Origin of the sequence: Pseudomonas sp. SIMBA_068, assembly GCF_046534705.1 — a bacterium.
Classification (GTDB): Bacteria; Pseudomonadota; Gammaproteobacteria; order Pseudomonadales; family Pseudomonadaceae; genus Aquipseudomonas; species Aquipseudomonas putida.
Genome location: NZ_JAWRYI010000012.1, coordinates 56,674 through 167,674 on the forward strand (window position 1 = coordinate 56,674; position 111,001 = coordinate 167,674).

At 61.1% G+C, this 111,001-nt stretch carries 116 protein-coding genes and 4 pseudogenes (2 of these 120 running past the window's edge); 44 read left to right on the top strand and 76 right to left on the bottom strand.

Annotation, left to right across the window (positions count from 1 at the left end; all coding sequences use genetic code 11):
- Positions 1-116: the 3' portion of an SDR family oxidoreductase gene (locus SB756_RS23875; protein ID WP_338746672.1), read on the top strand. The gene continues 589 nt to the left of window position 1, outside the view; only the last 116 of its 705 coding nucleotides appear in the window; its start codon lies off the left edge, out of view; it ends in the stop codon at positions 114-116.
- Between the two features lie 69 nt (positions 117-185).
- Here the strand turns inward: SB756_RS23875 and SB756_RS23880 are convergent, their stop codons facing one another.
- A complete protein-coding gene (locus SB756_RS23880) occupies positions 186-902 on the bottom strand; it encodes a murein L,D-transpeptidase catalytic domain family protein (protein WP_410912117.1) in 717 nt (238 codons plus the stop codon).
- A gap of 85 nt (positions 903-987) precedes the next feature.
- A complete protein-coding gene (locus tag SB756_RS23885; protein ID WP_341798073.1) occupies positions 988-2,022 on the bottom strand; it encodes a L,D-transpeptidase in 1,035 nt (344 codons plus the stop codon).
- A 226-nt stretch (positions 2,023-2,248) separates the two neighbouring features.
- Between SB756_RS23885 and SB756_RS23890 the strand changes: the two genes are divergently transcribed.
- Positions 2,249-3,838 carry an NCS1 family nucleobase:cation symporter-1 gene (locus SB756_RS23890; RefSeq protein WP_410912119.1) on the top strand — a complete coding sequence of 530 codons (1,590 nt, stop codon included), beginning with the start codon at positions 2,249-2,251 and terminating at the stop codon, positions 3,836-3,838.
- A gap of 117 nt (positions 3,839-3,955) precedes the next feature.
- Here the strand turns inward: SB756_RS23890 and SB756_RS23895 are convergent, their stop codons facing one another.
- Complete coding sequence (locus SB756_RS23895) at positions 3,956-4,837, bottom strand: LysR family transcriptional regulator (protein ID WP_410912121.1); 882 nt, start codon at positions 4,835-4,837, stop codon at positions 3,956-3,958.
- Between the two features lie 109 nt (positions 4,838-4,946).
- On the opposite strand from SB756_RS23895, the gene SB756_RS23900 reads away from it, so the two are divergent.
- From SB756_RS23900 to SB756_RS23910, 3 genes and pseudogenes are all read left to right on the top strand, one after another.
- Entirely contained in the window at positions 4,947-5,339 is a 393-nt protein-coding gene (locus SB756_RS23900) for a tautomerase family protein (RefSeq protein ID WP_410912123.1), read from the top strand.
- A 75-nt stretch (positions 5,340-5,414) separates the two neighbouring features.
- Positions 5,415-5,905, top strand: a pseudogene (locus tag SB756_RS23905) (GNAT family N-acetyltransferase).
- A gap of 98 nt (positions 5,906-6,003) precedes the next feature.
- Positions 6,004-6,489 carry an AAA family ATPase gene (locus SB756_RS23910; protein ID WP_410912125.1) on the top strand — a complete coding sequence of 162 codons (486 nt, stop codon included), beginning with the start codon at positions 6,004-6,006 and terminating at the stop codon, positions 6,487-6,489.
- Between the two features lie 80 nt (positions 6,490-6,569).
- Here the strand turns inward: SB756_RS23910 and cynR are convergent, their stop codons facing one another.
- Positions 6,570-7,481 (bottom strand): transcriptional regulator CynR, encoded by a 912-nt coding sequence (cynR, locus tag SB756_RS23915; protein ID WP_410912127.1) that lies wholly within the window; start codon positions 7,479-7,481, stop codon positions 6,570-6,572.
- A 112-nt stretch (positions 7,482-7,593) separates the two neighbouring features.
- Between cynR and SB756_RS23920 the strand changes: the two genes are divergently transcribed.
- The 4 genes from SB756_RS23920 (at position 7,594) to SB756_RS23935 (ending at position 10,345) form a co-directional block, all read left to right on the top strand.
- On the top strand, positions 7,594-8,253 hold the full coding sequence (locus SB756_RS23920; RefSeq protein WP_410912129.1) for a carbonic anhydrase: 660 nt from the start codon (positions 7,594-7,596) through the stop codon (positions 8,251-8,253).
- Positions 8,254-8,279: 26 nt separating this feature from the next.
- Complete coding sequence (gene cynS / locus SB756_RS23925) at positions 8,280-8,750, top strand: cyanase (protein WP_174369959.1); 471 nt, start codon at positions 8,280-8,282, stop codon at positions 8,748-8,750.
- 66 nt (positions 8,751-8,816) lie between these two features.
- Positions 8,817-9,074 carry a DUF2790 domain-containing protein gene (locus tag SB756_RS23930; protein ID WP_061203827.1) on the top strand — a complete coding sequence of 86 codons (258 nt, stop codon included), beginning with the start codon at positions 8,817-8,819 and terminating at the stop codon, positions 9,072-9,074.
- 47 nt (positions 9,075-9,121) lie between these two features.
- Positions 9,122-10,345 carry an amidohydrolase family protein gene (locus tag SB756_RS23935; protein WP_410912131.1) on the top strand — a complete coding sequence of 408 codons (1,224 nt, stop codon included), beginning with the start codon at positions 9,122-9,124 and terminating at the stop codon, positions 10,343-10,345.
- A gap of 28 nt (positions 10,346-10,373) precedes the next feature.
- On the opposite strand, the pseudogene SB756_RS23940 reads toward SB756_RS23935, so the two are convergent.
- The 5 genes and pseudogenes from SB756_RS23940 to SB756_RS23960 all read right to left on the bottom strand — a co-directional run.
- A pseudogene (locus SB756_RS23940) lies at positions 10,374-11,168 on the bottom strand (tRNA-dihydrouridine synthase); the annotation flags it as partial.
- Positions 11,161-11,406, bottom strand: a pseudogene (locus SB756_RS23945) (MerR family transcriptional regulator); the annotation flags it as partial. The pseudogenes SB756_RS23945 and SB756_RS23940, both read right to left, overlap by 8 nt.
- Positions 11,407-11,500: 94 nt before the next feature.
- Positions 11,501-12,208, bottom strand: a complete 708-nt coding sequence (locus SB756_RS23950) for an anti-sigma factor domain-containing protein (RefSeq protein WP_410912133.1) — start codon at positions 12,206-12,208, stop codon at positions 11,501-11,503.
- Complete coding sequence (locus tag SB756_RS23955; protein ID WP_410912135.1) at positions 12,205-12,753, bottom strand: sigma-70 family RNA polymerase sigma factor; 549 nt, start codon at positions 12,751-12,753, stop codon at positions 12,205-12,207. The genes SB756_RS23950 and SB756_RS23955 overlap by 4 nt, the downstream gene beginning before the upstream one ends.
- A gap of 108 nt (positions 12,754-12,861) precedes the next feature.
- On the bottom strand, positions 12,862-13,389 hold the full coding sequence (locus SB756_RS23960; RefSeq protein WP_341798065.1) for a DUF3455 domain-containing protein: 528 nt from the start codon (positions 13,387-13,389) through the stop codon (positions 12,862-12,864).
- A gap of 217 nt (positions 13,390-13,606) precedes the next feature.
- Here SB756_RS23960 and SB756_RS23965 point away from each other — a divergent pair, with 217 nt between their 5' ends.
- Positions 13,607-14,023: a GFA family protein gene (locus SB756_RS23965; RefSeq protein ID WP_410912137.1), complete on the top strand. Its 417-nt coding sequence runs from the start codon at positions 13,607-13,609 to the stop codon at positions 14,021-14,023.
- Between the two features lie 129 nt (positions 14,024-14,152).
- Positions 14,153-15,022, top strand: a complete 870-nt coding sequence (locus tag SB756_RS23970) for a GyrI-like domain-containing protein (protein ID WP_341798063.1) — start codon at positions 14,153-14,155, stop codon at positions 15,020-15,022.
- Between the two features lie 180 nt (positions 15,023-15,202).
- Here the strand turns inward: SB756_RS23970 and SB756_RS23975 are convergent, their stop codons facing one another.
- A complete protein-coding gene (locus SB756_RS23975; protein WP_341798062.1) occupies positions 15,203-15,490 on the bottom strand; it encodes a DUF1778 domain-containing protein in 288 nt (95 codons plus the stop codon).
- A gap of 279 nt (positions 15,491-15,769) precedes the next feature.
- Between SB756_RS23975 and SB756_RS23980 the strand changes: the two are divergent.
- The 4 genes and pseudogenes from SB756_RS23980 to SB756_RS23995 form a co-directional block, all read left to right on the top strand.
- Positions 15,770-15,871 (top strand): annotated as a pseudogene (locus tag SB756_RS23980) (tRNA dihydrouridine(20/20a) synthase DusA); the annotation flags it as partial.
- A gap of 166 nt (positions 15,872-16,037) precedes the next feature.
- Entirely contained in the window at positions 16,038-17,102 is a 1,065-nt protein-coding gene (locus SB756_RS23985) for a (p)ppGpp synthetase (RefSeq protein WP_410912139.1), read from the top strand.
- Positions 17,103-17,789: 687 nt separating this feature from the next.
- Entirely contained in the window at positions 17,790-17,996 is a 207-nt protein-coding gene (locus SB756_RS23990) for a hypothetical protein (RefSeq protein ID WP_039613446.1), read from the top strand.
- A gap of 36 nt (positions 17,997-18,032) precedes the next feature.
- Positions 18,033-19,244, top strand: a complete 1,212-nt coding sequence (locus tag SB756_RS23995) for a hypothetical protein (protein WP_410912140.1) — start codon at positions 18,033-18,035, stop codon at positions 19,242-19,244.
- Between the two features lie 124 nt (positions 19,245-19,368).
- Here the strand turns inward: SB756_RS23995 and SB756_RS24000 are convergent, their stop codons facing one another.
- The 35 genes from SB756_RS24000 to SB756_RS24170 form a co-directional block, all read right to left on the bottom strand.
- A complete protein-coding gene (locus SB756_RS24000) occupies positions 19,369-20,163 on the bottom strand; it encodes a DNA adenine methylase (RefSeq protein WP_410912141.1) in 795 nt (264 codons plus the stop codon).
- A gap of 152 nt (positions 20,164-20,315) precedes the next feature.
- On the bottom strand, positions 20,316-20,870 hold the full coding sequence (locus SB756_RS24005) for a lysis protein (RefSeq protein ID WP_410912143.1): 555 nt from the start codon (positions 20,868-20,870) through the stop codon (positions 20,316-20,318).
- Positions 20,870-21,439, bottom strand: a complete 570-nt coding sequence (locus SB756_RS24010) for a glycoside hydrolase family 19 protein (protein WP_410912145.1) — start codon at positions 21,437-21,439, stop codon at positions 20,870-20,872. The genes SB756_RS24005 and SB756_RS24010 overlap by 1 nt, the downstream gene beginning before the upstream one ends.
- Positions 21,440-21,476: 37 nt before the next feature.
- Positions 21,477-22,523, bottom strand: coding sequence for a phage late control D family protein (locus tag SB756_RS24015; RefSeq protein WP_410912147.1), 1,047 nt, complete (start codon positions 22,521-22,523; stop codon positions 21,477-21,479).
- Positions 22,524-22,582: 59 nt separating this feature from the next.
- A complete protein-coding gene (locus SB756_RS24020; protein WP_232858798.1) occupies positions 22,583-22,789 on the bottom strand; it encodes a tail protein X in 207 nt (68 codons plus the stop codon).
- Positions 22,764-23,609 (bottom strand): phage tail protein, encoded by an 846-nt coding sequence (locus SB756_RS24025; protein ID WP_410912149.1) that lies wholly within the window; start codon positions 23,607-23,609, stop codon positions 22,764-22,766. Before SB756_RS24025 ends, SB756_RS24020 begins: the two co-directional genes overlap by 26 nt.
- A gap of 9 nt (positions 23,610-23,618) precedes the next feature.
- Positions 23,619-27,377, bottom strand: a complete 3,759-nt coding sequence (locus SB756_RS24030; protein ID WP_410912151.1) for a phage tail tape measure protein — start codon at positions 27,375-27,377, stop codon at positions 23,619-23,621.
- 131 nt (positions 27,378-27,508) lie between these two features.
- Positions 27,509-27,805 (bottom strand): phage tail assembly protein, encoded by a 297-nt coding sequence (locus SB756_RS24035; RefSeq protein WP_338799593.1) that lies wholly within the window; start codon positions 27,803-27,805, stop codon positions 27,509-27,511.
- A gap of 48 nt (positions 27,806-27,853) precedes the next feature.
- Complete coding sequence (locus SB756_RS24040; protein ID WP_070087228.1) at positions 27,854-28,363, bottom strand: phage major tail tube protein; 510 nt, start codon at positions 28,361-28,363, stop codon at positions 27,854-27,856.
- 12 nt (positions 28,364-28,375) lie between these two features.
- Positions 28,376-29,551, bottom strand: coding sequence for a phage tail sheath subtilisin-like domain-containing protein (locus tag SB756_RS24045; RefSeq protein WP_410912153.1), 1,176 nt, complete (start codon positions 29,549-29,551; stop codon positions 28,376-28,378).
- A gap of 93 nt (positions 29,552-29,644) precedes the next feature.
- Entirely contained in the window at positions 29,645-30,100 is a 456-nt protein-coding gene (locus SB756_RS24050; RefSeq protein WP_410912155.1) for a hypothetical protein, read from the bottom strand.
- Between the two features lie 10 nt (positions 30,101-30,110).
- Complete coding sequence (locus SB756_RS24055) at positions 30,111-30,845, bottom strand: hypothetical protein (RefSeq protein ID WP_410912157.1); 735 nt, start codon at positions 30,843-30,845, stop codon at positions 30,111-30,113.
- Between the two features lie 5 nt (positions 30,846-30,850).
- Positions 30,851-31,537 (bottom strand): phage tail protein, encoded by a 687-nt coding sequence (locus SB756_RS24060; RefSeq protein ID WP_410912159.1) that lies wholly within the window; start codon positions 31,535-31,537, stop codon positions 30,851-30,853.
- A complete protein-coding gene (locus SB756_RS24065; protein ID WP_410912161.1) occupies positions 31,534-32,256 on the bottom strand; it encodes a phage tail protein I in 723 nt (240 codons plus the stop codon). The genes SB756_RS24060 and SB756_RS24065 overlap by 4 nt, the downstream gene beginning before the upstream one ends.
- Entirely contained in the window at positions 32,253-33,233 is a 981-nt protein-coding gene (locus SB756_RS24070; protein ID WP_410912163.1) for a baseplate J/gp47 family protein, read from the bottom strand. Before SB756_RS24070 ends, SB756_RS24065 begins: the two co-directional genes overlap by 4 nt.
- Positions 33,230-33,556 (bottom strand): GPW/gp25 family protein, encoded by a 327-nt coding sequence (locus SB756_RS24075; protein ID WP_410912165.1) that lies wholly within the window; start codon positions 33,554-33,556, stop codon positions 33,230-33,232. Before SB756_RS24075 ends, SB756_RS24070 begins: the two co-directional genes overlap by 4 nt.
- A gap of 2 nt (positions 33,557-33,558) precedes the next feature.
- Positions 33,559-33,843 carry a hypothetical protein gene (locus tag SB756_RS24080; RefSeq protein WP_410912167.1) on the bottom strand — a complete coding sequence of 95 codons (285 nt, stop codon included), beginning with the start codon at positions 33,841-33,843 and terminating at the stop codon, positions 33,559-33,561.
- A 42-nt stretch (positions 33,844-33,885) separates the two neighbouring features.
- The gene (locus tag SB756_RS24085; RefSeq protein ID WP_410912169.1) at positions 33,886-34,488 is read right to left on the bottom strand and encodes a phage baseplate assembly protein V; all 603 of its coding nucleotides are present in this window, start codon (positions 34,486-34,488) and stop codon (positions 33,886-33,888) included.
- Positions 34,485-35,015, bottom strand: a complete 531-nt coding sequence (locus tag SB756_RS24090) for a hypothetical protein (protein WP_410912171.1) — start codon at positions 35,013-35,015, stop codon at positions 34,485-34,487. The genes SB756_RS24085 and SB756_RS24090 overlap by 4 nt, the downstream gene beginning before the upstream one ends.
- Positions 35,008-35,676: a hypothetical protein gene (locus SB756_RS24095; RefSeq protein WP_410912173.1), complete on the bottom strand. Its 669-nt coding sequence runs from the start codon at positions 35,674-35,676 to the stop codon at positions 35,008-35,010. The genes SB756_RS24090 and SB756_RS24095 overlap by 8 nt, the downstream gene beginning before the upstream one ends.
- On the bottom strand, positions 35,673-35,996 hold the full coding sequence (locus tag SB756_RS24100) for a hypothetical protein (RefSeq protein ID WP_410912175.1): 324 nt from the start codon (positions 35,994-35,996) through the stop codon (positions 35,673-35,675). The genes SB756_RS24095 and SB756_RS24100 overlap by 4 nt, the downstream gene beginning before the upstream one ends.
- 2 nt (positions 35,997-35,998) lie before the next feature.
- Positions 35,999-36,181 carry a hypothetical protein gene (locus tag SB756_RS24105; protein WP_410912177.1) on the bottom strand — a complete coding sequence of 61 codons (183 nt, stop codon included), beginning with the start codon at positions 36,179-36,181 and terminating at the stop codon, positions 35,999-36,001.
- A gap of 1 nt (position 36,182) precedes the next feature.
- Complete coding sequence (locus SB756_RS24110) at positions 36,183-37,211, bottom strand: major capsid protein (protein ID WP_110740346.1); 1,029 nt, start codon at positions 37,209-37,211, stop codon at positions 36,183-36,185.
- 11 nt (positions 37,212-37,222) lie between these two features.
- A complete protein-coding gene (locus SB756_RS24115) occupies positions 37,223-37,573 on the bottom strand; it encodes a head decoration protein (protein WP_410912179.1) in 351 nt (116 codons plus the stop codon).
- A gap of 14 nt (positions 37,574-37,587) precedes the next feature.
- Positions 37,588-38,808, bottom strand: coding sequence for a S49 family peptidase (locus SB756_RS24120; protein ID WP_410912181.1), 1,221 nt, complete (start codon positions 38,806-38,808; stop codon positions 37,588-37,590).
- A 2-nt stretch (positions 38,809-38,810) separates the two neighbouring features.
- Positions 38,811-40,418: a phage portal protein gene (locus SB756_RS24125; RefSeq protein WP_410912183.1), complete on the bottom strand. Its 1,608-nt coding sequence runs from the start codon at positions 40,416-40,418 to the stop codon at positions 38,811-38,813.
- A gap of 2 nt (positions 40,419-40,420) precedes the next feature.
- Positions 40,421-40,636 (bottom strand): hypothetical protein, encoded by a 216-nt coding sequence (locus SB756_RS24130; protein ID WP_410912185.1) that lies wholly within the window; start codon positions 40,634-40,636, stop codon positions 40,421-40,423.
- 12 nt (positions 40,637-40,648) lie between these two features.
- Complete coding sequence (locus SB756_RS24135; protein ID WP_391152075.1) at positions 40,649-42,535, bottom strand: phage terminase large subunit family protein; 1,887 nt, start codon at positions 42,533-42,535, stop codon at positions 40,649-40,651.
- A gap of 43 nt (positions 42,536-42,578) precedes the next feature.
- The gene (locus SB756_RS24140) at positions 42,579-43,100 is read right to left on the bottom strand and encodes a terminase small subunit (protein WP_110740341.1); all 522 of its coding nucleotides are present in this window, start codon (positions 43,098-43,100) and stop codon (positions 42,579-42,581) included.
- Between the two features lie 211 nt (positions 43,101-43,311).
- On the bottom strand, positions 43,312-43,659 hold the full coding sequence (locus SB756_RS24145) for a phage holin family protein (protein WP_410912187.1): 348 nt from the start codon (positions 43,657-43,659) through the stop codon (positions 43,312-43,314).
- Positions 43,660-44,169: 510 nt separating this feature from the next.
- Positions 44,170-44,532, bottom strand: a complete 363-nt coding sequence (locus SB756_RS24150) for a hypothetical protein (RefSeq protein WP_021782199.1) — start codon at positions 44,530-44,532, stop codon at positions 44,170-44,172.
- Positions 44,529-46,745 (bottom strand): VapE domain-containing protein, encoded by a 2,217-nt coding sequence (locus tag SB756_RS24155; protein ID WP_410912189.1) that lies wholly within the window; start codon positions 46,743-46,745, stop codon positions 44,529-44,531. The genes SB756_RS24150 and SB756_RS24155 overlap by 4 nt, the downstream gene beginning before the upstream one ends.
- Positions 46,735-46,953 (bottom strand): TraR/DksA C4-type zinc finger protein, encoded by a 219-nt coding sequence (locus tag SB756_RS24160; protein WP_410912191.1) that lies wholly within the window; start codon positions 46,951-46,953, stop codon positions 46,735-46,737. The genes SB756_RS24155 and SB756_RS24160 overlap by 11 nt, the downstream gene beginning before the upstream one ends.
- Positions 46,946-47,464, bottom strand: a complete 519-nt coding sequence (locus SB756_RS24165) for a phage regulatory CII family protein (RefSeq protein WP_410912193.1) — start codon at positions 47,462-47,464, stop codon at positions 46,946-46,948. Before SB756_RS24165 ends, SB756_RS24160 begins: the two co-directional genes overlap by 8 nt.
- A gap of 588 nt (positions 47,465-48,052) precedes the next feature.
- Complete coding sequence (locus SB756_RS24170) at positions 48,053-48,277, bottom strand: hypothetical protein (protein ID WP_367244237.1); 225 nt, start codon at positions 48,275-48,277, stop codon at positions 48,053-48,055.
- A 96-nt stretch (positions 48,278-48,373) separates the two neighbouring features.
- Between SB756_RS24170 and SB756_RS24175 the strand changes: the two genes are divergently transcribed.
- The gene (locus SB756_RS24175) at positions 48,374-49,021 is read left to right on the top strand and encodes a LexA family protein (RefSeq protein ID WP_410912195.1); all 648 of its coding nucleotides are present in this window, start codon (positions 48,374-48,376) and stop codon (positions 49,019-49,021) included.
- A 1-nt stretch (position 49,022) separates the two neighbouring features.
- Here SB756_RS24175 and SB756_RS24180 read toward each other — a convergent pair whose 3' ends face one another.
- The gene (locus tag SB756_RS24180; RefSeq protein WP_410912197.1) at positions 49,023-50,321 is read right to left on the bottom strand and encodes an SIR2 family protein; all 1,299 of its coding nucleotides are present in this window, start codon (positions 50,319-50,321) and stop codon (positions 49,023-49,025) included.
- A gap of 329 nt (positions 50,322-50,650) precedes the next feature.
- Between SB756_RS24180 and SB756_RS24185 the strand changes: the two genes are divergently transcribed.
- The 7 genes from SB756_RS24185 to SB756_RS24215 all read left to right on the top strand — a co-directional run bounded on the left by SB756_RS24185 (position 50,651) and on the right by SB756_RS24215 (position 53,645).
- Positions 50,651-50,962 carry a hypothetical protein gene (locus tag SB756_RS24185; protein WP_410912199.1) on the top strand — a complete coding sequence of 104 codons (312 nt, stop codon included), beginning with the start codon at positions 50,651-50,653 and terminating at the stop codon, positions 50,960-50,962.
- Positions 50,963-50,971: 9 nt separating this feature from the next.
- Complete coding sequence (locus SB756_RS24190; protein WP_410912201.1) at positions 50,972-51,256, top strand: phage antirepressor KilAC domain-containing protein; 285 nt, start codon at positions 50,972-50,974, stop codon at positions 51,254-51,256.
- A 158-nt stretch (positions 51,257-51,414) separates the two neighbouring features.
- Complete coding sequence (locus SB756_RS24195) at positions 51,415-51,732, top strand: pyocin activator PrtN family protein (RefSeq protein WP_410912263.1); 318 nt, start codon at positions 51,415-51,417, stop codon at positions 51,730-51,732.
- A gap of 52 nt (positions 51,733-51,784) precedes the next feature.
- The gene (locus SB756_RS24200) at positions 51,785-52,714 is read left to right on the top strand and encodes a hypothetical protein (protein WP_410912203.1); all 930 of its coding nucleotides are present in this window, start codon (positions 51,785-51,787) and stop codon (positions 52,712-52,714) included.
- Entirely contained in the window at positions 52,711-52,860 is a 150-nt protein-coding gene (locus SB756_RS24205) for a hypothetical protein (RefSeq protein ID WP_410912205.1), read from the top strand. The genes SB756_RS24200 and SB756_RS24205 overlap by 4 nt, the downstream gene beginning before the upstream one ends.
- A complete protein-coding gene (locus tag SB756_RS24210) occupies positions 52,857-53,117 on the top strand; it encodes a hypothetical protein (RefSeq protein WP_410912207.1) in 261 nt (86 codons plus the stop codon). Before SB756_RS24205 ends, SB756_RS24210 begins: the two co-directional genes overlap by 4 nt.
- 252 nt (positions 53,118-53,369) lie before the next feature.
- A complete protein-coding gene (locus tag SB756_RS24215) occupies positions 53,370-53,645 on the top strand; it encodes a pyocin activator PrtN family protein (RefSeq protein ID WP_410912209.1) in 276 nt (91 codons plus the stop codon).
- Positions 53,646-53,868: 223 nt separating this feature from the next.
- Here the strand turns inward: SB756_RS24215 and SB756_RS24220 are convergent, their stop codons facing one another.
- The 3 genes from SB756_RS24220 to SB756_RS24230 form a co-directional block, all read right to left on the bottom strand.
- On the bottom strand, positions 53,869-54,585 hold the full coding sequence (locus SB756_RS24220) for a hypothetical protein (protein ID WP_410912211.1): 717 nt from the start codon (positions 54,583-54,585) through the stop codon (positions 53,869-53,871).
- A 91-nt stretch (positions 54,586-54,676) separates the two neighbouring features.
- On the bottom strand, positions 54,677-55,372 hold the full coding sequence (locus tag SB756_RS24225) for a hypothetical protein (RefSeq protein WP_410912213.1): 696 nt from the start codon (positions 55,370-55,372) through the stop codon (positions 54,677-54,679).
- A gap of 113 nt (positions 55,373-55,485) precedes the next feature.
- Entirely contained in the window at positions 55,486-56,631 is a 1,146-nt protein-coding gene (locus tag SB756_RS24230) for a tyrosine-type recombinase/integrase (RefSeq protein ID WP_410912215.1), read from the bottom strand.
- A gap of 101 nt (positions 56,632-56,732) precedes the next feature.
- Here SB756_RS24230 and dusA point away from each other — a divergent pair, with 101 nt between their 5' ends.
- The 3 genes from dusA (at position 56,733) to SB756_RS24245 (ending at position 60,931) form a co-directional block, all read left to right on the top strand.
- The gene (gene dusA, locus SB756_RS24235) at positions 56,733-57,743 is read left to right on the top strand and encodes a tRNA dihydrouridine(20/20a) synthase DusA (protein WP_410912217.1); all 1,011 of its coding nucleotides are present in this window, start codon (positions 56,733-56,735) and stop codon (positions 57,741-57,743) included.
- A gap of 203 nt (positions 57,744-57,946) precedes the next feature.
- Positions 57,947-58,873: a transaldolase gene (tal, locus tag SB756_RS24240; protein ID WP_410912219.1), complete on the top strand. Its 927-nt coding sequence runs from the start codon at positions 57,947-57,949 to the stop codon at positions 58,871-58,873.
- A gap of 219 nt (positions 58,874-59,092) precedes the next feature.
- Positions 59,093-60,931, top strand: a complete 1,839-nt coding sequence (locus tag SB756_RS24245) for an alkaline phosphatase D family protein (protein WP_410912221.1) — start codon at positions 59,093-59,095, stop codon at positions 60,929-60,931.
- A gap of 130 nt (positions 60,932-61,061) precedes the next feature.
- On the opposite strand, the gene rssC is transcribed toward SB756_RS24245, so the two are convergent.
- Complete coding sequence (gene rssC / locus SB756_RS24250) at positions 61,062-61,544, bottom strand: anti-sigma factor antagonist RssC (protein WP_016500715.1); 483 nt, start codon at positions 61,542-61,544, stop codon at positions 61,062-61,064.
- Positions 61,541-62,722, bottom strand: coding sequence for a two-component system response regulator RssB (rssB, locus tag SB756_RS24255; protein WP_016500716.1), 1,182 nt, complete (start codon positions 62,720-62,722; stop codon positions 61,541-61,543). Before rssB ends, rssC begins: the two co-directional genes overlap by 4 nt.
- A gap of 271 nt (positions 62,723-62,993) precedes the next feature.
- On the opposite strand from rssB, the gene SB756_RS24260 reads away from it, so the two are divergent.
- The gene (locus SB756_RS24260; RefSeq protein ID WP_016500717.1) at positions 62,994-63,293 is read left to right on the top strand and encodes a PilZ domain-containing protein; all 300 of its coding nucleotides are present in this window, start codon (positions 62,994-62,996) and stop codon (positions 63,291-63,293) included.
- 31 nt (positions 63,294-63,324) lie between these two features.
- On the opposite strand, the gene SB756_RS24265 is transcribed toward SB756_RS24260, so the two are convergent.
- Positions 63,325-64,032: a VacJ family lipoprotein gene (locus SB756_RS24265; protein WP_019471258.1), complete on the bottom strand. Its 708-nt coding sequence runs from the start codon at positions 64,030-64,032 to the stop codon at positions 63,325-63,327.
- A 201-nt stretch (positions 64,033-64,233) separates the two neighbouring features.
- On the opposite strand from SB756_RS24265, the gene SB756_RS24270 reads away from it, so the two are divergent.
- Entirely contained in the window at positions 64,234-64,800 is a 567-nt protein-coding gene (locus SB756_RS24270; protein ID WP_410912224.1) for a phosphonoacetaldehyde phosphonohydrolase-related protein, read from the top strand.
- A 122-nt stretch (positions 64,801-64,922) separates the two neighbouring features.
- On the top strand, positions 64,923-65,186 hold the full coding sequence (locus SB756_RS24275; protein WP_174369904.1) for a DUF4404 family protein: 264 nt from the start codon (positions 64,923-64,925) through the stop codon (positions 65,184-65,186).
- 143 nt (positions 65,187-65,329) lie between these two features.
- Here the strand turns inward: SB756_RS24275 and queF are convergent, their stop codons facing one another.
- The gene (queF, locus tag SB756_RS24280) at positions 65,330-66,160 is read right to left on the bottom strand and encodes an NADPH-dependent 7-cyano-7-deazaguanine reductase QueF (RefSeq protein WP_341798055.1); all 831 of its coding nucleotides are present in this window, start codon (positions 66,158-66,160) and stop codon (positions 65,330-65,332) included.
- 68 nt (positions 66,161-66,228) lie between these two features.
- Entirely contained in the window at positions 66,229-66,735 is a 507-nt protein-coding gene (locus tag SB756_RS24285; RefSeq protein ID WP_410912227.1) for a plastocyanin/azurin family copper-binding protein, read from the bottom strand.
- 182 nt (positions 66,736-66,917) lie between these two features.
- Here SB756_RS24285 and cinR point away from each other — a divergent pair, with 182 nt between their 5' ends.
- Positions 66,918-67,598: a two-component system response regulator CinR gene (cinR, locus tag SB756_RS24290; protein ID WP_016485658.1), complete on the top strand. Its 681-nt coding sequence runs from the start codon at positions 66,918-66,920 to the stop codon at positions 67,596-67,598.
- Positions 67,595-68,947, top strand: coding sequence for a heavy metal sensor histidine kinase (locus SB756_RS24295; RefSeq protein WP_410912229.1), 1,353 nt, complete (start codon positions 67,595-67,597; stop codon positions 68,945-68,947). Before cinR ends, SB756_RS24295 begins: the two co-directional genes overlap by 4 nt.
- Positions 68,948-69,068: 121 nt before the next feature.
- Here SB756_RS24295 and SB756_RS24300 read toward each other — a convergent pair whose 3' ends face one another.
- The 3 genes from SB756_RS24300 to SB756_RS24310 all read right to left on the bottom strand — a co-directional run bounded on the left by SB756_RS24300 (position 69,069) and on the right by SB756_RS24310 (position 72,313).
- Complete coding sequence (locus SB756_RS24300; protein ID WP_410912231.1) at positions 69,069-70,310, bottom strand: lipoprotein-releasing ABC transporter permease subunit; 1,242 nt, start codon at positions 70,308-70,310, stop codon at positions 69,069-69,071.
- Between the two features lie 61 nt (positions 70,311-70,371).
- A complete protein-coding gene (lolD, locus tag SB756_RS24305) occupies positions 70,372-71,055 on the bottom strand; it encodes a lipoprotein-releasing ABC transporter ATP-binding protein LolD (protein ID WP_177313761.1) in 684 nt (227 codons plus the stop codon).
- 7 nt (positions 71,056-71,062) lie between these two features.
- The gene (locus SB756_RS24310) at positions 71,063-72,313 is read right to left on the bottom strand and encodes a lipoprotein-releasing ABC transporter permease subunit (RefSeq protein ID WP_410912233.1); all 1,251 of its coding nucleotides are present in this window, start codon (positions 72,311-72,313) and stop codon (positions 71,063-71,065) included.
- A 201-nt stretch (positions 72,314-72,514) separates the two neighbouring features.
- Between SB756_RS24310 and SB756_RS24315 the strand changes: the two genes are divergently transcribed.
- On the top strand, positions 72,515-72,991 hold the full coding sequence (locus SB756_RS24315) for a PilZ domain-containing protein (RefSeq protein ID WP_016500729.1): 477 nt from the start codon (positions 72,515-72,517) through the stop codon (positions 72,989-72,991).
- A 31-nt stretch (positions 72,992-73,022) separates the two neighbouring features.
- Positions 73,023-73,739, top strand: coding sequence for a glycerophosphodiester phosphodiesterase (locus tag SB756_RS24320; RefSeq protein ID WP_016500730.1), 717 nt, complete (start codon positions 73,023-73,025; stop codon positions 73,737-73,739).
- A 48-nt stretch (positions 73,740-73,787) separates the two neighbouring features.
- On the opposite strand, the gene sthA is transcribed toward SB756_RS24320, so the two are convergent.
- The 3 genes from sthA to SB756_RS24335 form a co-directional block, all read right to left on the bottom strand.
- A complete protein-coding gene (gene sthA / locus SB756_RS24325; protein ID WP_258911806.1) occupies positions 73,788-75,182 on the bottom strand; it encodes a Si-specific NAD(P)(+) transhydrogenase in 1,395 nt (464 codons plus the stop codon).
- Between the two features lie 203 nt (positions 75,183-75,385).
- Positions 75,386-76,384 (bottom strand): FAD:protein FMN transferase, encoded by a 999-nt coding sequence (locus SB756_RS24330; RefSeq protein ID WP_410912236.1) that lies wholly within the window; start codon positions 76,382-76,384, stop codon positions 75,386-75,388.
- Between the two features lie 156 nt (positions 76,385-76,540).
- Entirely contained in the window at positions 76,541-78,004 is a 1,464-nt protein-coding gene (locus tag SB756_RS24335; protein WP_041167813.1) for a glyceraldehyde-3-phosphate dehydrogenase, read from the bottom strand.
- 167 nt (positions 78,005-78,171) lie between these two features.
- On the opposite strand from SB756_RS24335, the gene mfd reads away from it, so the two are divergent.
- Genes mfd through SB756_RS24350 form a run of 3 tightly spaced genes read left to right on the top strand, consistent with a single transcriptional unit; the run spans position 78,172 to position 85,519 of the window.
- Positions 78,172-81,621, top strand: coding sequence for a transcription-repair coupling factor (gene mfd / locus SB756_RS24340; RefSeq protein ID WP_341798051.1), 3,450 nt, complete (start codon positions 78,172-78,174; stop codon positions 81,619-81,621).
- 9 nt (positions 81,622-81,630) lie between these two features.
- Entirely contained in the window at positions 81,631-82,203 is a 573-nt protein-coding gene (locus tag SB756_RS24345) for a CsiV family protein (protein WP_341798050.1), read from the top strand.
- Between the two features lies 1 nt (position 82,204).
- Positions 82,205-85,519 (top strand): DEAD/DEAH box helicase, encoded by a 3,315-nt coding sequence (locus SB756_RS24350; protein WP_341798049.1) that lies wholly within the window; start codon positions 82,205-82,207, stop codon positions 85,517-85,519.
- Positions 85,520-85,583: 64 nt separating this feature from the next.
- On the opposite strand, the gene nagZ is transcribed toward SB756_RS24350, so the two are convergent.
- The 3 genes from nagZ to SB756_RS24365 are packed head-to-tail and all read right to left on the bottom strand — an operon-like array spanning position 85,584 to position 87,877.
- On the bottom strand, positions 85,584-86,582 hold the full coding sequence (nagZ, locus tag SB756_RS24355) for a beta-N-acetylhexosaminidase (protein WP_172439606.1): 999 nt from the start codon (positions 86,580-86,582) through the stop codon (positions 85,584-85,586).
- 22 nt (positions 86,583-86,604) lie between these two features.
- Complete coding sequence (locus SB756_RS24360; protein ID WP_341798048.1) at positions 86,605-87,129, bottom strand: L,D-transpeptidase; 525 nt, start codon at positions 87,127-87,129, stop codon at positions 86,605-86,607.
- 40 nt (positions 87,130-87,169) lie between these two features.
- Positions 87,170-87,877 (bottom strand): TetR/AcrR family transcriptional regulator, encoded by a 708-nt coding sequence (locus tag SB756_RS24365; protein WP_410912239.1) that lies wholly within the window; start codon positions 87,875-87,877, stop codon positions 87,170-87,172.
- A 216-nt stretch (positions 87,878-88,093) separates the two neighbouring features.
- Here SB756_RS24365 and lexA point away from each other — a divergent pair, with 216 nt between their 5' ends.
- On the top strand, positions 88,094-88,702 hold the full coding sequence (gene lexA, locus SB756_RS24370) for a transcriptional repressor LexA (RefSeq protein WP_016500740.1): 609 nt from the start codon (positions 88,094-88,096) through the stop codon (positions 88,700-88,702).
- Positions 88,703-88,715: 13 nt separating this feature from the next.
- Positions 88,716-89,192: an SOS-induced cell division inhibitor SulA gene (sulA, locus tag SB756_RS24375; RefSeq protein WP_410912241.1), complete on the top strand. Its 477-nt coding sequence runs from the start codon at positions 88,716-88,718 to the stop codon at positions 89,190-89,192.
- A gap of 50 nt (positions 89,193-89,242) precedes the next feature.
- Here sulA and SB756_RS24380 read toward each other — a convergent pair whose 3' ends face one another.
- The 7 genes from SB756_RS24380 to SB756_RS24410 form a co-directional block, all read right to left on the bottom strand.
- Positions 89,243-89,476, bottom strand: a complete 234-nt coding sequence (locus SB756_RS24380) for a hypothetical protein (protein WP_004376430.1) — start codon at positions 89,474-89,476, stop codon at positions 89,243-89,245.
- A 50-nt stretch (positions 89,477-89,526) separates the two neighbouring features.
- Complete coding sequence (locus SB756_RS24385; protein WP_341798047.1) at positions 89,527-90,042, bottom strand: DUF6586 family protein; 516 nt, start codon at positions 90,040-90,042, stop codon at positions 89,527-89,529.
- A 172-nt stretch (positions 90,043-90,214) separates the two neighbouring features.
- Entirely contained in the window at positions 90,215-92,824 is a 2,610-nt protein-coding gene (gene topA / locus SB756_RS24390; RefSeq protein ID WP_016500743.1) for a type I DNA topoisomerase, read from the bottom strand.
- 100 nt (positions 92,825-92,924) lie between these two features.
- Positions 92,925-93,176: a DUF1653 domain-containing protein gene (locus tag SB756_RS24395; RefSeq protein WP_016485639.1), complete on the bottom strand. Its 252-nt coding sequence runs from the start codon at positions 93,174-93,176 to the stop codon at positions 92,925-92,927.
- Between the two features lie 76 nt (positions 93,177-93,252).
- On the bottom strand, positions 93,253-94,428 hold the full coding sequence (gene fadA / locus SB756_RS24400; RefSeq protein ID WP_016500745.1) for an acetyl-CoA C-acyltransferase FadA: 1,176 nt from the start codon (positions 94,426-94,428) through the stop codon (positions 93,253-93,255).
- 31 nt (positions 94,429-94,459) lie between these two features.
- Entirely contained in the window at positions 94,460-96,607 is a 2,148-nt protein-coding gene (gene fadB / locus SB756_RS24405) for a fatty acid oxidation complex subunit alpha FadB (protein WP_410912245.1), read from the bottom strand.
- A 621-nt stretch (positions 96,608-97,228) separates the two neighbouring features.
- Positions 97,229-97,666 carry a hypothetical protein gene (locus SB756_RS24410; RefSeq protein ID WP_016500747.1) on the bottom strand — a complete coding sequence of 146 codons (438 nt, stop codon included), beginning with the start codon at positions 97,664-97,666 and terminating at the stop codon, positions 97,229-97,231.
- Between the two features lie 110 nt (positions 97,667-97,776).
- Here SB756_RS24410 and SB756_RS24415 point away from each other — a divergent pair, with 110 nt between their 5' ends.
- Positions 97,777-98,217 carry a universal stress protein gene (locus SB756_RS24415; protein ID WP_016500748.1) on the top strand — a complete coding sequence of 147 codons (441 nt, stop codon included), beginning with the start codon at positions 97,777-97,779 and terminating at the stop codon, positions 98,215-98,217.
- Between the two features lie 125 nt (positions 98,218-98,342).
- Here SB756_RS24415 and SB756_RS24420 read toward each other — a convergent pair whose 3' ends face one another.
- On the bottom strand, positions 98,343-100,271 hold the full coding sequence (locus SB756_RS24420; protein ID WP_410912247.1) for an ATP-binding cassette domain-containing protein: 1,929 nt from the start codon (positions 100,269-100,271) through the stop codon (positions 98,343-98,345).
- 221 nt (positions 100,272-100,492) lie between these two features.
- On the opposite strand from SB756_RS24420, the gene SB756_RS24425 reads away from it, so the two are divergent.
- The gene (locus SB756_RS24425) at positions 100,493-102,418 is read left to right on the top strand and encodes a transglycosylase SLT domain-containing protein (RefSeq protein WP_341798046.1); all 1,926 of its coding nucleotides are present in this window, start codon (positions 100,493-100,495) and stop codon (positions 102,416-102,418) included.
- Positions 102,419-102,465: 47 nt separating this feature from the next.
- On the opposite strand, the gene SB756_RS24430 is transcribed toward SB756_RS24425, so the two are convergent.
- Together SB756_RS24430 and SB756_RS24435 are read right to left on the bottom strand one after the other, a co-directional pair.
- Positions 102,466-103,269, bottom strand: a complete 804-nt coding sequence (locus SB756_RS24430) for an MOSC domain-containing protein (protein WP_410912249.1) — start codon at positions 103,267-103,269, stop codon at positions 102,466-102,468.
- 55 nt (positions 103,270-103,324) lie between these two features.
- Complete coding sequence (locus SB756_RS24435; RefSeq protein ID WP_341798044.1) at positions 103,325-104,260, bottom strand: chemotaxis protein CheV; 936 nt, start codon at positions 104,258-104,260, stop codon at positions 103,325-103,327.
- Positions 104,261-104,610: 350 nt separating this feature from the next.
- Between SB756_RS24435 and SB756_RS24440 the strand changes: the two genes are divergently transcribed.
- From SB756_RS24440 to SB756_RS24450, 3 genes are all read left to right on the top strand, one after another.
- Positions 104,611-105,120, top strand: coding sequence for a histidine kinase (locus SB756_RS24440; RefSeq protein WP_341798043.1), 510 nt, complete (start codon positions 104,611-104,613; stop codon positions 105,118-105,120).
- 365 nt (positions 105,121-105,485) lie between these two features.
- Positions 105,486-106,382, top strand: coding sequence for a sensor histidine kinase (locus SB756_RS24445; RefSeq protein ID WP_341798042.1), 897 nt, complete (start codon positions 105,486-105,488; stop codon positions 106,380-106,382).
- Positions 106,372-107,031, top strand: coding sequence for a response regulator transcription factor (locus SB756_RS24450; RefSeq protein WP_341798041.1), 660 nt, complete (start codon positions 106,372-106,374; stop codon positions 107,029-107,031). Before SB756_RS24445 ends, SB756_RS24450 begins: the two co-directional genes overlap by 11 nt.
- On the opposite strand, the gene yegS is transcribed toward SB756_RS24450, so the two are convergent.
- Entirely contained in the window at positions 107,015-107,902 is an 888-nt protein-coding gene (yegS, locus tag SB756_RS24455) for a lipid kinase YegS (RefSeq protein WP_341798040.1), read from the bottom strand. The two genes, SB756_RS24450 and yegS, sit on opposite strands and share 17 nt — an antisense overlap.
- A gap of 309 nt (positions 107,903-108,211) precedes the next feature.
- Here yegS and SB756_RS24460 point away from each other — a divergent pair, with 309 nt between their 5' ends.
- The gene (locus SB756_RS24460; protein WP_341798039.1) at positions 108,212-109,459 is read left to right on the top strand and encodes a glycosyltransferase family 4 protein; all 1,248 of its coding nucleotides are present in this window, start codon (positions 108,212-108,214) and stop codon (positions 109,457-109,459) included.
- On the opposite strand, the gene glp is transcribed toward SB756_RS24460, so the two are convergent.
- Entirely contained in the window at positions 109,448-110,674 is a 1,227-nt protein-coding gene (glp, locus tag SB756_RS24465) for a gephyrin-like molybdotransferase Glp (protein WP_016500758.1), read from the bottom strand. The genes SB756_RS24460 and glp overlap by 12 nt on opposite strands.
- Positions 110,658-111,001, bottom strand: the 3' portion of a protein-coding gene (gene moaB, locus SB756_RS24470; protein WP_341798037.1) for a molybdenum cofactor biosynthesis protein B. It continues 196 nt past the right edge of the window; only the last 344 of its 540 coding nucleotides appear in the window; the start codon falls outside the window, past its right edge; its stop codon occupies positions 110,658-110,660. Before moaB ends, glp begins: the two co-directional genes overlap by 17 nt.

Here is a 111,001-nt window from a genome sequence, read left to right on the forward strand (position 1 = left end):
GCTATGGCACCAGCGAGGAAATCGCCGCCACCATCGCGTTTCTCGCCAGCGAGGGCGCTGCCTATATCACCGGGCAAAACATCAAGGTCGACGGCGGCCTGACACGCAGCGTGTGATTGCCTGTGGCCGTGGTGTGCGCTGCTGCGGTCCTGCGAGGGGCCGCGCAAGCCAGGGAATGAGACAAGTTACTTGCTGGCAACCGATTGATTAACGAGCGGACAGCTCTGGGCGTTAAGAAAACGCGATTTCTTCAGCCAGTCTTGCTGGGGATAATAGGCAAACACGTAGCTGCCGCGCTGCAGCGTCTCGATCAGCTTGCCGGCAATTGCCGGCCGAACCGCAGGGCAGCCCTGGCTGCGCCCCAGGCGCCCGAGGCCGGGCACGACCTTGGGGTCGGCATACGCAGCGGCATGCATCACGATCGCCCGCGACATGCTGTTATCGTTAAACCCCGGCTCCAGCCCCTGCAGGCGCAGCGAGCGGCCGTGCTTGCCGCTGTAGGTCTGACCGGTTTCATACAGGCCGATGGAGGACTGGTAGCTGTTCGGCGCGTTGGAGAACGTGGTCGGCACATCAGCGCCGCTGTTCTTGCCATGGGCGACCCACTCCTCGAACAACAGCTTCCTGGCGCGCAGGTCGAACACCCACAGGCGCTTGTCACGCGAAGCCTTGGAGTAATCGATCACCGTCAGCAACTTGTCCGCGTCGCTGTGACTGGCGCACGCGTAGGCGGTGAGTGCCAGAGCCAGGGTCGAAAGGCTGGCGTTAGGCGCCAACTGCTGCAGCTCGGCAGCGCTAGGCAGGGGTTGCGCGTAGGCAGCGTGCCAGGCGCTGAGGAAAAACAGGCCAATACTGGCCGCTGAGAACCGGAAGGCTCCCCGCAATGGTTCGAACATCGACATGGAATACCCTGTTGAAAACCTGTCTTTTCTTGCCTTGTTTGCAGCCAAAAGCGGCTACTTTGCTTGATTACCTCAGGAAAGCCGATCACTTCTTGACCAATGGTTTAGATTCTTCACTGCCTTCGGTGGTGATCACCGTGAATTTTCCTTCGGTGCGGGTTTCCCGGGTGGACGCCCAGTCGGTGATCACCAGCATCGTGCCGACGTCCATCGCCGTGCGTAAATGACGGCGAAACTCCGGGTTGATGTTCAGTTGCCCCAGTTGTTCATAGGGGGTATTCCCGTACTCCGGGTTGCTCAGGCCCACCACCGACCACCGTAAGGGTAGCGCGCCATCGAGTGCCAGGGCGGATGGTTTTTGCAGCAGGGAATACACCGCCATGCCACTGCGATGCTGGCTGCCTTCAGGCGAAAGTGCTGGCGCCGAGCCGACCAACTGGCCACCGCGATACACGTAGGCACGCAAGTCGGCGCGGCTGATCAGGATCGACAGGGGCCCTGCCGTGGGGTCTGGGTCGTTCCAGAATTGCTGGTTGCTCAGTATCAGCGGGCCTTGGGCCTTGCCATCGCTGACCGTGGGCGCCAGCACGCCGGGGTGGTAGACCTCCACCGGGGCACTGCTGGTATCGGAAACGATGACGGTGGTCGAACTGAAACCGGTGACTTCGTACAGCTTCTTGGCAAAGTCCATCGGCAGGCGCACGCAACCATGCGAGGCGGGGTACCCCGGTAGATGGCCTGCGTGCAGGGCAATGCCGTCCCACGTCAGGCGCTCCATGTAGGGCATCGGTGCGCTGTTGTAGAGGCTGGACTTATGCTCGACCTTCTTCTGCAGAATGCTGAATACCCCGGTGGGGGTTTCCCGCCCTGCCTTGCCGCTGCTCACGGTGCTGACACCAATGGCAATGCCATTGCGATAAACGTAGGCACGTTGCTCGGTAAGGCTGACCACGACGGTCACCGGCCCCACCGGCGAGACCTGCGGGTACCAGAGAAACTGGCCAGGCTTGAGGCTTTCAAGCTGGCTCCTGAGTGCAGCCGGTGTGGGCACCTGCAGTGGAGCCGCTTCGACCAAGGCAGCGGTGAGTAACAGACCCAGCCCGAGCGTTACATGCAACATCCTATTGCCCCCATAGAACCCTGCCGCCAGCTTAGTCGGAACATGACCCGCAAAGCCACACGTTCAACGCACCGGCCCAGGCTGTCGGAATACCACGCGACCAGACCGGGAGCTGGTGGTAACAACTGTGCACAGTAAATGTGCACAAAATTCCCACTCAAAAGCGCAGCGCACGCCATGGAACTTGCCGGATGAAGGCGCTGAAACCCTAGATCTGGCCATACGCATGGGTTGGTATGATTCTTGTCTGTATACAAATCCAAAAATAAAAGTACACAACCATCACGGAGTTCCGATGGCGTCGATTTCACGTTCCGATGTTGACCAGCTCGATGCTCTCCCCGCCGATACGGCTGGGCCCAGCCCGCTGGCGTTGAGCCCGCGCCTGTATAGTGCCGACCTTGCACCGACTCGCGCGGCAAATCGCACCTGGGGGCGCTACAGCCTGTTTGCGCTGTGGACCAACGATGTGCATAACATCGCCAACTATTCCTTCGCCATCGGCCTCTTCGCCCTGGGCATGAGCGGCGCGCAGATCCTCTGCGCCTTCGCGCTCGGCGCGCTGGTGATCTACGGCCTGATGAACCTGTCCGGCTACATGGGCCAGAAGACCGGCCTGCCCTACCCTGTCCTGTGCCGGATCAGCTTCGGCATTCATGGGGCGCAGATCCCGGCGCTGATCCGCGCCGTGATCGCCATTGCCTGGTTCGGCATCCAGACCTACCTCGCCTCGGTTGTCTTGCGCGTGCTGCTGACCGCCATCGCTCCAGACCTCAAGGCCTATGACCAGAACTCGATCCTCGGCCTGTCGACGCTGGGCTGGCTCACCTTCCTCGGCATCTGGTGCGTACAGGTGGCGATCTTCGCCTACGGCATGGAGATGGTGCGCCGCTTCGAGTCCATCACCGGGCCGATCATTCTGGTAGCTTTCGCTTGCCTGGCGGGCTGGATGTACTGGCGCAGCGGCCTGTCGATCGCCTGGTCGAGCGGCAACGCGCCAACCGGCTCCACAATGTGGCTGAAGGTGCTCGGCGCCGCTGCGTTGTGGGTCTCGCTGTACGGCACCATGATTCTCAACTTCTGCGACTTTACCCGTAACTGCCCGGACCGGCGCACCATCAGCGTGGGCAACTTCTGGGGCCTGCCGGTGAACATGCTCGGCTTCGCGCTGATCGCCGTGGTGCTCGCCGGTGCGCAGTTCAGCATCGACGGCAAGCTGGTGCAGGGCCCGACCGAAATCGTCGCCGCCATCCCCGACACCGCCGGCCTGGTGCTGGCCTGCCTGGCCTTCCTGATCGTTACCGTGGCGGTGAACATCATGGCCAACTTCGTCGCCCCGGCCTACGTGCTCGCCAACCTGGCGCCGAACCTGCTGAACTTCCGCCGCGCAGGCTTGCTCAGCGCCGCGATCGCGGTGGTAATCCTGCCCTGGCACTTGTACAACAGCCCGTCCGTGATCGTGTATTTCCTTGGCGGCCTGGGCGCCCTGCTCGGCCCGCTGTACGGCATCATCGTCACCGACTATTACCTGATACGGCGCTGCCGGGTGAACCTGCCGCAGCTGTACAGCGAAAGCCCGGAGGCCGCCTACCACTACAGCGGCGGGTTCAACCTGCGCGCCGTCGCGGCGTTCATACCCGCTGCGCTGATCGCCATCGTGCTGGCGCTGGTGCCGGCGTTCGAGACGCTGTCGCAGTTCTCCTGGTTCTTCGGGGCGGGTTTGGGCGGATTGATTCATTACGCCATTGCCAATCGAAGCGCCAGGTACCTGGAAGTGTCCGGCGAAAGCATTGCGGTAGATAGCGCGCAGCACTGACCGGGATTGAAAGCAGCCATGTGTGGCTGCTTTCGACCCATTGCAGACGTTCTGCTATGACCGCTTCCTGCCAGTAGCTGAACCTCACCGCACTAGTTGAAACGCGGCCTATTCACTTCAGAGATTTGTATCCCAACCGCGAAATTTGCTGGCAAGCATTTCCCGCACAGCACCAACCAGCTCAGGTTCCCCAGCACGCTCAGGTAAAAGGCTGAACTCAACTTCGGGCAATATTGGCAGAGGAAGGACCGGCCTGAAAACCTCTGCTCCCGGCGGCACCGCCGAAGCATTCAGGCAAGCGACTCCCAGTCCTGCCATCAGCGCTGATTGCAGCCCTGCTACGCCGGACGCGGAATGCGCAATGACATAAGGCACCTTGTGTGCGTCCAGCATCTCTCGGGCCAGGCGCTGAAGGCCGCATCCCTGGGGCAGTACCAGCAGTGGCAACGAACTCTCTCCTTCGTTCGGCGCTTCAAACCCAGGAGCCGATAGCCAATGCAACGCTTCTCGACGTAACGGGATACCCTCGGGCAGGCTACGGCCGTCTAGTATGCGCATCGAGAGGCCTATGTCGAAGTCAAACGGATCAGACCGGCTCTCTATTTCCATGCTCTTCTGCACCGAGACGTGCACTCTAAGACGCGGATAACTAAGGCGTAGTTGTTTCAACAGCTCGGTAATCGAGCCAGGCAGAAAGTAGTCGGTGATTGCCAGTCTCAACTCGCCCGCAAATGTCACTCCGCGTACGTCTTCAAGCGCGCGATCACTCAAGGCCAGCAGCTCCCGGGCATGTACCAGTAATCGCTTGCCTGCCGGTGTGGGCCAAACGCCCGTTTTGCCTCGTTCCAGCAGCGTAACTCCGGCGAACGCTTCGAGCTTGCGCAATTGCTCGCTTAACGCCGATTGCGAGCGGCACAGATGCGGTGCGGCCTGCGATAGGCTGCCAAGCTCCACGACGACAGTGAAGGAACGCAAGAGATCAAGATCGAAGGGACGCATATTCATCCTGCGGTTTTACTGATAGATAGATGCATATCTTCCGGCTTTTCATCATCACCGCAACCTCCTAGTCTGCGCGGGCCACCCATTTCCAGCAGAGGAGTCAATCATGCCTGGTATTACACTCAAGATTTCTGGCGAGCCGGACAGTGAGCTGATCCGCAGTATCGTCCCCAAACTTACCGCCCTCACCTGTGAAGTACTGGATAAGCGACCGGAGCAGACCATGGTGATGTTGCAGTTTCTGCCCCATGAGCATTGGTTCATCGATAGTCGATCACTAGCAGAACAAGGCCGTAACTCGTTCCGTCTGGAAGTCACCATCACCGATGAAACCAATACCAAGGCGCAGAAGGCACGCTTCCAACACGATGCGTTCGAACTACTGGCACAAGAAATAGGAAATGTACATCCGCACTCCAACATCCATGTGATCGACTGCCGAGCCAGCGCTTACGGATACGGCGGTTTGAGTCAGGAGTACACGCTTCACCATCCATGATGGTGATTGCAAATACGCCTCGTGATGCCATAGTCTGCCTCATTATGAATCGCTGCTACGGACGTTGGATAAACGATGATCGAACTACAAGGATGTGTAGAAATTTGCGGTCTGGAGTGCCGGCGTGTTGGGCCCTTTGACATAGAAATGATCTGCTCACATCGCCAGGAGATGTTTCTTGAGGCGGGTGGAAATCCTGAAGAACTACAGATCATGACTCAGCACTTTCGCCCATGGTTGTAGAAGCGGCTCGGTGACGGCAGGTATTACGGATTCAAACTCCTGGATGGCGATCAACCGTCGCAACCATTGCCTTGATGAGTATTGAATGGCCTCCCCATCCATCGCACCCAACCCTGGATAAGCGTGGGTATGTGTTGAATGTGTTCGTCGAGCCGGCCTATCGCCGCCGAGGTTTAGCTTCGGCATTAATGCAAGCTGCTGACGCCGAGTTCGCTCGCCGAGGAATCACTTTCGCTGTCCTGCATGCCACCCAGACGGGTAAACCGGTCTATGAGCAGAGCGGTTGGACTGGAACGTCGGAAATGGCCAAATCCATCATCTGATAGTGACCTCTTTCGAACGAGAGCGGACGTGTGAATGCTCGGTGATTGCTTCGGTGCTTTTCAATGAGCATCATCGGGGTTCGACAAGGAGAGTCTCTATGCCCAAGCCAGTGCTGCATCTCATCTCAGGAAAAATTGCATCCGGTAAGTCAACGCTAGCCAAAAGCTTGGCAGTTGAAGTATCGACGGTTCTGCTGAGTGAGGATCATTGGCTCTCACGGCTATACCCTGAACAGATTAAGTCAGTAAACGACTATGTGCGTCTTGCGCACCAGATTCGGCAGGTGCTGGGCCCGCTCGTCATCGATCTTCTTCGGGCTGGAGTGACTGTCGTTTTGGATTTACCTGCAAATACTCCTCAAGATCGACTATGGCTGCGCAACCTGGCTGACGCAGCCGAGGTTTCACATTGCGTCCACTACATCGAGGTGGACGATGACACCTGTCGAGAAAGGTTGCATCTTCGCAACCACCGTGGTGAGCATGAGTTTGCGGCGACTGACGCGGAGTTCGATCTGATCACTAGCTACTTTCGAGCGCCACATGAGGATGAAGGGCTTCAGATTAAAATTCACCGACAATGACGATCTCTAATGCGGACTTGGGCCGCTAGCGGCCCACATCGGATGGCCTCTATGGGTCGATAGCAGTCAATCGCGCCCTTCTACATCAACCGGGCGGAGCAGCCGGGCGCCTCAAGTTGCTTGGCCACTTTCATCGCCAGTTCGACAAAGGCTCTCGCTGCAGCCGTTTGGTAACCCCCTCTTCGTTGCATCAGAACAGCAGTGCGCTGCAAGCGCTGCTGGTCAAGCTCGATAGCGACCAGCTGCTCGTGAGCCTGGGCGATGGTGGCCGGCAACAAGGTCGAGAGCGTGGTCCTGCTGACCACTTCGATAAGCGCACTGATGGTATTGGCTTCCACTTGTACGTGAGGGCGAATGTTGTGCTGGCGGCAGTAGCTGTCGATCTGCTCACGCGTGGCAAATTCGGCGCTCAAGAGTATCAACGATTCTGAGTTCAACGCCTCCAGGCCAATACTGGCCGTCGTGGCGAGGGGATGCTGCTTGCCTACCACCAGCGCGAGGGTTTCGACCAAGAGCGCTTGGGCCTCCAGGTCCAGATGATGGCCGTTGTCGAACGCTATGCCCACATCAACCTCGTCGGCCAACAACAATTCTTCCATCGCCTCTTGGGCGATCTCTCGCACCACCAGCGTGATGTTCGGGTAGCGGCCATGGAACGCTTCAACCAGCGGGCCAACGAGATAGCTGGTGAATGTCGGTGTTACCCCCACCCTAAGTGACCCGCGGCTCAGATCGCCGAGGTCATCAATGGCTCGCTTTGCCTCCTGCAGTTCTTGCGCGGCCCGCTTGGCATAGCGCAGATACACCTCGCCGGCATCCGTCAGCCGCGTGGTGCGGCCGGAGCGATCGAACAACGTTGTGCCGAGGCTCTCTTCCAGCTGCCGGACCTGCTGCGACAAGGCCGGTTGAGAGACATGCAAGGCCGCTGCAGCGCGCGTGAAACTGCGATGGTTTGCCACTGCGATGAAGTACTGGATGTGTCGGGCAAGCATGGACGCACCTATAAGATTATCTGATCTACCAGATCATAAATCAGACTTTTACCTTATTGAAAGGCCTGCGTAACCTTTGCTTCAACACATCGCGTCATTCAAGGAGTCAACCATGAAAGACATCATCGACGGGTTTCTGAAGTTCCAGAAAGAGGCCTACCCCGAGCGCGTCAAACTGTTCAAGGACCTGGCCAGCCAGCAGAGCCCACGTGCTTTGTTCATCTCATGTTCCGACAGCCGCCTGGTGCCGGAGCTGGTCACCCAGCGTGAACCCGGAGACCTGTTCGTCATCCGCAATGCAGGCAACATCGTGCCGTCCTACGGACCCGAGCCTGGAGGCGTATCGGCCTCGGTGGAATACGCCGTGGCGGCCCTGCAGGTTTCCGACATCGTCATCTGCGGCCACTCCGATTGCGGTGCCATGACGGCCATCGCCACCTGCAAATGCCTGGACCACATGCCCGCAGTGGCCGGCTGGCTGCGCTACGCCGAATCCGCACGAGTGGTAAACGAAGCCCGCAACCATTTCGGCCCGCAGGCCAAGGTCGAGGCCATGGTGCGCGAAAACGTGATCGCCCAGCTTGCCAACATCCAGACCCACCCCTCGGTGCGCCTGGCCCTGGAAGAAGGCCGCGTGACATTGCATGGCTGGATCTACGACATCGAAAGCGGGCTGATCGAGGCCTTCGATGGCGGTACAGGCACATTCGTATCCCTCGCCCACAACCCCGAAGTACACGCCGTTTCCCATCAACCCAAGCGTGTTGCCTAAGTATTTTTCAACCAAGGAGAAACACCATGATCCAATCGCAAATCAGCCAGAACGCCCGCCTTGCCCTGAGCGAAGTCATCCTTCTGGCCAAAGCCCGCAAAGACCTGTCGTTCTCCCAGATCACCGAAGGCACCGGCTTGTCCGAAGCGTTCGTCACCGCAGCACTGCTGGGCCAGCACCCGTTGCCGGCGAGCGCCGCCCAGGTGGTGGGTGACAAGCTCGGCCTCGACGCGGACGGCATTGCACTGCTGCAGACCGTGCCACTGCGCGGCAGCATTCAAAATGGCGTCCCGACCGACCCGACCATCTACCGCTTTTACGAGATGTTGCAGGTGTACGGCACCACCTTGAAGGCGCTGGTTCATGAAAAGTTCGGCGACGGCATCATCAGTGCCATCAATTTCAAGCTGGACATCCAGAAAGTCGAAGACCCCGAGGGTGGCTCGCGCGCGGTGATCACCCTGGATGGCAAATACCTGCCCACCAAACCGTTCTGATCTGGCCGCAACACATGGGCTCGGCCGCAATGTTGCGGCCGAGCCCCAACCTGAAGGTGATCAAAAATGAAAGCGTTGTTCGCATTGATACTAGGCGGGCTGTGCAACGTGGCGATGGCGACCGACGTCGAGCATCAGGTCGAGCAGGCACCGGTTGAACAATACAGCTACTCCCGGCACCTCGATATCGCTCGCGTCATTTCCATGAGCCAGGTACCTGATGTCTGCGAGGTGGTACCCGCTCGCATGACGTACGAAGACTCCCAAGGCAATGAGCATGTGCTTGAGTACCGCGTGATGGGCAATGGCTGCTCGAATAACTGAGCCCGGCCTTCGCAGCGCGGCAGCACTCTATATGAGGACTGAAGTTGATGGACCTTATCTTTCGCAATGTACGCATTGACGACGCCCAGCCACTGGTAGACGTGGCCGTGCAAGCAGGCAAAATCGCCGAGATCGCGCAACACATCGCCACCATCGCAGCGCACGAAATCCAAGGCGACGGCAAAGTGCTTGTTGCCGGGTTTGTCGAAGGCCACCTGCACCTGGAAAAAGCCAACGTGATGCACCGCAAGGCCAACCGTTCCGGCACCTTGAAGGAAGCGATCGCCGTCACCGCCGAACTGAAGCCCACACTGACCCGTGAGGATATCCGCGAACGTTCGATCCAGGTGCTGCGCGCACTGGTTCAGGCCGGTACCACGCATGTACGTGCCCATGCCGAGTTCGACCCCGCCCAAGGCTTCACCGGGCTCGAAGTGGTGCTGGAGTTGCGCGAGCAGTTCCGAGAGGTGATCGACATCCAGGTCGTGGCCTTTCCGCAAGAAGGCATTCTCAAGCTGCCTGGCATGCAGGCCATGATGGCCCAGGCAATGGAGATGGGCGCCGATGTGGTGGGCGGCATTCCCTACAACGACGTGTCGCCGCTGGAGCACATTGATTTCGTCTTTGACTTGGCCAAGCGCTACGGCAAAGACATCGACTTGCACCAGGACTTCGCCGATGACGCCGAGCACATGACCATCGAGTACGTGGCACGTCGAACCATTGCCGAAGGCTACCAGGGACGGGTCTGCGTTGGGCATTTGACCAGCCTGGCCGCCGCCTCGCCAGCGCGACAGGCACAGGTGATTGCGTTGCTACGTGAGGCCGACATCAGCGTGATGTGCCTGCCCGCCACCGACCTGCACCTGGGGGCTCGGGGTGACAGTCACAATGTCAGACGCACCCTGACACCGGTGCGTGCACTGCGCGACGGCGGTGTCACGGTTTGCCTGGCCACCAACAACATCCGCAACGCATTCACACCGTATGGCACTGGCGACCTGCTGCACATTGCGCAACTGGCCATTCCCGCGTGCCACTTGGGCGGCGCGGATGATCAGGCCACCGTGTTGTCGATGCTCACGACAAACCCTGCCAAAGCCTTGGGCTTGAAACGCCACGGTTTGGCGGTGGGCAATGATGCCGACCTGGTGATGGTGGATTGCCGGGCTGTGGCCGATGTCATTCTCGACCTGCCGACACGGCTGATGGTACTCAAGCGCGGCAGGGTGGTGGCAACCGCTGAGCACCGCAGGTCAGTCGCATTCTGAGGTCATCGGGGAGTGTTCCAGGGCATGCTCACCCTACGTCTCCCAGCCCATTATGCGAAGCCTTTTCTATCCATCTCCGATACTGGCGAGTACGAACGGCCATGGAGAGCTGTTGCAAGATCAGCGCGCGTACTGGTGAAACACTCGGGTCGGGCTTTTTAGCTCGGCTGAGTTTGCGCAATTGGTACTTCACTACTGCCATGTTCGCCAAGGCTGCCAGGGCCTTGTTTTTCCAGGTGATCGGCGGCAATTGCGGGGCAGTGTCCTTGCCCTGCAGCCAGTCACGAGGCAAATGCGGGTCGATGGCCAACGCGGTTCCGATGCCCACCATGTCCACACCACGCTGCACGACGCTTTCGGCTACCGGGCGGCGACGTATACCGCCGGTGACCATCACCGGCATCCTGGCGACGGTCTGGATATCACGGGCGAACTCGACGAAATATGCTTCGCGAGCCAGGGTACGGCCATCGCGCGCTTCACCTTGCATGGCCGGTACTTCGTAGCTGCCTCCCGACAACTCCACCATATCCACGCCCAGGTCGTTGAGCCACCCAACTACCCTTTTCGCGTCATCGGCGGTGAAGCCTCCGCGCTGGAAGTCAGCCGAGTTGAGCTTGACCGCCACTGCAAAATCCGCAGAAACCACAGCCCTGACCGCCTTGACGATTTCGAGCAACAGGCGTGCCCTGTTTTCCAGAGCCCCGCCCCACTCGTCCGTCCTCTGGTTGGTCAACGGCGACAGGAACTGGCTCAGTAAATAGCCATGGGCAGCGTGGATTTCCACGCCAGTGAACCCTGCGCGCTCGCCGAGGGCCGCTGAACAACTCATCGTGCTGCCAGCCGCTGGCATTCATCGGCATCAGTTGGCGGATTTCGTCCAATGAAAAACCCGCCGCCTGCGCCCCGGTGATGATCTGCAGAACCCACTGGGTATCAGGCGCGTAGTCACTGTAGCCATTCGCTTTGCGCTCGACAGAGCTGATCAAGCCGCTTGCCTCGTAGAAGCGGATGCGTGACGGCGCCAATCCGCTGATCTTCGCCAGTTCACCTATTCTCATAGCCCACCCTGAAAATGCTATCGACCCTGAGTTGACTTTAAAGCTGGAGTCATCGGTCAGCCAAGCGAATCAGTATTGCCTGGGCCCGCCTACGTCATATTACTTTCACTGCGCGGCCGATGAACTTGACCGGGCCTGTTGGAGCACCAGTAGGAGAGCCCCCCGCTTTCTCAAGGGTCAGCTCGAACAACTGGTTCGGCTCAAGCGCAGGCAAGCGCCTCAGCGGCACGCGGTACTGTTCGCCCGGTTTGACCAACCCCAGCGAAACAGGTGCGCGCCACTGCTCGCCCTTGGTCCAGAACTGCAAAGTCATGCCTTCGGGCACATCGTCCACGCCAAGCGGGATCAGTTCGATCATGCTCGCATCGTTGGCCTGCACTACCCACCCCGGAGCCTGGCCCGACGGCGCTACGAGCACCACCATGTAGGTGGTCACAGGCGGCGCCTTGGTCAACAGCGCAAAGGCCAGAAGCAAGCTCGCTGCAAGCCCCGCAGCGCTCAAGCCCTGCCAGAGTCCAAGCCGCTGCCACCAGCCAGCGCGTGGATGCCTGGGCGGGTAAGCCTCTTCAAGGCTGCGCTCGATCCGGCCCCACAAGCGGTGGCTTGGCGTGATGGGTTCAACCTGCGTGGTCAGTTCGAGCAGTCGCGCCTCCCAGGCATCAACCGCGGCTCGTACGGCCGGCTCCGTTTTCAAACGGTCCTGCATGGCAGCACGCTGCTCGCCACTCAAGGTACCCAGCACATACTCGGCTGCCAGGTCGTCCAGGTCCTCGGCGCTGTCATCACCTGGGGTACGCTTCATGTCATGCACTCCCGCAGGGCCTTCAGGCTTCGCTTGATCCATGCCTTCACGGTGCCCAACGGCGCACCCAGCAGGGCTGCGATTTCGGCATTGCTGCAACCGTCCACATACGCATGCAGGATGCAACGCTGGGGAGAGGGTTGCAGTTGCTCAAGGCAGCGATAGATTTTCGCCGAACCTGACCACAGTTGCAGGTCGTCCAGCTCCGGGGCCAAGGTTACAGCCGCGATCATGCCAGGCTCGCCCAGGTCGGTTTCCCAGCGGCCGTCACGCACGAAGTTCAGCGCCAGGTGACGGGTGATGCTGTACACCCAGCCTCGGGCTGAACCGCGCGATGGGTCATAGCTGGCAGCACGTGTCCAGATACGCACAAAGGCATCGTGAACGATGTCCTCCGCGCTCGCCTGATCGCGCACGATGCGCCGTGCGACGCCCAGCAAACGTGCCCCCTCATGCTCATAGAGCGCCTGCAAGGCGTGGCGGTCTCCTTGGGCACAAGCGGCAAGACAGCCCTCGAAATCAAATGGAACAACGGGCGAATTCAAAATGGAGCGTTCCTTCATCATGAAACCTGGACGGTGCCCTGGCTTAGCGGCCTGGGGCACGTCCAGCAGCGTAGATGATCAATCGCTGGTGTGCCGCTCAAGCCCTCGTCACTTGGCGGACCAGAACACGTAGTCCGCCTGGTACTTGACCATCTGCTGCGCGCCTTTGCTCTGCGCCGTACAGTCCACAGAAGGCGCTACGCCACCGCGCGTCGCCAGGCGCTGGATGTAGCTGACCCCTTGCATCGCGCCCTTGCCCTCGGCAGGGTTGGCCTTGACCAGTTGATACGGGATATCGCCTTTGGCCGCCGGGGCGACGGCAAGCTGGGTGCCGGTCACTTTCGAACCGTCCTTGGCCTGCCAGGTGGCCGGAGGACCAAAATAGTCACCTACAGGTTTGCCGCTGCGATCATTGAGCACCGCCTTGGGGCCGACGAAGATCCACTCCGTCTGGCCTGGCGCATTTGCCTTGTCGCGGCATTCGTAGGTGATCTCACCGACACCGACGGTTTCCAGCATGATGGCGTGGCCATCGGGAACCTTGACCGCCTCCGGGACGCCCGACTGGGCATGGGCGGGTGCAGATGCCAGTACAAGGCAGGCGGCGAGCAGGGAGAAAGCGGGCTTGATGATCATGGGGCGAACTCCGTGGGGGTCATGGGTCAGGCAATCACCGACTGCCTGATAAGAACTACCCATCGGGGTGCCGTTCTGGATGCACCGGCTCAACAATAATTTTGCATGCTCGTTATCGATACCGTGCTGACAGCGAAGCAGGTGTACAGGCGTGCCACGGTCGACTGATCACGCCGGGGCGGTTACGCTGGCGTTTTCCACCTGCACGGAAGCGCCAGTGAAAGAGGCATACCAAGGAAGCTGCTTGTGCGCAGCGGTCAGTTACCTGCTGCTTACCACGCCAAAAGCTGTGAGCCACTGCCATTGCAGCCAGTGCCGCAAAGGCCACGGGGCAGCATTCGCTTCATACGGCAGCGTTCCGCGCAGCATGCTGCGCATCCTTCGTGGCGCCACCAGTATCAAGACCTATGCGTCTTCGCCGACGGTGGTGCGGGAATTTTGCGTAGAGTGCGGCTCGACCTTGTTCTGGTCACGCTCTGAAGGTGAGTTTGCCGACTGGGTTTCGATAGCACTGGGCACGCTTGATACACCGTTCCTGCCCAAGAAGCAGAAACATCTGCACGTCGACTCTGCTGCCCCTTGGTGCTTTCCGCTCATCCCGTCTGATTGCAAGAACAGATCAGTTGACCTCTGAGCTCAATGCAACGGCGCTGCCATCCACGGTAGCGTCAGGATAATCCGCAACAGAGCAATCACGGCTAGGCACCTCGATGCCTGAACAACGGATGCTAGCGCTCACCGCACCTTCCGGAGACTTCGCTCGTTGACTGACTCACAGCACAGCCCTGCCTATGCAAAACGGTTCGAAGCCGTGCTTGCCTACATCGACAGCCACCTCGAAGGTGACCTGTCGGTGAATGCCCTGAGCCGCATCGCCAACTTTTCGGCGTTTCACTTTCACCGGCAGTTCACGGCATACATGGGCGTTCCGGTTTCACGGTATGTGCAACTGATGAGGCTTCGACGTGCGGCGCACCAGCTGGTCGCCTCGCCCGCAACACCCGTTCTGGACGCCGCATTCGGCGCCGGCTTCGAAAGCCCCGAAGCCTTTTCCAGAGCGTTCAAGCGTGCGTTCGGCATGGCGCCGAGCGTGTTCGCCAAGGCGCCGAATTGGCAGGCATGGAGTGCGGTATTCGTTGTTCCACGCCTTTGCAGGAGTATCACCATGCAGATCCGTATAGTCGAGTTCGCCGAAACCCGCGTGGCCGCGCTCGAACACCGAGGGCCGCCCAGCCTGGTCGGTGAAAGCGTTGCGCGTTTTCGCCAATGGCGCATAAACAGCGGCCAGTCGCCGGTGGCCAGCAGCCGCACCTTCGGCATCCCCTACGACAACCCCGACACCACCCCTCCCCACGCCTTTCGCTTCGCCGTTTGTGGGGAGATGGACGAGGCTGTGCAGCCCAATGAATTCGGTGTGCATGAACGGGTTATACCGGCGAGCCGTTGTGCCGTGATTCGGCATAGCGGCTCGCCTGACTACATTGGCGAAACCATCTACCCGCTGTACCGGGACTGGTTGCCGTCGAGCAATGAAGAACTGCGCGACCATCCGTTGTTCTTCCATTATTTGAGCGTGTATCCGGAAACGCCGCTGGAGCAGTGGGAAACGGATATCTATGTACCGCTGAAGTAGGCCAAGGTTCGCCTTGGCGGCAGGCCACGGCCTGCTCGCTTGCTGCGCCCCTAGCGCTAGGACAACATCATGGTCAGCGGCGAAAAATCGGGACAGCGAGCAAAACCGGCCTTGCGGGCATAGAAATCGCCAAGCGGTTAATCAAGCGGATGAACCAGAATCGCCGACGAAGGGGCTTGCTCAGCTCCACGGGGCGGGTTTCGACATGACCTTCTCTAGGCACTTGTTATCCTTTAACGCGTTCTGCACCAGTGCCTGCTCAAAGCGGTCGAAGGCTTCGTCGCTGAGAAGATAAACCTGACGGTCCATGATCACCTCTTCTGCTCGCCGGCAGGCAGCATCCAGGATGAAGCTGGTTCTGTCCGTTTCCAGCAGCTCTACCGCCGCATCGATCAGGCTGCGTCTCTTGGTATCCACTCGCATGTTGATCGGTACGGGCTTATCACCCTCGTTGATTTGAGCCGACATGACTATTTCTCATAGCTGTGGAGCGATCTCCACACAGCGACGGTACCGGCACGTCTAGCTAACGTCTACACGCGTGGATCAATTTGACTTACAAGCGCATGTTGGCCGTAGAGCGAGCGGTCGACCTGTTACCAGACGGATACCAAGCTGTCTTGGTAAACTAGCCAACACCCAGGGCAAGCGCAGATCCTTTTTGTTGCCAGCATTTGCTAAGCCGCCCCCAGCAATTTGCTGCTACGCCCCAAAATCCAGCATCCGGTACCGAAAACGTTGAACGATATGACCGCTAATACAGGCTCTAACCCAACAACCACGCGCCCTGAGCCGTCACGCCGCTTCAGCGTTGCACCTATGATGGATTGGGCGCACTCTACTTGCAGGGCCTGAATTTCGGGGCATCCAGGAGGTAACCTAACGACCCGTACCAAATTTGTACCACCCCCCTTGGAAATGGCGGGACTATCTCACCAAGTACCCAATTCCATGCTCGTTGCCGAAGCGGCGTCATGCTGATAACGTCAGGCTGATCGGACACGAGGATATCAGCATGACAAAAGAGGCGGTTTACCCTGGAGGCTCCAAGTCTCGAGTCAACAAGGCTGGGAATTGTGTTCGGGACAAAAGTGCTACCAAGGAAGACCTCGATATCATCGAAACTTGGCGAGCAGCTCATCGTGGTGTCTTGAACACATTTCAGGCAATCTTGCGCACCAGAACTAAACACACGGATATAACCGTGGCGCAAAGGCACAAGCGAAAAAACACCATCTTCAATAAGCTGAGACGCTTCCCGAGCATGAATCTCGCCAGAATGGATGATGTTGCGGGCTGCCGTTTAATCTTCAAGAGCGTCGAAGAACTTAATTCTTTCAGAGAAGGATTTCACAAAGCTCGATTCAAGCACAAACGTAGAAACAACGAAGAAAAATACAACTACCTTCTCTTCCCGAAAAACACAGGCTACCGAGGTATTCATGACGTTTATGAATATGATGTCAACTCAATAGCCGGCCAGAATCTTGCTGGGCTTTATATTGAAATCCAGTATAGAACCTTGGTGCAGCATGCTTGGGCTACCGCTGTCGAGGTAATTGGCTTTATTACAGAGAGCCAGCCCAAATTTCAAGAAGGCGATAAGCGTTACGAGCATGCCATGGCCCTCGCTAGCGAAATGCTGGCACGCGCGCATGAAGGACTAAAAGGCCCCTTTCCAGACCTCACCGACAGAGAAATTCTGGAAGAGTTTCTTAAAGTTGATCATGAGCTCTCACTCCTGCAAACCCTCAGGGGCCTTAACCAAGTTAAAAGTCAAATATCAGATAAACGCAATACAATCTTGATATTTTCTGAAACCGGCGAATTGGAAGTAAAAAGCTATCGAGATGCTCCTGACGCTCTGCGAGCATTATTTGATTTAGAAAAACAAATGCCTGACAAGGATATTGTACTCGTCCGTGCAGATTCCAGCGAAGAGGTTCGCCTTGCATTCAGAAACTACTTCTCGGACGCACGTGAGTTTATCCGACTAATTGATGAAGCTTGCGAACGATTAAGCAATCATACATCCACTGAAGACTTTACCCACATAGTCGAATTCGTTAATTCTATTTAATTCAACACCCCGCTCAGGCTACGCAATGCACATCCTGATTGTGCTTAAGCATGAATAAGAAAAGGCGCCCACGCCCCAATAAATAGGGACTTGGGCGCTTTTTTTTACCTGAGTATCAGTGGTTAGATGGGCATGATTTGGCATGGAACGGCGTACGGCTTGCCCCATTTTTGCCCCACGGATTTTCCTGCCCTACGGGCACCGAGCTAGCCACTGATCGTGGTTGACAGGAGGGGCGTCTTCACGGGCTATGATCCTCAAGCTGGCGAAAGGAGTTTGTCGATGAAACGTGACCGCGCAATGGAAGGGCTATGTGCCTTGGTACTGGCAAATAACCCCCAACTCACATCAGCCGGGCTCGACAAACTCACTGACCTTCAGGTCCCGGAACGGGTCAGGAACGCTTTCATAGTGGACGATCAAGGCAGACCAGGTAATAACTGGGGGGTAGTCCAGATGCGGGCGCGACTTGATCGCCTCATCTAGAAATACCGCTCTAAGTCTCACCTGCACTGATCCATCCCCCCACCAAGGATAGGGATTTGAACCCGCCCGACGCTCTCAATAGGCCGCCGCAGGCCAGCATGACCGGCTACTATGGCATTGGCAGATGGCCCGTTTAGGCCTGAAACGCCCTAGAATTTGCCCTAAATTTGCCCTAAGAATTCTCGAATCTGGAGCACGCTCATGGATGAACAAGCCTCGACCACAGCCGACACCTTTGAGCTGTTGTTTCTGAACCAGGTCGCCATTAGAGCAGCGCTGGAGGAGCTTTCGCTGTGGGTGAGCCATCGCGGCTCAGTCAACATTCATGAAAACGTGATGGCCGCCCTAACGACCCTCGACATCCATGCTGAGGCGATATCATCTGGAATAGCACGCCTCCGGAAGTAACAGACCGCACCTGTAAATGACTCACGCGAGCCCCTAATGAAATCAAAATGGATTAAAGGCACACCAGCCGAACTGATAGCCGAAACCATGCAACTATTGTCCATCAATTCTGACGGAAGGGTTGGCTATCAGATAGCTGCAGAGTTTTTCTTCGATGGTCTTTTCGGCTTAATCGAACACCATCACTTGCTCGATAACAACACTGCATTCAGACTTTTCAGGCAGTCCATCCTAAACGTGTACGCCGCAAAAAAATCAAACGAGCACAATCGAATTCTCACCGAATTCGATAAACTATGCCACACCCAATTAAACGACAAGCAATTCACACTTGTCACTACAATTCAACTGAAAAACATCTATACCTTCCCGCAGTTTCACACAAACGAATGCCGAATAAAAATCACAAACAGCCTTCCAAAGAAATACTTAAAAAGTAGGACTCGAGCTCTTCAAGAACAGCAAGAAACAATAGAAGACCATACAGACCTGGCCTACGCCATCATATTCACCAACGCTAAGAGCCCAGAGTCCGCTGTCGCGAAAGCCAACGATGCACTAGCCATACTATCTGGACTCATGCAGTTGGGCTTTAAAAAAAACATTAACTTTTTCGCTATAAGCAACGAGGGAAAATACCCTTCGAAATTAGCCATAGACCAAGGAAAACTTCAGACATTGCACCTCAGGTCAGGCAGCTGCCATCAGGAGGCCATATGGATAAATACAGACTACGAACCAAGACAACCGACAAGCTTAAAGAATTATAAAAACACCATTTCCCACACACAAAAAAGATTTAGACAAATCGCAAGACTTACTTTCAGCGACCACGTAGAGAAAGCTCTTCTCAACTACAGCAACGCGTTAGCTTCAAAAGATACCGAACTTCGCTTTTTAAAGCTATGGGTTGCCATCGAGCAGCTTCTGGCAACAGATGACACTGAAACCCTAATTAGAAGACTGTCGTTCTTTTATCGAGAAACACATCTGCAAAGATCTATACTGCGCTCATTACGCCTCGCTAGAAACCACCATATCCATGGAGGAAAACGCCCCACAAACATCGAACTGAAATTATTTCAACTATGTCGATTCTTTGAACACGCACTTCAGTTCTTCATCAGCAACCCATTTCGATACAAAACAGCAGAGGACGCAATCGCTTTTATCTCACTAAACACCGAAGCAGAAAATATTCAGAGCCAAATTAAAAAACTCAAATCCGTTTTAAAATTCGTCAGCTAGAGAAAAATTGGTTCTGGAAAAAGGAGCCTCCCATGAATTATTGGATATCTACCCAACAAGGTCGCCAGCGACCGACTGGCCAACTTGGCTGGCGACGCGCGCTGTAAACGATCCTAAAACGGGCTCAGAACAAGCCGCCTAGTGATGCCGGCTCCCAATTCGTGATCACCAGCTCAGCGGTCACTTCAGCCTTGCCCTGCCGCTGGTTCGTGTTGCTGTAACGGATATCCAGGTACTGGAAATGGAAACCCTCAAACGCTCGGCGGATATCCGGGTGGTCGTTAATGCTGACCATCACCCTACCCTTGCAACGGCGCATAAAGTCGGCCATGCACTCGTACTCCTCGAAGGAGAAGTCTACGCCGTAGCCGGCTGTCTGCCAGTAAGGTGGATCCATGTAGAAGAACGTATGCGCCCGGTCGTACCGTTCAGCACAGTCGAGCCAGGAAAGATTCTCGACGTAGGTACCAGCGAGGCGCTGCCACGCAGCGGAAAGATTCTCCTCGATACGCAACAGATTGATAGCCGGTCCCGTGGTGGCGGTGCCGAATGTCTGGCCAGTGACCTTCCCACCGAAAGCGTGCTGCTGCAGGTAGAAGAACCGGGCAGCACGCTGGATGTCGGTTAGCGTCTCCGGCCGTGTCATTTTCTGCCACTCGAAGATCTGTCGGGAACTGAGCGCCCATTTGAACTGGCGCACGAACTCCTCCAGATGGTTTTGCACAACGCGGTAGAGGGTGACCAGGTCACCGTTTAGATCATTCAGCACCTCCACCGGGGCGGGCTGGGGACGCATGAAGAACAACGCGGCACCGCCGGCGAAGACTTCCACATAGCATTCATGTGGGGGAAAGAGTGGGATCAAGCGGTCGGCCAGGCGGCGTTTGCCACCCATCCAGGGAATGATTGGAGAGGTCATAGGTATGCAAGTCTTTACTGTATGGATAAACAGGTGTTAGGCTCGCCGCGCTTTGTGCACAAGGCAGAGGCTGCGGCTGGACTTGCAGGAAGGGTCTGCGGGTTCGGTGGGCCGGGCTGGATGTTGACGCATCCTCCCGGCTCGCCTCTTTACTATTTGGAGACTTCGCGGACGTAGGCCTGACAGGCCTTCAGTGCGATCAGCCCCCGGTCGCCGTAGTCGGTGATGGCGACAATTCGTTGAGCATGCGCTCGGTCAAGTTGGGCGCGTACGGCGCCATGTACCAGGCTTCCGGTGCCGGTGGTTTCTCGCACCCCACCGTCACAACCCGGGGCGGCAAAGGCTCCGGCGTCGACAAGGACTGACAACCGCAGATCAGCGGTAGCAAGCCTGTCACGCAGGCGAGCTTGAGTTTTTTGAGCATCGTTCATCTCCTGCCAATGTGTTTTGCCCTGCTCCTGCAGGCGCGCTTCCAGTGCCTGTCGCTGAGCCTTCTGCTCCGCCAACTGATCCAAGGCAGCAGCTGCAGCTTCTTCACGCTCGCGACCATAGGCTCGATCTTTATCAGCCAATTGCCGAATGTAATCAGCCGACTGATCAGCAAGCTGCCGACCGTACTCGCTGGCCTGCCACACCCAGGCAGCTCGGCCACCGACATAGAGCCCGAGCGCAGCAGCTAACAAGGCGATACGCCAATTCAGCAACATTACTGCAGCACCTCAAGCGCTCGCTTGTAGAGAGCCTGGCGATCTTTCAAGCCATTCAGGCCACCATTAATGCGGCGAGTGATCGACTCGAAAACCGAGTCATCGGCGCTAGCCACTTTGTCAGCGAGGGTGTTAAGGCCCGCGCGCTGCCAATACCAGCCGGCCGACAGCGACGCATAGACCGGCTGCTCGAGCAGGTCCGGGGTATTGAGCAATCGACTGTCACCGAACAATGCCTCACTGCAGGCTTCGTAGTTGTCGCGCCCAGTGATCTGAATGAGCCCACGGCCACGGTACCGCTGGCCATCACCATCTGCCTGCGGCGTGTTGCCGAGGCGCTCCGCCAAGCGACCGGTGTCGTACTTGGCCAGGTAGGCGTCGTTACCGAGCTCACGCACATACAGCAGCTGGCCAGACTCATGACCGACCTGGGCAAGGAACGCCGCCATACGCCTGGGCGTGATGATCGAGTACTTGCCCATTGTCGCGTTGAGACCAGGAACAAAAACGCCGGCTTTGCGGCCGGCGTTGGGGAGGATCTGTTGCAACTGTTGAACTGAGATAGCCATGGGTTTCTCCAGTGAGGGCCGAAAGTGGCCGAGGGGATTAGAGCTGCTCAACCTTGAGCGGCTTGGTGTCGTCTTTCTTCTTCTTGCCCGAGGCCTTCGCCTTGCCCTTCTTGCCGCCGTTGCACTCCATCGTCGTGGTCCACCCGGACTGGGTAAACGTCTGCTCGACGCTGTCCACCAGATACTCGCCATCCAGGCCGACCTTGAAGCCCTGGGCGTTGATCGTGCATTCCGCGAACAGGTCAGTACGCCCTGCCATTTCCAGGCGCACACTGGCGGTGCTGCGGTTGAACGCTGCCAGGCGCGCCTTGGCGGCCTGCTCGGCGGCGGTCTTGTTGGGGTAGATATGCCGGTCGGTATGGACCGGGGGCAGGCCGCTGGGCGCCTCGCCGTTGTACAGCTGGACCACCTGCAGGACACCGGTTTTCTGGTCTTGGTGCTGGGTCTTCACAGCCTTTTGCGTGCTGCGATCCCCGAGGCGGAATTGATACCGCTCTACATCGGTCTTGTTGATGGGCACGACCTGCAGCGCCTTGCCGCTGGTGCTTTTTCCGTCCTGCCGGGGCATGACCAGCAGCCGCCCCTCGGCCACCTTGGCGGTGCTGTCGTACTGCCTGGCCAGGCGCGTGACAAAGTTAAAGTCCGACTCGTTGCGCTGGTCGACGCGCTCGACCTTGGTAGTGACCGGACACACCGGCTCCCAGCCGTTGCGCTTGGCCACCTCGTTGACGATCTGCGACAGCGGCACGTTTTCCCAGCTGCCGCTGCGCACGGTCTTGCCGCTGCCGCGCATGTCGCTGGCCTTGCCGCGAATGGTCAGGGTGTCCGGCGGGCCGGACAGCTGCACCTCATCGACCGTAAAGGCGCCCATGCGCTTGAGGGGCTTGCCCTCATAGCCCAGCAGCACCTCCACCCGGCCGCCACGGCCAGGCAGTGCAACAGCCTGGTCGCGGTCGTCAATGCGCAGTTCGAACTCGTCCGACTCCATGCCGGGCTTATCCGATATGCGCAGCAGCAACAGGCGGTCATTGATCAGCGGGGTTATGTCCTTGTTATCCGCGATAATTCGATACGTCGGTTTCATGCTTGCTCCAGGAACAAAAAAACCCGCACGGGGCGGGGCTCGTTACGCGTAACGCGGGGTCAGTCGAACAGCTGCAGCAGCTCGACCGCCGGCGCCGACAGGTCGGGTAACTGGATCAGCAGGCCAGCGCGGTACGGCTGCGCCTCCCTGGCCAGGTCCGGGTTGGCCTCCAGCACCGCCTCGACGGTGCCGTTGAGGTTGCCGTAATGGTGCTGGCAGATCACATCCAGCAGATCCCCGTCAGACGTTCTGCAGGTCGTTGCCATAGCTCACAAACTCCAGGGTAAAGCCTTGTTTTCGGGGGATGCCGCCGGCCAGCAGGTGGCTTTGTTCCTCGTCCACGCTCACCAGGCACCAGTCGCCCAGCACCTCGCCATAGCCCGTGACCAGCTTCAACGCCTGCAGGTTGCGACCGATGCTGCGCAGCACGCCCAGCTGCTTAATGCCACCCTTGTGGTGCGGGAAAATCGCGCCCTTGAGCGTGATTTTTTCCTCACCCAGGCCGACCGCCTGCTGCGCCACACTGCGGCGCAGGCGCTCCTGGCCAGCCCAGCGGAACGACGCCTGCCGGCGCAATTCGTCAAAGGCTGCGGTGTCCAGGTTGAAGTAATACGGCTGCTTTTTCGGGTCATGCGGCTGGATGATCAGCAGGTGCGGGAACGGCGCGACCGCCTCGGGCAGCGGCGTGGACGAACCCAGCAGCCCGCCCGTGGGCAGGATGTTGGCCAGTGACGGGCTCACCAGCCCCGCCACCCGCCCGGCCTCGGCCGTGACCTTGGCCGCCATCGTCTTGAACGTGCCCAGGCGCTCCTGCACCTGGGCAGCGCCAGTGACGGCTCGGCTATAGGTCGACGCCACTTGCCCCACCTGGGACTGCGCCACGTTGATACTGCGCACGATCCGGCCCAGCTTGGCCCCGGCCTCGCCACCCACGAACGGGATGTTTTCCAGCTCCGACGCGGCGCCGGTGATGCTGCCAATGGCGCCATTGAGCGGGGACAGCATGCCGTCTACGCCCTTGCGCCCCGCCTCCCCAGCTGCAACCAGCCCGGACAGGGATGATTCCAGCTGCTCCATGTAGGGCATAACCCCTCCTTAAACGTGTGGTTGGTCGTACAGCTGGACCGATTGAATACGCGCCTGCACTTCACGCGCCCATTCATCGAACTTACGACGCAATGGCGCCTCAATTTCGCGCACCACCTGGTCGGGCTCCTTGACCTCCCCATACACCGTGACGGGCATATGCGGCGCGAAGGTAAACGTCATTTCAACCTTCGGCGGCGGTGGCTTGACCGTAACCGCCTTGGCCGGACTGGCCGGTTCGGGCAGTCGGGGTGCCGGCGCTTTCGCCTTGGCCGCCATGTCGCGCACCACGTCGCCCAACCCATCCAGCCGGGGTGCCGGCTGGGGGGCTGTTTGAGCGGGTACGCCCTGGGCGGCCTTGGGCGCAGGCGTGACCAGCACCAGGGGCGCCACCGGTGCCGCCCTGGCCATTGGCTCGCGCGGTGCCGGCATGCTGGGCTTGGGCTGGCTGCGCACTGCACCGCCCAATGCGGGCGCCGCCGGCGCCGGCAGTGGCGAGGCGACCGGATCCCGGTTGTCGACCACCACAGGTGCTGTCGGCGTTGTCTTGGGCGCGGGCGCGGTCACACGCACTGCAGGCGCGGACACCGGCTCAACAGGCTTGGCCTGGCCACCATCGCCCAGGGCAGGCGCCGCCAACGCCGGCGATGGCACGGCGACCGGATCCCGGTTGTCGATCACCACAGGCGCGGTCGGCGTTGCCTTCGGTGCTGTCACACGCACTGCAGGCGCGGACGCAGGTGGGACCACCACCGGCGCGGACGCCGGCGCAACAGGCTTGGCCAGGATGCGCATGGCATCGCCCAGGGCGGGAGCAACCGGCACCGGCGATGGCGCGACAACCGGACCCCGGCTGTCGACCAACACAGGCGCTGTCGGCGTAGCCTTGGGCGCGGTCACGCGCACTGCAGGCGCTGCTGCAGGTGGCACCACCACAGGCGCTGTCGGCGTTGCCGTGGGTGCTGTCACGCGTACTACAGGCGCGGCCGCAGGTGGCACCACCACCGGCGCGGCCGCCGGCGCAACAGGCTTGGCCTGCCCACGCACGGCATCGCCCAAGGCAGGCGCGGCCGGCGCCGGCGATGGCAGGGCGACCGAGTCCCGGTTGTCGACCACCACTGGCGCTGCAGGCGTTGCCTCGGGCGCTGTCACGCGTACTGCAGGCGCTGCAGGTGGCACCACTACCGGCGCGGTCGCCGCCTCAACAGGCTTGGCCTGGGCACGCACGACATCACCCAAAGCGGGTGCCGCCGGCGCTGGCGATGGCACGACGACCGGATCCCGGTTGTCGACCACCACAGGGGCTGCCGGCGTTGCATTGGGCGCTGCCACGCGTACTGCAGGTGGCGCTGCAGGTGGAACCACCACCGGCGTAGCCGCCGGCGAAACAGATTTGGGGTGATCACGCTCCGCAGCATCTAACACGGGGGCAACCTGCCTGCCCTCCCCTTCGAGCGTCTCATCACCAAACCAGCGCTTGCCCAGCCAACCACCGAACGACTCGCCACCCATGCCGCCCAACACAGCACCAACAGCGCCGCCAACAGCGGTACCGATGACAGGTACAACCGAACCGATTGCAGCACCTGCAGCTGCTCCCGCAAGTGTTCCTGCCAGGCTGCCAGCGGCTCCGCCGTAGCCTTCGGCCCTTTCGTCCTTGGTCGTTGCATTGAGCGCCACATCGATCGCCGCTGCGCCCGCATCCACGACATTGCCGCCAGGCAATCGCCTTGCAAGACGTGCAACTCCTCGAACGGAGCGAGCGACTTTTCCCAGCTCGTTGGTTTCAGCCAACACGGTCGCGGCCACCGGAAGAGTCGATGATCTAGCGGCAGGTACCGGAGGCAGGTCGGCCTTTACAGCAGGCCGAGCTGGCTCGCCTTTCTTCGCTCGACGGCGTTCACGACGATGACTTCTGCGACTACCCCTAGCTGGCCCGGCAGGGCCGCTATCGCCGACAGCGCCACCGATCCTGCTAAAAGCACCGGCATTAACCACAAACACGCGCTGCGGATCGTTACCCCCCACTACCGGATCATTGGCGGGCTCGGCACCTGTCGAGCGAGGGGCAAACACCTTGCCTAATACATCCAGACCAGCGTCAACCACCTTGCTGCCGGTTTTGGGCAAGTCAGCAGCCACATTGTCTTCACTACCGGCACGCCCCAGCCGGCGGCCGCGCGCGATGTTGAGCACACCACGCCCGATTTTGAACGCACTGGACGCCGTCTTGAACGCCAAAATGGCCGCCACAACGCCGCCAATGCCCATCACTACCGCCGGGAACCCGTCCGACAGTTTCGTGATGCCTTGGGCAACAGCGGTCAGCCCCTTGGCCGCCATGTCGGTGGCCGGGCGGATGGCATCGCCAATGCTGCGCATGGCGTCGTCGGCCGCCTGGACCGTCTCTGCCCATTGCTGGGCCGAGGTTTCACGGCGCTCCGCCAGGTTCTTGTCGAGGATGCCCGAGGCTTTTTGAGAGTCGGCCTTTAGTTCCTCATACAGCCCCCGGTTTTGCCCGTAGGCGGTCAGCGCCGCCTTGACCTGCATGTCAGCGAAAATATCGCCGGTGCGCAGGGTTTTCTCCAGAGCCTCCAGCGCGGCCCTGGCTTTCTCCGGGTCGACTTCCTTATCGATGTTGGCCTTGGCCGCCTCGATCTTTTTGGCCTTAGCCGGATCGGTCGCCTCGACGTATCTCATGGCCAGGGCCATGGACGCCTCAATGACGTTCATGCCCTTCTGCAGGCCAGTATTCAGCGAACCCTGGTAATCAATGCCGGCGTCTTTGTAGGCCTTGACCACATCGCCGGCGCCGATTTTCTCAATCCAGTTTTTGAGGTTGTTGGCGGCCTCGTCCGAGCTACCGGCGGTCTTCATCTGCACCTGCAGCATGGAACCCAGCGAAGTCACCGCGTCTATCCCGGTGATGCCGCTTTTTTCCATGTTGGCCAGCAGCTGCGGGAACCATCGGGCCATGTCGCTGGCCTCAAAGCTCCCCGCCTGGCCTTGGTAGGCGATGGCCTCCAGCGCCTGCTGCATAACCTTCGGGTCGCTGATTTTGGCGTTTTGCTCCAGCGCCTGAATCATCGACGCCGTATCAACACCCGACGCGCCTTGACCGATGGCGAACTTAGCCGCCACCGGCGCATAAGACAGCGCCTTATCCAGCTCCATGCCGGCGCCGACCAGTTGGTTGACCAGGTCGGCAACGCCGTTACGGGCCATGCCAGTATCGGCCGCCGTATCGATCACCGTCCGGGTGAGCTGCTGCTCCTGGGGCTTGTTGGCAATGTCAGCCTTGATCGCAATGTCACGGATGATCGCCTGGTAGTTCGCGCTAATCATCGTTGGCGCAGCGACAGCGGCCGTGGCCGCCACCGTCTTGCCAATGTTTGACTTGAACGAATCCTTGCCCGCCTGCAGCTGCTGGTGGCCCTTCACCTGCAGATCGGCAGCTCGCGCCTCTCGGCCCAGGCGCTGATACTCGCGACTGAGTCGGCCAACCTCGACACCCTGCTTGCGCAGGGCATCAAGATTGCTGTCCAGCTTGCGTAACAGCTTGTCGGCGCCTGCAGCACCACTGTCGTGCGCGCGCTTCCATTCTTCGCGCAGCTTGATGGTTTCGCCAATGGTACTTTTCAGCACCTTGGCCCGGTTGCCCTTGGCCTCCAGCTTCTGGATGCCATTTTCAACCGTCTTGAACGCGGCGCCTACCGATGAGGCGACCGTGCCGCCGATCACCAGCGCTAACGCTAGTTTGCTTGCCATCGGAGCCCCCTATGCAAGCTCAGTCTGTAAGCCACCAGACCACGTCGGCATACGGCATGGTCATGATTTCCTCGGCCGAGAAATTCAGTTCGGCCGCCAGTCGCTTGGCGGCCGTCTTCATGCTCTCGGGATTACAGTTCGTCTTCTCGCACCAGAAAGGTGTAACCGGTCGAGACGCGGTTGTAATCCTTGTAGGTCAGGCCCTCCAGGTCTTTGACGCCGACCTCGGCCAGGGAGGCGAACAGGTTCAGCTCGCGCTGTTCGTCGTCGCCATCTGAGGTCTGGCTGGAAATGCGCATGTCGCGCACAGTCGGCGCGCGCAGGGTGATGGTGTCAACCTTGATGCCGTTCATCTCGGTTGGCTTGGTCAGGGTCACAGTGACGCTCTCAGCGGTCAGCTTGAGGTACTTCGGGGCGGGCTTGCTCATGACTCGGTATCCTTGAATCGGAAAGAAATGCGGAAAGGTTGCAGAGGGTTACAGGCCGAGGTCGCGGCGCTGGCTGGCCAACTGGTCGACGCCGTTGATAACGCGCTTCATGCCGGCCGGATCAATCTCGTAAATAGTCTCGCCGCCGACCTCCAGCTTGTAGTAGGTCAGGGCAATGCCGTGCTTGTGCTCGGCCTTGTCGCCCGGCTTCCAGTCGCCCATATCCAGCTCTTTTAGGGTGCCGCGCTGCGTGACGATGACGGCCTTGGTTTCGCCTTTCTGACCCTTGAGCGAGCCACGGAAAACACCGTTGAAGGCATTACCGTCGGCCAGGCCGAAGAACTTCAACGCCTCTTTGCGCATGCCGGTGGTGGTAAAGCTGGACTCCAGCTTTTCCATACCCACGTCCATCTCAATCGGCATATCCATCCCGCCGGGGCGGTACTCTTCCATCTTGAGCGCCAGTTTCGGCAGGGTCAGGGACGGGACATCGCCTTGAAAGCTGATGCCATCCACGAACAGGTTCAGGTTGGCGAGAATTTCGGGAATCATTGCCATTTGATGCGCTCCTTAGGCGGCTTGGTCGAGGACTTCGGTCAGCCATTGGTTGGTGACTTCAATACGGAAATTCGGGTTTTCCGCCGGCGGGACGTCGGTGAAGCGGATGTTCCAATACACCTTGCCCTGCTCCAGCTGGCTGGCGGTGTTAAGCACCGGATCGGCGTAGACCTCGAAGTTGATGATTGCGCCCTGGGCTTTCAGGTCGCGCATGAACGCCTGCAGGCCTTCGGTCACGTCGCGGATGTAGGTCGCGGTAATGCCCCGGTCCACCGCCCACTTGTGGCCGTACAGAATCGCGTCCATGACCATATCCATGGTCCGCACGCGGGTGACGAACGCCCATTTCGAATCGCTCGACAGGGTGCGGTTGCCCCACAGGCGGAAGCCGTCGTCACGAATGATGGTCGCGATGTTGGCGTTGTTCAGCAGGTTGGCCCGGCAGGTCTCGTCGCCGTCCAGGTACTCGATGGCGCGGGTGGTGCCGGTGATACCGACGAACTCCTTGTTCGATGGCGAGGCCCAGAAACCGTATTCGCTGTCGGTGTAGGCAAACACGCCGGCAGCCCAGGCCGAGGCAGGCGCGTCTACGGTCGCACCAGACGCGCCGGAAGTGGCGTCCCAAACCTGCACGCCGGGGTCGACCATGTAGAGGCGCTTGGAGCCGAACAGCTTGGCGTAGGTGGTGGCCGCCTCGTCAGTGGTGTTGGGGCCGTCGATGATCGCCACGGCGCGCAGCTTGGCCGCAATGGAATCCATGGCGGTGGCCACCGCCTGGGTCGCACTGTGCTTGGGCGCGATGATCAGACGGGGCTGAGCGTTGAAGCGGCTCTTACCATCCAGCAGCGCCTGCAGGCCGGTACGCTTGCCATTGGCCTGCACGCCGCCAATGATCGCGGAAGTCTGCGCGGCCGCGTCGGCGCCCTTGGCCACGCCCGTAGCGATGATCACCGCCTTGGAGCGCGCAAAGATGGCCTGGCAGGCCTTGGTGATGGCCGCAGTGGCGCCGAATGCGGCGACGGCCTCCCGGTCGTTGGTGAGCAACACCAGATCGCCAATCTTGGCCGTGGCGCCTGCGCCCTCGGTGAAGGTGTCGACCAGGCCAATGACCGAGGAAGACGGCAGCGAGACATTGCGCGCGCCGGTGTCGACGTTCGTTACGGTAACGCCGTGAAAGAATCCAGCCATGGGATAACTCCAAAAGAAAGGGCCGCACGCGGCGGCCCAACAGAAACGAAAACGCCCCGATATCGGGGCGCTCAAGGGAATGCGGGAAGAGGGTCAGACGACGCCGGGCACGCTCGCACGGATGGCGTTGATAGCCGTGTCGGCATAGACCTCTGCCTCCGCATGACTGCCAGCCTTGAGCACCGCCTGCTTGCCTTTCAGCCGCGCAGCGCGGATCTGGCACAACGCGGCACGCCAAGTCGCGGCCTCGCTCAGAATGCTTTCAGCGGCCTGCTGCGGGGTGACACCCTCGGCGTCGACCGTAGCCTGCACGGTCAAAGGCACCTCACCCTCGAAGCCAGCGACCTGAAAGGCTTTGGCCTCGCTCTCGGCCATTTCGTACTCGACCACCCGCAGCGCGTCACCCACCACGCTGGCCCGCGCCTGGTCGGCGGTCAGGTCGATTTGCTGGACGGCCACCTGCAGGGCTGCAGGTAGCGGCAGGGCCTCGAAGTTGAAGCCGTTGAAGACGGTGTCACCGTAGGTAATCGTCAGGTTTTGCTTTTGCATGTGGAAGTCCTTACAGGGAAGCCAGGTTGGTGACGACGTTGCCGAGGGTGTTGGACGCAGTGCCACCCGCTACACCCATCACATAGCGGCCGGCAAAGCCGGACGGGGTGCTGGTCGAAATCACCTCCAGCACCACGCCGTTTGCCGAGCCTGGCATCAGGAAGCCCACAAAGTCGGCAGGTGCCTGGACGTCGCAAGAGTCCAGCTTCAGGGCCAGCATGGAGACAATCGAGGCGCTGTAGGTCTTGATTAGTGAGTTGGCCGAGCCAGACGGGGTCGGCACGATGCCGGCCGGACTCGGCAAAACCAGCGTGATATCGCGCAGGCCGAGAGACCCCCAGCTTGGCAAGCCGATGCCGGACAGGTAGGCCGAGGTGCCATCGGTCTGATAAGTAAGCGTCAGCTTGCGTTTGACGCCGGTGGTGTCGGTCATGATGTTGACCACGCGCTGCGCCGCGACAATCGCCGTCGACTGCAGGTAGTCCGCCTGCAGACGAATCAGGCAAGAGCCGCCCGCCGGGGTATTGGCAACAGCCTTGTCGACGGTTTTCAGCGGCGCAGCAGCCGTGCCGGCGGCAGTGTCGTCACCGGTCTGTTGGTTGACGTACCAGGTACGCTCAAGGTTCGGCACAGCAGCGATGGCGAGGGCCACCGATTGGTCAATACCGGCCTTTCGGGTTTTGAAGTAATCGAGCAAAGCATTGGTTTGCGTTACCAGGTTGGCAACATCACTTTCGAGACTCATGGGTCTTAGGCTCCGTAGAGGTGTTGGACAAATTGGGATTGCAGGTAGATAACCGCCGAGGCATTGGCAATTGCCGCGCTCAGCAGGCCGTCGTGGTCAGTGTCTTGGCGCAGCTCGGCGGCCTTCATCCGGGCCAGCAGATTGGCTACCTGCTCGCCGGTGATTCGCTGCTGGTCGGCTTGGCTGTCCAGCTGGTCTTGCTGTTTCAGGTCGCGCAACTGGGCGGCCATTTCGGCGGCGGCCAATGCGGCCAAGGGGGCGGCCAAGCTCAGACTGAGCCCGGCGCCGCTGGTATTGATGGTGACGCTATCCGCCGGCAGGGCTGCCAGCGACAGGTCGTAGGCCAGCAGCAGGTCGATACCCGCCGCTTTGTAGGCGAGCACGTCGGTAGTGCTCGACCACACCGCGAACAGGGTTCCATCACTCAACAAGAACCCGATTTCACGCACATAGAACGCTGAATCTCCATCAGCGACAGCAGTCAGGTGCAACAGGGTGCTGGACAGCTTTTCGCCGCCGGCAATGGGGTACTTGGCCAACTGGCGCCCCAGTACGATCTGGTCGGCACTAGGGGTATACGCCCGGTCCCCCAGCACCACATGCGTAATCTCGGCCGAGATGCCGGTACGGGTCGCGTTGAACACTGCCGCCAGGCCGGCCTTGGTGATTACAGGCTGTAAAGCGGTACTCATAGAACTGCCTCCATCGTGCCGCGCACGACTACCAGGGCGCGGGCTGCACTGGCGAACCCGACGCCTGATTCAGAGTTGATTGGGGCGCATTGCACTGCGGCGCTGCGCCGAGAAACGACAAGCGCGGCGGTGGCATTGGCCAGCAACAGGGTTTGTTTCGAGGTGTCGACAGGCACCCCCTTGGCCTCCAGGGTGCGTCGCTGCAGTGCTAGGCCCTGCGCGGCGTTACCCGTAACCAAACCGCCGTCAAAGCGCGCACCCAGCCGAAACTCGTAATGGCTGCGCTCGTTCTTTGCGGCGTCGACCAGGGCGCGCAGGCGCTCGCCCAGCTCCTTGGAGATGATCGAGCCCTCACCCGCCCGGTTTTCGTTGGCCCAGGCCGTGACCTGGAACGTGTAGGGCGCGGCGTTCGGGATCTGGTGCCAGTCCTTGAACTCCGCATTGACCCGCACCGCCTTGAGCACCCGCCGGATCGCGCCGACGGTGCCCTTGGTCTTGTGGACCGGAATTGCCTCATGGCTCAGGGCGCGGCGCTGGGCGTCGGTGTTTGCCGCCTCCCAGCCTTCGACCTTGAGCGCCCAGCCCAGCCACGGCAGGAAGTTGGGCGGGCAGCGCGCCGAGTCGGCCACGCCCCGGATGATTTCCGGGTCCACGCCCAGCTCGCCGGCGCGCTCCAGCGAGCGCTCCAGCAACGTTGAGTTATGCGGCAGCAGGCTCATGTGACCACCTTGGTGGTCAGGGCAATGGCCGTGGCGCGCGGGTAATGCCGCTTGTCACACACCACCCCTTCCACCGGCTTGGCCAGGTCGACGCGGCTAATCCCCGTTACGTGCAACGCGGCGTAGATGGCTGAAACAGGCAACTGCCCCTCCAGTCGCCGCGCGCTGCTAATGGCCGCATCCAGGCTGGCCCTGGCGGCCGCCAGGACAACGTCAGGGTCTGGCCCGTCCTCCACCCACAGCACCGCCTCCACCTTGAAGTCAGTCGGGATACCGCCTTGCACGCGCGGCCGATCCGTCACCGGCCGCACGTCCTCGGCCGACAGCGCTTTGAGCACGGTGGCTACCAGCTGCGCCTCGGGCACAGTGCTGCTCGCCCCTGCCAGCACCGCCAGCGACACGTCGCCGGGCAATGGATTGGCCAGGCCGGCGTCGTAGTCGCAGACCACGACAATGGCCCCGGCCGGCAGCTGCGATTTAACCGCGGCTGGCACCGCCACCCCGGAAAACCGGGGAGAATCGACCGACACATGCACCAGCTCGGCCGACGCACTCAGCGCGTGATACTCATAGGCGCCGCTGCTGCCGGCGACCGAAAGCGCCTCCAGCGACAGCCGCGTGCGGTAGCGCAACGCCTCGTCGCTCTCCATCAGCGCTGTAACCGGCGGCACCGCGTCGGGGTTCGCCGCGCGGATGGTCAGCCGCTGCACGCCATAATCGGCGGCGCGGTTGTCCAGGTCGGCGCCCTTGGCATAGGCCAACAAGCTGGCCTTGGCCGCCGCGTTGATGCGGGCACGCATGACCAGCTCGCGGTAGGCCATAACCTCCATCAGCTTGACCACCGGATCGGACTCCAACAGCGCGGTCCACTGGTCGCCCATATGGGCGCGGTAGATGCCTAACACCTCCTGATAGAGCGTCTCAAAGTCCAGGTTCTCCACCACGTCGGGCGGGGGCAGCAAAGACAGGTCAATCATGCGCTCACCTCCACGACGGCCGAGCTACCCTGGTACTCGCCCGTCAGTAACAGGCCAATCTGGCCGTCGATCACAGAAACGACCTTGACGCGCTCCAGCTGCAGACGCGGCTCCCAGCGGCCCAGGGCGCGGGCCACCTCGGCCTGCACGGCGCTTTTCCAGCCCTCGTTAACCGGCATGTCGACAAAGCGGCGCAGGTTGCAGCCGTATTCGGGGCGCATGCGCCGGCTGCCCAAGGGCGTGGTCAGAATGTCCTCGACCGATTGCTTCAAGTGGTCAAGGCCGGTGGACTGCTGGCCGGTCCTGCGGTCCAGGCCGATCATGCTTAGCCGTCCAGCTGCTGCAGGTCGGCATGCTCACGCAGGAACGCCAGCGCCTCGGCATCGTCGGCCTGGACGGTCACGCGGCCGCCCTGCACCTTGAACTCGCGCAGGTCGTCACCGGCCTGCAGGAACAGCGAGCGCGAGGTGTAGGTGCGGTCGGTGAAGGTCACGCCCGCCGGTTCAGCGGCCGCAACGCCGGCGTCGGTGCCATCGGCACCAGGTACAACTGCGGATTCGTCCGCGTTCGCTGCCGCGCCCGTCGCGGCGGTTTTCTTGGGCGTTGCCATAAGTGATGCTCCAGAAAAGACAAAGCCCGCGAATGCGGGCTGTCAGTGTTTGTGGTTAGCCGTGTTGCCGGCGGTGTCGATGATTTTCCCGAGGCCAAGAATGTCGAGCGTTACGAGTAACTCGCCGTCGATCTTTACGTTGCCCTGCAGAAGAATCTCAGGCGCTATAGCCGTGTACGTTTCGGCCTCGGCGGTGATCGCCTTTGACTTGGCGCTGATTGCATCGTCGGTGATCGTCGCCTTGCTGCTACCGACCTCGATGTTGACCGTGCCGGTGGGCAGCTTGATGGTGTAACTATTGGCCGCCCAGTCGTAGACGATTGACCCGCCATCATCGAAGCGCCATGTCTCGACATGGTCGCGGTTGTCCGGCCGGTCGCCGGCGTTGCCGTACAGCCCAGGAACGAACGTCCCTTGCGCAGGCTCGCCGCTCGGGCTCACCAGCATGCCCTGCTCGCCAATGCTGGGCGCACGCCAGTGGCGGGCCTTACCGGCGGCCAGGGAATGCCAGCGCACCCAGGCGCTCGTCCAGTCGCCGCCGTCAGTGACCCGCACCTTGGCGTCGACCAGGTCGACCGCCACGACGTAACAGGGGATCAAGAGGCCGGCCAGCATGCGGTCCATCTGCGCGGCCGCGTAGCTCATCCTAGCGCCTCGGGCGACTGATACAGGCCTTCATTGCCGGGACCACTATCTGGGTCGAATGCAAACTTCAATGGGCCGGGCTCTCGGGGCCAAGGCCACTCTTCCTCGCCCAGGTAGATGACCTGAGTCCACTCGACGACCCAGACTGCAAAGCTGTCCAGTTCGGGCCGGCTCCAGTCCCGCTCCGCCCGCACAAACTGGGCAAATTCCACAGCCAACCCCCACGATTGCATACGCAGCAACACAGCCAGTTGAGCTGCGGCGAACGCGGCTACGCGAAGGCAGTTTTCCTCTTCGGCCCCCACGATGACGCGCGCCTCAAAACGGGCATCAACTGCGGTCTCGCCGGTACCCGGATCCTTGTCCGCGTCATCAAACCCGGCCAGCTCCAACACGACGGCAGGCACCGGAACAACATTGATGCCAGCTGGCATCGTTCCGACATAAGCGAGGCCGGGTATTGCAGCCCCGATGTGCAGCTCAATCGCAGCGTAAATCTGGGAAAGCGGTATCGGCTCATCAGCCATTGCCTGTCCTCCGCAAGATTTTTTGCAGCTCGAAGTTCAACTCCTGCTTCATGACCACTAGCAACCGGTCGTGAGCGCGATTGGTCCAGGCCTCAAAATGAGGCCGGACGTCTTCAAGCGAGATTTTTGCCTTGGCAAGCGGGAAGCGACCAATGCTGCTGGATTCAGCAATCCAACCCGAGCGCCCCCTTCGACGCGCCTCTATCATGCTGTCGGGGTAGTCTTCATCCGTGAAATGCTTGCTGCCGGCGCGAATCCAGATGTCAGCCTGGTCGCCATAAACCCGGCGGTAGAAGGCACCTTTGTAATGCCGCCCCGCTACCGATACCCCGGAGCGGGTTTGCCGAGCTCGACCTGCACGGCTAGCCTCAATTGGCTTGATCCCGAACCAGAGCTTGCCCTGACCGTTGCTGCCCATGGGGTAAGCCATCAAGCGCTTTCGCACGGCAGATATAGCGATGCGCTCCTGGACACCTACTTCGCGGGCAATCTTGCCTCTGAGCCAGCGAAGTGTCTTGTTGATGGCTCGCCGTTGCGCTGCCGCGATAGCTTTCGGTACCAACTGAGCGAACTGCTCAAAGCCTCTCACGTCCTGGGGCCTTGCCTGCAGCGTGATTAAGCCGCTGCTGGCCGACTCCTTGTGGTAACTGCCAACACTCATGAACGCACCTCACGCAGTGTCAGGTTGATCCAACCAGTCCCGTCAGGCTTCCTGCCCGCAATGACGTAACGTCCACCACCATCCTCGGGCGCAAGCCTGATCACCAGGTGCATTCCCTCCTTGATGCCATTCGCGTGGACGATACGTACGGCATAAACAGGCTCGCGCACCCCGGTGTTGATCTGACCGAGCTTGGGCTGGAGCCACGGAGCCGAAAAGAACCCCGGTACCGGCTCAGCCACGCCTTCGATCTCAGCCTCGTCACCCAGGCCATCCAGTAGCGCACGGTCCATGAACGCCACCTGTTCACAGAAGCCCATGATCAGTCACCGTCGTCTTGTTCGTCCTTGCTTGGCAGCTTGCCGCGAGGAGCAATCTTCCCCTCCTCGACAAGCAGCTCCAGTACCTCCTTGTCGGACGACACGAAGACCTCGCCCTTTTTGAAGACCTTAGAACCATCCTGAATACAGCCATCTACCACCACGTACTCGATCTTGGCAGCCATGTCACACCACCTTGGCGAAGAGGAAGGCGTTCGGTTCCAACAGACCAGGCAACGGCGCTGCCTGAACCTTCAGCCAGCGCTGGCTTGGCTCCTGGGTGACCCAGCTCTTGGGGAAGCGCGCGGCTTCAACCAAGCCGCTTTCGATGGCTTCAAGATCCTGAATCGCCGCATACAGCATGGCGTTGCGAGTGGCGGTAGAGCCCAAGATCAGGCCCCCGGCTGGAATCATTGGCTTTTCACCAGCCTCATCGTCTAGGTACCACTCGTCGTACGCGTAGAGGTCTACACCCGGATCGTTGAGGTAGCCGAGGTAAGTCACGCCGTCGGGGAGCTCTTCCGGTTTGATCAGGCCCAAGTCAACACGGCGGGTGTTCAACTGCTTGAGTACCGCATCGTTACTCTGGAAAGCATCCTGTGCCTCGGCGCTCAACACCGCGACGTTGGCCGAACGGCCCGAGTCTTTGGCGATCAGGCGCCGCCACTGACGCAGGTTACCGATAGGATCGGATCCGGCGGTATTCCAACGGCCGGTGGCCAAGGAAACCTTGTGGGTGTCTTCCATCAGGAAGTCGATGGTGTCATCAACCCCATCGCCGACAACCCGAATCCGGCCAGTAGTCAGGGCTTGAGAACACATCCATTCCTCACGCCGAATGATCTCGCCCTCAAGCTCCACCAGGTCACGGCCAAGCCGCTCGCCCGCTCGCTCAAGCGCGGTGCGCGTCGAAAACGGGGTTTCACCTGCACCGCGCTTCAGGATCTGCTCTGCGCGGGTGACACGCTTGGGCTGAATGTACGGTGGCTGGTAGGTCGACGAGGCGAAGCCGGTACGCTGCGACACACTGCCAGGCAGCGTGGGGTGAACGAAGGGTGCCATCTTGCGCTGCCCCTTCACGATGTCGATGGTCACGGTCTCGGTGGGGAACGTTTCAGGGGCACCGGCATTGAAGAAGGTGTTCATGAGGAAGCGGCGCGGTGTTGCCAGCTGCTCGACGGCTTCCAGCATGGTCAGGGTGTCAAAGATGTTCATGGATGCTCCAATTAACGAACAAAGAGGCAGAGAGAACGCAGGGCAGCTTTCGCAGCTGCCAGGGTTAACCCAGCGCCGAGGGTGAGTTGGTTGCCCAACACCTGACCGGTCAGGCGAATCGGTGCGGTAAGAGCACCATCAGTGGTGTCAACATCGCAGTCGAGGATTGCCTTCGGCGCTTCCGAGCCGTCCTCGGCAGCTGCTTTGCACAGCAGGTATTCACCAGATGCGGTGACTTGCCCCAGCACTGCACCGCGCAGCAACTGCTGGCCAGCAGCAATGACGCCGGAGTCCATCACGACGGGGAAGTCGCCTGCCTCAAGTTGGGAGAGTGTGAAGGTGTGGGTAAGAGGGTTCGGCATGAGGGGGCTCCTGGTTAGCGGCGCGAGGCGCCAGAGACGATTGCGCTGACGGCGGCCTTGCGCTCGCCAGCCTGGCCGCCTTCCGGCGGGATGGTGCCGGCGACGCCTTGCGCATCACCTTTGATGCCGGCAAGCGAAATCCCGCGATCTTGCGAGGCTTTGAACAGCACCAGTGCAGTGGCCTCGACCGAGCTGCCGTCATCGATCGCCGCGCCGATTTCTTTCTCAAAGCCTTTGACGGCCAAGGCATTGATGCCCTTGATGCGCTCACGCTCGGCGGTGGCGGCCTCGGTGCGAATCGCGGCGGTATCAGGCTGATCGGCCTGGGCAATTTCGATGGTGTTGGGATCAGTGCCAGCTGCAATGGCGGTGCGCAGTTCTGCCGTGGTCTTGACGGTGGTCATGGTGTTTGTCCTCGGGAAGGTAGTGGCCGGCTTGGCCAGTTCAGTAATCAGGGATTCCAGCGAGCCCACGCGATGGGCCAGGCCGTGCTTGACGGCGTCAGCTCCGACGCGGATGCCGCCGTTGTCGCCCATATCGGGCACCTTCTCGGCTGCCACGCCGAGGTTGCGAGCAACCTTGCCCACGAAGACCTCGGCCATCGCGTCGATGGTCTCGCCCATCTTGGCGCGGCCCTCTTCAGTGCCGAGGTCGGGCCGCTTGTTCGGCGCGTTGCGACTGACGATCTGGTAGCGGGTGCGACCGGTCTTCTTTTCGTCCTCTATCACAGCCTCGACAACGACGCCGATGCTGCCTGCCAGGCTGGCCTCATCGATGACGATCTCGCTCGCCGCCGAGGCGATCCAGTAAGCGGCGCTGGCTCCGATGCCGCCGATGTAGGCAACGATCCGCTTGCGATCCCGGCCGGCGTAGATCATCTCGGCCAGCTCGTTGATGCCGGATGCCACACCACCTGGACTGTCGATGTTGAGCACGATGGACTTGACCTTGGGGTCGTCCAGCGCACGCTGGATGTCAGTCGCCAGGATCTGGGTACTGGTTGCACCGCTAATCTCGGTGAACAGGTTGGCGTACCGGAAGATCGGACCAGTGATAGGCACCACCGCCACGCTGCCGCGCATGGTGACTCGTCGGGTTTCGTCCAGCCGCTCGCCCCGCTTGGTCGCCAGCGCCACCGGATCGCCCATGCGGTCGGAGATGGTCAGCAGGTTGTCCAAGGCGTCGGGCATCATCAGCCAGGGCTGCGAGGCAGCCAGCTCAAGTGCTCGAGGCATGCTTATTCCTCTTTGGGGTTGGATTCAGGCGCAGACTCAAGCCCGCTCTTTGGCAGGGCCTGCATGTTGTGCTCGCGCCGGTAAGTAACCTCGCGGGTGCGCTGACGGATAACCTGCTGCCAGGGCTCGCCGGTCATGGCCGCCGTTTCCAGCGTCTCGTTGCTGACGCCAATCTCGATGCGCTTGCCAGCTGCGTTAGCTTCCTTGAGCTCATCAATCGCTCCACGGGCCGGGCCAATCCAGATTGCCTGGCAATAGGCCTTGCGCTTGGCTGGGTCGTTGTAACCCGGCAGATCGACCAGGCCCCGAGCAACTGCCTCGTCGATAACCAGCTCGCGGCTCGGCTGGCAGAAGTCACAGGCCAGCCACCAGCGGCGCAGGCTGTAGAAGCGCCAGGCCTGAAGCATTGCTGCCCGGGCGGCGCTGTAACTGCTGCTGTAATGCAACAGCAGCTCTTCCAGAGGCAGCTCCAGCGCAGCGCCGATTTCCTTCACCACTGCGGTGAAGAACGGATCGAACTGGGCGTTGGGTCGGCTGGGGTTGGCCACCACCGGTTCCTCACCCACGCCCAGGTCAACGATGGCCCCCTCGCCCAGCGCAATTGCACCGTCGGAGGTGTCATCACCGCCCGGCTGCTCTTCCGTCAGTGCGGACATGGGCAGGTTGTTATTGTTGAAGTTGTCGCCCTTCTTGATGAACACGGTGAACATTGCCGAGATCACCGCCGCCATGAGCTCTGCGCTGCTGTACCGCTCCAGCTTCTGCAGCGGCTCAAGAACCGGGGACAGGTATGGGGCGCCACGCTTCTGCCCTGGCCGCTCTTTGTCAGCCATGACATGTAGTACCCGACGACGCCCGGTTTCAGCACCGAACACCGTCAGCCGCTCCCACTGGAGCGACTTGCCCAGCACATGCTCACCGGGGTAGCCGGTGCATACGTGGTAAGCCACTGGCGCCCCCAGTCCGTCGAACTCCACGCCCTCTACTAGGTCCGCACGGTCCATTCCGCCGTTCGGGTTGCCTACGCGGTCCGACTCAATCAACTGCAACCGGGTGCTGAAGATGCAACCAGGCCGCTCCTGATCGGGGCTGGCAACAAATACGTCACCTGCCACCATCGAAGAGACAAGGACCAGGGCCTGCAGTTGGTAGTGGTTGAGCGATGCTTCGGCATCGCACTCTCGTGGATCATCGGCGTATAGCGACCACAGACGATCCAGCTGACTGTTGAGCTGCTCTGCTTCTTCCTCGGTCAAGCCCAGCGCTTCATGATCGACCTGGGCACGGCAGACCAGCCCGGTACCCACGACGTTGGTGCGCAACCGGGTAATCGCCGCGCGAGCGATCAAGTGATTGCGCATCGCGTCGCGGGAGCGGGCCACCAGCATGCGGCGCTCGCTGTGGTTAAAGTCACGCCGAGGGCTACCCAAGCCAGGGATCCAGCTGGCAACGCTGCGCAGCACCCGAGAGGCGCCACGCCAGCGGGTTTCGACGCCGCCGCCACCGCCCTGTGCGACGATCTGCTGCCCCTCGACTGATGCTCTGGCCACTCGAATAGCCTCAGTCATCAGCTGCTCGGCAGCCGAATCCCGTTTTCGGAACGGCCACATGGTCAGATCCCCACGTAGGAAACGCGACTGCGGCCACGGCCCTGCCGGGCAGCCGTCTCCGCAGCAACCTCGGCGGCGTACTGTTTCTCCAGCAAGCGCAAGCTGTTCAGCTCAGCCAGCTGGATCTCTCGATCCTGTCGCCGCAAGCGTTGCCCGTTCTTCAGGACGTTCGATATCGCAGCCCGGACCTCGTCGAGACGTTGTTGTGCATCTGTCATGGTGAACCTCGGTTAGCTGACGCGGCTCCGAGTGCCTCTGCCACGCGCAACCGCACGGCGGGGAACCGGCGCCACCGCCTGCTCAGTTGTGAAGAGGGTGGGCTGAAGCAGTTGCTGCTCCAGCTGGTCCCATTCGTGATCACGCAGCAGGTGCGTCTTCAGGCTGCGAGCCGCATGCAAGGCGTACACCTCGCAGTCCAGCGCTTCGTTGCGTCGGCCTGCTTTTTTCTGCCAGACCATCTTGCTGGGGTTACGCGGGTGCGGCGCCAGCACCTCGTTGGTCACCTGCTCGTAGTAGTCAGAGCGGATCTCGCTGTACCAGTGCATCCGCCCCGGCCCTGCACCCTTGAGCTTCATCCGGCCATCGATAAGCGTCTTGGCCTTGTGGGTACCGACGATGAACACGCGAAGGCCGTACTTCGACGCCTTGGTGTTGTCTTGGCTGGTGTCTGCAGACTGGGCTGGCTTTGTGAAGATCTCCCGGTCCCGGCTGTCGATGGACGCGCCCTTGATCGCCATGATGTTGAAGCGCTGACGATCTCGAACGTAGGTGTACACCGCATCGCTGGTGTTACCGTCAGAGCTGTCGATGCTGACTGCTGACACGGCAAGCTGCGCACCGCTTTCGGTGGGTATGGGCGTTGCGATGATCTTGTCGAGCTCAGTCCACACAGGGTCGTGCGGATCGATGGGGTTGCCTGGTAGCTCGCCCCAGTACAATCGCCAAGACTCCTCGCCCCTCCCCCAACCAACCATGACCAGGGCAAGTCGATCACCCTGAACGTCGACGCCGACCGTGACCAGTAGCGTGCCCTTCGGTGCAGTCAGCTCGGCATAGGGCTCGGCACGCTTCTCCAGCTCATCCGTCTTGGGCGCGTCGCTCTTGTACTCGTAGCTCTCACCCATTGAGCTGTTGGTGAAGGCAATCATCGGACCGATGTTGCCCAGCCGCGTGGCGTATTCCGCCTGCAGCTTCTTTTCCATCAACACCTCGAAGCGGGAGCCATGGAACTTGGCATACAGCTCATTGAGGATGTAGCCGGCGATACCACGGAATTCAGCCGTCGCTTCCCAGTAACCATGCGCGAGGTTGGCGTTCTTCTGATGGTCATCCCAGATCTCACCGCAGTGCGGGCACGCGTAGTAAGCCGTTTCCGGTCGGCGCTTGCCGTAGACCTCGTGAAAGTAGTGCTCGTCCTCGTCGCAGTGCAGATGATCGAAGCTCAGCGCGTGCGACTGGCCGCAGCCGTGGCACGGCACCAAGCCAACGCGCTTGTCGGATAGCTCAAGCTCGGCGTCAATGGCAGACAAGCCCTTGATGGTCGGTGTGCCACCAATGATGATCTTCGACCGGCGGAACGTCTTGAGACGCTCCTTGGCCAGCTTGATACTGTCCCCCTGCCCCCGCAGGTTGAGGTTGCAGTCATCAGGCTCTTCAATGGCAACCCGTGGTACCGGCGTGGACTTCACGCTGGCCGGGCTGTTGGAGCCCACCATTTTCAGGAAGCCGCCGGGGAACCGCTTGAAGTCCTGGCGCTGCTGCAGCTTGCGACTGCGCAGGTCAACCTTCTTCCGCAGCCGCTTGGTGGCCTCGATCATCGGCTCCAGCTTTTCCGCGACGTACTGCTTGGCCGCTTCAGCTTTGGGGAACAAGATCAAGATGGGCGAAGGGTCAAGATCGATCCACTTGCCGATGGCGTTACCCAGCACACCCGAAGTCCAGGCCACCTGGGCCGACTTGCGCCCCACGATCTCGAACACGTTCGGGTCATCCAGCGCTTCGAGCGGTCCACCCGGCCAGATCAGGTGCGGAGTCATGTCGAAGCGGTACTTACCTGGTGCAGCTGACTCTTCGGGAGCGAGCCAGCGAAACCGGTCGGCCCACTCGGCGATGGTCATTCTTGGCGGGGGCGCCCACTTACGGCAGACCCGGCCCATGGCTTTACTCGCCGTCTTCTTCAGAGCCCTCCTCGTCGTCCGACTCGTCAGAATCCCCAGCGAGATCGTCGTCCTCGTCATACGCGGACAACCTCCTCAGTATTGATTCGATGGGCTCGCGGATCAGCTGGTCATCGACCTGCACGCCGTACTTGGCCGACAAGGTCGCCGCCAGCTCATCAGGGAAGGTATTGAGCAGTTCGATCTTTGCGGCAGTGATCACCGCCTCAAAGCGCTCAACCATTTCGGCCTCGATCACGACCTCGCCCAGCTCACGGGCCAACGCGATTTCTTCGCGGTCACCGCGCAACCGATCAAGGCGGTCGCGCGTCGATTCCTTCTTGCCGTTCAAGGCGGCCTGTCGCATCAGCCACTCGATCACCACCTGGGTGTCGTACTGGTTTTCGTTGCCTCGGCCAACGCCGAACTCGATCACTGGCATGCCGTCCTTCTGCCAACGGCTCAGGGTCCGCTCATCACGGCCGATGATCTCGCCCAGTTCGAGCTTGCTGACTGTCTTGCCCATCACTAAGTCCTTGAAAAGACGGACATCCCTGCAGGAATTTCAGCTGCAGGGAAACCGCGAGTCTGCGCACCCGTGTAGGGGGCGGCCCAGGGGGAGGACCCAGAATTCACCAACCCACGCCCCTGCCCGCTGGCTCGTCGGCGCGGGTTTCCCGTCCCGTACCCCGCCCAAGTCGCTAGGGTCCCCTGCCCATGCCAGGGTTTCGGCCTGCTCACTGACCTGACTCGCCACTGCGCGGCGGCATCTCGCACACGCCCAGACGCTTGGCGGCCCAGCGCTCGTACAGGCCGATAGCGACATCGGCGCCGGCCATTGCAGTCAGGCAACCGAATGCAGCCGAAGCCCAGATCGATGCGCCGGCGGAGTACAGCAACATGATCGTTGCCATCCCGCAGACCACACAGGCTCCAGACCGCAAGGCGATTCGCCGAACCAGCGCCCAGCCACGGACACCCGCCTTGTCCGCGCGCCACATCTCGCCAGATACCCCGCCGACCAGGGCGAGAGTGATCACGAGCCAGACCGGCATCTCGGCAAGCGCTTGTTGTTCGTTCGTCATCCCGTTCCCCAAATGCAAAAAACCCGGCGCGGTGGCCGGGTTTGCTGTGTTTGGCGGGCTGCTTTGTGCGCCCGCACGTCTCGAAGATGGGTACTTTTTACAGGTCGATTCCGGTGGCAGCAAGCAAGTTTTAATGCCACCCGGCAATAAGGGGTGAACGCCTAGGGAATGTCTGGAAAATGTCGGGGGAATACACCACCCCGGCTTAGCTTCACTTCGGCACTGCCCCATAGGTCCCAAAGGGGGCGGTAATGGTGGGACTTGTTGAGCCCTTGAAAATCAAGGGCTGTCCCACTGTCCAACTGTTTTAACCCTTTCCCGTGTAAAGAGAGAGATTAAAGGCACGCTGCGCGCGATGCGCGCGCTATGCGATGCATGCGCCCTATGTGCGCGCCTTCGTGTGAACGGTGGGACGGTGGGACAGCCCGCGAATAGCGCGGGCTTGGGCGTGGATCACCTGCAAAAAACGTGGTAGTCCAATGGCTGGACGGTGGGACCATGCGAGGCGGATCATGCAGCTCGCCCCATGAGCATGCCTGCGATGCAGACGTGCGCCTCATGCAAGCGCTTGTAGTACGTGTCCCGGCTACACCCACAGTGGCGGTACTTCTGGTACAGCTCACTGTCGGCGTTGCAGTAATGCTCATAGACCACCAGGTAGAGCTCCGGTGCCAGATGCTTGTTCACGATGATCTCGATGTCCGCAGACTCGTCCAGCAGCACCTTGCTGCCTCGGGTACCACGGACAAGATCACCCTTACACTCAATCAACAGACCGAGCATGCTACCAACACCGCCTGCCGAATGACAGGGCTCAGGTGCATGGAGCTCTTGCGCCCACAGCTTCAGCATCTCATCGATATGCTTGATCAAAAGCAGTCCTCCTTCAGCGCTGGCGGTTGTTGCTCAAGGGCGCTGCTGCGGCCCCAGCCCTCGGGCTTCTGGTACGCCCAGGGCCGCTTGCCGCTCTTCGGAAGCGCGGCGAGCCGTCGACGGCGCCAACCCAGGCGGTGCATGATCGACCCCACACGCATCTGCTCGGGCTTGCCCCAATGACCTGGGTCCAAGTTGAGCGCCTGACCCAGCACCTCGCTCCCGGTGACCGTCTCCCCGGCCTGCGATTCCTCCAGCCATTTGAGGATCGGTCCTTCCCATTCATCCACCACGAAGCGCTCTTCCTGCTCGGTAGTGAACAGTTCTTCCTCCTCGCGGGTGACCCACCAGATGTCACCCGCCTGGTAGCAGAACATGGCCTCGGCCCACAGCTGGTCACGGACCCGGCGCAACGCCTCCAGGTCGACCTTGACGCAGGCGACCGGCCAATAACGCCGGTTACCGGTGGCGTCCTTGAGGTATTCATCTTGGTTGGTGGTGCCCGCAAAAACACACTGGCGTGGCACGTCGCTCGTTCTTCGCCCATAGCTTTCGCGGTAGGTGTCGATGGAGGCCGAGAAGAACTGCTTGGCCTTGGTGCTCTCAGCCTTGTTGAAGCTATCCAGTTCGCCCAGCTCGACGATCCACTTTCCCCGGATCGCCTGGAACGCGTCCTTGTCGCCCAAGGTAAACGGCGTGTCCATGAACCATTCGCCACCGAGAATGCCCAGCGCCGTGGACTTACCCGCGCCCTGCGCCCCCTCGAGGATCATCACCGCATCCGCCTTGCAACCGGGCTTCATCACTCGGGCCACCGCCGAGATCATCCAGCGCTTACCGACCTTGGCGCTGTACTCATTGCGGGGCACTCCGAAAATTTCATGCAGCCAGCGCTCGAGGCGTGGCACGCGATCCCATTCCAGCTTGGCCAGGTAGGTGCAGACCGGATGGAAGGCGTTGTCATGCGCCACAACACTGACAGCCTCGACCACATGCGAGGCCTTGACGCGGAGACCCTGCTGGGCCAGCCACTTCATTACGCGCATGTCGTCGATGTCGCTCCACTCTCCCGGCACGCCACCATAGGGCGCCGCCCGGAGGCGCATGATTTTCGAGCTGAAGGCGTTGTAGCCGATGACACCGCTCCACCGCTCATCGTTGGCCAGGATCAGCTCGACGTTCTGCATGTGGGCAATGAGCGCGCCGCTCTCGGTCCTGGCCAGCATGTCTTTCCAGCCACCAGTAGCGGGGGGCTTGATCACCGCCGTGACCTGCCGACGAACTGCCTCAAGGCCTTCGGCACAGTGCAAGTCATTGAAATCGGTCCACTTGACCTCGCGCTCGACCGAGAAGATCGGGCCGACCACCTGGCCACCGACCACCACCGCTGCGTTGTTGGCCTTTTCCTCACCGGGGTTCCAGGGCTCGCCTGTGGGTCGCTTGGTTTTCCAGTCGTCATCGCGGCAGATGATGATGGAGCGGCCAGGGAAACGTTCGCGCATGTGCTTGGCAACCGACATCAGGTTGCCCGCATCGAAGGCGATGGCCACCGCCTGGGAAGTCGCCATGTGCAGGCTAGCGCCGGTGGCGTAGCCTTCACACACCAGCACTGGCTCGCCGGGTTCGGGGTGGCCGCCAATCATATGGAACGCACCCTCCTTCGCCATTCCATGCGGCCAGTAGGACTTATCGCGCCCCGTATCCGCCTGGGGCTCCGGGTAAATCACCTGCAGGCCGACGATGGCGTCCTGGGCGTTCTGCATCGGGACGAGGACCGCGCCCGACTTCGGCGCATACCGAACGCCAAATCCGACCACCTGCTTGCGATCAAGGTAGGCGCTGCGCCCCTTTTCGGGCATGCGCTTGAACAATGCGGCCGCGCGCTTGGCCGCACGACGTGCCGCGTTGGCCGCTACCTCGACCGCCCGCCGCTTGGCGTCTGCCTGGCGGGCACGCATCACCTCACGCTCTTCCGGCGTCAACCCGCGACCGTCGGTTTTCACCTTCTGCGTTTCACCGAGACGCCAGTCACCGAAGCTGCCAAAAATCAGGGTTTGCCCCTTATCCGCCAAATGCTCATGCAGGACATACCAGCCGTTCTTCTCCTTACCCTTGTCGTCCTTTGTGCGGCAGCGGGTCAGCTTGCCGAAGATCAAGGGCTGGTCAGGCTGCAGACCATAGTCGAGCAACTGGTCTAGTACCTTATCCAGCATAGCGAGCCCCCTTCTTCTCGAAGTGCCCCTGGCACTCGATGCAGCGCTGGCAGCCTTTAGCAGCTAACCGGCGCGGCTCCGGAATGGGGTAACCACATCCAAGGCACTCTTCGAGTGAATCACTCGCGGGCGCAGGCGCACGAGCAGACAGAACCAGATCCAGGTGCCACTGGGCGCGATCATTCGCCAGGTCAGCAATGTCAGCCACGGCGAGCCCCCCGAGTAGTCTGGTTGACGTATTCGGCCCGGCGATACATGCCCAATAAGCCCTGAATCCCTCGGAATACCTGGTGCTGGATCTCGGCCAGCTCCTGATCGTCGACCTTCCCGTCCCCGATGCTGCGAGCCCAGGTTTCGGACAGATCGGCAACCTGCCGGAAGAAAGCGGCAAGACCCAGCGTCAGAGTTTCAGGGATGTCATGGGTGTATGCGTCAGACAGCTCTTGCCAGATGGTGTCGCCGACAAGGGCATGAATCGAGTCAAGGATGCGCGGGTCTCTGGTCAGCTCCAGGATCTCACTGAATTCTTGAACGTTGACGATATGGGTGGGGTGGGTGGGAGACAGTTTGTGCTGGAGCGTGGTGGCGTTACGGCCGGTGGTGGCGGCAATGGCGGCAGCACCGCCTGTGTAGTCTCGCACAGCGTGGTACAGCGCGAGTTCGAGAGGCAGCACTTCGCGCTTGGCGCGCTCGGTGCAACTCATTGCAATTCGGCTCATGGCGTGGTCCTTTTCGGTAGCCAGTGCCTGCGGCATACAGTGGTGGTGCATGCGCCGCATAGCGGTTGAGAGAGTAAATAGCGGGTCGCAGAGGCTGTTACAGCCTCAGGCCGGGGCGTCTATCCATCGACTGCCCCAAGCGAAACAGCCACCTCCCGTGGTGAAGGAGGTGACACCCAGGCTCCCTGCCTGGGCGGTGCGATCAAGGAGGCCGGTTGCGTGTGGTGTGTCGGCTACCTATCACGCTATCCGGCAGCACCGTGGTGCTACTGCCGGACGCCAGAGACGATCACTCGCCTCCTGTTCTGGTTCATGGCATTACGCCATAAAGGCTGCCAGTGCCGGCGACGAGCGGTGGTGTTACACTCGCCGCGTGGCTTGAGAGAGTCACTGCCGGAACAGTCCGATGGACCGACCGGCCCCGCTGCCCTATCTGTGGTGGAGAAGGCGGCGCCCAGGCAAATGTGCCTGACCCCGTGCTCAAGATAAGCGGATACGTGGTGTGCCCGCTCAACTTGTGCGCGGCCTGGTAGCACTGTGGTGGTACTACCGGGGGAAACTAGGCGGCCTTTGGGTCGCCTTTTTTCTTTAGGCCGCTTCAGGGTGGGGTACCAAACCGAAATGCACCAACACATCTTCTAGACGGACATTCCCGTCGCTTTCGCGAGCGAGAGCTCGCATGAGTCCAACACTCGGGTCTTTACTGGCATATTTCACATGAAGACGAAGGTAGTTGATGGATATCTTGCAACGAGCGGCGAATGCGGCGGCCGCATCCTTGTCTAGCGAGCTAATGTATTCACGTAGGGTCATAGGTCACCTCCGGCACGAAAGTTAACCTCACAGGTAAACATTGTCAACACCTCAAAGGACATTCACCTCAAGGGTTAACCTCGTCACAATCACAGAATGAAAATCACCGACACTCGACTGCAGAATTTCCGGAAGGTGCTAGCCGACAGGGGACTGCGTCTCACAGACGTATCAGATCTCCTTGGTAAATCGCCGGCACAAGTCAGCGCCTTCGGCGGGCGTAACCCCACGAAAGGTATCGGAGACCGGATTGCCCGGGAAATCGAACAAGCGCTTGAGCTTCAGGAAGGCTTCTTAGACATAACCCATGCACCTGCCCATACTAATGACTCACCACAAATCACTCATTTGGGGAGAAAACTGCCCGTTATCGGCTCGATAGCCGCTGGTGCTTGGTGCAACGCTGACAGCTGCTTTGATCCAAGTGAGGCGGAGGAATGGATTGAAGCGCCGGGCCCGGTGGGCCCCCGTGCATTCATTCTTCGAGTAGAGGGGATTAGCATGGAACCCAAGTTTATAGAAGGGGATAAAATAGTTATCGACCCCTCCCTAGAAGCTCTCCCAGGGCACTACGTGGCCGCGAAAAGGTCTAGTGATCATGCCGCCACCCTTAAACAACTGAAACAGGAAGGTGGCGAACAATATCTGTACGCACTGAATCCGGACTGGCCAAATCGCATTATAAAGTTATCCGAAGAGTGGACGATTTGTGGCCGTGCCAGGTGGAAGATATCCGACTTATGAGCTATTGATTCACAACCAAAAGGGGGTCCCCTAAAGGAAAATTCTGCGTGACATACCTCTTAATCATAAGGCGATTAGAATAGGTAATCGTTTTCCAATTATCACGCCACGCGGCAAACGCATGCCATGAGTAACCATAGACCTGAGCACTTGTCATAGTACTCATTGACCGATGAACCGCCGCCAAGAAAATCTCCTGTATTGCGGTGCCTTCAATCTCTAAAATACTGCCCAAATAAATTAACCAGTTTGCCATTTGTGTATATTGGTCCCACGCTCCATTTTCCAATGTTAGATCATGCTTGGTTTGAATAAGCGAGCCTATAGACCTCACTACAGCTGCATGATTTATGGGGAGTCCCAGCGCGGAAAAAGAACAGATAATCTGATAGAAGGAATTCGAGCTTCTCAAATATGCGGGAGTGTAGACGCCCTGCCGCCCCAGAATAACTTGCAAGTTGGCTAGCGATGTCGAGATAACAGGCGTAACCACGGGCATCATCGAATTAAGGGATCTAAAGAAGCCGTGCACCTCTGTGTTATCGAGAACCCGAACCCCATAGCAATGGAAATAGTAGTCTTTCACGTGCTGGCTTACTGCCGATCGTGAAACCAAAAACAGGTTCGAAGCAATAGCATGAGAGCGGGCGAAACCACGATACTCATTGAGAATAGATTTTAAATTTGTATCGCCAAGGGAGTACCCTAGAATGACAACGGTATTCTCATGCAAGACCGTGCTTAATTTTCTTGAAAAATATGATTCAGCATGAAGAAACTTAAAATAATCTTCCGACGTTACGACCATATGAAGTGGCGAGTCAACTGAGCCGTGGACATGATGAACCTTTACTTGCGAGTCCGAGCGAGGCACAGGCACACCCGGCGCTAAAGAATGACATTGCTCACCAACAAGCCGCTCCAGTAGTTTATCGTAATTAGTTGTAACCACCTCTAGGTGATTATTCTGCAAGAATTGAGATACAACCTCGTTATCCCCTGACACAGTCAGCCGCGAAATAATTGTTGCTATCTCATTATGAATCATCTTGTCGACTTTACGTAACTCTAAGTCGATCACCTGAGCGGCCTCCTCCAACCCAAGCACTCTAGGTAAGCCTGGAGGAAACAATGCATCTTTTAAAGAAGCTGGGTCAGAGGTCAGATCACATAATTTCTCTAAAAGCTCTTGCCAGCTTGGTGCGGCATTATTGGTGATGGCTTTAGAGAAGCCTGTTCCAGTGAATAGGCAAAGCCGTTTAGAGGCGGCCGCGTAAGCGATCTCATAGTATGCACTCAACGATTTCATTCCCTAGCAGTGGAGGTTCTCCTCGTTGGAGATGGATGACAGCATCAAAGCGCCACCATTGCAAAAACCTCAAAGGTAAAATCATGTTGACTTTAGTTAACCTTGGAGGTTAACTCTCCTCACTCTTCCACCACAGAGCGAGGCAACACCATGCACACCACTGCTTCATTACACGTCCATCCAGCAGCCGCAACCATCGACCTGACCTTCAAAGTCCGGCGATTGGCCAAGCAGCACGGCTGCGCATTCGTCACTACCAAACGCCCTACGTCATCCCCCGCTTCAAACTGCACGCCTCCACACGATGGAGGGCACGCGGCATGAGCTACGCACTGAGCCACAACGCCTTTGCCTGCCTTAAGGCGCAGACCAACCTGACAGGGCAATTCACCCACATCCTTCGCGACGAATTGAACGGAGCGCGCGCCAAGGCAACGCTGCAGACTGAGGTTTATCTCAACCAGGTCAACGTCGTAATCCGCATGGGCTCGACAGTGAACAGCCTGACGCTGCCAGCGAACAACCTCGCCAGTGCGCGAAAGGTTGCGGCGCATCTCGAAGCTATTGCCAACGGCAAGCTGGACACAGCCGACATGCCACATGTCGAGCCTGTACTCGCCGACGTGGCTTAGGAGGTGGACTTGGAACGCACACTTGCACAGACCGCCAAGCACTTCGGTATCAGCCGTAACGAGCTGATCCGCCTCATGCGTGAGAACGAACTGCTGACCGAGCGCAATCTGCCCCGCTACCCCACCCGCGACCGCGAATACCTGCGGATCAAAGAGGGCAGCTGGTTTCACCCCGAAGCCGGGATGCAGTACAGCGAATCGACCCGCGTGAAGCAGGCCGGAATCCCCTGGCTTGCAGAACGTCTCGACCTGCAACTTCCGACACCACCGGAAGACAAGCGCTATGCGGCCTAGGCAGTACGCGGCCCAGATCCTCCAGCTCAAGACCCGCGAGGAGCGCAACGCTGCGCTCCAGGAGGTTCCTGAAGAATGGCGTGACCTGGTACGCAAGCACTGCGAGATCACTTGGCACCATCCGTCACGCCACAAGCTCAGGGAGAGCCCGAAGCCTGATGAGCAATACCAACCAAATCGCGCTGCGCCTGCCGCACGCACCTGATGCAACCACCGTTGAACTGCTGTACCGAACCTTTGGCGATGTGCTCATCCCACTCGACAAGGTGCGCGTGCAGTACTTCCGCAATCTCAACGAAGACACCTTTGCCGAACAACTGAAGGTCGGCCGGATCTGCTTGCCCATCACGACACTGGACAACAGCCAGAAAGCCCTGAAGTTCGCCCACATCCGTCATGTGGCCGCCCTGATAGATAGCAGGGCTTACCTGGCGGATGAAAAGCAGTCTCGGCAGCCAGCTCAAGAAAAGCAGTAACACCCAGAAAGGGCCTCCACCACCGGCCCGCACACCACAAGGAGTAAGACCCATGACCACCCAACAGGTCATCGCCCTCATCGTCTTCAGCGCGCTCATAGTCGGGCTGTATGCCTACGCCTATTTCCTTGGCCGAAAAGCAGGTCGCGCCCACCAACAACGCGGCTTGCTTTTTGATCTCCCGCCGAGCGATGCCAGTCGCACCACCATCATGGGGAGACCACCACAGGGTTCGACCCCGGAGGGAAGCGGGCACGCGAGTGCACAGGAATCAATTGAAGCCACTCCCGCTTCGCTCCGCGAAGTCCGTGTTGTCGACGCGCAAAAAACAGAAAGTCTCTGCTGCGAAGCAGCAGGCATTATTCCCCCTTCCAGCAGCTCCACTGAGGGACTGATACCGCACGACAAGCTGCGCGAGGCAGCGCCCGCTGATGCAACGCTTATCGCTAAAAACCGCCCGCACGCGCAGCCTGCCATGGGGTATACGCAAACATCTGCCGCCAGCTGTATTGAGGCCGCGATGGCCGTAACACTGGCCGAGCAGAGCGGTGCGTACGCCACCTCTGAGCAGATGGCGAAGGCCATTGAGGCCGCCCTGCAACATGCCGGGCTCCTGAGCCCAACCGACGAGTCCCGGGAGGTCATGCGTGCCCAGCTGGACGACTCGCTGATCGAGCGCGAGGCGGAGCAGCGCAAATGCCACCACACCCTAGCCAACCTCAAACGCACCATCACCGAGCTCGAGGAGCGGATCATGACCCACACCGGCATGCCGGTGACTAGGACTGACTATGACCTGATAATCAATGCCGCCGAGACGTTGGGACTGGCTGAGAAAACGTGGAAGGTTGCCCCTGGCACTGAGCCATGGCGCCACCGGGCTGCCCTACAACGGCAGGACATGCAAGCGCTTGCCATGCGCGTGCATGCCCAGCTGCGCACTACCCCGTCCAGCACCGCTGTCACGGAGGCCGCAGCATGAAGATCCTCTGCATCTATCACGGTAACTGCGCCGACGAGTTCGGTGTCATCTGGGTTGCTCATCGCAGCCTGAGTGCGGAAAACACCGGGTTCCTTGCTGGTCGCTACGGTATGCCCGCCCCGAACGTTAAAGGCAATGCGCCATGACCCGCCTTGCCTTCTGCCTCCTGCTGCTAGCCACTGGTGCTAGCGCCAGAGAGACCATCGACAAGCAGGTCAGAGTCGTGCACGACGATTCCCGTGCCGTCACCTGCTACCTGTACTCGGCTTATCAAGGGGTGGCGATCAGTTGTATCCCCGACAGCCAGCTTGCTGGTGCACAACGCACTCAGGACCTGGCCGGCAGCCAATCCAACAACACGTCTACCCCAGCACGCTGGAATGTAGAGAGGTATTCGCTGTGACTTTAAACCAACAAAAAACGATGGGCATCCACCACAGCAACCTTGAAAACGGAGGGCGACCATGACCGAGCGCATACGCCCACCCATGGCCTCTCACAGCCTCGACCTGCCAGCCATCTGCGATATCTGCGGCAAAGGCAGATCGACCCGACGACACGTGAAATGCAGCCAGATTCGGAAGCAGCGCGAGAATGGAAAATGGGCAGCGTACATGGCCAATGTGACCGCGAAACGAGCAATGGGGAAGCGCGCATGAATACAGCTTTCATGCTAATGGCACAGTACAACGCGAGAGCAATCATCCCGCTGGAGGAGGTATGTAATGACTATTTCACCCACCTTACCCCTGACATGTTTCAACGCAAAGTGCTCGCCGGCCAGATCAAGCTACCTATCACCCGACTTGAGCCAAGCCAGAAGAGCGCCCGAGGCATTCATATTACTGACCTGGCTCTCTATTTGGATCAGCAGCGGGATGCTGCGCGAAAAGAGTGTGCGCAGTTGAACAAGTCGCTTCGGGGCGCCTAACCGCAACAACACACTTATCCAGGTCAGTTTCTCTCGCACGCACTGACCGTCGGTATACATTCGACACAGCCAGCTACAATGGTAACGATGGCCGTCGACAAACGGCGGCTATCTCCACATAGCAGCGGTTCAGGGAGAGCGACTTACAACAAGTCGACAAATCCAGCCCGGTGTTCTAGTTGGGAATAACCACTTTTATGCTGAAATCCAACTCCAGCTCAAGCTAAGGCAACTCATCTAGCACAAGCGCGCCGGGAGCTGCTGCAGCATCCTTCAAATCTTTGAGTCGCACATTGTCAATATCTTGCATCAGCCCGGAAATGTTGAAATTCCAAATAGTTCGGGCAGATTCTTCTGAGATTTTTTTGTTATCCCGAAAGTAGACAACGTCACGACGCCCAAGCCGATCTTCATACTCCACCCTGCTCACAGTGATAATTTTAACAAAGTAATAATCCAGAGTATTTGACTGCGAATTATTATAATCAAGAACCTCTTGGTACAAACTGGAGAATTTTTGCAAGTTCTGACGCCCAACCTTAGAGGAAAGCTCCCCAACAACATTATTTGTAGTGAATTGAGCAAAATAGTACCCATTGACCGGCAATAAAACTAACTGACGTTGCAGGTTAGAGCTTTCGATCACAACGAAGGTCTTGGTCTGCCAGTCAAGATTGGTAAGTGGCGCGCCATTGTTTGATAAGAACAGTTCCTCTTCAGAATATTTATGTGTTTCGTTATCTTTCTGAGCACGCGAGCCTATTGAAAGGTGCGGGAGCGCTGAAACCTCGGTAGCCAATAGCATTTTGTCATTAATACTTAAAGCCGAGTACGACAATAAAACCGAAGCACCCCCGATAAACAAGGATGCAGTTATTTCAAAGAATATCTTATTCTTTTCCAAGAAACTACGAAATCGTGCAATTTTATTTTCAGACATTGTTATTTCCAGTGACGAGCTGAAAACTTCAGCTTCCATAATTAATCAGGCAGCGCAGAGAAATGTAACCACCAAGGACACTTTCAAAGAGTTATGAGATCAAAACAGCAAACCAGCGACGCAAGCAGACCACCGCCGCAATTCCACTCCAAACGTATGGTAACAGGTGCTCCGTAGCATACGAAGTTTTGACCCAGAGTTTAACAATAGAGAGCCATACACACAGGCAAATCAGCCAATACGGACAGTCGCGATCCACCTGGTAAGTTGCAGTCGTTGAGACTCCATCGTCCGTTTCATGTGTGACCACACAATAAGCATGGGTCACCAAGACATCTTTCATGCCCCTGATGTACCAGCGCTTCTCGGATGGATCTGTGAAGCGTTTGTACTCTGAGGTTTCAATTACGCACTTGCTCACTCCATACTTTAAAGCAGAAAGGATAGCTCCCTTGCTACGCTCAAGCACCTCTTTCTCAATTGACCGCCTATTAAGCCACAGCATAATACTGCGCATATAACCGGCATAATAGCTCTTGTATTCTTTCAATCCGGAATATGATACGTCCGGCTGTTGCTGATAAAACCTAAGCAATAGATAGGCATTAATTGCAAAGGCGACAAACCAAATGTGCTCAGTATTCCTTCTGAACTCAATTTGGGTGCCTAACACTGACAAGGCTTTCAGCTCCGCTCCAAAAAACCATAGAGCAATGAGCAGGGACGAGAATGCAAGCAGCCACCCGCGTGCTTTTGGGAAAGAGCCTTCATCGAAATCAGAACTCACAGCAAAACTCCAAACATGTGCATGATTATCACTGTTAGCTTTACGTCTGCTAGGGGCAATCTAGCCGAATTATGGAGAGCGTACGACTGGTCAAGGCGAATACAAAGCTGCAATCAATTTTGTGCATTACCAGCCGACCACTCAGCCCGGGCGCCGAGCTTCACCGGCGCTTGAATAATTTGATCCAACCACTTCCAGCTCTTGTACCCGTCTCCTCTACCACGCAAATGCGTATAACGCCGCATCGAGTTCCAATCGCGATGACCGGAAACGCTAGCTACCCTTGGTATATCCCAATCCATCTCAAACAATCGGCTCACACCCTCATGCCGCAGGTCGTGAAAGTGGAGATCCTTGATACCTTTCATCTTGCACGCTTTAGCCCAAGCAGTGCCGACCGAGTCAGTGTTGTACGGGAATATCTCAGGGCACTCACGCGGCATGCTCAGCACAATCTGCCACGCCTCATCTGGTAAATGACACCAAACATCATTACCCAACTTCTGCCCGGGGTTTTTCATATCCCGCACTTTCACTGCTTTCCGGTGCTCATCCAGATCTTCCCAGAGAATGCGCGTGATTTCGTCCATTCTTCTTGTCGAAAAGATCGCGAACGCCACCACCTTGGGCATGTGAATGACAGACGGCCTGCGCTGCAGCATCTCGAAGAAATGCTCCATCACCTTGTCAAGCTCATCCAATGTGGGTCTGCGATCTCGCTCGCGACTCCTCATGTTGTAACCGAACTTCTTCAGGACCAGACGAGCGTCGGGCATTGCCAACGGATTGATCTCGTACCCCCAAGCCGCCCTAGCCAAGGACAGTACCGAACCCAGGTGAGCCAAATCATTGCCTGCAGTCTGAGGCTTTACTGAGCCGCCCTCTGACCCCATGCGCCAAAGCGCATAATCCACCAGTACCTGCTGGCTGATGTCCGAATCGATCTTCTCCCCCAAATAGCTCTTCTTGATGGCATTGAGGGTTAGGCGCTTGGTCTCACCGAGAGGCCGGGCTTTCTCTGCCTCAACCAGATAGCGCTCGATCATCTCCTTGACCGTGTGCCCCTGGCGATTGGCGCGCTCGATCGCACCAGGCTCAGACAGCTCGGTTTCCCGTCGCTTCGCCCAGGCCACTGCAGCCTGTTTGCGGGCGAACGTTTGGCTCTCTTGGTAGACTGTCACCTTGTCGCGATTAATGCGGATCTGGACGAGGTAGCTGCTGCTGCCATCGGCCTTTTTACGCGTTCTGATCGTTGCCATCTGAGATTGGTACACGTCGTCTGTCGGTTGGTACATTGTACCAAGCGCTTGGTAAAAACGCCCCAAAACCCCGAAAATTGGTACAAAACACGTTGAACGAAATGACCGCAAAATCAGGCTACAAACCAGCAAACACGCGCCCTGAGCCGTCACGCCGCTTCAGCGTTGCACCCATGATGGACTGGACAGACCGCCACTGCCGCTTCTTCCTGCGCCTCCTCTCCAGGCAAACCTTGCTCTACACCGAAATGGTCACCACCGGTGCCCTGCTGCACAACGACGCCCACCGTTTCCTGCGCCACGATGCCTCCGAGCACCCGCTGGCCCTGCAACTGGGCGGTAGCGTACCCGCCGACCTGGCAGCCTGCGCACGCCTGGCCGAGGACGCGGGCTATGACGAGGTCAACCTCAATGTCGGCTGCCCGAGCGACCGGGTGCAGAACAACATGATCGGCGCTTGCCTGATGGCTCACCCGGCGCTGGTGGCCGATTGCGTGAAGGCCATGCGGGATGCGGTGTCGACACCGGTGACGGTCAAGCACCGTATCGGCATCAATGGCCGCGACAGCTACGCCGAACTGTGCGATTTCGTCGGACAGGTACGTGAGGCTGGGTGCCGGAGTTTTACCGTGCATGCGCGTATCGCGATTCTGGAGGGGCTGTCGCCGAAGGAAAACCGCGAGGTTCCGCCCCTGCGCTATGACGTCGCGGCGCAGCTGAAGGCGGACTTCCCGGACCTGGAGATCGTGCTCAATGGCGGGATCAAGACCCTGGCAGAATGCCAGGCACACCTTGAAACCTTCGATGGTGTGATGCTGGGGCGTGAGGCGTATCACAACCCTTCCCTGCTGGCCGAGGTGGACCAGCAGCTGTTTGGCAGCGATGGGCCGGTGGTCAGCCGTAGCGAGGCGTTGGCGCAGTTGCGGCCATATATCGTGGCGCATATGGAAAGCGGTGGCGCGATGCACCACGTTACCCGGCATATTCTTGGGCTGGCCCAAGGGTTCAAAGGGGCGCGGCGCTTCCGTCAGTTGCTGTCGGCGGACATTCACAAGGCGGCGCAGCCGTTGGCCGTGTTTGACCAGGCGGTCGAGTTGCTGCAAGGCCGGTGATACTACCCGTGCACGCGACCCGGCGGCTCTTGCAGACGATCGTGCGAGCTTGAGAATTGCAGTATGTGGAACCTCAACGCAGCCGGGCACTCGAATCTTCACCTTACGTACGGCCCTTCGTGGGCAAGCCCGCTTCTACAGGCCCTTGAGCGGCTGTCGGGGCTCGGGTAATGTCGAGTAAATGCACAGGACAGAGCACGCCCATGACTTCCAAGCTGGAACAACTGAAGCAGTTCACCACCGTGGTCGCCGACACCGGGGACCTGGACGCCATCACCCGCCTCAAGCCGGTGGATGCCACCACCAACCCGTCCCTGCTGCTTAAGGCCGCCGCCATCCCGGGCTACGCCGACCTGCTCAAGCAGGTGAAGGCCGATGCCAAGGGCGATGTCGACCTGGCCTGCGACAAGTTCGCGGTGGCCGTGGGTTCAGGCATTCTCAAGGTCATTCCGGGGCGTATCTCCACCGAGGTGGATGCTCGCCTGTCGTTCGATGAGCCGGCGCTGCTGAACAAGGCCCGCCAGCTGATCGGGCTGTATGAGGCAGCCGGGGTCTCCAAAGACCGCGTGCTGATCAAGCTGGCCTCCACCTGGGAAGGCATCCGTGCTGCCGAGCAGCTGGAGAAGGAAGGCATCCAGACCAACCTCACCCTGCTGTTCTCCTTCGCCCAGGCCCAGGCCTGTGCCGATGCCGGGGTGTTCCTGATTTCGCCATTTGTGGGCCGTATCTACGACTGGTACAAGAAGAGCACCGGCACGGATTACGTGGGCGCCGACGACCCTGGCGTGCAGTCGGTGACGCGCATCTATGACTACTACAAGGCCAATGGCTACAACACGGTGGTCATGGGCGCCAGCTTCCGCAATATCGGCCAGATCGAACAACTGGCCGGCTGTGACCGCCTGACCATCAGCCCTGAACTGTTGCAGCAGTTAAGCGATGACCAGGGTGAACTGCCGCGCGTGCTCAAGCCGGGCAATGCCGGCGAGCCCAAGCAGCAGCTGAATGAAAGCCAGTTCCGCTGGGCAATGAACGAAGATGCCATGGGCACCGAGAAGCTGGCCGAGGGTATTCGCCAGTTTGCGCGGGACCAGGAGAAACTGGAGAAGTTGATGGCTGAAAAAGCCTGACACATATCGAATTTGCCTGACGGGCGGGAAGTGTTCAGCATTTTCCGCCCGTTTTTGTTTGCTATCGTTTCCGCGCCAGGCTTTAGCATTTTCTTGAATCCAAGGGCCCTTTCGCGGGCAAGCCCGCTCCCACAGGTAAAGTGCAGCCCTTGAGTGCAGTGCCGTACCTGTGGGAGCGGGCTTGCCGGCGAAGGGGTCGACTAGCCTTCAGAGCTGTTGATGACCCCATCCTTGCCCCTTGTACTCACCGGCCCGGTACTGCGCCGCCTGGAACCCCAGCGCCTGGCCATCTGGCTGGTCGCTACCCAACCGCTGCAACCCGAATTCATCTTCCCGGCAAGCGAGGCCAAGGTGGATTGCCAGGTCGTCCCGATCGGCCAGCACGCTTTCATTCACCTGCTGGAAATCCACTTCGCCAACCCCCTGCCCTGCAACCAGCAGCTCGACTACGACCTGCTCATCAACGGCCAGGGCATCGCGGGCTGGGCGCCGCACCTGCTCTACCCCGGCACCCAGCGCCCGAGCCTGGTGCTTCGCGACCGTCTCGACCACTTGCTGCACGGTTCTTGCCGCAAGCCGCACCACCCCGCTGCCGATGGCTTGCTGTGCGCTGACCGCCTGCTGCAGGCCTGCGAGCAGCCTGAAGATCGCCCGGCCGTGCTGCTGATGACCGGCGACCAGGTGTACGCCGACGATGTCGCCGGCCCGATGCTGCGTGCTATCCATAGCCTGATTGAGCGCCTGGGCCTGTTCGACGAGCAGCTGGATGGCGCCGTGGTTGCGGACAGCCAGGCGCTGTACCAGCACCCGGCCAGCTACTACCACCGCGCCGACCTGCTGCCGGCGCAAGAAACCAACGACACCTTGCGCGAGCGGTTTTTTGGCGGCAAGCGCAAGCCGATCTTTTCGTCCAGCAATGCCGACAACCATCTGGTGACCTTCGCCGAGGTCATGGCCATGTACCTGCTGGTGTGGTCACCCGTGCCTTGGCAGCTGGTGGACATGGCGATGCCCAGCGGGCTGACCGACCAGCGCCAGGCCCGTTATCGACAGGAGCTGCCGCTTATCCAGGGGTTTGCCGGGAACCTTGGCCAGGTGGCGCGGGTGATGGCCCACCTGCCCTGCCTGATGATCTTCGACGACCACGACATCACCGACGACTGGAACCTCTCGGCACAGTGGGAAGAAACCGCCTACGGCCACCCCTTCTCGCGGCGGATCATTGGCAACGCCCTGCTTGGCTACCTGCTGTGTCAGGCCTGGGGCAACGATCCGGACAGCTGCAAGCCACTGGTCAGGCAATGCCAGGCCTTGTGCAGCCAGGCCCGCGATGAATTGATCGGCGAACTGCTGCGCTTTCAGGGCTGGCAATTCAGCTTGCCGACAAACCCTCCCTTGCTGGTACTGGACACCCGTACCCGCCGCTGGCGCAGCGAAAGCAACCTGGCCAAGCCTTCCGGCCTGCTCGACTGGGAAGCACTGAGCGAGTTGCAGCAGGCGCTGCTCGACCACCCGTCAGCGGTGATTGTCTCGCCTGCGCCAATTTTTGGCGTGAAGCTGATCGAGACGGTGCAAAAGGTGTTCAGCTGGCTGGGCTACCCGCTTTTGGTGGATGCCGAAAACTGGATGGCCCACCGGGGTGCGGCGCAGGTCATCCTCAACATCTTCCGCCACTCGCGCACGCCGGGGCACTACGTGGTGTTGTCCGGGGATGTGCACTACTCGTTCGTCTATGAAGTGCTGATCCGCCACCGCCAGCGCAGCCCGCATTTGTGGCAGGTGACCAGCAGCGGGATCAAGAACGAGTTCCCCCGGCGCCTGCTGGACGTACTCGACCGGCTCAACCGCTGGCTGTATGCACCGCGCTCCCCGCTGAACTGGTTTACCAAGCGCCGGGAGATGGAAGTGGTGCCGCGTACGCCCAGCCACAGCAAGGCCGGGGAGCGTTTGTGGAACGGTGCGGGGCTGGGGCAGGTGTTCTTTGATGAGCAGGGGCGGCCGATACGGGTGTATCAGCTCGATGCGGGTGGGGGTGAGGCTACCGAGTTTACTGGCTGAGTCTGGTCTTCAGTCTGTGCTGGCCTCTTCGCGGGTAAACCCGCTCCCACAGGACTCGTGGGCCTTTCAGACCTGTGCAGATCCCTGTGGGAGCGGGTTTACCCGCGAAAGGGCCGGCACAGGTTAACGATCAGGTCCGCTCCAGCGCATTGACCAGGTCATGGAAGGCTTCGCGGTTGGAGTCGTTCAGGCCCATGAGGATCTTGTGCGCCTCCAGTACCTTGGAGCGCACCACCTCTTCGTTCTGGTCCTGCGACGGCAGGTCGGTCAGGCACTCGGGGCACGGAATTGGGCGATCGACGATGTTGAACACCTGATCGAAACCCATCGACTGCAACAACCGGGAAATATCCGGGTTGGTGGTGACCACGGTCGGCAACAAGCCTACCTTCTGCCGCGACAGGATCGACAGCTTGGCCAGCAGGCCCAAAGTGGTGCTGTCGATACTCTCGGTTTCGGTCAGGTCGATGACAATCGCCGAGAAGTTCAACGCCGTGAATATCTTCTCGATCGTCGCATCCAGCGCCGAACACAGGGTCAGGCGCACTTCACCGACGAACTTCAATACGAAGGTACCACTCTGCTCGGCGAACTGGATTCTACCGGTACTCATTGAAGGTTCCTGCTCAACACCAATAGGGCGATATCATCCGGCATATCCCCAAGCGTAGCTAATCCGAATCGTTGACGCAGCCCATCCAGGCTGCCACCTGCTGCCTTGACGATCTCCGGCAAGGCAGCCTCTTTATCTTTGAGCGTGTCACCCGGCAAAAGGTCCAGAATGCCATCGGACATCAGGCTGAGGCTGAACTGAGGTGGCAGCTCCACCACCAAGTCCTGGTAGGTAGCCTCGTCGAACAGCCCCACCGGCAGGCCACGGCCTTCCAGGTAGCGGGTATGCCCGGGGGTATGCAGCACGGGCAGCGGCAAGTGGCCACCCACGGCGTAGGTCAACAGACCGGCCTCTTCGTCGATTACCCCGCCGACCATGGTCACGTGCTTGCCCAGCTTGCTATTGATCAGGCCGCGGTTGATGTGGCTGAGCACTTCGGACGGCTTGAACTCGCGCATCCTGCTGCGCTTTAGCTCAAACATGAGCCGCGTGGTCATGAATTTCAACAACACGGTGACAAAGGCCGACGACGCGCCATGCCCGGAGACATCGGCGAGGTAGAAGGCAATGCGCCGCTCGTCGACGCGGAAGTAATCGACAAAATCACCCGACAGGTACAACGACGGGATGATCTGGTGCTCGAAGGCGAACTCGCCAGCTACCCAGGGGCTTTCCGGCAGCATGTTCATCTGCACCTGGCGACCGGCGGTCTGGTCCTCCTGCAGCAGGTGCAGGCTGGCTTCCAGTTCGCGGTTGGCCGTTTCGAGCTTGTCGCGGTAGCGTTGGTTTTCCAGCACCAGGCGCGAGCGGTCGAGGGCGCGGCGCACCGAATGCTCAAGGACGGCCAGATCTTCCAGCGGCTTGATCAGGTAGTCGGCGGCGCCCAGGCGCAAGGCTTCCACCGCATCACTCATGACACCGGCACCAGACACCACGATCACCGGCAACTGCGGCGCACGCTCGCTGACCTGACGGATCAGTTCGAGGCCGCCCATCTGCGGCATGCGCAGATCGCAGATCACGAGGTCGGGCTGGTGTTCTTCGAAGACCTGAAGCCCCTGCTGGCCATTACCGGCCTGGAGGACGCTGAAGCCACTGTCTTCAAGATAGGCGGCGAGGCTCGCACGGACCACGTCGTCGTCATCGATAATCAGCAGCGTTGCACTGGTTTTCTGCATGTGGGCGAACGGCGCCGATTTGGGTGGGTGCAGCGGTGTCGGCAAAGCAGACGGCCAGCTACGGGAATTCTTTGTGGTCACACTCTACTTGAGTTGTAGGACAAGAACACCTGCCCGGCAACTGTTCAGAGGTACCTTGTAAGGCGCAGACGGTACTCCCATCCGGCAGGCGTTTCAAGCATGCGAGGGTCGACCTCGCCGCTCTTTACAGGGCAAATCACTGGGAGTTATAAGAAAGTCGACCAGCGCACCCCGATGGGAAGGATGCAGCATGCCCCACACACCCTCCAGCCACAGCGAAAAACGCGATTTCATCCGCATGCGCATCGATACCGCGGTCAGCCTGCTGCATGAGGGCCAGGTGATCGCAGCCGTGTGCCTGGACCTGTCCAGCAGCGGCATGCAAGTGCAGGCGCCGCAACGCTTCCAGGTGGGGGATCATATCGAGGTGCGGATCGAGTCCGACCACCCGGCGCTGAAAGGGCTGCATGCCAGCACCGAAGTGGTATGGATTGCCGACCAGCCGGGTGGGCAGCAGAAGTTCGGGCTGCGCGTGCTGGCCATGCATTGAAAAGGGGCCTATTGCGGCCCCTGTTCACAGATCAGAAATCGTCTTCGACTTCGCCATCCTTGACCTTGAACTCGCGGTTCTGCAGGTAGGCGTTACGAATGAAGATGTACTTGTCACCCTGTATCAGCTTCTCGGCAGAGAGCAGGTCGGCACGCGTGTCGATCACGTCCAGGGCAAAGATCGAATTGCGCGTCGGCACATGGTCGATGTAGCGGTAAGGCTTGGTGTAGCTGTCCGGGTACTTGGCAACGCCGTCACGCACCGTGCTTGGCCCCAGCAACGGGATGACCACGTACGGGCCGCTCGGCACCCCCCAGTAGCCCAGGGTCTGGCCAAAGTCTTCGTCATTGCGCTGCAGGCCCATCGTGGTGCCCACGTCGAAGAAACCGCCCAGGCCAAAGGTGGTGTTGACGATCAGCCGCGCAGTATCCACGCCCGCCGCATGAGGCTTGAGCTGCAGCACGTTGTTGGCGAGGTTGGTCACGTCACCCAGGTTGCGGAAGATGTTGTGGATGCCATCTTCAAGGAACTGCGGAGTGACCGCCTGGTAGCCCTTGGCCAACGGCTTGAGGGCATAGGTGTCGAGGGTATCGTTGAAGCGGAAGATCGGCCGGTTGACCGCTTCCCAGGGATCTTCCTCGGTGGCTGCCTGGGTGGCTGCCACGGGCGCCAGCAGCATGCTGGCGCAGACACAGGCCTGGGTGACTCGTTCGATCACACTGGCACCGATCCTACGCATAGATGTCTCTCCATCGAATTTCTCGGCCGCAAGCGCAACGGGTCGCGCTGCTGGTAAGGCGGCAGTATAGAGGCTTGCGGGCTGATAAACAGCTTTACACATCTTTGCTCAATATTTTGTGAACAACTGTTGCAAAAAGGCCGATGTCACAGGGCGGTAACAATCACCGCATAGCCTGCGGACTATTTGGGGGAAGTTGCCATGGACGCTGCACCCACCTTCACTGCCGTGCTGTTCGGTTTGCGCGGCTGCCTGGTACAGGCCGCCACTGGTGGCGCCCCCTCGCCCGCCCCCGGCGCCCTGGCTACCCTCGCCAAGCTGCGCCAGCACCAGGTGCCGTGCATCTGGCTGGATGATCTCGGCGCCACCCAAAGCAAGCGCCTGGCCCACGTACTGCCTGGCTGGCTGCCGGGGCATTCGGTCAATGGCGCGCGCTGGCCGGCGCCCAACGCCTGCTGGCAGGCGTTGATGAGCCTGGAAAGCGAACGCCTGGACGGCTGTGTACTGGTCAGCGGTGACCCTCGCCTGCTGCAGTCGGGCCTTAACGCCGGCTTGTGGACGGTGGGCCTGGCCGCCTGCAGCCCGTTCTGCGACCGCAGCTCGCGGCAATGGCAAGCCATGACCTCACAGCAACAGGACGTGGCCCGTGGCAAGGCAACGCTGGAACTGTTCGGCCTGGGCGTGCACTCGGTAATCGACCACCTGGAGGCGCTGGACACCTGCCTGCAGGACATCGCCCAGCGCCGGCGCAAAGGTGAAAAACCCTGATACAGCAACTTTGACGCGGATCATGCAAAGCGGCGGCAGGTGGATTACGCTGAAGACAGGCCAGAACCTTTGCCGCTTCGCTGAGGTCCATGGTTTGCCAAGCCCTTGATGGAGAACTACCAATGCCTGCCCGCGAATTGCAAGAGCGCCTGAACAGCTTGCGCGAGCAACTGGACCGCAACGTACCGCTTTCGGACGACGAACTGGCCGCACTGCACGAAGAAGCGCGCCAGATCGAAGCGCAACTGAAACTGGAAGAAGCCACGCCAGACAACAACGTGGTGGATGGCGTGAACCTGGCAATCGAACGCTTCGAGGCCGACCACCCCGACCTCACCGCCACCCTGCGCAGTATCGTCAACTCGCTGCACAGCATGGGGATCTGATATAGCCGGGGCTGCTCGGCAGCCCATTCGCAGCACAAGGCTGCTCCCACAGGTTCAGCGCAAAACCCTGATCATGCACTGAACCTGTGGGGGCGGCCTTGTGTCGCGAAAAGGGACGCAGAGCGCCCCAACGTACTTGAGCCTTACTGCCGAACCAGCCGCTTGTTACCCGGGCTGATCGCCCCGGTGCTACGGTACGGGTTGATATCCAGCCCACCCCGGCGCACATACCTCGCATACACCGTCAGGTGCTCAGGCTGCAGCAGGTTCTTCAAATCCAGGTAAATGCGCTCGACGCATTGCTCATGGAAGTCGGCGTGCTGTCGGAAGCTGATCAGGTAAGTCAGCAGGCTGGCGTGGTCCAGCGCCCTGCCCTTGTACTCGACCACCACGCTGCCCCAGTCCGGCTGGCCGGTTACCGGGCAGTTGGACTTCAGCAGGTGGCTGTGCAAGGTTTCTTCCACCACGTGCTCCGGGTTGCAGCGCAGCAGCTCTGGCTGCGGCTGCTCGTAGTTGCTGATGGCAACGTCCAGCGCATCGATGCACAGCCCCGGCAAGGCCTCCACGCCTTGGGCCTCGACCTCAGCCAAGGTACGTACCTTCACCCCCACCGGCTTGCCGGCCGCGGCAGACAGGTCTTTCTCCAGGCAGGCCTGCAATTCGCCCAGCGAGGCGAACACCGTCTGGTTCAGCGAGTTGAGGTATAGCTTGAACGACTTGGACTCGATGATGTTCGGCGAGTCGGCCGGGATGGCGAACTCGCCGATCGCCACCACCGGTTTGCCCGACGGCAGCAGCCAGCTCAGTTCGAAGCAGTTCCAGTAATCCACGCCATGCCAGGGCAAGGTCTGCGCGGTGACGCCCAGCTCGGCCCACTTGGCAGTACGCGGGATCGGGAACAGCTGCTCCGGGGAGTAGGTGGCGATGTATTCGCTGGACTTGCCCAGCGGCGAGTGTTCGGCAGCAGGATGCATGGAAACTGACCTAGAGGTTCGAAATTGCCCCTAGTCTACCGTTTTTGCACCCTGCCTTGGAGCGCAACTCACTCGATGGTCAACACCCCGACCATGCCAGCCTGATAATGCCCCGGCACGTTGCAGGCGAACTCGATGGGCGCCGACTTGCGGAAGGCCCAGGTCAGCTCGGCGCGCTGGCCTGGCATGACCAGCACCGTGTTGCCGCCACCGTGGTCATGGCCGCCACCGTGATCCATCATCTGGCCGTGGTCCATGCCTTCGTGGTTCATGGCCTCGGTGAACATCTTGCCTTGCATGGCGACCATTTCCTTCTGGTGCTCGGCGTGCATGGCCTTGTCACCCAGGTTGAATTCATGCGGCAGCTTACCCTCGTTGACCAGCACGAAGCGCACTGTCTCGCCGGCCTTTACCTGCAGGTCTTTGGGCTCGAAGGCGATGTCCTTGAGCACCACGTTGACCGTGCGGGTGGCTTTGTTCGCCGGGGCCGGCTCGCCAAAGGCGAAAGTTTGCGCCTCGCCGGCAAAGGTCGGCAGGCTGGCCAGGGCAAGGGCGGCGATGAACAGGCGTTTCATGATGACTCCGGAAATGTACAACAGGATGAGGCCACCTTAGTCACGGGCGACTGGCAGCTACCTGACAGGGAGATTACAACTTTGTCAGCTTGGGCGTGCCCACGCTTCGTCACGTATCATTTCAGCCACTACACCACCCGCTTCCACACGGCAGGTACAAACTTTCAGATTATGGACAGTGCATGAAACTGCTGATCGTCGAAGACCAGGCCCGCACCGGCCAGTACCTCAGCCAGGGCTTGAGCGAGGCCGGCTTCGCCACCGAGCTGGCCACCGATGGCGAAACCGGCCAGTTCCTGGCCCTGACCGGCGACCACGACCTGCTGATCCTCGACGTAATGTTGCCTGGCCGTGACGGCTGGCAGATCCTCCAGGCCGTGCGCCAGGCCGGCCTGGATACGCCAGTACTGTTCCTCACCGCCCGCGATGCCGTCGAGGACCGCGTACATGGCCTGGAGCTGGGCGCCGACGACTATCTGGTCAAGCCGTTCGCCTTTTCCGAACTGCTGGCCCGGGTGCGCAGCCTGCTGCGCCGTGGTACCAGCCCCAGCCAGGACACCACCCTGAACCTGGCCGACCTGCGCCTGGACCTGATCCGCCGCCGCGCCGAGCGCGCCGGCCAGCGCATCGACCTGACCGCCAAGGAGTTCGCCCTGCTCGAACTGCTGCTGCGCCGCCAGGGCGAGGTATTGCCAAAATCGCTGATCGCATCGCAGGTGTGGGACATGAATTTCGACAGCGACACCAACGTGATCGAAGTGGCGATCCGCCGCCTGCGCCTGAAAATCGACGACCCGCACCCCAACAAGCTGATCCACACCGTACGTGGCATGGGCTATGTGCTCGAAGAGCGCACGGAATGATGCGCAGGGTTTCCCTCGGCAGCCGTCTGGCCCTGTTGTTCGCCGCCTGCACCGCCGCCGTTTCGCTGGGCGCCGGCGTGTTGTTCAGCCGGGCCAGCGAGCAGCACTTCGTCGAACTCGACCAGCAACTGCTGGACTCGCGCCTGTCACTGTTCCGTACGCAACTGGCAGGCATCGCCACCCCAACCGAGCTGCAGGCACGCCTGCCCGCCCTGCGCGATGAGCTGAGCCACCAGGCCGACCTGGCGCTGCGCATCAGCGGCAGCGACGGCACCACCTGGTTCGAAAGCCGCAACGGGCTACCGCAGGCACCTCTGCCCGCCGGGCTGGCCACCCTGCATGCACAAGGCACCGACTACCGCAGCCTGGCTGTGCACCTGGCGCAGGGCGCCGTGCAGTCGCCACAACTGGCCCTGTACCTCGACATCACCCACCACCAGCATTTCCTGCAGGGCATGCAACGCCTGATCTGGCTGACTGTCGGCCTTTCAGCGCTTGCCACCGCGCTGCTCGGCGCCTGGGCGGTACGCAGCGGCCTGCGCCCGTTACGGCAGATGGGCCAGGTGGCCGCCAGCGTGTCGGCACGCTCGCTCACCACACGCCTGCCGGTGGCGCAAATGCCCGAAGAGCTGGCCGAACTGGCCACCAGCATGAACGCCATGCTGCAGCGCCTGGACGATGCCTTCCAGCGCCTGTCGGCATTTTCTGCCGACATTGCCCATGAGCTGCGCACGCCGCTGTCCAATCTGCTAACTCATACCCAGGTTACCCTCACCCGCCCGCGCAGCCTTGAGGAGTACCGCGAAGCGCTGCATGGCAACCTGGAAGAACTGCAGTGGATGGCGCAGATGATCAACGACATGTTGTTCCTGGCCAAGGCCGACCACGGCCTGCTGGTACCGGGGCAAGCGCCTTTGGCGTTGCATGACGAGGTGGATGCGCTGCTGGAGTACTACGCGCCGCTGGCCGAAGACAACAATGTGCAGATGCTGCGCGAGGGGCAGGCCATGTTGCACGGTGACCGGCATATGCTGCGCCGGGCGCTGTCCAACCTGCTGGATAACGCCATGCGTTTTACCCCGGCGGGCGGGCAGATAAGGGTAACGCTGGCGCCTGGGCCGAGAATCAGCGTGGCCAATACCGGGCCGGCCATCGAGGCAGCTGCTTTGCCGCGGTTGTTCGACCGCTTTTACCGTGTGGACCCGGCACGGCGCGAAGGCAGTAGCGAGCATGCTGGGTTGGGCTTGGCGATTACCCGGTCGATCGTGCAGGCCCATGGCGGAGGCATTCGGGCGGAATGTGAAAATGGGTGGACACGGTTTGTGATCGAGTTCCCTCAGGACCGGTGAAATTGGGGCTGCTTCGCAGCCCATCGCCGGCAAGCCAGCTCCCACAGGACTGCATCAAGCCCGGAGCCTGCGCGGTACCTGTGGGAGCTGGCTTGCCGGCGATGAGGCCCTGGAACCTACATCAAACCGCCAGGCCGATCGCCGGCTGCACCTGCGACGCCCGATAAGCCGGGTAAATGGTCGCCAGGAAGCTCATCACCAACCCAGCCGTGCAGATCATCACCACATCGCCCCACTGCAATTGCGACGGCAAGCTGCTGACGAAGTACACGTCCGACGTAAAGATGTGCTGCCCGCTCACCCGCTCCAGCCAACCCACGATCTGGCTGACATTGAACGCCGCAATCACGCCCAGCACGCCGCCGATCAACGTCCCGACCACACCAATCAGGCTGCCCTGGACCATGAACGTGCCCATGATCTGCGCGGGTGTAGCACCCAAGGTACGCAGAATGGCAATATCCGGCCCCTTGTCGTTCACCACCATCACCAAGGTGGCAATTATATTGAAGGCCGCCACGGCGATGATCATCAGCAGCAGCAGCCCGATCATGGTTTTTTCCATCTTCATGGCGCTGAACAGGCTGCCCTGGGTGTGCGACCAGTCATCGGCGCGGTAGGCATCACCCAGCCCGGCTGCAATCGCCTTGGACACCTGCGGCGCCGCATACAGGTCATGCAGCTTCAGGCGCACGCCCTGCACCTGGCCCGGTGCCCAGCGTTGCATCTCGCCGGCATCGGCCACGTGGATATAGGCCTGCGAACCATCCAGCTCGGCTCCGACCTTGAAGATACCAACCACCGTCAGGCGCTGCATGCGCGGGGTGATACCACCCGGTTCCTTGCTGATTTCCGGCACGATCAGGGTCAGTTTGTCGCCGGTGTTCAGGCGGAAGCGCCGCGCGGTCAATTCACCGATGACCACACCGAACTCACCCGGCTGCAGGTCCTGCAGGCGGCCCTGGACAATGTGCTGGCCAACGATCGAGACCTTGCCCTCTTCGGCCGGATCGATACCGCCCACCTGGATCGGCTGCATCGCACCCTTGTACGACAGCATGCCCTCCATTTCGGTAATCGGCGCAGCCGCCATCACCGCCGGGTTCTGCAAGGCTGTGTCGGCCACCTTGTGCCAGTCGTCCAGCGGCTGCACGCCGAGGATGGCGGCATGCGGTACCAGGCCGAGAATGCGCGAGCTCATTTCGCGCTGGAAGCCGTTCATCACCGACAGCACCACGATCATCGCCAGCACGCCCAGCGACAGGCCGATCATCGAGGTCATCGAGATGAACGAGATGAAGTGGTTGCGGCGCTTGGCTCGGGTGTAGCGCGCGCCGATGAAGATGGGCAAGGGTCTGAACATGTACGAAATCACCCAATGAAAACAGGAAAACGGGGCGGCACCTGCCACCCCGAGCAGTCGATCAGATCGCCACCAGGTGGCCGTCGTCGAGCTTCAATACGCGGTCCATCTGCCGCGCCAGGTTGAGGTCGTGGGTCACCACCAGGAACGCCGTGCGCGACGAGCTGGACAGCTCCTGCATCAGTTCCTGGATGCCCTGAGCGGTATGGTGGTCGAGGTTGCCGGTAGGTTCGTCGAGCATCACCAGGCCGGGGCGGTTGACCAGTGCCCGGGCAATCGCCACACGCTGGCGCTCACCGCCGGACAGCTCGGCCGGCTTGTGGGTCAGGCGGTGGCCCAGGCCCACGCGCTTGAGCAGTGCCTCGGCACGCTCCCGGGCCTCGGGGATGGGCGTGCGGCCGATCAGCAGCGGCATGCACACGTTCTCGATGGCGGTGAATTCCGGCAACAGGTGGTGAAACTGATAGACAAAGCCCAACTCACGGTTGCGCAGCAGGCCACGGGCACGTTCGCCCAGCGCCGACAGCTCTTCGCCAGCCAGCCAGACGCTGCCCTGGGTCGGCCGATCAAGGCCGCCCAGCAGGTTGAGCAAGGTACTCTTGCCCGAGCCGGAGCTACCGACAATGGCTACCCGCTCACCGGCATGCAGCTCAAGGTTGAGCCCGGACAGCACCTTTACCGATTCCGGGCCCTCGTCGTAGGACTTGCCCAGGTTGCGGCAACTCAGAACGGCTTTATCACTCATGCGCGACTCACTCATAACGTAGCGCCTCTGCAGGCTGGGTGCGGGCCGCACGCCAGGCCGGGTACAGGGTGGCGAAGAAACTCAGGACCAGCGCCGCACCGCAGACCATGTACACGTCCTGGGACTGGATCTGCGACGGCAGGTAATCGATGAAGTACACGTCGGCATTGAGGAACTTGTGCCCGATCAGCTTCTCGATGCCTGCGATGGCCGCGCTCACGTTCAGCGCGGCAACGATCCCGACCACGGCGCCGATCAGGGTACCGATCACCCCGATCACCGTGCCCTGGACCATGAAGATGAGCATGATCTGCCCGGGGGTGGCGCCCAGCGTGCGCAAGATGGCAATGTCGCCGCGCTTGTCGTTGACCACCATCACCAGGGTGGAAATGATGTTGAACGCCGCCACCGCCACGATCAGCAGCAACAGCAGGCCGATCATGGCCTTTTCCATGCGGATGGCCTGGTACAGGTTGCCGTGGGTGCGGGTCCAGTCACGGCTGTAGAACTCCTGGTCGCCCAGCTGCTGTGCGATGCTCCAGGCCACGCGCGGCGCCTGGAACAGGTCGTCGAACTTCAGGCGCAGGCCCTGCACCTGGTCGGGCTTCCAGCGGTGCAGGCGGGAAAGGTCGCTGATGTTGGTCAACCCCAGGTAACCGTCGATCTCGCCTGCGCCCACGTGGAAGGTGCCAACCACGGTGAAGCGCTTCATGCGCGGGAACATGCCCGCCGGCGTCACGCTGACCTCGGGGGCGACGAAGGTGAGTTTGTCGCCGATGGCCACACCCAGCTTGGCCGCAGCCTTGTCGCCGACCATGATGCCCCACTCACCCGGCGCCAGCTGGTCGAGGCGGCCTTGCAGGACGAAGTTGTCGATGATCGACACCTCACGCTCGCGGGCCGGATCGATGCCGTTGAGCAGCACCTTCTGCACCTTGCCATCATGGGTCAGCAGGCCCTGCATCTGGGTGAACGGCGCAACCGCCACCACCTGCGGATTCTGCTTTACTTGTTGGGCAAGGGCAGGCCAGTCAGCAATGGGCTGGCCGCTCTCCAGCGTGGCATGGGGGATCATGCCCAGCACGCGGGTGCGCATTTCGTGGTCGAAACCGTTCATCACCGACAGCACCACGATCATCACCACCACGCCCAGGGCGAGGCCGATCATCGAGGTCAGGGAAATGAACGAGACGAAGTGATTACGGCGTTTGGCACGGGTATAACGCGTGCCTATGAATGCGAAAAGAGGTCTGAACATGTCGGGGCTTGTTCGGATGAAAGGGAACGTCCTTGTGGCGAGGCGCCTACGGCGGCTTTACACTCGGACCACCGCCGCTACCTTGGGTTCGCCATGACGACATTAGACGAAGAAGATCGCCGCGAATACTACCGCATCGAAGATCGGATCGCACTTCAAATCAGCCCCCTCAGCGCGACCGAAGCCCTTGAGCCAGATGTATTGCAAGATGATTCTCCGCTGTTCAACCTGCTCAGCGAGCTGCACCTGTCCGACTTCGAGTCGCAGCACCTGCTGCGTCAGCTAAGCGACAAGGACCGCACCCTCGCGGCCTTCCTGCGGGCACAGAACAAACGCCTCGACCTGCTCAGCGCAGTCGTTGCCCAGACCCTGCTCGGCGAAGTAGGCCAGCCTCTGCCGGTAGTCCTTTCCGAAGGCGGTATCGAATTCGCGCAGGCGACGCACATTGCCCCGGGCACCCGGGTAAAAGTGAAGATGGTGCTGATGCCGCGCGCCCATGGCTTGCTGCTGCGCGGCAAGGTCACCCATTGCGACCCTTGCCCCGAGGGCGGCTTCGAGGTCGGCACCGAATTCATCGACATGACCGACGCCCAGCGCCAACTGCTGGCTCGCTACATCCTGCAGCGCCAGCAACAACAACGGCGCCAGCAGCTGGAACAGAACGATCCCGCCTCATGACCCTGTTTTTCTCTGATTTGAAGGAACGAACGTGACCCTGATCTACGGCCATCGCGGCGCCAAGGGCGAAGCGCCCGAGAACACCCTGCACAGCTTTCGCCAGTGCCTGTCCCACGGCGTCACCCGCTGCGAACTGGACCTGCACCTGTCGGCCGACAACGAGCTGATGGTGATCCACGACCCAACCCTCAAGCGCACCACCGGCCGACGCGGCAAGGTGGTCGATCACCCTGCCGCCGACCTGGTGAAGATCGATGCGCGCAACGGCGGCCCGGGCCACGTGCAGCCCTGCCCTATCCCGAAACTGGAAGAGCTGTTCGAGAAATGCCCGTTCGAGCACTGGCAGCTGGAAGTGAAAAGCGCTTCGCGCACCCGCGCCGCAACTACCGTGCTGGCGATTCGCGAACTGGCCCAGCAATACGGCCTGCTGGACAAGGTCACCATCACCTCCAGCTCACGCGAAGTGCTGGGCGCGGCCGTGGAGCTGGTGCCGGACGTGAAACGCGGGCTGGTCGCCGAGTACGCCTGGCTCGACCCGCTGAAGGTGGCACAGAACTACGGTTGCGAGCTGCTGGCATTGAACTGGACACTGTGCACCCCCGAGCGCCTGCTGAAAGCACAGGGCCAGGGTTTGCACGTGTCGGTGTGGACGGTCAACGAACCGGCGCTTATGCGCCGGCTCGCTGACTTTGGCGTGGACAGCCTGATTACAGACTTTCCCGGTTTGGCCAAGACCACCCTCGGGTAGGGTTGAAATCGGTCTCTCCGACCGGCTCAGGCCACCGGTCGGAGCCGCTCAAAAAAGCCGGTTCAGGCCGTCGTAGGCAGCTACCCGGTAAGCTTCGGCCATGGTCGGGTAGTTGAACGTGGTGTTGACGAAGTACTTCAGGTTGTTCAGCTCACCCGGCTGATTCATGATCGCCTGGCCAATGTGGACGATTTCCGAAGCCTGGTAGCCGAAGCAGTGTACGCCGAGGATTTCCAGGGTTTCACGGTGGAACAGGATCTTCAGCATGCCCTGCGGCTCGCCGGCGATCTGCGCACGCGCCATGCTCTTGAAGAAGGCCTTGCCCACTTCGTACGGCACCTTGGCCTGGGTCAGCTCCTGCTCGTTCTTGCCGATCGAGCTAATTTCCGGAATGGTGTAGATACCAGTCGGTACGTCATTGACGAAGCGCCAGCTGCCATTGTCGACGATGCTGCCAGCCGCAGAACGCCCCTGGTCATGGGCGGCACTGGCCAGGCTCGGCCAGCCGATCACGTCACCGGCACCGTAGATGTTCGGCACGGTGGTGCGGTAAGCCTGGTCGACCTCGATCTGGCCACGGCTGTTGACCTTGATGCCGATGTTTTCCAGGCCCAGCTTGTCGGTGTTGCCGGTACGGCCGTTGCACCACAGCAAGGCGTCGGCCTTGATCTTCTTGCCCGATTTCAGGTGCAGGATCACCCCGTTGTCCAGGCCTTCGACGCGCTCATACTCTTCGTTGTGGCGCACAGTGATGTTGTTGTTGCTGAAGTGGTAGCTCAGTGCCTGGGAAATTTCCGAATCCAGGAAGCTCAACAGCTGGCCACGGTTGTCCACCAGCTCTACCAGCACGCCCAGGCCGCTGAAGATCGAGGCGTATTCGCAACCAATCACGCCGGCGCCGTACACGATCAGCTTGCGCGGGGTGTGGCTGAGGCTGAGGATGGTGTCGCTGTCGTAGACGCGCGGGTGGTGGAAGTCGATGTCGGCCGGGCGGTACGGGCGCGAGCCGGTGGCAATGATGATGTGCTTGGCGTTGAGCTTTTCCACCACACCGTTCGGGCACACCACTTCAACGGTTTGCTCGTCGGCGAAGCTGCCGGTGCCGAAGAACACATCGACACGGTTGCGGGCGTAGTAGCCGGTGCGCGATGCCACTTGCTTGGAAATCACCTTCTCGGCGCTTTTCAGCACGTCCGGGAACGAGAACCAGCGCGGCTCACCGATGGCCCGGAACATCGGGTTGGTGTTGAACTGCATGATCTGCCGCACCGAGTGACGCAGTGCCTTGGACGGGATGGTACCCAGGTGCGTGCAGTTGCCACCGACTTGGCGACGGTCATCGACCATCGCTACCTTGCGCCCTGCTTTGGCGGCGTTCATTGCCGCGCCTTCACCGGCCGGGCCAGAACCCAGCACCACTACGTCGTAGTTGTAGACAGCCATGCGTACTCCTTCAGAACTGCCCGCAAGCCACGGTCGCTCGCGGGGCGCGATCATGCCGCCGGGGCGTCATGAGAAAATTCGGGTGCAGTCTAATCAAGCGTGAACGCCGCGCACATTAACCCTTGGTCGCGTCGTAGGCCAATTTTGCCCGCACTACATATGGTTCACCCATTCCCTGGCGGCAATCATCCCTGCCTGCGCTTTCAATCGCCTTTCACTGCCCGTTCGAATGCGGGCGTAGCTCGAGAGACGAAGCCACCCTCGGCCCGAGTCACCAATACTGCGGCCAGGCCATGCGCCACGGCATAATCCCAGCCACGCTCAGGGCCAAGTATCAGCAGCAGTGTCGAGTAGCCGTCGGCCTGCAACGCCGAGACATCCAGCACGGTGGCTGCGGCCAGGTCGTGCTGCACAGGGCGCCCGAGGCGGGCATCGAAGGTGTGCGAATAGCGCCGGCCATTCTCCTCGAAATAGTGCCGATAGTCACCCGAGGTTGAGACCGAAAGGCCATTGACCGCGATGATCTGCCGGGCGATCTGACGGTCTTCGCGGGGCAATTCCAGGGCGATGCGCCAGGGGGTGCCGTCGGGTTTGCGGCCAACCGCCTTGAGCTCGCCAGTGGCCTCGGCGACAAAGCTGGCGACACCCATGGCAAGCAGGCGCGCGGCGATCAAGTCCACGGCATGGCCGGCGGCGATGCTGTTGAAGTCGAGCTGCACCGGGGCGTCCTTGCACAGGGTCTGGCCTTCGATATGCAAGTGCCGATGGCCCACACGCTGACGAACCTGGGCCAGTGCTTGCGGGTCCGGCACCTGCTCGTGGCGGGCCTGAGGGCCGAAGCCCCAGAGGTCGAGCAAGGGCTCGACGGTGAGGTCAAAGGCGCCATCACTTTGCTCGGCCAGGTGCTGGCCGAGGGCAACCAGCTCGAGCATGTCGGGCGGCAGGGCCAGGCACTGGTTGGCGGGCAGCTGGTTGAAACGGCTGACGGTGGAGTCGCTGCGGTAGGTGGAATAGTGCCGGTCGATGTCGCCAAGGATGGTTTCGACCGCCGCCTGTACCTGGGCCGGCCCCGGGCCACCGGGCTCGCGGACGTATTGGATGCTGTAGCTGCTACCCATGGTCGGGCCGCCCAGGCGCTCCAGGGTGGGGCCCTGGTTGCAGGCGGTGAGCAGCAGGAGGATGAACAGTAAGGCTATGCGCAAGGTTCGGTTCCTGGGTGCTTGGCTTGGGCTTTGTGGTATGGCGCATATCGAGCGCCGCGCGGGCGACGCTCGATCTCACAGGCACCACACAACCCACGGCAAGCAAAAAAAACGGGAACCCGAAGGTTCCCGTTTTTTCATTGCCTTACAAGCAAATCAGCGCGGAAACGCTGGCGGGTTCACACCGGCCATGTCTTCCATCACGCGAACCACCTGGCAGCTGTAACCGAATTCGTTGTCGTACCAGACGTACAGGACAACGCGGTTGTCGTTGGCGATGGTGGCTTCAGCATCAACCACACCGGCGTGGCGCGAGCCAACGAAGTCGGTCGAAACCACTTCCTGCGAGCTGACGTAGTCGATCTGCTTGTGCAGCTCCGAGTGCATGGCCGTCTGGCGCAGGTACTCGTTGATCTCGTCGCGGTTGGTGGCCTTTTCCAGGTTCAGGTTCAGGATGGCCATCGAAACGTTTGGCGTCGGCACACGAATGGCGTTGCCGGTCAGCTTGCCCTTCAGCACTGGCAGCGCCTTGGCAGCAGCAGTGGCGGCGCCGGTTTCGGTGATGACCATGTTCAGCGGCGCGGCACGACCACGGCGGCTGCCCTTGTGGAAGTTGTCGATCAGGTTCTGGTCGTTGGTGAACGAGTGAACGGTTTCGACGTGGCCGTTGATGATGCCGTATTTGTCGTTGACCGCCTTCAGCACCGGCACGATGGCGTTGGTGGTGCAGGAGGCCGCCGAGATGATCTTGTCATCAGCAGCGATGTCACCGTGGTTGATGCCGTGCACGATGTTCTTCAGCGCGCCCTTGCCAGGTGCGGTGAGGATCACGCGGGCAGCGCCCGGGCAGGCCAGGTGCTGGCCCAGGCCGTCGGCATCACGCCATACGCCGGTGTTGTCGACGATCAGCGCGTTGTCGATGCCGTACTGGGTGTAGTCGACTTCGCTCGGGCTCTTGGCGTAGATAACCTGAATCAGGTTGCCGTTGGCGGTGATGGTGTTGTTGGCTTCGTCGATGGTGATGGTGCCATCGAACGGGCCGTGCACCGAGTCACGACGCAGCAGGCTGGCACGCTTGACCAGGTCGTTCTCGGCGCCTTTGCGCACGACGATGGCACGCAGGCGCAGGCCGTCGCCGCCACCGGTCTTCTCGATCAGGATGCGCGCCAGCAGGCGGCCGATGCGGCCGAAGCCGTACAGGACAACGTCGGTGCCTTTGCGCGCCGAAGCGTTCTGCTGGCCAACCACGTCGGCCAGCTCTTCACGGACGAACTGCTCGGCAGTGCGGCCATTGCCTTCCTGCTTGAACTTGTTGGCCAGCTTGCCCAGGTCGACCGAAGCGGCGCCCAGTTTCAGCTCGCTCATGGCCTTGAGCAGGGGGAATGTCTCGTGGACGGACAGTTCGGTTTCGTCGGTTTGACGATGACGCGCAAAGCGGTGCGCCTTGAGGATCGAGATAACCGAACGGTTGATCAGGCTACGGCCATAAATCGAGCTCACCACGTTATTGTTGCGGTAGAGCTGACCGATAAGCGGGATCATCGCTTCAGCCAGAGCTTCACGATCAATCCACTCACCAAGACACTGGTCGGGCTTCTGAGTCACGGGAACCTTCCACATGTAGGGACAGAAAAAAGGGGCTACATTATGACGCCCCGACGCGGAACCGGCAATGAGCGCCTGTCGTAGTGATGCAAGCCAGCGTTCACGCCCTTTCGAGCCTGACAGCCGGCACGCTCACCGGTACAATCGGTGTCTTTGCCGCAACGCTTGGAGTGCAATCTCCCGTGTCAGTTCTGCGCCTACCGCACATGTCGGCCACGGCCGGCAAACAAACCTGGGGTAACCTGCCCGGTGCCGCCCTCAGCCTTGCCATCGCCGAGGCTGCCAGCAACGCTGGCCGCTTCACCCTGCTGCTGACCGCCGACAGCCAGGCCGCCGACCGTCTGGAGCAGGAGCTGCGCTTCTTCGCCCCCGACCTGCCAGTGCTGCCGTTCCCCGACTGGGAAACCCTGCCCTACGACCTGTTCTCGCCACACCAGGACATCATTTCCCAGCGCATCGCCAGCCTGTACCGCCTGCCGGAGCTGAGCCACGGCATCCTGGTGGTGCCGGTCACCACCGCCCTGCACCGCCTGGCGCCCACGCGCTTCCTGCTGGGCAGCAGCCTGGTGCTGGACGTGGGCCAGACCATCGACGTGGAGCAGATGCGCACGCGCCTGGAGGCCAGTGGCTATCGTTGCGTCGACACCGTCTATGAACATGGCGAGTTCGCCGTGCGCGGCGCGCTAATCGACCTGTTCCCGATGGGCAGCAAGCTGCCCTACCGCATCGACCTGTTCGACGACGAGATCGAGACACTGCGCACCTTCGACCCCGAGACCCAGCGCTCGATCGACAAGGTGGATTCGGTGCGCCTGCTGCCGGCACGCGAATTTCCCATGCAGAAAGAGGAAGTGACCCGCTTCAAGGCACGCTTCCGTGAACGCTTCGACGTCGACTTCCGCCGCAGCGCAATCTTCCAGGACCTGGCCAGCGGTATCATCCCTGCCGGCATCGAGTACTACCTGCCGCTGTTCTTCGAAGAAACCTCCACCCTGTTCGACTACCTGCCAGCCGACACCCAGGTGTTTTCGCTGCCCGGTGTGGAACAGGCCGCTGAACACTTCTGGAACGACGTGCGCGGGCGTTATGAAGACCGCCGCGGCGACCTCAGCCGCCCGCTGCTGCCGCCCGCCGAGCTGTTCATGCCGGTGGAAGACTGCTTCGCCCGGCTCAAGCAATGGCCGCGGGTGGTGGTCAGCAGCGAAGACATCGAGCCGGGCGCAGGCCGTGAGCGCTTCCCGGCCCGCGCCCTGCCCAACCTGGCTATCGAGGCCAAGGCCAACCAGCCGCTGGCCGAACTGGCCAACTTCCTCGATCAGTTCCCCGGCCGCGTGCTGTTCACCGCCGAATCAGCGGGCCGCCGGGAAGTGCTGCTGGAGCTGCTCGAACGACTGAAGCTGCGCCCGCATACCGTCGAAGGCTGGGACGACTTCATTACCGGTGCCGAGCGCCTGGCGATCACCATCGCCCCGCTGGACGACGGCCTGCTGCTGGACGATCCAGGGCTGGCCCTGATTGCCGAAAGCCCACTGTTCGGCCAGCGGGTGATGCAGCGCCGCCGCCGCGACAAGCGCGGCGAAACCGCCAACGACGCGGTCATCAAGAACCTCACCGAGCTGCGCGAAGGTGCGCCGGTGGTGCACATCGACCATGGCGTGGGCCGCTACCTGGGCCTGGCCACCCTGGAGATCGACGGCCAGGCTGCCGAGTTCCTCACCCTGGAATACGCCGAGAACGCCAAGCTGTACGTGCCGGTGGCCAACCTGCACCTGATCGCCCGCTACACCGGCAGCGACGATGCCCTGGCACCGCTGCACCGGCTGGGCTCGGAAGCCTGGCAGAAGGCCAAACGCAAGGCCGCCGAACAGGTGCGCGACGTGGCTGCCGAACTGCTCGACATCTATGCCCGCCGTGCCGCACGCAAGGGTTATGCATTTGCCGACCCGTCCGCCGACTACGCCACCTTTAGCGCCGGCTTCCCGTTCGAAGAAACCCCGGACCAGCAAACCGCCATCGAGGCCGTGCGGGCCGACATGCTGGCGCCCAAGCCGATGGACCGCCTGGTGTGCGGCGACGTCGGCTTCGGCAAGACCGAAGTGGCCATGCGCGCCGCGTTCATCGCCGTGCACAGTGGCCGCCAGGTAGCGGTGCTGGTGCCCACTACCCTGCTCGCCCAGCAACACTACAACAGCTTCCGCGACCGTTTTGCCGACTGGCCGGTGACCGTGGAAGTGATGAGCCGCTTCAAGTCGGCCAAAGAGGTGGCCGCCGCCGCCGCCGACCTGGCCGAAGGCAAGATCGACATCCTCATCGGCACCCACAAGCTGCTGCAGGACGATGTGCGCTTCAAGGACCTGGGCCTGGCCATCATCGACGAAGAGCACCGCTTTGGCGTGCGCCAGAAGGAGCAGCTGAAGGCCCTGCGCAGCGAGGTCGACATCCTCACCCTGACCGCCACGCCGATCCCTCGCACGCTGAACATGGCAGTGGCCGGCATGCGCGACCTGTCGATCATCGCCACGCCGCCGGCGCGCCGCTTGTCGGTGCGCACCTTCGTCATGGAGCACAACAACAGCACCGTGAAGGAGGCGCTGCTGCGTGAGCTGCTGCGCGGTGGCCAGGTGTACTACCTGCACAACGATGTGAAAACCATCGAAAAATGCGCCGCCGACCTTGCCGAACTGGTGCCCGAGGCACGTATCGGCATCGGCCACGGGCAAATGCGCGAGCGCGAGCTGGAACAGGTGATGAGCGATTTCTACCACAAGCGCTTCAACGTACTGGTGGCGTCGACCATCATCGAAACCGGCATCGACGTGCCCAGCGCCAACACCATCGTCATTGAGCGCGCCGACAAATTTGGCCTGGCGCAGCTGCACCAGCTGCGTGGCCGGGTCGGCCGCAGCCACCACCAGGCCTACGCCTACCTGCTGACGCCTACCCGGCAAAAAGTCAGCGCCGACGCCGAAAAACGCCTGGAGGCCATCGCCAACACCCAAGACCTGGGCGCCGGCTTCGTGCTGGCCACCAACGACCTGGAAATCCGCGGTGCGGGCGAGCTGCTGGGCGAAGGCCAGAGCGGGCAGATCCAGGCGGTGGGCTTCACCCTGTACATGGAAATGCTCGAGCGCGCGGTCAAGGCGATCCGCAAGGGTACCCAGCCAAATCTGGAGCAGCCGCTGGGCGGGGGCCCGGAGATCAACCTGCGCCTGCCGGCGCTGATCCCCGAGAGCTACCTGCCCGACGTGCATGCGCGGCTGATCCTGTACAAGCGCATTGCCTCGGCCGCCGACGAAGAAGGCCTCAAGGACCTGCAGGTGGAAATGATCGACCGCTTCGGCCTGCTGCCAGAGCCGACCAAGAACCTGATGCGCCTGACCTCGCTCAAGCTGCACGCAGAAAAGCTAGGCATCAAGAAAGTCGATGCCGGCCCCAATGGCGGCAAGCTCGAGTTCGAAGCCGAAACCCCGGTCGACCCGCTGACCCTGATCAAGCTGATCCAGGGCCAGCCCAAACGCTACAAGTTCGAAGGCGCCACCCAGTTCCGCTTCCTGGTCCCGATGGAACGCCCCGACGAACGCTTCAATACCCTGGAGGCGCTGTTCGAGCGCCTGACACCACAGCCTGCCTAAGGAAGATCCATGCGTGCCATCCGTTGCCTGACCCTGCTGCTGGCGCTGTTCGCGCCAGCCGCCTTCGCCGAAGGCCTGTATCAGGTAGAAATGATTCTGGTGCGGCAGAACAGCGTGCCTGCCTTCACCAGCCCGTTTGCCCCTGAAGACTGGAGCGCCGGCGCCCCGCGCCTGGCGAAGGACGCCGAGCGCCGTCTGGCGCTGGAAGACGAAGCCACCCGCCTGGAAGCCACTGCCGACTACACCGTATTGATGCACAAGGCCTGGCAACAGCAGGTCGGCAGCGAGCCTGGCCGCATCGCCCTGGGCGAAGGCACCGAACAGTTCGGCCACTTCCCCATCGAAGGCAACCTGAGCATCGCTGAAGGCCGCTTTATCTCGGTCGAGGCCAACTTCTGGGTCAACCAGCTGGACGGCAACGGCAGCGTCCTGCAAAGCGAGCAGTTCAAGCAGAGCAACAGCAACGTCAAGGGCGGCCAGCTGACCTTCCTCGACGGCGGGCACCTGGCGGTGCTGCTGAAGGTCACGCCACCGGGCACGCCGAAAATGCCGGTGATGGACCCGGAGATGATGGAGCAGTGATGTGAGCGATGGCGATGCGCAGCAGCTACTAAGGGCCTATCCGGGCTGGGTCGACTTCATCGAGGCCGGCACGCTGGCACGAGGCCGCAGCTATGCTGCGCAAGCGCGGGCACGCATCCTGTCGCAGGATGACGCAACGATCGAGGCCATCTGCCAGGGTTCGGCAGGCGAGACCTACCAGCAGATAATCCGCCTGGTCGTCAACTATGGGGACCTGCGGGTATTTGGGAAATGCAGCTGCCCAGTCGGGCTCAACTGCAAACACTGCGTTGCGGCGCTGCTGCAATTGCAGGACAGCCCCGACGCCACAGCCCCCCATGAACAATCCGCCCTGTCGCTGCCACCGGACCTCAACCTATGGGTGGAAGCCCTTGAGTCCCCCTCGCAACCAACGCCTCAAGGGCCAGCGCGCAAAGGCCCGGCAATCTATTACCGAATCCAGGTGGATCACGGGCTCTGGCGGCTTGAGCCAATCAAAGGTACCCGCCAGGCAGACGACACCCTGAAGATCGGCCGCATCACATCGATGCCCGAAATGCTCTACTACACGCCTCGCTACGTCACAGAAGACGATGCGCGGCTGTTGCGCCTGATCGATTCCCGCCGCGAAACGATGGCGTCCACGGTGCAACTGGAGGGCAAACCGGGCGGTGAGCTCTACAGCTATGCCCTGGCCACGGGCCGCCTGCTGTTTGAAGACGACTTGGCGCCACTGGCCCCGGGGCCGGAGCTACACGCCGAGTTCCGCTGGGTCAGGCTGGACAATGGCAGCTACCGTGGCGCCTGGTACCACAATGGTCACGAGCAGTTGCAGGCGGTGCCCATCGAGCCCATGCACTATGTTGACCGGCAGCAGCATCTGACCGGCATGCTGCGCCACGACCTCGACCCCTTCATTGCCAGCCAGCTTGCACGCGCGCCCATCGTGCCCGAGCATCTGGTCATCCCCTTGAGTCATCGATTGAACGCCTTGAACCGTCACGTCCCCACCCCCACTGCCGTGAGCACCGAGCACATCGAAGACATCACGCCAAGAGGGCGATTGACGTTGGGCAGCCTCGAATTCAGCGCCTATATGCCCAAGACCGGGCGTATGCAGCGGCAAATGCAACACCGTGCCGCACTGGCATTCGACTACGACGACCTGCGCGCCAGCGGCAATGACGAAAAGCCGTTGACCCGCCTGGTCGGCAATACCAGCCAGCGAATTCGCCGACAGCCGCAAGCCGAGCAGGCCCTGCGCAAGGCGTTACGTGACCTGGGCTTCAAACCCGCCACTCGCCAGAGCAAGGCCCTGCCCGACAGTGCCGGCGAAATGTTCCAACTGCCCGACGACGAAGCCTGGCTGCGCTTCGCCCGTGAGGGCCTACCACGCCTACGCCAAGCCGGCTGGAACATAGACGTCCACCGTGACTTCGCCTTCAACCTGCAGGAGGTGGACGACTGGTACGCCACCATCGACGAAGCGCCCGGCCATGAATGGTTCGACCTGGAGCTGGGCATCGTGGTCGACGGTCAGCGTCACAGCTTGCTGCCAATCGTGCTGCAACTGCTGCGCAGCAGCCCGGAGCTGCTGCGCCCCAACGAACTGGCCCGGCGCAGTGACGATGAACACCTGCTGATCGACCTCAACCGCGGCCGCCTGGATGCCCCGGCGTTGCGCGTCGCCCTGCCCTACGGCCGCATCAAGGCCGTGATGGGCACCCTGGGCAAGCTGTACCTGCACGAAGACACAGCGGGCCCGGCGCTACGCATGGAACGCGCCGACGCCGCGCGCCTCAACGAAATCGAAGGGTTGCCCCTGCTCTGGGAGGGTGGCGAGCACGTTCGCGATCTGGGCCGCCGCCTGCGCGATGCCCGCGACCTGCAAGTGGAACCACCCGCCGGGCTGCAGGCCAGCTTGCGCCCTTATCAGCAGCAGGGCCTGAACTGGCTACAGGCACTGCGCGATATGGGCACCGGCGGCATCCTCGGTGACGACATGGGCCTGGGCAAGACCCTGCAGGCCCTGGCGCACCTGCTGCTGGAGAAAGAGTCCGGGCGCCTGGGCACACCGGCCCTGGCGGTCATGCCCACCAGCCTGATACCCAACTGGCTGGACGAAGCCCAGCGCTTTGCCCCCGACCTGCGCGTGCTGGCACTGCATGGGCCGGGTCGCAGCAAGCATTTTGCCAAGCTGCATGAATACGACCTGGTCCTGACCACCTATGCCCTGGTGCCACGCGACCTCGAACACCTGCGCGCCCAGGCCTGGCACGTGCTGGTATTGGACGAGGCGCAGAACATCAAGAGCAGCACCAGCAAGGCCGCCCTCGCCGTCTGCGAGCTACAGGCCGGCCAGCGCCTGTGCCTGACCGGCACGCCGATGGAAAACAACCTGGGCGAGCTGTGGTCGATCTTCCACTTCCTGATGCCCGGCTGGCTGGGCGATGTCAAACGCTTCAACCAGGACTACCGCACCCCGATCGAACGCCATGGCGACGCTGAGCGGCTGGGCCATCTGGTCACGCGCATCCGCCCGTTCCTGCTGCGCCGCACCAAGGAGCAGGTGGCCACCGAGTTGCCGGCCAAGACCGAGATGGTGCACTGGGTCGAGCTCAGCGACGCCCAGCGCGATACCTACGAGGCGGTGCGGGTGGCCATGGACAAGAAAGTCCGCGACGAAATCGCCCGCAATGGCGCGGCACGCAGCCAGATCGTCATCCTCGACGCGCTGCTCAAACTGCGCCAGGTGTGCTGCGACCTGCGGCTGGTCAAGGGCGTGGAAAGCAAAGGCAACCAGGCCGACAAGGGCAAGCTGGGCGCACTGCTGGAAATGCTCGAAGAGCTGTTAAGCGAAGGGCGCCGGGTGCTGCTGTTCTCGCAGTTCACCTCGATGCTGGCGCTGATCCAGCAGGAGCTGGAAAAGCGCAGTATCCGCTACAGCCTGCTGACCGGCGATACCCGGGACCGTCGCACGCCTGTGCAGCAGTTCCAGCAGGGTGATAGCGAAGTGTTCCTGATCAGCCTCAAGGCCGGTGGCGTGGGCTTGAACCTGACGGCCGCGGACACGGTGATCCACTTCGACCCCTGGTGGAACCCGGCCAGCGAAAACCAGGCCACCGACCGCGCCTACCGCATTGGCCAGGACAAGCCGGTGTTCGTATTCAAGCTCATTACCCGGGGTACGGTTGAAGAGAAGATCCAGTTGCTGCAGCAGGAAAAAGCGGCGCTGGCAGCCAGCTTGCTGGATGGCGGGCAGGCTGGGCAATGGCGCATGGGCGATGAAGAAATCGAGGCACTGTTTGCGCCCTTGCCAGGCAAGCGCGGGCGGTAATTCAGCATGTTGTACTGCCTGTACTGGCCTCTTCGCGGGTAAACCCGCGAAGAGGCCTGCGCAGTCAATCGACCAGCTGAGCTTCCTTCAACGCCCCCAACGCCTCCAGCCAGCGCGGCTGTTGGCGATAGTCGGTCCGCGCAAACCCTTGCCCGCGCATCCGCGCAATCCGCGGCGATGGCTTGACCTTCATGCGCTGCGCAGCACTCAGTGCCAGCTCTGCTGCCGCCCGGTCATTGCACACCAGGCCCATGTCACAGCCGGCGCTCAACGCCGCCTCGATACGGCTGGCCGCATCACCCACCACATGCGCACCGGCCATCGACAGATCATCACTGAAGATCACCCCGTCAAAGCCCAGCTCGCCGCGCAGGATGTCCTGCAGCCAACGCCGGGAGAAACCGGCTGGCTGGTTGTCGACCTGCGGGTAGATGACATGCGCCGGCATCACCGCCGCCAATTGCCCGCTCAGGCGCGAGAATGGCACCAGGTCGACCTGGCGCAATTGTTCAAGGCTGCGCTCATCGGTGGGAATGGCCACATGCGAGTCAGCCTCGGCCCAGCCATGCCCCGGGAAGTGTTTGCCACAGGCAGCCATGCCCGCCGCATTCATACCGCGAATGAACGCCCCGGCCAGTTGCGTGGCACGCAGCGGGTCACCCTCGAAGGCACGGCTGCCGACCACGGCGCTACGCTGGTGGTCCAGGTCGAGCACCGGGGCAAAGCTGAGGTCCAGGCCAACCGCCAGCACCTCGGTCGCCATCAGCCAACCGCACTGCTCCGCCAGATATTCGGCGTTGTCATTATCGGCCAGCGCACGCATGGCCGGCAGGCGCACGAAACCCTGACGCAGGCGCTGCACGCGACCACCTTCCTGGTCCACCGCCAGAATCAGGTCGGGGCGGATGGCACGGATCGACGCGCACAGCTCACGCACCTGACGTGGGCTGTCGATGTTGCGGGCAAAGATGATCAGGCCGGCCACTTCGGGTTGGCGCAGCAAGTGACGGTCTTCGGCGGTCAGCCATTTACCGGCGATATCCACCATCAGGGAGCCTTGCAGGCTGGCGGTCATAGGTAATCCTTCATTGCAGAACGAGAGAAGCCCAATCAGGGCATGCGGCCTCTGCGACCTGCACCGGGCAATGCACCCCGATACGGTCGAACAGGCCAAGCAAGTCAGTGTTGCGCAGGCGTATGCAGCCATGGGACAGCGCTACGCCCATGGGTTCCGTATCCGGGGTGCCGTGCAGGTAGATAAAGCGGCGGAAGGTGTCGACCGCGCCCAGGCGATTGACGCCAGGTTCGCAGCCGCTTAGCCAGAGGATGCGAGTCAGGATCCAGTCGCGGCCGGGGTATTGCGCGTGCAACGCCGGCGACCACACCTCACCCGTCCAGCGCCGCCCGACCAGCACCGCATTAAGTGGCAGGCCCGCGCCGATCTTCGCCCGCACCTGGTGCAAGCCACGCGGCGTGCAGCCCGAGCCATTGCGCTCGCCGGCACCGTTGCGCGCCGTGGAAACCGGCAGGCGCACGCGCAGCTGGTCACGGCCAAAGCCATACAGGCATTGGTCGGCGAGGGAAATGTGCAGCAGGTCGAGATCGGGCATGGGCGCTAGCTTAGCCGAAGCGCCCTGCCCCGCCCAGCCTTCAGGCCTTGGCGGTGATCGCGGTAGTCTTGCTGCGTGGCCGCAGCTGCGCCGTGGCCATGGCCTCGTCGGTGACGCCGCTGTCGGCACGCATGCCTGCGGCCAGGAACGGTACCATCAGGCGCATCACCTGCTCGATCGAGGTGTTGATGCCAAAGTCGGTCTCGGCAATTGCCCGCAGGGCCTTTATACCGGACATGCTGAAGGCGGCGGCACCAAGCATGAAGTGCACGCGCCAGAACAGTTCCAGTGGCGGAATACGAGGCGCGGCCTCGTTGACCAGCAGCATGTAGCGGCGGAACACTTTGCCGTACATGTCTTCCAGGTAACGCCGCAGGTGGCCCTGGCTCTGGCTGAAGGCCAGGCCCAGCAGGCGCATGAAGATCGACAGGTCGTTATTGCTGCGAGGCTGCACGGCCAACGCCTGCTCCACCAGCATTTCCAGCAGTTCTTCGAGGCTGGGCTTGTGCTCCGGCTTCGCCTGGCGCCGCTCCAGCTCGCGCTCGAGGCTGGCGCAGAAGGGCCCGAGGAAGCGCGAGAACACGGCCTGGATAAGTGCCTTCTTGGAGCCGAAATGATAGTTGACCGCCGCCAGGTTGACCGCAGCCTTGCTGGTGATCAGCCGCAACGAGGTCTCGGCGAACCCCCTTTCCGCGAACAGCTGCTCGGCAGCATCGAGAATGCGTTCAACGGTTTCCGATTGGGCCATGACTACTCCGCGTGCTCCGCCAGACAAACAGGTGTTTGAAACATACGTTTCAGGCCTGCTTCTGTCAAGGCTCGGTGACCGGGCGGTCGCCATTTAAAAGCAGCCTGGCTGCGGGCTGCAAGCGCCACCGCTCAGGTTTATTGCGCCATTTGGCTTGCAGCGCATCCAGTACTGTATATAATCCCAGTCACTGTACAAAAAGACAGAGCGCTCACCATGTTGAAACTGACGCCACGCCAAGCCGAAATTCTCGCGTTCATCAAGCGCTGCCTGGAAGACAACGGCTTCCCGCCGACACGCGCCGAGATCGCTCAGGAGCTGGGCTTCAAGTCGCCCAACGCTGCCGAGGAGCACCTCAAGGCCCTCGCCCGCAAGGGCGCTATCGAGATGACCCCGGGCGCCTCGCGCGGCATCCGCATCCCGGGCCTGGATACCAAGGCAGAAGAAAGCGGCTTGCCGATCATCGGCAGGGTTGCTGCCGGTGCGCCAATTCTTGCCGAACAGCACATTGAGCAATCCTGCAATATCAACCCTGCCTTCTTCCACCCCCAGGCCGACTATTTGCTGCGCGTCCACGGCATGAGCATGAAGGACGTCGGCATCTTCGACGGCGACCTTCTGGCAGTTCACACCTGCCGCGAAGCCCGCAACGGTCAGATCGTCGTGGCCCGCATTGGTGACGAAGTGACCGTCAAGCGCTTCAAGCGTGAAGGCAGCAAGGTCTGGCTGCTTGCCGAAAACCCCGAATTCGCCCCCATCGAAGTTGACCTGAAAGATCAGGAACTGGTGATTGAGGGCTTGAGCGTCGGCGTCATTCGCCGCTGATCCAGGAGGCGTCATGCAGCAGTTCATTCACGCACCCGAGCAAGCCCAGTTGCCCCTGTTCGAAGCATTTCTCGCCCAGCCCGTACTACCGGGCCTGAAAGCCAGCGAACTGGCGCGCAAGAGCAACCAGCCCGAACTGTTCAGCGAATTGTCGCTGCGCGGCGCCCCCGGGCACTGCCAAAGCCTGCTGGCACCGGTACTGCGCGAGCTGAGCGAAGAGGACGAGGCCCGCTGGCTGACCCTGATCGCCCCGCCGTCGAGCCTGACCCAGGCCTGGCTGCGCGATGCCGGCCTCAACCGTGAACGCATCCTGCTGCTGCAACCTCGCGCTAACCAAACCCCGCTGCAACTGGCCTGCGAAGCCCTGCGCCTGGGCCTCAGCCACACCGTGGTCAGCTGGCTGGGCAACGTCAACGCCACTGCACGCCAGCAATTGCAGTGCGCTGCCAGTGTCGGAAACGCACAAAGCCTGAACATCCGCCTCGGCTGATGTTCAGGCTTTGCCTGTCATTTGAACAAACCTGATGCCCTGCTGCACCTTCAGTGCAGCACGCGCGGCCCTTCATCACGCTCAAGCTCGCCATCCATCAGGCGACCTGCCATCTGCACACCCACGCTGAGCATGGCCTTGGCCACTTCTACGTGCTGGCCCTGCAGGAACGCCTTGGCGTCTTCCGAGAAATCCAAGGTTACCAGGGAGCCCTCATCCTCGGCGCGACGCAGTTCGATGCGGCCATCAGGCAACTCGACAATTTCTAGAAAAGACGTAGACATAAATGGCAGTTCTCCGCGAAAGGCCAATATTGTACCAGCCGTAACGGCTATCAGCACTCACTCAACGCATCGCGGAAACGTCTCACCAGGCCCTTGAGGTTGTTGCGCCAGCTTTCCAGCTCGGCACGCGACAGCGCAGGATGCTCGGGCTCATCGAGATTGACGGCCTGGATCAATGGCTGGGTGACGTCGGTTTTTGGCGCTTTCCTGGCGACCGGTGGTCGGAACAAATCGGCATAAGCACTCAGCATCTGCGCCAGCCAGGTTTCGCGCTGGCGGGCCAATTCCAGCAACTCGGCCACTTCCGGTATGGCGATGCCATTGAGCGCATCGTCGGCCAGCGCCTGCTCGACCGTTGCGACAACCGGCAGTCGGTAGAAGACTCCGATTTCATGGCATAGGCCCAGCAGCGCGCCATACAGGTGAAACAGCGCCGACTCGCGCTCAGCCTGAACCATGCCTTGGGCGTTCATGGCCTGGCTTTGTTCAGCCTTGGCCATGGACTCGAGGGCGAGACCGGCGAAGAATAGTTTCTGGTTGGTGCGGGTGTAGGTTTCCTGGGCCATTTCTGTGCCCTCCCATCAGGCTGCAAGGCGAATACATGCATCATAAATGATTGGGGCCGCTTCGCGCCCCTTCGCAGCACAAGGCCGCCCCTACAAGAGAACGCGATTCCTTGCAGGAGCGGCCTTGTGCCGCGAAGGGGCGCGAAGCGGCCCCAATTAAAGTACTGAAAGATCAGCGCTTGTCTTCAACCTTCCAGGCATTGCCGTCGTAGAACGCCTTCCAGCCGGTCGGCTTGCCATCGACTTCGGACTGCACGTACTGCTCCTTGGTCTTGCGGCTGTAGCGGATTACCGTCGGGCGGCCATCCGGATCTTTCTGCGGCGCATCGCACAGGAAGTGGTACTTCGGATCGATTTCGTGCTTGTGCGGCACGATTTCCATCACCAGCGGCGCACGGGTTTCGCGGTTTTTCGGGAACTGGCTGGCGGCCAGGAACAACCCCGAAGCGCCGTCACGAAGCACGTAAGTGTCGTCGACCTTCTCGCACTTGAGCTCCGGCATGTCCACCTTGTCCATCTTCGGTGGTGCCGCCTCGCCGCTTTTGAGCAGCTTGCGGGTGTTCTTGCAGGTTGGATTGGTGCAGCCGAAGAACTTGCCAAAACGGCCGGTCTTCAACTGCATCTCGCTGCCACACTTGTCGCACTCCAGGCTCGGCCCTTCGTAACCCTTGATGCGGTAGCTGCCCTCTTCGATCTCGTAGCCCACGCAATCCGGGTTGTTACCGCAAATGTGCAGTTTGTGCTTCTCATCCAGCAGGTAGGCGTCCATCGCCGTGGCGCAGATCGGGCAACGGTGCTTGCCCAGCAGCACGCGGGATTCCGATTCACCCTCGTCGTCAGCGGCAATCTCGTCACCCGGCACCAGGTTGACGGTGGCCTTGCAGCGCTCTTTTGGCGGCAAGGTGTAACCCGAGCAACCCAGGAACACACCGGTGGACGCGGTGCGAATCATCATCGGCCGGCCACATTCCTTGCACGGAATGTTGGTCATGGTCGGCTGGTTGGCGCGCATCCCGCCTTCGCTGGACTCGGCAGTCTGCAGCTTCTTGCTGAAGTCGCCGTAGAACTCGTCGAGCACGTTCTTCCAGTCACGTTCGCCCTGGGCCACGTCGTCGAGGTTCTCCTCCATGTCGGCGGTAAAACCGTAGTCCATCAGGTTGGAGAAGCTTTCCGACAGGCGCTCGGTGACGATGTCGCCCATTTTCTCGGAATAGAAACGGCGGTTGTGCAACGTCACATAGCCACGGTCCTGGATGGTCGAGATGATCGCCGCATAGGTCGACGGGCGACCAATACCGCGCTTTTCCATTTCCTTGACCAGGCTGGCTTCAGTGAAGCGTGCCGGTGGCTTGGTGAAGTGCTGGCTCGGATCGATCTGAATCAGCTTCAGCGCTTCGCCCTGGACCATCTCTGGCAGCACGTCGTCTTCGCCCGGCTTGCTCTGCTGCGGCAACACACGGGTATAACCGTCGAACTTGAGGATACGGCCCTTGGCACGCAGTTCGAAGTCGCCAGCAGCCACGGTGACGCTGGTGGACAGGTACTGCGCCGGCGGCATCTGGCAGGCCAGGAACTGGCGCCAGATCAGCTCGTACAGGCGCTCGGCGTCGCGCTCCATGCCACTGAGCTTGGTCGGGTGGGTGTTCACATCGGAAGGACGAATCGCTTCGTGCGCCTCCTGGGCCCCTTCCTTGCTGCCGTATACCAGCGGCGCATCCGGCAGGTACTGTTTGCCGAACTCGCGCTCGATATAGTTGCGCGCCATGTCCAGGGCGTCGACCGACAGGTTGGTCGAGTCTGTACGCATGTAAGTGATGTAGCCGGCTTCATACAAGCGCTGGGCCATCATCATGGTCTTCTTCACCCCGAAGCCCAGGCGGTTACTGGCCGCCTGCTGCAGAGTGGAGGTAATGAACGGCGCCGATGGCTTGCTGCTGGTCGGGCGGTCTTCACGCTTGACCACGCTGTAGCTGGAAGCCTTGAGCTTCTCCAGCGCAGCCATGGCCTGGGCTTCGTTCAGCGGCTTGAAGGCCTCGCCCTTCTCGCGCGCCACCTCGAAACGCACCTTGGCGTTCTTGGCGGTACCGAGGTCGGCGTGGATCTCCCAATACTCTTCCGGGATGAATGCGCGGATTTCACGCTCGCGCTCCACCACCAGCTTCACCGCGACCGACTGCACACGGCCAGCGGACAGGCCGCGGGCAATCTTGGCCCACAGCAGCGGCGAAACCATGTAACCGACCACACGGTCGAGGAACCGCCGCGCCTGCTGGGCATTGACCCGGTCGATGTCCAGCTCGCCTGGCTGCGAGAAAGCCTCCTGGATGGCCTTCTTGGTAATTTCGTTGAACACCACGCGCTTGTAGCGGGTGTCGTCACCGCCGATGGCTTCGCGCAGGTGCCAGGCAATGGCTTCCCCCTCGCGGTCCAAGTCGGTTGCGAGATAGATGGTGTCGGCATCCTTCGCCAGGCGACGCAGCTCTTCGATCACCTTTTCCTTGCCAGGCAGGATCTCGTACTTGGCCTTCCAGCCGTGATCCGGGTCGACGCCCATGCGTGCCACCAGCTGGCGGCGGGCCTTTTCTTTCGGCGACAGCGCCGGAGCCTCCCCCGCGGCCTTGCCACGCTTGGCGGCTGGCTCTTTGCTTGCGCTGGCCGAACCGCTGGTGGGGAGGTCTCGGATATGGCCGATACTCGACTTCACCACGTACTGGTTGCCCAAATACTTGTTGATGGTCTTGGCCTTGGCCGGGGATTCCACAATGACCAGCGATTTGCCCATGGATCGGAGTATTCCTGAATCTGAAAATGAAAAACGCGTCAGGTACCAAACGCGGCACCGCTATATATAGTGGCAAAAGTGTGAGGTCAAGCTCGGGTGATCACTCGTGCGACTTGCCCAGCAACCCTGGCAGCCCTTCTTCGGCCTTGACCAAAGCAAAGCGTGGCACCTGCTCGCCGTCAACCTCGACAGACTCCTGGAACATCAAAAGGGGGCGCACCCAGAAGCTGTAATCACCATACAGGCATTGGTAGAACACCATCCACTCTTCGTTCTCGGAATGCCGCGCAACGCTGAAGACACGGTACTCAGGCCCTTTGTAATGCCGGTATACGCCTGGTTGTATCTGCATGTTGCCCACCCTCTTGAATTAATCCTGTAAAAACAAAACCGGGGCACAAGGCCCCGGTTGCTGTCCCGCAACGCGATCAGACGCGTTCAAAGACAGTGGTGATACCTTGACCGAGGCCGACGCACATGGTCGCCACCCCCAGGGTACCGCCATTCTGCTTCATGACGTTGAGCAGGGTGCCCGAAATGCGCGCCCCGGAGCAACCGAACGGGTGGCCCAAAGCAATGGCGCCGCCGTGCAGGTTAACCTTCTCATCCATCTTGTCGAGCACTTTCAAGTCTTTCAGCACTGGCAAGGCCTGTGCAGCAAAGGCTTCGTTGAGCTCGATGAAGTCGATATCGGCCATGGTCAGCCCGGCGCGCTTGAGGGCTTTTTGGGTCGACGGCACCGGGCCATAACCCATGATCGCCGGATCGACACCGGCCACCGCCATCGAACGGATCACCGCCAATGGCTGGATACCCAGGTCCATCGCACGCTGGCCGGACATGACGATCATGCACGAAGCGCCGTCGGTGATCTGCGACGAGGTACCGGCAGTGACGGTACCGCCTTTCGGGTTGAACGCGGGCTTGAGCGACGCCAGGCCTTCGAGGGTGGTTTCCGGGCGAATGGTTTCGTCGAAATCGAACACCTTCAGGAAGCCGTTCTCGTCATAGCCCTGCATCGGGATGATCTCGTCCTTGAACTTGCCTTCGACCGTGGCCTTGTGGGCCAACTGGTGCGAACGCACACCGAACAGGTCCTGCTGCTCACGGGTGATGCCGTGCATCTTGCCGAGCATTTCCGCAGTCAGGCCCATCATCCCGGAAGCCTTGGCAGCATGCAAGGACAGGTGCGGGTTGGGGTCGACGCCGTGCATCATGCTGACGTGGCCCATGTGCTCCACCCCGCCAATCACGAATACATCACCGTTACCGGTCATGATCGCCTGGGCAGCGGTGTGCAGTGCACTCATCGACGAGCCGCACAGGCGGCTGACGGTCTGCGCTGCAGAAGTGTGCGGGATCGGGGTCATCAGCGACGCCATGCGGGCGATGTTCCACCCCTGCTCCAGGGTCTGGTTGACGCAGCCCCAGATCACGTCCTCGACTTCCTTCGGGTCGACCTTGTCGTTACGCTCCAGCAGCTTGCTGATCAGGTGCGCCGACATGTCCTCGGCGCGGGTATTGCGGTGCATGCCACCCTTGGAGCGGCCCATTGGCGTGCGACCGAAGTCGACAATCACCACGTCTCTTGGATTAAGGCTCATATCAAATCTCTCGCTCTAGCTCGTTGACCGCTCAGTTGAAGAAGCGCTGGCCGTTCTTGGCCATTTCACGCAGCTTCGCAGTCGGGTGGTACAGCGGCCCCAGATCGGCGTACTGATCGGCCAGGGCGACGAATTCGGCCACACCGATCGAGTCGATGTAACGCAGCGCACCACCGCGGAAGGGAGGGAAACCAATGCCATACACCAGGCCCATGTCGGCTTCGGCAGCGGTTTCGACAATGCCGTCTTCCAGGCAGCGCACGGTCTCCAGGCACAGCGGGACCATCATCCAGTTGATGATGTCTTCGTCGGTGACTTCGCGCTGTTCGAACACGATTGGCTTGAGCACGTCCAGTACGGCGGCGTCGAAGACTTTCTTCGGCTTGCCGCGCTTGTCGGTTTCGTAGGCATAGAAGCCCTTGCCGTTCTTCTGGCCCAGGCGGTTCGCCTCGTACAGCGCGTCGACGGCCGAGCGGCGCTCGTCCTTCATGCGGTCCGGGAAGCCTTCGGCCATCACGTCACGCCCGTGGTGGCCGGTGTCGATGCCGACCACGTCCATCAGGTAGGCTGGGCCCATCGGCCAGCCGAATTTTTCCATGACCTTGTCGATGCGCACGAAGTCGACACCGGCACTGACCAGCTTGGCAAAGCCGCCAAAATACGGGAACAGCACGCGGTTGACCAAAAAGCCCGGGCAATCGTTGACCACGATCGGGTTCTTGCCCATTTTCTTGGCGTAGGCCACGGTGGTGGCGACCGCCACTTCACTGGACTTCTCGCCACGGATCACTTCCACCAGCGGCATCATGTGCACCGGGTTGAAGAAGTGCATGCCGACGAAGTTTTCCGGGCGCTTGAGCGCTTTTGCCAGCAGGTTGATGGAGATGGTCGAGGTGTTGGACGCAAGGATCGCATCCTCTTTCACCTGGCCTTCCACCTCGGCCAGCACGGCCTGCTTCACTTTCGGGTTCTCGACCACGGCTTCGACGACGATGTCGACATTGGCGAAATCGCCATAGGACAGGGTCGGGCGAATGGCGTTGAGCCCCTCGGCCATCTTGGCCGGGGTCAGGCGGCCCTTGTCGACGCGGTTGCCGAGCAGCTTGGAGGCTTCGTTCAGGCCCAGCTGAATGGCTTCCTCGCGGATATCCTTCATCAGGATCGGGGTGCCTTTGACCGCCGACTGGTAAGCGATGCCGCCACCCATGATGCCGGCACCGAGCACGGCGGCCTGCTTCACGTCATGGGCGATCTCGTCATGCGCCTTGGCCTTGCGCTTGAGTTCCTGGTCGTTCAGGAACAGGCCGATCAGGCTTTCGGCAACCGACGTCTTGGCCAGCTTGGCAAAGCCTGCTGCTTCGACTTCCAAGGCCTTGTCGCGGCCGAAGTTGGCGGCTTTCTGGATGGTCTTGATGGCTTCGACCGGGGCCGGGTAGTTCGGGCCGGCCTGGCCGGCAACGAAGCCCTTGGCGGTCTCGAAGGCCATCATCTGCTCGATGGCATTGAGCTTGAGCTTTTCCAGCTTGGGCTGGCGCTTGGCCTTGTAGTCCAGCTCGCCACTGATGGCGCGCTTGATCAGGTCCAGGGCACCGGCCTGCAGCAACTCAGGGGCGACCACGGCGTCGACGGCACCCACTTTCAGGGCGTCTTCGGCACGGTTTTCCTTGCCGGAGGCGATCCACTCGACAGCGTTGTCCGAACCGATCAGGCGCGGCAGGCGTACGGTGCCGCCAAAGCCGGGGTAGATGCCCAGCTTGACTTCTGGCAGGCCGATCTTGGCGCTGGTGGACATGACCCGGTAGTCGGCGGCCAGGCACATCTCCAGGCCGCCGCCCAGGGCGATGCCGTTGATGGCCGCAACGGTCGGCACTTCGAGGTCTTCGAAGGCGCTGAAGATGCGGTTGGCTTCCAGGTTGCCGGCGACCAGTTCGGCCTCGGGCAGCTTGAAGTTGTCGACGAACTCGGTGATGTCGGCGCCGACGATGAACACGTCCTTGCCACTGCTGACGATAACGCCCTTGACCGAGGCGTCGGCCTTGATGGCATCGACGGCCTGGCGAAGCTCGTTCAGGGTCAGGCGGTTGAACTTGTTGACGGACTCACCCTTGAGGTCGAACTTGAGCTCGACGATGCCACTTTCAAGAGCCTTAACCGTGATGGCTTTACCTTCGTAAATCATCAACTGATCTCCACGATATGGAAGCTGAACTGTACACGCCGATCGCTGCAGCAGAAGCAGGCCTAGCTGCCCTGCCCCAGGCACACCCGTCAGCGCGCTAGTCGGAAGTATGGCTTGGCGTCATGACATACAAACGCTCAATTCATACGCCCGTTTGATTTGGGTGTGCACACATTCTCCGAAAAGATCGGCGTTGTCAAATGCTCACGAGCACGGCGAAAACGCGACTTTCCAGTCACTTTGTATCGTCTGGGTACAAAACATGATGACAGTGATCGCCGACCATTCATGTCAGCGATTGACCACGGCCGATTGAATAACGCTGCGACTTTCGACTTGCGCGGCAACCCAAGGCGGCTACACTGCCACCTGCTTGAATGAATACCCGGCCTGCCTGGCCTTTTCTGCGCAGCAGAACGCAAAGCGGCGACTTGGCACCCCACCCCTTCAGGGTTCTGCCAAGCCGCCGCTTTGTCGTTTAAAGCCCTGAACGCCTACGCCGTACCTGTAGGAGCAGCCTTGTGCTGCGAAGCGGCCGGTATGCCTGATAGAGGTGTTCCGGGCGTATCGGCCTCTTCGCAGCACAAGGCTGCTCCTACAGGTACGAGGTGGCCCCGGGGTTCAAGCCAGGGTTTCGAGGACGTAGGCAACATCCTGCAACACAGCCGTATCGCCCCGTTCAGTCCAGTACAGGGCGATCATCCGCGCATCGGCTTCGACCTTGTAGACGCTCGCCGGCAAGCGCGCCAGAGGCTCAATGAAGCGTGGATCTTCGCAGGGCTCACGCCACTGGTTCCACCATACCCCCGGGCTGATCTGCCAGAAGCTGAAGCTGTCTTCGTGCCCCCGACGCCGTGCCCGATGGTACTGCGGGCAAGGGCTTGGCGGCTCCTTTTCGAGCCAGTGCGGCCATTGCTGCGGCGCCAGCTGCATACCCAGCCCCATTCGCCGTGCCTCCAGGCGCAGCTTCATCTGCTCGCTCTGCTTGCGCGAGCCGCGCAGCCAGGAAAGCGGGCTGAGAATCAGCGCAAGGATTGACACCACCAGCAATACCGTCATATCAGTAGTTCCCATAAAGCGTTGCAAATGAGCTGGTTAGCCATTTTTCACGGAAGACCCGCCCGAAAGCGACCATACTTCTTCTATCGCGATTGCCAGGAGTACCGCTCATGCAATATGAACATTTGTTGGTCGCCGTCGACCTGACCGAAGAATGCGACCCGGTGATCAAGCGTGCCATGAAGCTCGCCGAGCCCTCAGGCGCCAAGGTGTCCCTGGTTCACATCGTCGAGCCGATGGCCATGGCATTCGGCGGTGACGTGCCCATGGACCTGTCGCAGTTGCAACAGCAACAGTTCGACCAGGCCAAGGAGCGCATGGACCGCCTGTTCAACAAATACCCTGAGATCAACCGTGGCGACTCACACCTGACCTACGGCCAGCCGCGTCAGGAAATCCACCAACTGGCCAAGGACCAGAAGTGCGACCTGATCGTGGTCGGCAGCCATGGCCGCCATGGCCTGGCTTTGCTGCTGGGTTCCACGGCCAATGACGTGCTGCACGGTGCGCCGTGCGATGTACTGGCGGTGCGGTTGCAGAAGAAGGAATGACTTAACCTGCCCCGGCCCTATCGCCGGCAAGCCAGCTCCCACAGGGATACCACAAAGCTTGAAACCTGTGGTGTACCTGTGGGAGCTGGCTTGCCGGCGATAGGGCCAGCCCAGGCTGACGCCTATCAGCCTTCCAGCTCGGCCCAGCGCTCTACCAGCGCATCCAGCTCACCTTGGAGCTTCTCGATCTTGGCCAGCACTGCGGAAGTTTCAGTAATCGGCCGCTGGTAGAAGCCAGCCGCATTCACTTCTTCCTGAGCCTCAGCCATGCGCTGCTCAACCTGGTCGATCTGCCCTGGCAGCATCTCCAGCTCACGCTGCAGCTTGTAGCTGAGCTTCTTCTTCGAAGCTTCTTCCGCCACCGGCGCAGCAACTGGCGCGGGCTTGTCCTCGACTTTCTCCACCACTGCGCTGTTGAGCGCCGACTTGCCGCCTTTGCTCTCGGTCACGCCCAGCAGCTTCGGTGAGCCACCCTGGCGAATCCAGTCCTCGTAGCCGCCGACGTACTCACGCACCTTGCCCTCGCCTTCGAACACCAGGGTACTGGTGACGACGTTGTCGAGGAAGGCCCGGTCGTGGCTGACCATCAGCACGGTGCCGTTGTAGTTGGACAGCACTTCTTCGAGCAGTTCGAGGGTTTCAACGTCCAGGTCGTTGGTCGGTTCGTCGAGCACCAGCAGGTTGGCCGGCTTGCTGAACAGCTTGGCCAGCAACAGGCGCGCACGCTCGCCACCCGACAATGCCTTGACCGGCGTGCGGGCACGCTGCGGGCTGAACAGGAAGTCGCCCAGGTAGCTCAGCACGTGGCGGTTCTGGCCGTCGATCTCGATGAAGTCACGGCCTTCGGCCAGGTTGTCGATCACGGTCTTTTCCAGCTCGAGCTGGTGGCGCATCTGGTCGAAGTAGGCGACTTCCAGCTTGGTGCCGCTCTCGACCTTGCCCGACGTGGGTTCCAGGCCGCCGAGCATCAGCTTGAGCAAGGTGGTCTTGCCGGTGCCGTTGGCGCCCAGCAGGCCGATACGGTCCTGGCGCTGCAGGACCATGGAAAAGTCCTTGACCAGCATTGGCCCGCCGGCGTGATGGAAGCTGACGTTTTCCAGCACCATCACCTGCTTGCCGGATTTTTCTGCCGACTCGATCTGGATGTTGGCCTTGCCCTGGCGTTCGCGGCGCTCACCACGCTCCACGCGCAAGGCTTTCAGCGCACGCACGCGGCCTTCGTTACGGGTGCGGCGGGCCTTGATGCCTTGGCGGATCCACACTTCTTCCTGGGCCAGGCGCTTGTCGAACAGCGCGTTGGCGGTTTCTTCGGCGGCCAGTGCGGCCTCTTTGTGCACCAGGAAGCTGGCGTAGTCACCGTTCCAGTCGATCAGGCCGCCACGGTCCAGTTCAAGGATGCGGGTGGCCAGGTTCTGCAGGAAGGACCGGTCGTGGGTGATGAACAGGACCGCGCCGTTAAAGCTGCGCAGGGCCTCTTCGAGCCAGGCAATGGCACCGATGTCCAGGTGGTTGGTAGGCTCGTCGAGCAGCAGCAGGTCGGGCTCGGACACCAGCGCCTGGGCCAGCAGCACACGGCGGCGCCAGCCACCGGACAGCTCGGCCAGGGTCTTGTCGGCCGGCAACTGCAGGCGGCTGAGGGTGCTTTCCACCACTTGCTGCAGGCGCCAGCCATCCCGGGCTTCCAGCTCGTGCTGGACGTGCATGAGCTTTTCCAGGTCTTCGTCGTTCTGGATATTCATGCTCAGGTGATGGAACTGTGCCAGCAACTCACCGACGCCATCCAGGCCTGCGGCCACCACATCGAAGACCGTGCGATCGTCGGCCACCGGCAGTTCCTGCGGCAGCTCGCCGATCTTCAGGCCCGGGGCACGCCAGACTTCACCGTCGTCGCCCTTCTGCTCGCCCTTGACCAGGCGCAGCATGCTGGATTTGCCAGTACCGTTGCGGCCGATGATGCACACCCGCTCACCACGAGCGATCTGCCAGGACACTTTGTCCAGCAGCGGCATGGCGCCGAATGCGAGGGACACATCGCTGAATTTGAGCAGGGTCATGTTGGTCTCCATAAATCGGGCGCGCATTCTACCTGACTTGGCCCTCGACGGCATCCGCTTGGCCACCCGACGAGCGCTTTGCGACATCTGGTCGAAGTTAATATCCCGATACAAGCACAGTGCTTTCACCCGCCGCCGGCAAACAGCTAAGCTAAGGCAATTGCTTCCAACAGTGCTGGCTCCGCCGTCACTTCCCCATGGTTCTACTGCCCGGACGTATCATGCGCAGCCGCCTGTTACACATTGCATCATGCCTGCTGCTCACCGCTGCCACCTGCGCAGCGCAGGCCTCCGACCTCACCCAGCAACGCCAGTACTACGACGAGGCCAAGCGTGCGCTGGCCAAAGGCGACAAAGGCCCGTACTTGCGCTATGCGCAAGCCCTGAGCGACTACCCGCTGACACCTTACCTGGCCTACGACGAGCTTACCGCCCGCCTCAAAAGCGCCAGCAACCAGGAGATCGAAGGCTTTCTCGCCAAGCATGGCGACCTGCCCCAGGCCAACTGGATGAAACTGCGCTGGCTACGCTGGCTGGCCGAACGCGGCGAATGGGACACCTTCGTCAAATACTACGACCCCAAGCTCAATTTCACCGAACTGGACTGCCTCAACGGCCAGTATCAGCTCAGCCATGGCCTGCGCGCCGAGGGCTATGCCACAGCTGACAAATTGTGGAACGTCGGGAAGTCGCAACCTGCCGCCTGCGACACGCTGTTCGGCATGTGGGCGGCCGAAGGCCAGTTGACCGAGGCCAAGCGCTGGGAACGCACCAAGCTGGCGGCCCAGGCGCGCAACTACGCTTTGGCCAACAACCTGGTCAAGACCCTGACCACCCTCGGCCCTCAGGGGCGCCTTCTGGTCGACGTGGCGCAAAAGCCAGAGCTGCTCAACCAGCCATCGCGCTTTACCCCGGTCAACGAAGCCATGTCCGATGTCGTCAGCCTCGGCCTGCGCCGCCTGGCCCGGCAGGATCCGGAGCGGGCCATGGCACTGCTCGACGATTATGCCCAGCGCATGCACTTCTCTCGCAACGAGAAGGTGGCCATCGCCCGCGAAATCGGCCTGACCCTGGCTCGCCGCTACGACCCGCGCGCGCTCGACCTGATGACCCGCTACGACCCCGAACTGCGCGACAACACCGTCAGCGAATGGCGCCTGCGCCTGCTGCTGCGCCTGGGCCGCTGGGAAGACGCCTACGAGCTGACCAAGCGCCTGCCCCAGGACCTGGCCAGCAGCAGCCGTTGGAAATACTGGCAGGCACGCAGCCTGGAGCTGGCCCAGCCGAACAACCCGCAGATCCCGCTGCTGTACAAGACCGTGGCACGTGAGCGCGACTTCTATGGCTTCCTCGCTGCCGACCGGGCACAGACGCCATACCAGCTGAACAACAAGCCGCTGCTGCTAAGCCCGCAACTGGTCAAGAAGGTGCGCAACACGCCCGGCATCCAGCGTGCACTGGAATTCCACGCCCGTGGCCAGATCGTCGAGGGCCGCCGCGAGTGGTACCACGTCAGCCGCCATTTCACCCGCGACGAGATGGTTGCCCAGGCACGCCTGGGCTACGACCTGCGCTGGTACTTCCCGGCCATCCGCACCATCAGCCAGGCGCAATACTGGGACGACCTGGACATCCGCTTCCCGATGGCCCACCGCGACACCCTGGTGCGCGAAGCCAAGGTCCGCGGCCTGCATTCGAGCTGGGTATTCGCCATCACCCGCCAGGAAAGTGCATTCATGGAGGATGCGCGCTCGCCGGTGGGTGCCAGCGGCCTGATGCAGCTGATGCCGGCCACGGCCAAAGAGACCGCGCGCAAGTTCAGCATCCCGCTGGCATCACCGGCGCAGGTGCTGAACCCGGACAAGAACATCCAGCTGGGCGCGGCCTACCTGAGCCAGGTGCACAGCCAGTTCAACGGCAACCGGGTGCTGGCCTCGGCGGCCTACAACGCCGGGCCCGGCCGCGTGCGGCAGTGGCTGAAAGGCGCCAAGCACCTGAGCTTCGATGTGTGGGTTGAATCGATCCCGTTCGACGAAACACGCCAGTATGTACAGAACGTGCTGTCTTATTCGGTGATCTACGGGCAGAAGCTGAATTCGCCGCAGCCGCTGGTGGATTGGCATGAGCGGTATTTCGATGACATGTAAGGCCAGCTGAACCTGAACCGGCGATAGGGCCGGTTCAGGCAGCACATTCACTTCAGAACTTCCACCTGCATTCCTGGTTCAAGCCACCCACTGCCATCCACCGCCAGGTTCTGCCCGAACAGCACATCCCCCTCCTTCTCGCGGAAGGTCTTGAGGGTTGCCATCGGCTCGCGGTCGGCACTGCGCTCCCCGGTGGCCGGGTCGATGGTCGTGAAGATGCACCGCACACTGGGCTTTAGCACGCGAAATTCAAGGCTGCCAATGCGAATCCGCTTCCAGCCATCCTCGGCAAACGGTTCTGCCCCTTGCACCACCAGGTTCGGTCGAAAGCGCAGCATTTCCATGGGCCGGCCAATACGCCGGTTAAGCTCGTCGAGCGAGCCCTGCCCAATCAGCAGCAAGGGAAAGCCGTCGGGAAACGCCGCCCGGTCACTGTTGTAGCCATAGCCATTGGGCAGGTAACGCGCGCGCTGCTCCGGGCAGTGCACCAGCCGTACGGCCTTGCCTAGCAACGCGCTCAACCAGGCCGCTGCTGCGTCGCCAGCGTCGGGCACGCGCAGGGTGTCGCGCCAGATCGTCACGCCACGCAGGCCGTCATCGCCTGCAGGTACAGGCACCCGCAACGGCACAAGCCCGGGCGCCTGCAGCAGTAACTGGCCGTTGTCGTCATCACGCGCGTCGATCTGGCCAAGTTGTGGCCAGGCCCGTTGGGTCAGGAAGCGTCCAGTTTCTTCCTCGACCACCATCCAGCGCCGGTCACCCTGCAACCCCAACAGCCCCACCCGTGATGCCTGCAAGCTTTGCGCCTGGCCCGACTTCACCGGGTATCGATACAACTCACTGAGAAACATCCCTGCCGCCTCGCGTCATGCCAAAAGCCAAGCTTATACCTGGCTGGCCCGGCGATCACGCAGTGGCAGTATCCAGCAGCAGGCGTTGCTTGACCACATCGACCAGGCGATCAGGCTGGAACTTGGACAGGAAGTTGTCGCAACCCACCTTCTTCACCATGGATTCATTGAAGCTGCCCGACAGCGAGGTGTGCAGCACGACGTAGAGCTGGCGCAAACGGGCATCGCTGCGAATCTCGGTGGTCAGCCGGTAGCCGTCCATTTCCGGCATTTCGGCGTCAGTGAACACCATCAGCAGCTTTTCGCACACATCCTCGCCCGCATCGGCCCAGCCCTTGAGCATGCGCAGCGCCTTCAGGCCGTCACTGGCCACGTGCAGCTTCACCCCCAACTGGGACAGGGTGTCACGCAATTGCGCCAGAGCCACACTGGAGTCGTCCACCAGCAGCACCTCGCGCCCGCGGGCACGGGCCAGCACCGGGTCGGCGAGCTTCTCACCGGAGACCCGGGCGTTGTACGGCACAATCTCAGCCAGCACCTTCTCCACGTCGATCACCTCCACCAGCTTTTCATCCACCTTGGTGATGGCGGTCAGGTAATGCTGGCGACCCGCGCTGGCAGGCGGCGGCATGATCGACTCCCAGTTCATGTTGACGATACGGTCGACACCACCCACCAGGAAGGCCTGCACCGACCGGTTGTACTCGGTGACGATGATGGTGCTGTCCGGCCCCGGCTGCAGCGGGCGCATGCCGATCGCCTGGGACAGGTCGATCACTGGCAGGGTCTGGCCGCGCAGGTTGACCACCCCGCAGACGAAGGCGTGGCGCTGGGGCATCAGGGTCAACTTAGGCAGTTGCAGCACTTCCTGCACCTTGAACACGTTGATCGCGAACAACTGGCGGCCGGCCAGGCGAAACATCAGAATTTCCAGGCGGTTCTCACCCACCAGTTGCGTGCGTTGGTCTACTGTGTCGAGAATGCCAGCCATTGGAAAACCCCCAGGCTTGAGTCAAAAAAGTGTAAGCATCCACCCTGTATCGGCGGCTTCACGCGCACCTTGACCCTTGCGGGAAAATGCCGTGAAGGCAATTGATATCACTTTACCATCATGCTTTACTGCGGGCATTACACGGCAAATCAGCAGCGCGACAAAAGTTCCCCACCTGAGCTCGATATCAGGGAAACCCCTACCTGCAATCGGGTGCAACCTGATGTTCGCGATATCCTTTAGCCATTAATGTGACGCCATTCTCAATGCATGAATGGAGTCAGGCTTTTGCTAGCTATCGTTTCGGCGTGCCCGCCCCCTGCGCCTGCCCTACGCGCGGGGACCTGATCATGGACACTGCCTTATCGTTCGATGACGCCCTGCAGGGTTATCTGCTGGATGCCCAGGTCTTGCTGACCCAGGCCCAGGAGTGTCTGCAGCATCTGGAACTGATCGACAATGATCCAGATGCCTGCCGCTGCCTGGACAACACCCTCGAGAGCCTTGCCAGGCAGGCTACACGCTTGGGCCTGCGTGAAGTCGCCCATTACACCAATGCCCTGCATCAGTTGCTTGCCCCCGCCTGTCACCGCGGCTGCCTGCAACGTGAAGCCCTGCCCGCGCTAGGGGCCTGCCTTACCTTGCTGGCCTGGCAACTGGAACTGGTCGATACCCGTACCGGGCGGCTGAACCTGGACATCGGCGAGCAACTGGTGCTGCTCAGCGACCTGGCCAAGGTCGTGAAGCAACCGTTTGCGCAAGCCTGTACCTCCTGCGACGAGCACGGCAGCGTGTGCATCCACCCGCACGCTCCAGTGGCACGCGGCACAGGCACAGGCCGGTGGAACCCACCGTATTAACCTGACACGAAGTGCAACTAAGCACGTTCGTTCATGCCCCACAAAGATCGAACTAGGGAAGTTAGCCAAGTTTTCGGGGGCCAAGATGAATCTCTAACGCGCTAGTTGCACTACAAGTACGTAATGCGCGATCAATGGGTGGCACTTTGCCACTCGCCAGTGCCCGACCCGCAGGCGTTTCAAGGCATTACCCCGCCGCGACCGATACAGTGCGAAGTGGTAATATGCGCCCCCATAAACGCTTGCAACCTGAATAAAGGTTGAACGATCACGTGCTCAAAAAAATATCGAAAGTACTGCGCCAAAGCCTCTGAGCAGCATTGTGCAAGGCCTCCATCAGCAATACTTCAGTGGCTTCCCTACCTATGCTTCCACGCTTGAAGACTTCTTTGCGTTGCTGCTCCCGCGTTGCCCTGCTGCGTTGGGTGACGGCCGCGTTATGCGTGGCCTCGCTGGTCGCCAACCTGATGCTGTACCTGGCCAACCAGGCAGCCCCGGCCAGCCTGCTGGTGCTGCAACTGGTCGCTACGCTGGGCACCGTCGTCTACCTGGGCCTGAGCGCCAAGTCGATCAGCCTGCGCCCGGCAGAACTGGCCGAGCGCATGCTCAAGGTCCAGGAAGACGAGCGCCAGCACTTGGGCCGGGAACTGCACGACGACATCGGCCAGCTGCTCACTGCCGCCAAGCTGCAGCTGCAGTGGCTGCAAAGGCGCATGCCCGACGAGCTGCAAGGCCACTGCAACACCCTGCGCAGCACGCTGGATGACACCTTGGACAACGTACGCGACGTGTCCGCCCTGCTCAACCCTCGGCAATTGGCCAGCCTGGGCCTGGAAGCCAGCCTGCGCGCGCACCTGGTGCGCACCCTGGCCAGCAGCAGCGTGCACTGGAGCCTGGCGTGCAACCAGCGCCTGGGCGGCATCGACGAAGCTGTGGCCATGGCGGTGTTTCGCATTACCCAGGAGGCCGTGACCAACATGCTGCGCCACGCCCAGGCAGATAACCTGATCATCCAGCTGCAGCGCACCCCTGAGGGGCTGGCGTTGTCGATCCACGACGATGGCCGTGGTTTCGTCCCGGCACGGCACCCGGCCGACGCAGGCCAGCGCGGCCTGGCTGGCATGCAGGAGCGGGTCACCGCCTTGCAGGGTAGCCTCGACATCACCAGCCAGCTCGGCTTGGGTACGCGTATCGAGGCGGTGTTCCCGTGGCCTGCGCGTACCCAGCAACGCGCCGGGAGCAAGGCCACCCATGACCTGTAGACTGCTGCTGGTTGACGACCACTCGCTGATCCGCGCCGGTGTGCGCGCACTGGTCTGCGACATCCCCGGCTATGACGTGATCGGTGAAGCCGACGACGGCAGCCAACTGCTCGAACAGGTGCGCGCGCTGGCGCCCGACATCGTCTTGCTGGACATCTCCATGCGGTCGACCAGCGGCCTGGACGCCCTCACCCAACTGCGGGCAAGCGCAAGTACATGCAAGGTGCTGATCCTGTCGATGCACACCGACCCTGACCTGATCATGCGGGCCCTGGAAAGCGGCGCCCACGGCTACCTGCTCAAGGACACCAGCGCCACCGAGCTGGAGCAGGCCCTGAGCGCAGTGCGCAACGGCGAGCGCTACCTCAGCCCGGCCATTGCCCACACCGTCATCAACCAGGCCCTACGGCACACCAAGCAGGGCAACCAAGCGACTGGCGAACGGCATAACCTCACTGCGCGACAACTGGAAATCCTGCGCCTGATCGTGCGCGGCAAGTCCACCCGGGAAATCGCCGCGGGCCTGGGCCTGTCGATCAAGACCGTGGAAACCCACCGCTCGCAAATCATGAAGCGCCTGCAGATTCATGATGTGGCCGGCCTGGTGCTGTTCGCTGTACGCGAGAAAATCATCAGCCTGGATGACTAAGCAGCGGCGACCCGGCCGGCAGGTGCAGGTGTAACGCGCCAGGCTTGGCCTGAAAGCGCAGGTTGCCGGCCTGCAACGGCTCGCCATCGAGGTTGATGTCCAGGCCCTGCGCGCTCTTGATCTCGACCCAGGGCAACCTGGCGCGGACGAAAAGCCCGTCACCGGCCAACAGGTCGCGCAGTGCCCCGACTACCTCTTGCGGCGCTGGCAGGATGGCGATGTCGAGCAAGCCGTCATTCACCACCGCCTCAGGGCACAGCACTTGCCCGCCGCCCGCCTGGCGACCATTGCCGATACCCAGCGCCAGCAGGCTCCCTTGCCACTGGAAGTCAGGCCCTTGCAGTTCCACCGAGGCTGCCTGCAGCTCGCTGAAGCGCGACAACCCGGTAAACAGGTAGGCCGCAGCACCCAGCACCTTCTTCAGGTCTTCGGAGGTGTTGGCGGTGACCTGGCTACCAAACCCGCCCGTGGCCATGTTGAGGAACAACTGGTCGCCGGCCTGGCCCAGGTCGATAGCCTGCGCCGGTGTATTCAGCAGCGCCAGTGCCTCTGCAGGCTCCAGGGGTATGCCGGCGGCTTTGGCGAAATCGTTGGCCGTGCCCAGCGGCAACAGCGCCAGGCTGGCCTCGGCATCTGCCAGGCCCATGGCCTCGGCCACATCCCGTAAAGTGCCGTCGCCACCGCCTGCGACGATATGGCTGTAGCCCGCCGCGAGCGCCTCGCCGACCAGGCGCTGCGCGTCACCCGCCTCCCAGGTGACACGCACATCCAGCACCCAGCCGGTATCGCGCAGGTCGCAAACGGCGCTGCGCAGCGCTTCATTCATCGCCTGCTTGCCATGGAGGATCAGCATTGCCTTGCGCCTTTGCATCGCGCTTCTCCGTGAAGTTGACCGACCCAGATCTCGACCATGCCCGCTCACCGATCGTTGCATGCCCACAAAAAAATACCGAAGCCAGCGTGGTCTTTTTCCCACACCCGACAATGCGCGCTATGCTCAGAAAATGAACTTTTGACAAGTTTTTGACCTAGGCAAACACAGCTACCTGGGAAGTCAGCCTTTTGACTTCTGTTTGCCGGGCTCGAAACCCTAGCCATGGACGCGCCCCGGCAGTGGTGTTCAGCACACTGCCGATGGGCGCGTCTTTTCATCCGCGGCCTTTCACGAGGATTCCGGGTCATGCGCATTCTCTGGACACTGCCCTACCTACCCTGGCCGACCACCAGCGGTAGCAAAACCCGGCAATACCACCTGATGCGCGCACTGGCACAGCAGGGCCACCGCATTACCCTGTTGGCGCAGTCGAAAATCCCCCTCAGCGATACAGCCCGCGAAGCCCTGGAGCCACTGCTCGAACGCCTGATCGTAATGCCCCGTCGGCCGTTGCACAGCCCGCTGAACTTATTGGCTTCGCCCATCATCGACTACCCCATGCGGGCCATCATCAACGGCCTGTCCCCTTGCCTGCGGCACCGTTTCGAGCAATTGCTGGACGAACCCTGGGACGTGATCCAGATCGAGCACAGCTACAGTTTTCAACCGTTCGAGAAGGCTCTGCAAGCCCGCGGGTTGCCCTACATGCTCAGCGAACACACGCTCGAGTCGGTGATGGGCGGTGCCTGCCATGACCGGCTGCCCCTGTGGCTGCGCCCACTCAACGCCTTCGACCGCTGGCGCTACCGGCGCTGGGAACAGCGGGTGCTATGCCAGCCCACCGAGCTGGTGGCAGTCAGCGCCCACGACGCCGAGCTGATCGCGCAGATCAGCGGGCGACCGGTGAATGTGGTGGTCAACGGTGTGGATTGTGACTTCTACCAGCACGTGGAGCCCGCGTTACACAGCCAGCGCCTGCTGTTCGTCGGCAACTTCGAATATGGCGCCAACCTCGAGGCCATCGAGTGGGCGCTGGAAGATATCATGCCGCAGGTGTGGATGAGCAACCCGGCTGTGCGCCTGGCAATAGCCGGGCATGCCCTGCCGGCCAGCTGGAAACTGCACTGGAACGACCCGCGCATCGAATGGTTTGGCTACCGCCCTGACCTGCGTGAGCTGCAAAAGCGTTCGGCACTGTTCTTCGCGCCGCTGCGCTATGCCGGGGGCTCCAAGGTAAAAATCCTGGAGGCCATGGCCGCAGGCCTACCGGTGATCACCACCGGCAAAGGCGTATCGGGCCTGACCGCAAACAACGGCGAGCACTATCTGGGCAGTGATGACGGCGACCAGTTGGCCCTGCTGATCACCCAACTGCTCAACCAGCCCTGGCGCATGAGCCAGTTGAGCGCTGCCGGGCGCCAGTTCGCCCGCCAACGCCACGACTGGAGCGTGGCCGCCCAGCAACTGGAGAACGTGCACATGCGCCTGGCCCAGGCAGCGCCGGCGGACGCCGCGCCGCTGGGCAGTGCCTGGCTGGGCCGCTCAGCCAAGTAGCTCGCTGAAGGGAATGAACGGCACGCTGTCGCCCTGTTTCGGCGTGCTGCCCTCTCGCACTTCCACCAAACCTTCGGCCCACGCCGCGCTGCGCAGCACGCCGGAGCTCTGGTTCTTGTAGATACGCACCTGGCCCTGCTCGATGCGTGCACGCAGGTACTCGCGCCGCGTGCCGGCCTTGGGCCAGTCAAAGCCTGCCGGCATGTCGAAGCGCAGCGGCGTGACATCGCCCACGCCCTGGCGACGTAACAGATAGGGCCGGGTCAGCAGGCCAAAAGTGACCAGGGTAGAGGCCGGGTTACCCGGCAGGCCGATCACCGGTACGCCCTGGAAGTGGCCGAAGGTGAGTGGCTTGCCCGGCTTGATCGCCAGCTTCCACAAGGCCAGCTCGCCCGCCTCGCGTAGGGCTGCACCCAGGTAATCGGCCTCGCCCACCGAGACACCACCGGTAGACAAGATCAGATCAACGTCGCCAAGCGAGGCCAAACAGGCGCGGGTAAGCGCCAAATCATCAGGCAGGATGCCTGCATCGACCACGTCGCAGCCCAGCCGCTGCAACCAGCTGACCAGCAGCCGGCGGTTGCTGTTGTAGATTTGCCCCGGCCCCAGCGGCAGGCCGGGCTCGACCAGTTCGTCACCCGTGGACAGCACCGCCACCCGCACTTTGCGCACCACGTCCAGTCGGCCGTGGCCCAGGGTCGCCGCCAGGCCCAGTTCGATAGGCCCCAGCCGGGTGCCGGCGCTCATCACCTGCTCGCCCTTGCGGGTCTCCTGGCCTTGAGGGCGGATGTTCTGATCGGCATGCAAGGGCTCGAGAAAGCGCACCCGACCGTCTTCGGCCACTTCGGTGTTTTCCTGCATCTCGACGCAATCGGCACCTTCAGGCACTGGCGCCCCGGTGAAGATGCGCGCGCAGGTGCCCGGCTGCAGGGGCTGCGGCGCATGGCCGGCGAAGATCCTCTGGCTGACCGGCAGTGGCTCGCCCTGCCAGTCGGCCTTGCGCAAGGCATAGCCGTCCATGGCACTGTTCGGCCAGGGCGGCAGGTCGAGCGAGGCCACCAGGTCAGTGGCCAGCACGCGGCCCTCGGCCTCGGCCAACGGCAGGTTCTCGGTGTCACGGATCGGCGCCGCTTCGGCCAGCGCCAGCAGTTGCTCCAGGGCTTGCTCCACCGGCATCAATGGCCGGGCCTGGCTAGCCTCAGCCACGGCTGTCACAGGCCGCTGCCTGCTTCAGGTGCGGCACGAAGTTGCATGGGCGATGGCGTGCATCGAGCTGCTCCGCCAGGATGCCGTCCCAGCCGGTGCGCACCGCATTGGTCGAGCCCGGCAGGCAGCACACCAAGGTGCCGTTGGCCAACCCGGCCAGGGCGCGCGACTGCACGGTGGAGGTGCCGATGTCGGCCACGGAAATCTGCCGGAACAGCTCGCCAAAGCCTTCGACCTGCTTGTCCAGCAGGCAGGCCACCGCCTCGGGCGTGCTGTCACGGCCGGTAAAGCCGGTGCCACCGGTGATCAGTACCACCTGCACGTAGTCATCGGCAA

Excerpts from the sequence above, each read along its gene's own strand:
- SB756_RS23880 (WP_410912117.1), bottom strand. The coding sequence starts at position 902 with ATGTCGATGTTCGAACCATTGCGGGGAGCCTTCCGGTTCTCAGCGGCC.
- SB756_RS23885 (WP_341798073.1), bottom strand. The coding sequence starts at position 2,022 with ATGTTGCATGTAACGCTCGGGCTGGGTCTGTTACTCACCGCTGCCTTG.
- SB756_RS23890 (WP_410912119.1), top strand. The coding sequence starts at position 2,249 with ATGGGTTGGTATGATTCTTGTCTGTATACAAATCCAAAAATAAAAGTA.
- SB756_RS23895 (WP_410912121.1), bottom strand. The coding sequence starts at position 4,837 with ATGCGTCCCTTCGATCTTGATCTCTTGCGTTCCTTCACTGTCGTCGTG.
- SB756_RS23900 (WP_410912123.1), top strand. The coding sequence starts at position 4,947 with ATGCCTGGTATTACACTCAAGATTTCTGGCGAGCCGGACAGTGAGCTG.
- SB756_RS23910 (WP_410912125.1), top strand. The coding sequence starts at position 6,004 with ATGCCCAAGCCAGTGCTGCATCTCATCTCAGGAAAAATTGCATCCGGT.
- cynR (WP_410912127.1), bottom strand. The coding sequence starts at position 7,481 with ATGCTTGCCCGACACATCCAGTACTTCATCGCAGTGGCAAACCATCGC.
- SB756_RS23920 (WP_410912129.1), top strand. The coding sequence starts at position 7,594 with ATGAAAGACATCATCGACGGGTTTCTGAAGTTCCAGAAAGAGGCCTAC.
- cynS (WP_174369959.1), top strand. The coding sequence starts at position 8,280 with ATGATCCAATCGCAAATCAGCCAGAACGCCCGCCTTGCCCTGAGCGAA.
- SB756_RS23930 (WP_061203827.1), top strand. The coding sequence starts at position 8,817 with ATGAAAGCGTTGTTCGCATTGATACTAGGCGGGCTGTGCAACGTGGCG.
- SB756_RS23935 (WP_410912131.1), top strand. The coding sequence starts at position 9,122 with ATGGACCTTATCTTTCGCAATGTACGCATTGACGACGCCCAGCCACTG.
- SB756_RS23950 (WP_410912133.1), bottom strand. The coding sequence starts at position 12,208 with ATGAAGCGTACCCCAGGTGATGACAGCGCCGAGGACCTGGACGACCTG.
- SB756_RS23960 (WP_341798065.1), bottom strand. The coding sequence starts at position 13,389 with ATGATCATCAAGCCCGCTTTCTCCCTGCTCGCCGCCTGCCTTGTACTG.
- SB756_RS23975 (WP_341798062.1), bottom strand. The coding sequence starts at position 15,490 with ATGTCGGCTCAAATCAACGAGGGTGATAAGCCCGTACCGATCAACATG.
- SB756_RS23985 (WP_410912139.1), top strand. The coding sequence starts at position 16,038 with ATGACAAAAGAGGCGGTTTACCCTGGAGGCTCCAAGTCTCGAGTCAAC.
- SB756_RS23990 (WP_039613446.1), top strand. The coding sequence starts at position 17,790 with ATGGATGAACAAGCCTCGACCACAGCCGACACCTTTGAGCTGTTGTTT.
- SB756_RS23995 (WP_410912140.1), top strand. The coding sequence starts at position 18,033 with ATGAAATCAAAATGGATTAAAGGCACACCAGCCGAACTGATAGCCGAA.
- SB756_RS24000 (WP_410912141.1), bottom strand. The coding sequence starts at position 20,163 with ATGACCTCTCCAATCATTCCCTGGATGGGTGGCAAACGCCGCCTGGCC.
- SB756_RS24005 (WP_410912143.1), bottom strand. The coding sequence starts at position 20,870 with ATGTTGCTGAATTGGCGTATCGCCTTGTTAGCTGCTGCGCTCGGGCTC.
- SB756_RS24010 (WP_410912145.1), bottom strand. The coding sequence starts at position 21,439 with ATGGCTATCTCAGTTCAACAGTTGCAACAGATCCTCCCCAACGCCGGC.
- SB756_RS24015 (WP_410912147.1), bottom strand. The coding sequence starts at position 22,523 with ATGAAACCGACGTATCGAATTATCGCGGATAACAAGGACATAACCCCG.
- SB756_RS24020 (WP_232858798.1), bottom strand. The coding sequence starts at position 22,789 with ATGGCAACGACCTGCAGAACGTCTGACGGGGATCTGCTGGATGTGATC.
- SB756_RS24025 (WP_410912149.1), bottom strand. The coding sequence starts at position 23,609 with ATGCCCTACATGGAGCAGCTGGAATCATCCCTGTCCGGGCTGGTTGCA.
- SB756_RS24030 (WP_410912151.1), bottom strand. The coding sequence starts at position 27,377 with ATGGCAAGCAAACTAGCGTTAGCGCTGGTGATCGGCGGCACGGTCGCC.
- SB756_RS24035 (WP_338799593.1), bottom strand. The coding sequence starts at position 27,805 with ATGAGCAAGCCCGCCCCGAAGTACCTCAAGCTGACCGCTGAGAGCGTC.
- SB756_RS24040 (WP_070087228.1), bottom strand. The coding sequence starts at position 28,363 with ATGGCAATGATTCCCGAAATTCTCGCCAACCTGAACCTGTTCGTGGAT.
- SB756_RS24045 (WP_410912153.1), bottom strand. The coding sequence starts at position 29,551 with ATGGCTGGATTCTTTCACGGCGTTACCGTAACGAACGTCGACACCGGC.
- SB756_RS24050 (WP_410912155.1), bottom strand. The coding sequence starts at position 30,100 with ATGCAAAAGCAAAACCTGACGATTACCTACGGTGACACCGTCTTCAAC.
- SB756_RS24055 (WP_410912157.1), bottom strand. The coding sequence starts at position 30,845 with ATGAGTCTCGAAAGTGATGTTGCCAACCTGGTAACGCAAACCAATGCT.
- SB756_RS24060 (WP_410912159.1), bottom strand. The coding sequence starts at position 31,537 with ATGAGTACCGCTTTACAGCCTGTAATCACCAAGGCCGGCCTGGCGGCA.
- SB756_RS24065 (WP_410912161.1), bottom strand. The coding sequence starts at position 32,256 with ATGAGCCTGCTGCCGCATAACTCAACGTTGCTGGAGCGCTCGCTGGAG.
- SB756_RS24070 (WP_410912163.1), bottom strand. The coding sequence starts at position 33,233 with ATGATTGACCTGTCTTTGCTGCCCCCGCCCGACGTGGTGGAGAACCTG.
- SB756_RS24075 (WP_410912165.1), bottom strand. The coding sequence starts at position 33,556 with ATGATCGGCCTGGACCGCAGGACCGGCCAGCAGTCCACCGGCCTTGAC.
- SB756_RS24080 (WP_410912167.1), bottom strand. The coding sequence starts at position 33,843 with ATGGCAACGCCCAAGAAAACCGCCGCGACGGGCGCGGCAGCGAACGCG.
- SB756_RS24085 (WP_410912169.1), bottom strand. The coding sequence starts at position 34,488 with ATGAGCTACGCGGCCGCGCAGATGGACCGCATGCTGGCCGGCCTCTTG.
- SB756_RS24090 (WP_410912171.1), bottom strand. The coding sequence starts at position 35,015 with ATGGCTGATGAGCCGATACCGCTTTCCCAGATTTACGCTGCGATTGAG.
- SB756_RS24095 (WP_410912173.1), bottom strand. The coding sequence starts at position 35,676 with ATGAGTGTTGGCAGTTACCACAAGGAGTCGGCCAGCAGCGGCTTAATC.
- SB756_RS24100 (WP_410912175.1), bottom strand. The coding sequence starts at position 35,996 with ATGGGCTTCTGTGAACAGGTGGCGTTCATGGACCGTGCGCTACTGGAT.
- SB756_RS24105 (WP_410912177.1), bottom strand. The coding sequence starts at position 36,181 with ATGGCTGCCAAGATCGAGTACGTGGTGGTAGATGGCTGTATTCAGGAT.
- SB756_RS24110 (WP_110740346.1), bottom strand. The coding sequence starts at position 37,211 with ATGAACATCTTTGACACCCTGACCATGCTGGAAGCCGTCGAGCAGCTG.
- SB756_RS24115 (WP_410912179.1), bottom strand. The coding sequence starts at position 37,573 with ATGCCGAACCCTCTTACCCACACCTTCACACTCTCCCAACTTGAGGCA.
- SB756_RS24120 (WP_410912181.1), bottom strand. The coding sequence starts at position 38,808 with ATGCCTCGAGCACTTGAGCTGGCTGCCTCGCAGCCCTGGCTGATGATG.
- SB756_RS24125 (WP_410912183.1), bottom strand. The coding sequence starts at position 40,418 with ATGTGGCCGTTCCGAAAACGGGATTCGGCTGCCGAGCAGCTGATGACT.
- SB756_RS24130 (WP_410912185.1), bottom strand. The coding sequence starts at position 40,636 with ATGACAGATGCACAACAACGTCTCGACGAGGTCCGGGCTGCGATATCG.
- SB756_RS24135 (WP_391152075.1), bottom strand. The coding sequence starts at position 42,535 with ATGACCATCGCCGAGTGGGCCGACCGGTTTCGCTGGCTCGCTCCCGAA.
- SB756_RS24140 (WP_110740341.1), bottom strand. The coding sequence starts at position 43,100 with ATGGGCAAGACAGTCAGCAAGCTCGAACTGGGCGAGATCATCGGCCGT.
- SB756_RS24145 (WP_410912187.1), bottom strand. The coding sequence starts at position 43,659 with ATGACGAACGAACAACAAGCGCTTGCCGAGATGCCGGTCTGGCTCGTG.
- SB756_RS24155 (WP_410912189.1), bottom strand. The coding sequence starts at position 46,745 with ATGCTGGATAAGGTACTAGACCAGTTGCTCGACTATGGTCTGCAGCCT.
- SB756_RS24165 (WP_410912193.1), bottom strand. The coding sequence starts at position 47,464 with ATGAGCCGAATTGCAATGAGTTGCACCGAGCGCGCCAAGCGCGAAGTG.
- SB756_RS24170 (WP_367244237.1), bottom strand. The coding sequence starts at position 48,277 with ATGACCCTACGTGAATACATTAGCTCGCTAGACAAGGATGCGGCCGCC.
- SB756_RS24175 (WP_410912195.1), top strand. The coding sequence starts at position 48,374 with ATGAAAATCACCGACACTCGACTGCAGAATTTCCGGAAGGTGCTAGCC.
- SB756_RS24185 (WP_410912199.1), top strand. The coding sequence starts at position 50,651 with ATGAGCTACGCACTGAGCCACAACGCCTTTGCCTGCCTTAAGGCGCAG.
- SB756_RS24195 (WP_410912263.1), top strand. The coding sequence starts at position 51,415 with ATGAGCAATACCAACCAAATCGCGCTGCGCCTGCCGCACGCACCTGAT.
- SB756_RS24200 (WP_410912203.1), top strand. The coding sequence starts at position 51,785 with ATGACCACCCAACAGGTCATCGCCCTCATCGTCTTCAGCGCGCTCATA.
- SB756_RS24205 (WP_410912205.1), top strand. The coding sequence starts at position 52,711 with ATGAAGATCCTCTGCATCTATCACGGTAACTGCGCCGACGAGTTCGGT.
- SB756_RS24210 (WP_410912207.1), top strand. The coding sequence starts at position 52,857 with ATGACCCGCCTTGCCTTCTGCCTCCTGCTGCTAGCCACTGGTGCTAGC.
- SB756_RS24215 (WP_410912209.1), top strand. The coding sequence starts at position 53,370 with ATGAATACAGCTTTCATGCTAATGGCACAGTACAACGCGAGAGCAATC.
- SB756_RS24220 (WP_410912211.1), bottom strand. The coding sequence starts at position 54,585 with ATGTCTGAAAATAAAATTGCACGATTTCGTAGTTTCTTGGAAAAGAAT.
- SB756_RS24230 (WP_410912215.1), bottom strand. The coding sequence starts at position 56,631 with ATGGCAACGATCAGAACGCGTAAAAAGGCCGATGGCAGCAGCAGCTAC.
- dusA (WP_410912217.1), top strand. The coding sequence starts at position 56,733 with ATGACCGCAAAATCAGGCTACAAACCAGCAAACACGCGCCCTGAGCCG.
- tal (WP_410912219.1), top strand. The coding sequence starts at position 57,947 with ATGACTTCCAAGCTGGAACAACTGAAGCAGTTCACCACCGTGGTCGCC.
- SB756_RS24245 (WP_410912221.1), top strand. The coding sequence starts at position 59,093 with ATGACCCCATCCTTGCCCCTTGTACTCACCGGCCCGGTACTGCGCCGC.
- rssC (WP_016500715.1), bottom strand. The coding sequence starts at position 61,544 with ATGAGTACCGGTAGAATCCAGTTCGCCGAGCAGAGTGGTACCTTCGTA.
- rssB (WP_016500716.1), bottom strand. The coding sequence starts at position 62,722 with ATGCAGAAAACCAGTGCAACGCTGCTGATTATCGATGACGACGACGTG.
- SB756_RS24260 (WP_016500717.1), top strand. The coding sequence starts at position 62,994 with ATGCCCCACACACCCTCCAGCCACAGCGAAAAACGCGATTTCATCCGC.
- SB756_RS24265 (WP_019471258.1), bottom strand. The coding sequence starts at position 64,032 with ATGCGTAGGATCGGTGCCAGTGTGATCGAACGAGTCACCCAGGCCTGT.
- SB756_RS24270 (WP_410912224.1), top strand. The coding sequence starts at position 64,234 with ATGGACGCTGCACCCACCTTCACTGCCGTGCTGTTCGGTTTGCGCGGC.
- SB756_RS24275 (WP_174369904.1), top strand. The coding sequence starts at position 64,923 with ATGCCTGCCCGCGAATTGCAAGAGCGCCTGAACAGCTTGCGCGAGCAA.
- queF (WP_341798055.1), bottom strand. The coding sequence starts at position 66,160 with ATGCATCCTGCTGCCGAACACTCGCCGCTGGGCAAGTCCAGCGAATAC.
- SB756_RS24285 (WP_410912227.1), bottom strand. The coding sequence starts at position 66,735 with ATGAAACGCCTGTTCATCGCCGCCCTTGCCCTGGCCAGCCTGCCGACC.
- cinR (WP_016485658.1), top strand. The coding sequence starts at position 66,918 with ATGAAACTGCTGATCGTCGAAGACCAGGCCCGCACCGGCCAGTACCTC.
- SB756_RS24295 (WP_410912229.1), top strand. The coding sequence starts at position 67,595 with ATGATGCGCAGGGTTTCCCTCGGCAGCCGTCTGGCCCTGTTGTTCGCC.
- SB756_RS24300 (WP_410912231.1), bottom strand. The coding sequence starts at position 70,310 with ATGTTCAGACCCTTGCCCATCTTCATCGGCGCGCGCTACACCCGAGCC.
- lolD (WP_177313761.1), bottom strand. The coding sequence starts at position 71,055 with ATGAGTGATAAAGCCGTTCTGAGTTGCCGCAACCTGGGCAAGTCCTAC.
- SB756_RS24310 (WP_410912233.1), bottom strand. The coding sequence starts at position 72,313 with ATGTTCAGACCTCTTTTCGCATTCATAGGCACGCGTTATACCCGTGCC.
- sthA (WP_258911806.1), bottom strand. The coding sequence starts at position 75,182 with ATGGCTGTCTACAACTACGACGTAGTGGTGCTGGGTTCTGGCCCGGCC.
- SB756_RS24335 (WP_041167813.1), bottom strand. The coding sequence starts at position 78,004 with ATGTGGAAGGTTCCCGTGACTCAGAAGCCCGACCAGTGTCTTGGTGAG.
- SB756_RS24345 (WP_341798050.1), top strand. The coding sequence starts at position 81,631 with ATGCGTGCCATCCGTTGCCTGACCCTGCTGCTGGCGCTGTTCGCGCCA.
- SB756_RS24360 (WP_341798048.1), bottom strand. The coding sequence starts at position 87,129 with ATGCCCGATCTCGACCTGCTGCACATTTCCCTCGCCGACCAATGCCTG.
- SB756_RS24365 (WP_410912239.1), bottom strand. The coding sequence starts at position 87,877 with ATGGCCCAATCGGAAACCGTTGAACGCATTCTCGATGCTGCCGAGCAG.
- lexA (WP_016500740.1), top strand. The coding sequence starts at position 88,094 with ATGTTGAAACTGACGCCACGCCAAGCCGAAATTCTCGCGTTCATCAAG.
- sulA (WP_410912241.1), top strand. The coding sequence starts at position 88,716 with ATGCAGCAGTTCATTCACGCACCCGAGCAAGCCCAGTTGCCCCTGTTC.
- SB756_RS24380 (WP_004376430.1), bottom strand. The coding sequence starts at position 89,476 with ATGTCTACGTCTTTTCTAGAAATTGTCGAGTTGCCTGATGGCCGCATC.
- SB756_RS24385 (WP_341798047.1), bottom strand. The coding sequence starts at position 90,042 with ATGGCCCAGGAAACCTACACCCGCACCAACCAGAAACTATTCTTCGCC.
- topA (WP_016500743.1), bottom strand. The coding sequence starts at position 92,824 with ATGGGCAAATCGCTGGTCATTGTGGAATCCCCGGCCAAGGCCAAGACC.
- SB756_RS24395 (WP_016485639.1), bottom strand. The coding sequence starts at position 93,176 with ATGCAGATACAACCAGGCGTATACCGGCATTACAAAGGGCCTGAGTAC.
- fadA (WP_016500745.1), bottom strand. The coding sequence starts at position 94,428 with ATGAGCCTTAATCCAAGAGACGTGGTGATTGTCGACTTCGGTCGCACG.
- fadB (WP_410912245.1), bottom strand. The coding sequence starts at position 96,607 with ATGATTTACGAAGGTAAAGCCATCACGGTTAAGGCTCTTGAAAGTGGC.
- SB756_RS24410 (WP_016500747.1), bottom strand. The coding sequence starts at position 97,666 with ATGACGGTATTGCTGGTGGTGTCAATCCTTGCGCTGATTCTCAGCCCG.
- SB756_RS24415 (WP_016500748.1), top strand. The coding sequence starts at position 97,777 with ATGCAATATGAACATTTGTTGGTCGCCGTCGACCTGACCGAAGAATGC.
- SB756_RS24420 (WP_410912247.1), bottom strand. The coding sequence starts at position 100,271 with ATGACCCTGCTCAAATTCAGCGATGTGTCCCTCGCATTCGGCGCCATG.
- SB756_RS24425 (WP_341798046.1), top strand. The coding sequence starts at position 100,493 with ATGCGCAGCCGCCTGTTACACATTGCATCATGCCTGCTGCTCACCGCT.
- SB756_RS24430 (WP_410912249.1), bottom strand. The coding sequence starts at position 103,269 with ATGTTTCTCAGTGAGTTGTATCGATACCCGGTGAAGTCGGGCCAGGCG.
- SB756_RS24435 (WP_341798044.1), bottom strand. The coding sequence starts at position 104,260 with ATGGCTGGCATTCTCGACACAGTAGACCAACGCACGCAACTGGTGGGT.
- SB756_RS24440 (WP_341798043.1), top strand. The coding sequence starts at position 104,611 with ATGGACACTGCCTTATCGTTCGATGACGCCCTGCAGGGTTATCTGCTG.
- SB756_RS24445 (WP_341798042.1), top strand. The coding sequence starts at position 105,486 with ATGCTTCCACGCTTGAAGACTTCTTTGCGTTGCTGCTCCCGCGTTGCC.
- SB756_RS24450 (WP_341798041.1), top strand. The coding sequence starts at position 106,372 with ATGACCTGTAGACTGCTGCTGGTTGACGACCACTCGCTGATCCGCGCC.
- yegS (WP_341798040.1), bottom strand. The coding sequence starts at position 107,902 with ATGCAAAGGCGCAAGGCAATGCTGATCCTCCATGGCAAGCAGGCGATG.
- SB756_RS24460 (WP_341798039.1), top strand. The coding sequence starts at position 108,212 with ATGCGCATTCTCTGGACACTGCCCTACCTACCCTGGCCGACCACCAGC.